The organism is Isoptericola sp. NPDC056134 (assembly GCF_042264825.1).
In the GTDB taxonomy this organism is placed as follows: Bacteria; Actinomycetota; Actinomycetes; order Actinomycetales; family Cellulomonadaceae; genus Isoptericola; species Isoptericola nanjingensis.
Map to the genome: position 1 here is coordinate 1 of NZ_JBHJVM010000006.1, position 111,196 is coordinate 111,196.

Sequence of the window (111,196 nt, forward strand, 5' to 3'; positions counted from 1 at the left end):
AGATTGCGGCATCGCCCGGGCTTCTCTATCTCGGCGAGGAGCTTCTCTATCTCGCGGTCGGGGACTCCAGGTCGAAGCCGGGGTCGACGTCGACGATCTCCAGCAGCTCGCCGATCCGCGTGACCTCGAGGAGGAACCGGACGGTGGGCGGGGCGCGCAGCACCCGGACACGGTGCGGGCTGCGCGACGCGAGGCGTGCGAGGAACGCCACACCCGAGGAATCCATGAAGGTGACGTGATGGGCGTCGATCTCGACGGGGAGGCCGGAGCCCTCGGCGTCGGAGATGGCCTCGCCCAGCTCGGCTCCGATGTCGGCGTCGATCTCGCCGGACAGCACGACACGGGCGCGCGACGCGCCCACGATGACGTGCACGCTCGCGGGGTCTCCCAGCTCAGGCACCGCGTCTGCCTCCCTCACGTCCGCACGCCGCAGATCACGGGGGGTCGTGTTCGAACCGTCGTGCACGGTGCTCCTTCCACGCGCGGGGCGTTCACCTCGAGTCTCGGCGGACACCAATCTACGGTTGAATGACCAGCAAGAACACCAACCAGGGCGGGGAATCTCGGCAGTGGAGGCATTATGACCGAATCATCCGGTCCTGTGCCGCCCCTCCCGGACGGATTTCTCGACGGGGCGATCGCGGCCGCCGTCATCCCCGCGTTCGTCACCGGCGCCTGGGAGGACGGGATGCCCGTCCTGTGGATCAACGACGCCTTCGCACGGGAGTCCGGGATCGGCGTCAACGACCTCGCCGTCCTGGGCAGGCACCCGCTGCTGGAGCTCGTGGACGACGACGCGGAGCGCGAGCGCAGCCAGGGCGACCTGCGCGCCGGGCGGCCCACCACCCGCATGGTGAGCGGGCGGCTCGTGGACGGCCGCGCCACCTGGTGGCAGATCACCATGTCGCCGGTGCCGGGCGGGCGGGGGCCGGCCGAGCACTGGTTCGGCACCGCCACGGACGTGTCGACGCATGTCGAGCGGCAGGCCAACCAGCTCGCCTCCCTCGAGGTGGAGCGCCGCGAGCGCGCGGACCTCGACCTCATCGCCCAGACCACGGAGCTGCTCGGCGACCTCGAGTACCCGTACGCGCTGCGCGACATCGCCGACCTGCTGCGCGCGCTCGTCCCCTGGGCCGGCTTCTACGTCAACGACGACGGGCTCGTCTTCGCCGACGGCGTGGACGTCGCGTCGCCGCCGAGCGGCCGCGGTCGCCGGCACGCCCGGTACGTGCCCGAGCTGCCCGACGACGCCTCCGGGGAACGGCCGGACCCGCCCGCCGACGGCGAGGCCCGCGAGCCGGTGCGGGACGAGGTGCAGGACCTGCTCGAGGGGGTCGTCGAGGGGCCGGTGATGCTCCGCCTGGGGGCGGGCTTCCCGGCGCACTCCGCCTCCGGGTGGCTGCGCCGCGACCTGCTGCGTCGCGTGGTCGAGGAGACCGGGGCGCTGCCGCGCGCCGTCGTCGTGCACGCGGTGGCGGGGCGCCGCCGCGTGCTGGGGTTGCTCGCCACCTGGCACGGCGTGGGGGTGGCGCCCGACGGCACGGTCACCGAGGAGGTCCGGCCCGGTCCGGGCGAGCCGCAGCACGTGCACACCGTGATCGAGGTGGTGGCGCGCCGGGCGGGCACCGCCATCGACAACGCGCGCCTGTACGCGCGCGAGCACCGGCTCGCCGAGGCGCTGCAGCGCGCCATGCTGCCCGAGCAGGCCGACGTGTCCGGGCTCGACGTGTGGACCTACTACGCGCCCAACGCCGAGCACGCCCAGGTGGGCGGCGACTGGTACGACGTGCTGCAGATCAACGAGGGCACCGTCGGGCTGGTGGTCGGCGACGTCGTCGGGCACGACGTCGAGGCCGCGGCAGCCATGGGGCAGCTGCGGTCCGTGGTGCGGTCGTACGCGTTCGAGCTCGCCACGCCCGGGATCGTCGTGGACCGGGTGGACCAGCTCGTCACGGGGATGCGCATCCCGCGGTCGGCATCGATGGTCTACGCCACCCTCAAGCACCAGCAGGACGGCGACGCGTGGACCGTGCAGTACACGCGCGCCGGCCACCTGCCGCCCCTGCTGCTGCGCGACGGCAAGGTCACCCAGCTCGCGGGCGGCGCCGGCTCCCTGGTCGGCTTCGGGTCGAAGCCGCGCACCACCGGGCAGGCCGAGCTGCGCCGCGGCGACGTGCTCCTCTTCTACACCGACGGCCTGATCGAGCGCCGCGACCGGTCGCTCAAGGTCGGGCTCGACGCCCTCGTCGAGACGTCGGGCCGCATCACCGCCCGCGACGCCGCCGGGGTGGGGGAGGAGCTGCTGTCCCGGCTCGCCGACGCGCCTGAGGACGACGTCGCGCTCGTCGTCGTGCGCGTGCCCGACCCGGTCGCCGACGCGCAGGTCCAGCCGCTCAGCCCGCGGTCGCGGCGGTGGCTGCTGCCCAGCGAGCCGGCGTCCATCGGCCGGGCCCGGCACGCCGTGCTGCGCACCTGCCAGGCCTGGGGCCTGCCGGAGTCCGCGTCGGCGGAGCTGGTCGTCTCCGAGCTCGTCGCCAACGGCGTGCTGCACGGCTGGGGCAACATCGCGCTGCGCCTCTTCGACACCGGCGACGGGCTGCGGATCGAGGTGGAGGACTCCAACCCCGCGCCGCCCGTCACCACCGACGGCCACCCCAACCGCGTGGGCGGGTTCGGGATGCAGATCGTCGAGCGGCTCGCCGACTGGGGCTGGCGGCCCGCCGGCTCCGGCAAGCTCGTGTGGGCCAAGCTGCACGCGAACGCCGTCGCGCCCGGCTGACCTCGTCCGTCGGTCGAGCCTGTTCGAGACCGTGCGGGTCTCGAACAGCTCAACCCACGAGCGCGCGGACCTCTTCCGGCGAGGTGCCGGAGTCGCGCAGGAACTGCGCGCAGCGCTCCGCCTCGTCGGCCTCGCCGATCTGCGCGGCCGCCTCGGACAGCGCGGCGAGCGCGCGCAGGAACCCCTGGTTGGGCTCGTGGTCGGCGGGGATCGGGCCCTGGCCGCGCCAGCCCGCCCGACGCAGGGCGTCGAGGCCGCGGTGGTAGCCGGTGCGCGCGTACGCGTACGCCGTCACGGACCGGGCGGCGGTGGGCGCGTCGCCCGCGGCGTCGAGCGTGGCCTCGGCGAGCACGGCCCAGGCGAGGGACGACGCGGGGTGGTCGGCGGCCAGCCGGGCCGGGTCCTCCCCGGTGTCCAGGCCGTCGCGCACCTCGGGGTGGTCGTCGGGCAGGCGGGTCGGGGGCGGGCCGGCGAGCAGGTCGTCCACAGGGGAGGTCATGACGCCCATTCTGGCCCGACTCCCGCCCTCTCCACAGATCGACGCCTCGGGCGCCGCGCGGGGCCGGTCGCGGGTACGCTCGCTCCATGATCGAGATCGCGACGTCTTCGACGACGACGACGCTCGTGATCGCCGGTGACCTCGACCTCGCGGAACGTGACCAGTTCCCGGAGATCGCCACCCGGGTGGTCGGGCTGCGGCGCCAGCTGCTGGTGATCGACATGTGCCGCGTCACGTTCATGGACTCGACCGGGGCCGCCTTCCTCATCTCCCTCGCGGACGCCGGGCGCAAGCGCGGCGGTGCCACCGTGCTGCGCGGCGCGGACGAGCGCGACCTGTTCGTGCTGGAGGTGTGCGGGGCCCTCGACCTGTTCCGCATCGACCGCGACCACCGCTGCGAGTCGGCGCCCGCGCCGTCCACCCCCGCGACGCACCACCCGGCCGGCTGAGCGCGCCGGACCGACGGGCAGGTCACGGGCGGGTAAACTCGGGCGCGGCCCGGACCAGGAGGCCCGCCTCCTCAGGTGACGTGGGTGAACACGCCGGGCCTCGTCGACGCGAGGAGATTTCATGCCAGCCGTGGTGCTCGTCGGTGCCCAGTGGGGCGATGAGGGCAAGGGGAAGGCCACGGACCTGCTCGGGTCCCGGGTCGACTACGTCGTGAAGTTCAACGGCGGCAACAACGCGGGGCACACCGTCGTCATCGGCGACGAGAAGTACGCCCTGCACCTGCTGCCCTCCGGCATCCTGTCGCCCGGCGTCGTCCCCGTCATCGGCAACGGCGTGGTGGTCGACATCGACGTGCTGTTCGAGGAGCTGGACGACCTCATCGCGCGGGGCGTGGACGTCTCCCGCCTGCTGGTCTCGAGCCAGGCGCACGTCATCGCCGGCTACCACCGCACGCTCGACAAGGTCACCGAGCGCTTCCTCGGCAAGCGCCGCATCGGCACCACGGGCCGCGGCATCGGGCCGGCGTACGCGGACAAGATCAACCGGGTCGGCATCCGCATCGGCGACCTGTTCGACCCCAAGATCCTGCGGGAGAAGGTCGAGGGCTCCCTCGACCAGAAGAACCACCTGCTGGTGAAGGTCTACAACCGCCGCGCCGTCGAGATCGACGAGACCGTCGACGAGCTGCTGGCGCACGCCGAGCGTCTCAAGCCGATGGTCGCGAACACGCCGCTGGTGCTCAACCAGGCGCTCGACGCGGGCAAGAACGTCCTCTTCGAGGCCGGCCAGGCCACCATGCTCGACATCGACCACGGCACGTACCCGTTCGTCACCTCGTCGAGCGCGACCGCCGGCGGCGCGGTGACCGGCTCGGGCATCGGGCCCACCCGCGTGGACTCCGTCATCGGCGTCATCAAGGCGTACACGACGCGCGTCGGCGAGGGCCCGTTCCCCACCGAGCTGTTCGACGACATGGGCGAGTACCTGCTCAAGACCGGCGGCGAGTACGGCGTCACGACCGGCCGCGCGCGCCGCTGCGGCTGGTACGACTCCGTCATCGCGCGCTACGCGTCGCGCATCAACGGCCTCACCGACCTCGTGGTGACGAAGCTGGACGTGCTCACGGGCCTGGAGAAGGTGCCGGTCTGCGTGGCCTACGACGTGGACGGCACCCGCTACGACGAGATGCCCGACGACCAGTCGGCGTTCCACCACGCGAAGCCGATCTACGAGGAGATGCCGGGCTGGTGGGAGGACATCTCGCACGCCCGCACCATCGAGGACCTGCCGGCCAACGCGCAGGCGTACCTCGCCCGGCTCGAGGAGCTGTCCGGCTGCCGCATCTCCGCGGTGGGCGTCGGCCCGCGGCGTGACGAGATCATCCCGGTGCACGACCTGATCCACGCCCGGGCATGACGGCGACGGGCCAGGTCGTCGACGCGCTCGCCCCCACGGGCGTGCTGCGCGCGGTCGTCAACCTCGGCAACCCGGTGCTGGCGCAGGGCACGCGCCAGCACCCGTCCGGGGTGACCGTCGACCTCGCCCGCGAGCTGGCCCGGCGCCTCGGCGTCGAGGGAGTGCTGGAGTGCGTCGACGCGGCGCGGCACTCGTTCGCGGCGGTCGCCGACGGCCGGGCCGACGTCGGCTTCCTCGCCGTGGAGCCGGAGCGCGCCGAGCAGGTCGCGTTCACCGCGCCGTACGTGCTGATCGAGGGCGTGTTCGCCGTGCCGGAGGACTCGCGCGTCCGCGTGGCCGCGGACGTCGACCGACCGGGCGTGCGCGTCGGGGTGAAGCAGGGCTCGGCGTACGACCTGTACCTCACGCGCACGCTCCGGCGCGCGGAGGTGGTGCGCGGGGCCGACGGCACCGTCGCCTTCGAGGAGCACGGCCTGGAGGTGGCGGCCGGCATCCGGCAGCCGCTGACCCGGTACGTCGCCGAGCACCCCGGGCTGCGCGTGGTCGAGCCGCGGTTCACCGAGATCCGGCAGGCCGTCGCCACCGGCCGCGACCGCGACCCCGTCGCCGTCGCGTGGCTGTGCGACGTCGTCGCCGAGCTGACCGCCGACGGCTTCGTCGCGGAGTCGCTCGCCCGGTCGGGGCAGGACGCCACCGTGCCCGGGGGAACAACGGCCTGACCTGGCGGGTTGTCCCGGCATGACGACGTCGGGAACGACCGAGACGGACGACCAGCGCGCCCTGCTCGCCCTGGTGGCGGACGGCAACAAGGGTGTCCTCACGACCCTGCGGCGCGCGGGCCGCCCCCAGCTGTCCAACGTGCTCTACGCGTGGGACGAGGAGACGCGGACGGCGCGCGTGTCCGTGACCGCGGACCGCGCCAAGACCCGCAACGCCGCGCGCGACCCCCGCGTCTCGCTGCACGTGAGCGCCCCGGACTTCTGGAGCTACGCCGTCCTCGACGGCACGGCGGAGCTGAGCGACGTGGCGACCGACGCCCACGACGCCGCCGCAGACGAGCTCGTCGAGACGTTCCGCGTCGCCGCCCGCCAGGAGCATCCCGACTGGGAGGAGTTCCGGCAGGCGATGGTGGCAGACCGTCGCCAGGTGCTGCGCCTGCGCGTCGACCGCGTCTACGGGATGGCCCGCCTGCCGCAGCCCTGAGCGGCCCGGCGCGGCTCGCGGGCACGGCGTCCGCGGACGCCACGGCACCCCCGTCGCGGGGGTCGTTAGCATGGTCGCCCGTGAAGATCCTTGTCGTCGGGACCGGCGCCCGCGAGCACGCCATCGTCCACGCCCTCGCGTCGGAGGAGACCGCGCACGAGCTGCACGCCGCGCCGGGCAACCCCGGCATGTCCGCGCAGGCCGCGCTGCACCCGGTGGACCCGAACGACGGCCGGGCCGTCGCCGCCCTCGCCCGGACGCTCGGCGTCGACCTGGTCGTCGTCGGGCCCGAGGCTCCCCTCGTGGCCGGGGTGGCCGACGCGGTCCGCGAGGCCGGGATCCCCGTCTTCGGGCCGTCGGCCGAGGCGGCCCGGCTCGAGGGGTCGAAGGCGTTCGCGAAGGACGTCATGGCCGCCGCGAACGTGCCGACCGCGATGGCGCACGTGTGCACCACCGTCGAGCAGGTCGCCGACGCGCTCGACGCCTTCGGCGCCCCCTACGTCGTCAAGGACGACGGGCTCGCCGCCGGCAAGGGCGTCGTCGTGACGTCGGACCGGGACGCCGCCCTCGCGCACGCCCGCGAGGCGCTCCAGGCCCGCGGCGACGACGGCACCGTGGTGGTCGAGGAGTACCTCGACGGCCCGGAGGTCTCGCTGTTCTGCCTGTGCGACGGCGCCACGGTCGTGCCGATGGTCCCCGCGCAGGACTTCAAGCGGGTGGGCGACGACGACGCCGGCCCCAACACGGGCGGCATGGGCGCGTACACGCCGCTCGGCTGGGCGCCGTCGGGCCTCGTGGCCGAGGTGGTCGACCGGATCGCGCAGCCCACCGTGGACGAGATGGCCCGCCGCGGCACCCCGTTCTCCGGCGTCCTCTACGTGGGGCTGGCGCTGACCTCGCGCGGCACCCGCGTGGTGGAGTTCAACGCCCGCTTCGGCGACCCGGAGATCCAGGCCGTGCTCGCGCGGCTGCGCACCCCGCTGTCGGGCGTGCTGCTCGCCGCCGCCACCGGCCGCCTCGACGGCATCGAGCCGCTGCGCTGGTCGGACGACGCCGTGGTGAACGTCGTCGTCGCCTCCCAGGGCTACCCCGAGTCGCCGCGCAAGGGCGACCCGATCACCGGCATCGCCGACGCCGAGGCGCTGGACGACGTGCACGTGCTGCACGCCGGCACCGCCGTCGTCGACGGCGCGCTGGTGTCCGCCGGGGGACGCGTGCTGTCCGTCGTCGGCCGGGGCGCGGACCTCGCGGCCGCCCGGGCGGCGTCCTACGCCGGGGTCGAGAAGATCGCGCTGGACGGCTCCCACCACCGCAGCGACATCGCGCTGAAGGCCGAGCGCGGCGAGGTCGCCGTCCCCTGACGGCTGCCTCCCGACGTCGTGCGAGACGCTCGACGCCGCCCCGCGGCGCGGTGAGAGACTGTGCGTCGTGACCGAGACGCACGATGTCGACCAGCCCGGTGCCGACCAGAACGACGCCTTCGCCGGGGGACCGCTCGACCTGCCGGGGTGGCGGCACGTCTACTCCGGCAAGGTCCGCGACCTGTACGAGCCGGACCTGCCGGCGCTGGGCGGCGTGCACCCGCTGGGCGACGTCGTCCTCGTCGTCGCGTCCGACCGCCTCTCGGCGCACGACCACGTGCTCACCCCCGGCATCCCGGACAAGGGCGTGGTGCTCACGCAGCTCAGCCTGTGGTGGTTCGAGCAGCTCGCGGACGTCGTGGACAACCACGTCGTGTCCACCGAGGCGAGCGCCGAGCCGGGCGACGGCCTCGTGCCCGACGTCGTCGCCGGCCGCGCGATGATCTGCCGCCGGCTCGAGATGTTCCCCGTCGAGTGCGTCGCGCGCGGCTACCTCACCGGCTCCGGCCTGGCCGAGTACCGCGCGTCCGGCGAGGTCACGGGCATCCCGCTGCCGGCCGGCCTGGTCGACGGCTCGCGCCTGCCGGAGCCGATCTTCACCCCCGCCACCAAGGCCGAGGTGGGGGAGCACGACGAGAACGTGCCGTTCGAGGAGGTGGCGCGCCGGATCGGCGACGACGCCGCCACGCGCCTGCGGGACCTCACGCTCGCCGTCTACGCCCGCGCCGAGGAGATCGCGCGCGAGCGCGGCGTGATCCTCGCGGACACCAAGCTGGAGTTCGGCGTCGACCCGGCGACCGGGGCGACCGTGCTCGGCGACGAGGTGCTCACGCCCGACTCGTCGCGGTTCTGGCCCGCCGACGAGTGGGAGCCGGGCCGCTCGCAGCCGAGCTTCGACAAGCAGATCGTGCGCGACTGGCTGACGTCCCCCGCCTCCGGCTGGGACCGCGCGTCCGACGTGCCGCCGCCCGTGCTGCCGTCCGAGGTCGTCGAGCGCACCCGCGACCGCTACCTCGAGGCGTACGAGCGGCTGACGGGGGCGCCCCTGCGCTGAGGCGCCCCCGCGGGTCGGCGGGTCAGAGGCCGGAGCCCTGGACGCTGGCCTCCAGCGGCGAGCCGTCCGGGTTCTGCGCCCAGCACATGAGGCGCCGGTCGCCGAACGTCCACGACGCCTCGGTGGGGTAGAGGTACATCATGTCGAGGCCGGACGCGTCGTAGTCCGTGCCGACGTAGTCGGCGAACTCCTCGAAGCAGAAGTCCTCGGTGGTGGCGACGACGGAGTCCTCGCCCGGGTACTCGGCGTCCGTCAGCTCGTCGACGCCCACCAGCTCCGCCCCGTGCGGCGACGTGCAGTCGACCGCGACGATGCCGGTGAGGTCGGTGGCGTCGGCCGGCAGCTCGAAGCAGTCGCCCAGGTTCAGGTTCGCCCCGGTGCGTTCGGCGTACGACTCCTCGAAGCCCTGGCTGAACCCCTCCTGGAACTCGTCGTTCGTCGCCGCCAGGACGACCAGCCCGACGACCAGGAGCCAGCCGAGGATCCCGAGTGCGCCGAGCACGACGCCGGCGATCGCCAGGCCACGGCCGCTCTGTCCCGTACGCCGGGTGCGCCGCATCCCCGCGATGCCGAGGCCCAGCGCGACGGGGCTGATGCCGAGGATGCCGGTGATCAGCGCGGCGATCGAGAGCCCGTCCGTCCCCGGCGCGGGCTGCCCGTACGGGGACGGCGCGCCGTAGGGCGCGGGCTGCGCGTACGGGGTCGGCCGGCCGCCGTACGGGCCCTGCTGGTCGTACGGCGACCCCGGGGCGGGCGAGCCGGGCTGGGCGTACGGCGCCGGCGGCTCGGTCGGGGCGGGCTCCGGCGAGGGCGTCGCGCCGGCGTCGGGCGTGGCGTACGGGTCGGGCGTGCCGCCGGCGGGCGGAGGGGTGGGTGCGGACATGCTTCCTCGGGGTCGGTGCGATGGTGGATGACGCGGCATCGACGGCGCCGTCGTCCGGCTGCGCCCCGCGGCGTCAGAAGGCTAGCGCGCGGACGGTAGACTCGTCGCGGAATCCCGCCGTCGTGCTCCCGCCCCCACGCGCGCGCCTCCGCGGCGCCGCCCGTGCCGGGATCCCGGAGCGGCGGCCGCTGGACCACCCGGCCAGCTACCGGTCACGATCCAAGGAGCACCCGTGGGACGCGTCGTCGTCGAGGTCATGCCCAAGCCCGAGATCCTGGACCCCCAGGGCAAGGCCGTCGTGGGGGCGCTGCCCCGCCTCGGCTTCACCCAGTTCAGCGGGGTGCGCCAGGGCAAGCGGTTCGAGCTCGAGGTGGACGGCGACGTCACGCCCGAGGTGCTCGCCGCCGCCCAGCAGGCCGCCGAGACGCTGCTGTCCAACCCCGTCATCGAGGACGTCGTGCGCGTGGCGGACGCCGCGACGGACGCCGCCGGGACGATCACGTCCGAGGGCGTGGCCTGATGTCGGCCGCCACCCTCGCCTCCGCGCGGATCGGCGTCATCACCTTCCCCGGCACGCTCGACGACCGGGACGCCTCCCGCGCGGTGCGGCTCGCGGGCGGGGAGCCCGTGTCGCTGTGGCACGCCGACGGCGACCTCCAGGGTGTCGACGCCGTCGTCCTGCCCGGCGGGTTCTCGTACGGCGACTACCTGCGCGCCGGCGCCATCTCGCGCTTCGCGCCCGCCATGGACGCCGTGGTGGACGCCGCCAAGGGCGGCATGCCGGTGCTCGGTATCTGCAACGGCTTCCAGGTGCTGACCGAGGCGCACCTGCTGCCCGGTTCGATGGTGAAGAACGACCACCTGCACTTCGTGTGCCGCGAGCAGGTGCTGTCGGTCGAGAACACGTCGACGGCCTGGACCAACCAGTACCGACCCGGTCAGCACATCACCATCCCGCTGAAGAACCAGGACGGCCAGTTCGTGGCCGACGACCGCACCCTCGACGAGCTCGAGGGCGAGGGCCGCGTCGTGTTCCGCTACCAGGGCTGGAACCCGAACGGCTCGCGTCGTGACATCGCGGGCATCGCCAACGAGCGCGGCAACGTGGTCGGCCTCATGCCGCACCCGGAGCACGCCGTCGAGGCCGGGTTCGGTCCGGACGGCGAGGCCGGCCCGCGCTCCGGCACGGACGGCCTCGGCTTCTTCACGTCGGTGCTGGCCTCGCTCGTCTCGGCATGACCGCCACCACGGTCCTCCCGTCGACCGTCGGGCCCGAGGGCCTGACGGTCGACGCCGTGGCGTGGGACGACCCCGCTGCCGCGGGGCTGCGCGCCGCGCAGGAGGCCGAGATGGCCGTGCGGTACGGCGGGGAGGACGAGGCGCCGGCGATCGACCCGCGGTCGATCGTCGTCACGCTCGTCGCCCGGCTGGACGGCCGCCCCGTCGGCACCGCCGCGGTGCGCGACGTCTCCGGCACGGCCGACCGGCGCGGCCGCGGCACGGCGCACCCGGCCGCGACCGGCGAGGTCAAGCGCCTGTACGTGGACGGCGACGCCCGCGGGCGCGGCGTCGCGCGGCGGCTGATGGCCGAGCTGGAGCGCGCCGCCCGTCAGGTCGGCTTCCGCCGGTTCGTGCTCGAGACCGGCACCGCGCAGCCCGAGGCGATCGCGCTGTACGAGGCCATCGGCTACGAGCCGATCGAGTCGTTCGGCGACCACGCCGGGTTCGAGCAGCAGCGCTGCTACGGCAAGCGGCTCTGACTCAGCCCGCGTTCGCGGACCACGCGGGCAGCTGCTGCAGCGTCCAGGAGTTGCCGTCCGGGTCGGCGAACGTGACGAACCGGCCCCACGGCTGGTCGTCCACCCCCTGTGCCTCGATCCCGGCGCCGCGCAGGTGTGCCAGCGCGTCGTCCGCGTCGGGCACCACCACCTGGATCGCGTCCAGCTGGCCCGGCTGCAGCGTGCCGCCCAGCCCCGTGCCGAACGCGATGGAGCACGCGGAGCCCGGCGGCGTCATCTGCACGAACCGCAGGTCGTCGTTCACCACCTGGTCGTGGTCGGGGTGGAAGCCGACGCGCTCGTAGAACTCCTTCGCCCGGTCCACGTCGCTCACGGGCACGTGGATCAGCTCGATCTTCCAGTCCATGGTCTGCTCCTCGGGTGGGTCCTGCCCTGGGTGGGTCATGCCTGGTCGAGCAGCGGCCGCACCTCGCGGCCGAGCAGCTCGACGAAACCGGCGAGGTCGGGTTCGTCGGCCGTGGGCTGCACGGAGACGGCGGAGGCGCCGGCCGCCGCCAGGCGGAGCACGGCGTCGGCGATGGCGCGGGCGTCGCCGGCCGCTCCGACGCCGCGACCCGGCTCCGCGCCCCACAGCGGGAGCTCCGCGTCGAGCCGCTGCTGCGCCCGGTCGCCCGTCGCGGCGATGAGTGTCGCGTACATGCCCGGCGCGGGCCGGCCCGCGGCCTGCGCGGCGGCGCCGGCGGTCTCCGCGGCGGCGCGCACGTCGTCGGGCGTGAGCGCGTTGGCGAGGATCACGCCGTCGCCCAGCTCGCCCGCCAGGGCGAGGGAGCGGGGCCCGACGCCACCGAGCACCAACGGGACCTCCGGCGCGGGCCAGTCGAGACGGACCTGGTCGAGGGTCACGTAGCGCCCCGACGTCGTCACCTCCTCGCCGGCGAGCAGGGCACGGAGCGCCTCGGTGTGCTCGCGCAGCAGGGTGAGCGGCGACTTCGCCCGTACCCCGGCCCGCTCCATCCACTCCTGCACGCCGTGGCCGACGGCCGGCACGAACCGGCCGGGGAACATGCGCGCGACGGTGGCGACCTCCATCGCCGTGACCGCCGTGCTGCGCAGCGGCGCGGGCATCAGGCCGATCCCGACCCGGACCCGCTCGGTCCAGGCGAGCGCGGCCGCGGCCGACGCGACGCCGCTCTGCTTGAAGCAGTCCTCCCACACCCACAGGTCGTCCAGGCCGGCGGCCTCGACGGAGGTGGCGAGGGACCGCAGCGACTCGGGCGTCATCGTCGGGACGAAGGCGACACCGAGGCGGACGGCGGGGCGGGCTTCCGGGGCAGGCGTGACCGTCATCACGCCATCGTGCCGCGGGACACCGACACCCGCCCGGTCCCGCCGGGCCGCACCGGTCAGGCGGGATCGTCCTGCAGGTACGCGAGCTGCGCGACGACGGACTGCCGCGCCGCGCGGCGCACCGACGGGTCCACCTCGGCGTAGACGTGCGCCACGACCGCGTCGGCGTCCGCCGTCGGGCCGAGCGTCGCGAGCGCGGACCGCACCTGGTCCAGCCGCTCCAGGCGGTGACGCCGGTAGACCCGCACGGCGTCGCCAAGGTCCTCGATCCCGGGTCCGTGCCCCGGCAGGCCGACCCGGCCGTCGCCCACCCGTTCCAGCGCGTCCAGGCTGGCGAGGTAGTCCCGCAGGGACCCGTCCGGCTCGGCGATCACCGTGGTGCCCTGCCCGAGCACCGTGTCGCCCGTGAGCACCACGGGCTCGCTCGTCCCGGACGGGCCCGGCGCCGCCACGACGAACGACACGGAGTCGGCGGTGTGCCCCGGCGTCGCGAGGACGTCGACCCGGAGCCCGGCCTCGTCGATCGTCTCGCCGCCGCGCAGCGGCTCCCCGCCGTGGCAGTGCCCCGGGTCGGCGGCCCGCACCGGGGCGCCGGTCAGCGCGCGCAGGCGCGCCGAGCCGGCCGTGTGGTCGGCGTGCCGGTGCGTGACCAGCACCAGGTCCACCGGGCCCGCCTCGGCCAGGGTGGCGAGGTGCCGCTCGTCGTCGGGGCCCGGGTCCACGACCACGCACGACGACGAGCCCGGCGCGCGCAGCACGTACGAGCGCGTGCCGTCCAGCGTCATCGGGCCGGGGTTGTCCGCGCGGACGACGGTGACGTGGGTCATCGGGCAGGTCCTCTCTCGGGTCCGTCCGCGCGGCGACCGACGTGGCGGACGGGCCCCTGGTACGCCGCGACGGTGGCGTCGCTGGTGAGCAGGGTCGAGCCCGTCATGATCGCCTGCGCCACCAGCATCCGGTCGAACGGGTCCCGGTGGACGGCGGGCAGGCGTGCCGCCGTCACGGCGTGGGCCCCGTCGACGGCGAGCTCCACGAAGCCGAGTGCCAGGGTGGTCGCGCGGGCGACGTGGGGGTCGAGGTCGAAGTCGGCGCGGCCCAGGGCGGACTTGATGCCGATCTCCCAGATGTTGACGGCGCTGAACCAGATCTCCGGCTCCGGGTCCGCGAGGATCTCCGCGACGTCGTCGGGCAGCCGCTCGGGGAAGCCGAGCGTCCACACGAGGACGTTGGTGTCGAGCAGGTACCTCACCGGGCGCCGCCGGCCGTGTCGTCACCCTCGAACAGGGCGGCCACCTCGTCCTGCGCCCAGCGGTCGAGGTCGTCGGGCATCGTGAACCGGCCGCGCAGCGGGCCGAGCTCTCGCCGGGGACGAGCCGCGGGGTCGGTGCCGACCAGGCGGGCGACCGGGTGGCCCGCGCGCGCGATCACGACTTCCTCGCCCGCCTCGACCTCCGCGAGGAGGCGGGAGAGGTGGGTCTTGGCCTCGTGCACGTTGACGGTCTTCACAGAGATCCTCCTGGACCAGGGTGGACTAAGTCCAGGTTAGTCCGACGCGGCCGCGGACTCCACCTCTGTCTGGTTCGAACGAGCCGTGACGGCCGTCCCGTGTCAGGCGGCGAGCGCCTCGGCGAGCAGCTCGAGGGTGCGGACCCGGCCGGGCGTGGCGTCCAGCGGCTCGGACTCGTAGGAGCCGGCCACGGGAACGACCATGACCTCGTCCACGCCGTGCCGGGCGGCGAGCTCGCGGAGCTGGGCGGCGGCCTGGTGGGGCTCGCCGACGACCCAGCGGGCGCGCATGTCGGCGACGATCTGCTCCGCCATGGGGTCGAGCGGCTCGGCGGCGGCCTGCTCGACGGTCTCCGCGCGGCCCATCGGCTTGCCGGTGCGCAGCCGGGCCATCGACCGGAGCTGCGGCAGGGCGCGCTCGTGCGCCTCGACGGCGGTGGGCGCGACGACGACGTTCGCCGTGAGGAACGTCTGCGGCTCCGGGTGGGCGGGGCTGGGGCGGTAGCCGTCGCGGTAGAGCGCGAGCACCTGGTCGACGCCCGCGCCCGAGAAGTGGTTCGCGAACACGTACGGCAGGCCGAGCTCGGCGGCGAGGCGGGCGGAGTAGTCGCTGGAGCCGAGCAACCACACCGTCGGCGTGCCGTCGGCGGCGGGGGTGGCGTGCACGTCGTAGAGGTTGCCGTCGCCGAGGCGCAGGGCGGCGCCGTCGGGGCTCATGAGGGAGAGGATGTCGCCCACGTGCTGCGGGAACCGCTCGACGTCGGACGTCGGGCCGGACTGGCGCAGCAGCGCGGTGACCACCGGGTCGGAGCCGGGTGCGCGGCCGAGGCCGAGGTCCACGCGGCCGGGGGCCAGGGCCTCGAGCGCGGCGAACTGCTCCGCCACCACGAGGGGCGCGTGGTTGGGCAGCATGACCCCGCCCGAGCCGACGCGGATGCGCCCGGTGACGGCGGCGGCCGCCGCGATCATCACCGGCGGCGTCGACGCCGCGACCGCGGGCATGTTGTGGTGCTCGGCGAACCAGTACCGCTCGAAGCCCAGCTCGTCCGCCCGGCGCACCAGCGCGAGCGAGGCGGCCAGCGCCTGCGGGCTGGACTGGCCCGTGCGGACCGGGACCAGGTCCAGGACGGACAGTCGGGGGGACGTGGGCGCGGGGGCGGGGGCGTCGGCGTTCATCGCCTGGGACAACCCGCGCGACCCGGGGCCCTATTCCGTGACGTGGTGGGCGCTCGTTCAGCGCTATCCGTGGAGCGAACAGCGCCACAGGAGCGCCCACCACGTCAGGGGAGGGGGTCGCGCAGCCCGCTCGCGCGGCGGACGGGGTGCGCGACCGCCACGCGCACGGCGTCGGCGGTGCCGACGACGCGCACGAACTCCTGGGCACGGGTGACCGCCGTGTACAGCAGCTCGCGGGTGAGCAGCGGCGACGTGGGCGGCGGCAGCACCAGGGAGACGCGGCGGAACTGGCTGCCCTGCGCGCGGTGCACCGTCATGGCGTGCACGGTCTCCACGGGCGGCAGCCGGTGGGTGCGCACGCGCAGCGGGGATCGGGGATCGCCGAACGCCGCGATCACCGCACCGTCGGCCGGGTCTCCCTCGGCGACCAGCACGCCGGTGTCGCCGTTGTAGAGGCCGACGTCGGCATCGTTGGTCGTCACCAGCAGGGGGCGGCCCACGACCCACGGCGTCCCGGTGGCCGCCGCGGCCCCGCCGTCCGCCGTCGCCTCCTCGACCCAGGCCTCGACCTGCGCCGCCCAGCGGGCGACGCCGACCGGGCCGCGTCGGTGCGCCACCATGACGCGGTGGGTGTTGAGCGCCTCGAGAGCGCCCGACGCATCGCCCGCCCGCGCCGCGGCCACGAGCCGTCGGCCGGCGTCGACCGCGTCCCCGTGCAGGCCCTGCACGGCGGCCTCGTCGAGGCGCTCGGTGTCCGCCTCGACCAGCTCGACGCCGCCCGTGCCGGCGCGCAGGACTTCGAGCACCGCGTCGGCGTCGCCGTCCCGGATGGCGGCCGCCAGGGGCAGGATCGCGGAGTCCTCGTCCTGGCGATGCACGGTCACGAGCCGGACGACGCCGTTGGCGAGGGTCTCGTCCTCGACGGGCTCCATCACGGCCCGGGTGGTGGTGACGTGCTCGGCAAGGTCCTCGACGACCGCCGGCCGCGCGACGAGGTCGCCGAGCACGGCCCCCGCCTCGACCGACGCGAGCTGGTCCGGGTCGCCGACGAGGACGAGCCGCGCGTCCGGGCGCAGCGCCTCCAGCAGCCGCGCCATGAGGGACAGCGGCACCATCGACGTCTCGTCGACCACGACGACGTCGTGCGGCAGGTGGTGCCCGGCGTGGTGCCGGAACCGGGTGGCGCTGCGGTAGCCGAGCAGGCGGTGGACGGTCGTGGCCTCGGGCCGGCCGGTGCGCTCGCGGTCCTCAGGCGGCAGGGCGCCGACGACGTCGCGGACCGCCTCCTGCAGCCGGGCGGCCGCCTTGCCCGTCGGGGCGGCGAGCGCGACCCGCAGGGCGGGCTCGCCGGCGACGTCCTGCAGCACGGCCAGCAGCCTCGCCACCGTCGTCGTCTTGCCCGTGCCCGGACCGCCGGTGAGCACCGTGAGCCTGCGGCCGGCGGCGTGCGCGGCGGCGAGCCGCTGCCGCACATCACCCGCCTCCGGGAACAGTCGCGCGAGCGCCGCCTCCAGCCGGCCCGCGCCCGCGGGCACCAGGGGAGCTGCCTGCAGCCGGGCGTCGACCAGCCGCCGCACCGTGAGCTCGTCCCGCCAGTACCGGTCGAGGTACAGCCGGCCGCCCACCCAGCGCGCGGGCCGGTCCTCGGGGCCGCCCGCGCCGACGGCCACCAGGGGGCTGGCCTCGATGGCTCGGACCCACGCCGCGTGCTCCGGCCACGGGGGCGGAGTGGCCGCGCCGGGGCTGTCGGCGGCGTCGCCCCGGTCGGCGTCCTCGGGCAGCGCGAGGGTGGCGAGCTCGTCCGGGTCGTCGAGCCGCACGCAGACGGACCCGCCGCGCAGCGCCCGGACGGCGAGCGCGACGGCGAGCAGCACCGTCGCGTCGTCCTCGCCCGTCAGCCGCCCGAGCCGCGTCGCGACGTGCACGTCCGTCGCGGCCACGAGGCCGGCCGCGTTGAACTCCCGCAGCAGCTCGGGCGCCGCGGCGGCGAAGCGGACGTCGCCGGAGGTCGCGACCGGTCCGCCCGGGAACGTGGTGGTGTCGGTCATGCGTCGCCTCCGTCGAGCAGCGCGGACAGCGCCGGCACCAGCCCGCGCGGCGGCACCCACGACACGACGCCGTACGGGGCGCCGTCGGGCCCGGTGGGGGTGCCCGGCCCGCACATGCCGCGCACGAACAGGTAGAGCCCGCCGCCGAGGTGGACGTCCGGGTCGTAGCCCGGCAGCCGCCACGCCAGGTAGCGGTGCAGCGCCACGAGGTAGAGCACGAGCTGCAGCGGGTAGTGGGCGTGCAGCATCGCGTCGACCGTGGCCTCGGGCCGGTAGTCGTGCGCCGTGAGCGGGGCGTCGAACGCGCCGAGGCGGTTCGTCTTGTAGTCGACGACGAGGAAGCGCGGTTCGCCGTCCTCCCCGGGCGCCCGCAGCACCGCGTCGATCGACCCGGTGAGGTAGCCGCGCAGGGGGCGGGCGGTGGGGTCTGCGGCCGCGAGCTCGGCCAGCGCGGCGGGATAGGCGGCGAACGCGTCGTCGTCGCCGAGGTAGCGGCCCAGCAGCGCGGCGATCCCAGCCAGGGTGGCGCCCTCGAGGCCGGGCCCGCCGGCGCCCGTGTCGCCGCCGGCGCCCGTGTCGCCACCGGCGAGCGGGAGCTCGAACTCCAGCTCGGCGAGACGGTCGCGAGGGACGACGTCCGCGAGCGTGCGACCGCCCGCGAGCGGCCCGAGCGGGGTGCGCGCGACGACGCCCAGCGCGGCGGCGAGCTCGGCCGGGTCGGTACCCGGCACCCGCGTCGTCGCGGCGGCGGCGCACCGGGCGAGCAGCTCGGCGTCGAGGTCGGGGGCCGCGGTGTCCGCGTACTCCAGCACCTCGTGCACGAGGGTGCCGAATCCCGTCCCGGCCGGCAGCCCCGACATCGGGGACGGCAGGTCGGCGCCGGGCACGTCGCCGGTCGCGGCGTCGGCCGGACCGCCCGGCCGGACCGCGGTCGGTGCGGCCTCGGCCGGCTCGTCCTGCAGGCCACCGCCCTCCGGCTCGGACTCGACACCGCCCGGGGCGGGCTCGGCCGTGCCCGGCGCGGGCGTCAGTCCGCCCGGGCGACCGGCGTGCGCCCCGGCGGTGAGCGCGGAGTACGACGCGCGCCGCCACGTCGGGTCCGGCACCCGGTCGAGGTGCGCGACCTCCAGCGCAGGCTCGTCCTGGGCGGGCGGCCGCCAGCGCTCGGCGGACGGCGTGCCCGGCACCTCCTCGACGGCGATCGTGCCGCCGGAACCCTGGGCGAGCGTGCCGAGCGACGCCCGGACGGCGTCGTCGCGCATGGCCTGCTGGGGCGCGTGCGACGCGGGCTCGCCGCCGAGCGTGCGGTCCCCCAGCACGACGCGGGTCAGGCCCGCCTTCGCGGAGTTCGCCTTCGACGGCGCCCAGTGCGCCACCACCTGGTGCCGGGCGCGGGTCAGCGCCACGTACAGCAGGCGCAGGTCCTCGCCGCCCTCCTCCCGGCGGTGGCGTTCCAGGGCGGCGTCGTACCCGAACGAGCCGGGGCCGCCCACGTGCAGGATGCGGCGCCCGTCGCCGGCGTGGAACCGCAGCACGTCGGGCTGGCGCGGCTCGAACCGGTCCCAGGCGAACGGCACGTACACGACGCCGAACTCCAGGCCCTTGCTGGCGTGCACGGTGACGACCTGCACCGCTGCCGCGTCCGTCTCCAGGCGGCGGCTGCGCTCCTCGTCGTAGTCCTGGGCGGCCTCGCGGATGCGCCGCCGCAGCCACGCCGTGAGCGCCGAGGCACCCAGGCCCTCCGTGACCGCCGCGGCGTGCAGCACCTCGCCCACGTGCCGCAGGTCGGTGAGGTGGCGCTCGCCGGTGCTGGTGCGCATGAGCCGCTCCGCCAGGCCGTCGCGGGTCACCGCCTCCTGCAGCGCGGCGACCCCCCGCGACCACAGCAGCCGCGACCAGCGCCGCACCGTGTCGGCGAGCGCGTCGTGCGCGGCGTCGTCCGCGGTCGCGAGCCGCTCGGCGTCCCAGCCGACGAACGGCGTCAGCGCCAGGGCGGCGGCCCGCCCGTGGGCGCCCGGCTGCTCCAGCGCGGCGAGCAGGGTGAGCCAGTCGCGGGCCGACGGCGTCGCGAAAACGCTCGACAACCCTGAGACGACGGCGGGCACCCCGCGCTTCGTGAGCTCCGACCGGACCGCCTCGGCCTGCGCGTTCGTGCGGGTCAGCACCGCGACGTCGCGCGGCTCGAGCGGACGCCACGCGCCGTCCTCGGCCCCGGTGTCCCGGTCCACCAGCCGGTCGCGGCCCAGGCGTGCGGCGATGTCGGCCGCGACGTCCGCGGCGACGAGCTGGCGCGGCGGACCGACCGGCGGCGTCTCACCCGGCGACATCCCGAGCGCGGCACGCGTCACCTGCCGCAGCCGCAGCGGTGCGCCGCCGTCGAAGCGCGACCCGCGGTGCGCGGCGTCCACCGGCCGCACGACGATCCGCTCGTCGCCCAGCGCCGCCCCGCCCAGCAGGGTGTCGAGCGCACCAAGGAGCGGCTCGTCGCTGCGCCAGCTGGTGCCGAGCGTGGCGACGGCGGTCGCGTCCTGCTGCGCGTCGAGGTAGGCGACGACGTCGGCGCCGCGGAAGGCGTAGATCGCCTGCTTGGGGTCGCCGATGAGCACCAGGGTGCGGTGCCCGTGGAACGCGGTGCGGAGGATCTCCCACTGCACGGGGTCGGTGTCCTGGAACTCGTCGACCATCACCACGCGGAAGCGGGAGCGCACGCGCTCGGCGGCGACCGGGCCGTGCACCGGGTCGGCGAGCGCGTCGCGCAGCATGACCAGGAGGTCGTCGTAGTCCAGGAGGTGCTGCGCCCGCTTGCGGCGCAGCGTCTCGTCGCGGGTCTCCTGGGCCACGGCCCGGCGCAGCGCGCCCGGGGAGGAGGGTGCGCCCCCGCCCGGTTCTGCGGGCTCGACGACGGCCTGGTGGTCGCTCACGGCGGCGCGGCCCAGGTCGGCGGCCATCGACGGGGTGAGCGCGGGGTGCGCCTCGTCGGAGAAGCGGCGCACGTACAGGTCGTCGGACACCTCGCGCACGAGGTCGGCGACGTCGGCCACGAACGTCGCCGCGGGGTCCACGTCGGCCGCGATGCCGAGCGACGTGAGCATCTGCTGGCAGAAGCCGTGCGTCGTCGTGATCGTCGCGGCGTCGAGCTGCGACAGCGCGGCCGCGAGGCGGGCGCGGCGGCGGTCCAGCTCGGCCGCGTCGACGTCGGCGAGCAGCGCCACGACCGGGTCGTCGCTGGTCGCCGGGTCGGATCCGCGCAGCGCCCGCTCGGCGCTCACGAGCCGCTCGCGGACGCGGTCGCGCAGCTCCGACGTCGCGGCCCGGCCGAACGTCACGAGCATGAGCTCGCGCAGCTCGGCGCGGCCCTCGGCGACGAACCGCGTCGCGAGCGCCGCGATCGTGAACGTCTTGCCCGTGCCGGCGCTCGCCTCGAGCACCGTGGTGCCGTCCGGCAGCGGCCCGCACACGTCGAAGACCGGGCGCTCGGGGACTCCCGCCAGACCCCCGGTCGCGTCGGTGCCGAAGCCCGTCCCCGCCGTCATGAGGTGCCCTTCTGCTCGTGCGCCAGCAACGGGTCCCACACCCGCCGGGCGAGCGCGCCCAGCCGCGAGGGCTCGTCGGGGAACCGGCGCCGGTCGTCCTCGTCCGGCACGCCGGCGATCGCGTCGAACGACGCCCCGTCCCCCCAGACCATCAGGTGGTAGGCGTCGGACTTCTCGAAGCCGCCGTTCCAGGTGAAGCGTGCCTCGCTGGTCGCCTGGCCGGGGTCGCCCGTGCCGCCGCCGCGGGAGACGGCGTACGCGTGCGACGCGTCCGGCGGCAGGGGGAGCGGAGCGCGGGTCGCCTCGGCACGCAGCGCGACCAGGTCGTCGAGCAGCCGGGCGGCGTCGGCCGGGTCGGGCGACTGGATCAGGCTCCACGCCGCCTTCGCGCCGCGGCCCGGTGCGCGCCCGACCGTCCCCGCGTGCCACCGCTGCCCCTCGGGCATCCCGCCGTCGCCGCCCGACGCCGCGAGCGCGAGGGTCTGGACCCAGGCGCGGAGCCGGTGCTTCGGGCCGAGCTTCGAGTACTCCGCGCGCACGACGCGGCCGCCGTGCACGCCGGGGACGGTGCCGGTGACGAGGACGCCCGAGGGGAGCGCGGCGGACACGTCGACGGCGCGCGCCGCCTGGTCGGCGCGGACCTGCCGCGCCATCGTCTCCACCGGCTGCACCCGCTCGACGACGTCGCGCAGCGCGGTGCGGCCCAGCTCGCGCGGCGGGGCCTGGCCGCGCCGCCACTCCGCCTGGAACGCCCGGCCGGGGTCGGTGCCCCCGAGCACGGCCGTGAGGATGCGGTCGCCCGCGCCCCACGCCGCGAGCGGCGCCATCGTCAGGGGCAGGCGGTCGTCGACCTCGTCCTCGTCCTGCGCCACGCGCACGTCGAGCGTGGTCCGCAGGAACCACCGGACCGGGTGCTCGAGCATCGCGACGAGGTCGTCGAGGTCCACCTCCGCCGGGGGCGAGGCCTCGAGGGCGAGCGGCTCGGGCACGAGCAGGCCCGGCTCGACGCGCGCCCCGCGCCCGGCCTCCGCGCCCCGGAACGCCGCCGTGTCGAAGCTGAACGGGCCTGGGGCGCCGAGCGCGCCGGCCTCGAAGTTGCGCTCGCCCACCACCTGCAGCGGGTGCCGCACCACGACCTGCCGCCGCACCGACCCGCCGTCCGACGCCTCGCCGACCCGGTCGAGAGCGTCCAGCAGCTCGGCGACGGGCACGGCGGGCGGGCGGGCGGCGCCGGTGCGCTCGTCGGCGCCGGAGTGCAGCACCACCAGGTGCTCGCGCGCGGCGGTGAGCGCGTCGAGGAAGATCTGCCGGTCCTCGCTGCGCCGGTCGCGCTCGCCCAGCAGCGGGTCGCGGGCGAGGAGGTCGTCGCCGTCGGGCGTCGCGGACCGGGGGAACGCGCCGTCCTCCATGCCCAGCAGGCACACCACGCGGTGCGGGACGGCACGCATGGGCTCCAACGAGCACACGGTGAGCGCGCCGGTGCGGAAGCCCGCGCGCGTGGGGCGCCCGGCCAGCCGGTCGGCGAGCAGGGCACGCACGTCCTCCAGCCGCAGCCCGTCGCCCGCGGTGGCCCGGCCAGCGCCCGCGGCCCGCACGTCGCCGAGCACGCGGTGCGCCTGCAGCGACTGCCATGCGTCGTCCGGCGCCGGGTCCGCGAGCAGCGTGACGGCCCGGTCCAGGGTGTCGAGCCAGTGCTCCAGCGGGTGGGTGCCGTCGAGGTCGGCGAGCAGCCCGGTCAGGCGGGAGACCAGCTCGGCGAACCGGCCCGCGACGTCCACGTCGGTGGAACCGACGTCGTCGAGCGGCAGCGCCGGGCCCACGAACCGCGAGTCCTCCTCGGCCATCGCGACGCCCAGCAGCACCCGGTCCAGGGCCGCGTCCCAGGTGCCCTGCCGCACCCGCGGGTCGATGCCGAAACGCTCCCGCCGGGACCCGTCCTCGCCCCAGCGCACCCCGACCTCGACGGCCCAGTCGCGCCAGCGGTCGAGGTCGTCGTCGGAGAGGCGGAAGCGGCGGCGCACGGGCTCGGTCGTGGCGAGGTCGAGCACCTCCGACGCCGTGACGCGCCCGTCGGCCAGCCGCAGCAGGGTCGCCAGCACGCCGAGCACGGGGTTGATGACGCCGGGCCCCCGGTCGGCGAGGCTGACCCGCAGCCGCTGGCCGGGGTGCACCTGGGTGACGCCGTCGGGCGCGGCGCCGAACGTGGCCGTCACGAGCGGGGCGAACGACTCGACGTCGGGACACATGACGATGACGTCGCGCGCCTCCAGCGTGGGGTCGGCGGCGAACAGCCCGGTGAGCACCTCGCGCAGCACCTCGACCTGGCGCGCGCGGCCGTGGCAGGCGTGCACCTGGACGCTGCGGTCGTCGGGGGCGACCTGCACGGGCGCGGCGTCGGGGTCGTCCGCGCGCAGGGCCGCCTGGAGCGCGCCCAGCAGCGTCCCCGGGGGCGGCGGCGCCGGGTGGGAGGAGACACGGACCTCGGGGGCTCCGTCATCGTCGGCGTCGAGGGCGCCGGAGAGCCTGAGCTGCAGCTCGACCGAGTCGCGCGCGGTCGAGGCCAGCAGGGCGTGGCGTGCGGCCGGGGGCAGGTCGTCACGACGCGCCCCGGCGACGGCGCCCTCGGCGACCAGGCCTTCGACCGACTGCCACAGCGCGGGTGACGGTTGCGGCAGCCACAGGTGGACGTCGCGGTGCAGCGCGAGCGCGGCGAGCACCTCCCGCTGGTCCTCCGGCAGCCGGGTGGGGCCGAAGACGGACAGCCGGGCGGGGAGGTCGACCGCGCCCGGGTCGGTGCGCAGCACGCCGACCGCCTCCGTCAGCACCTCCGCGGGCCCGGGCGCGTCCACCCGCTCGCGTACCCGCCGCCACAGCCGCGGTTGCCACGCGAGGTCGTCAGGGACGGGCGCGCCGGCGCCGTCGTCGTCACGGCCGTCGAGCCAGGCGGCGAGCAGGGCGGGCCGCTGCTGCGCGTACGCGGCGAACAGCTCCGCCACGCGCTGCGCGAGCGCGACGCGGCGCGAGCGCCGCACGCCGTCGCCGTCCTCCCCGACGTACCGCGCGAGCGGCGCGGCCCAGCCCTCGTCGAGGGACGCGTCGATCGTCTCCAGCACCGGCCACACGAGCCGGGCGCGGCGCCACGGGTCGTCGTCGGGGTCGACGCCGGTGACCGCCGTCACCGCGGAGGCGACCAACCGCGACGGCGAGGAGAAGTCCACGTTGGCGCAGATGCCCGCGCCCGAGCCCCCGGGGACCCCGAGCCGGTGCGACAGCCGTTGCGCCAGCCAGCGCTCGATCCCGCGCGTGGGCACGGCGACGACGTCGGGCGTGAACGGGTCGTCCGGCGGCACGGCGAGCACGTCGGCGAGGGGAGCGACCAGCGCGTCGGAGCGCTCGGACCGGTGGACGTGCAGCACGTCGGCCAGGTTACGGGCCCGCGCCGACACGGGCCGCCGTTCCTCCACAGGGCGTCGCCACGGACCCGGCGCACCCCCGACGACGATCGCCGGGCCGGGCGCCGTCGTCAGCGAGATCGTCGTCGGCGGGCCCGTCGACGGGACCGGCGACGGCCGTCCTCGGCCGCCGCCTCGGCCCGCGCCTGCTCGCGCGCCTGCTCGCGCGCCTGGGCGGCCCGCGCCTCGCGGCGGTCCGCCCAGGCGGTGACCGTCGCCTCGACGTCGCGCGGCATGGTGACCAGCGGCGGCCCGGCCGCCGGCTGGTAGCGGCCGCGCAGGACCCGTCGGTTGAACTCCTCGACCTCCTCGCGCACGTCGTCCTCGCTCCACAGCTCGTCGAGGAGCCCGTCCAGCGCGGCGTCGTCCTTGCGCAGCTGGATCGAGGGCGGCAGCACCACGAGCTTCTCGCGGCGCATGAAGGCCTTCAGCCACCAGTCCGGGTCGTGGAGGTCCTGCAGGTCGAGCGGCTTGCCGCTGCCGGGCAGGTCGTCGAAGTCGCCGCGCTCGATCGCCTTCCTGAGGTGCATCTCGGCGAGCAGCGCGATCGCCACCTCGTCGTCGATGGCGACCGCGTACGGGTCGAAGAACGCCGCCGGCGGCTGCGCGTCGGTCATCAGGGCTCCCGTCCTGGCCGTTTTCAGTCAACTGTATTATGTCGAGCGTACGACAACCCGGGAGGGGCACGATGCCGAAGCTGGTGGACCACCAGCAGCGCCGCGAGGAGATCGCGCACGCGCTGTGGCGCGTCGTCGACCAGCACGGGTGGACCAGGGCGACCCTGCGGGAGGTCGCCCGCGAGGCCGGGGTCTCGCTGGGGCAGCTGCAGCACTACTTCGCCTCGCGCGCGGCGATGCTGACCTTCGCGATGGAGTTCGCCGCCGAGCGCACCGCCGACCGGGTCGCGCGGGGGCTCGCCACGCTCGAGGAACCGCCGCACCCCCGGGACGTGCTGCGCCTGGTGCTCACCGAGATGCTGCCCCTGCACCCCGACGCCCGCGCGTCCAGCCGCATGAGCGCCGCCTACGTCCTCGAGGCGCTGCACGACCCGGTGCTGCGCGAACAGGCGGGCCTCGGGCTCCGCGACGGCCGCGCGACGGTCGAGCGCCTCGTCCGCCAGGCGATCGCGCAGGGCCGGATCGCCCCGGACCGGGACCCCGACGTCGAGACGGACCTCCTCCTGGCACTGACCGGGTTCACGCCCCTGCTCGAGCTCGGCGTCATCGAGCCGGAGGCCGCGCTGGCGGCCGTCGACCAGCACCTGGAGCGCCTCTTCGCCGCGGCGTGACCCCGATCCCTCTCCGTCGCCCGGTCGGGCGCCGGGACGCACGACCTCCCCCGAGAGTCGCAACCGAGGTTCCGCCCTCCGCCCCAAGACCCGGCCACCCCCTCCCCGGAAGGCTCGGGGTACCGGAACGGCGAACGACGGCCGCCGGACGACGAGGGAGGGGACGGATGACCACCATCGGGATCGAGGGGCTGCACAAGTCCTACGGCGGCTTCGAGGCCGTGCACGACGTGGGTTTCACCGCCGAGCCGGGGCGGGTCGTGGGCCTGCTGGGCCCGAACGGCGCGGGCAAGAGCACGACCCTGCACGTGCTGCTTGGACTGGCCCGGGCGGACGCCGGCACGGCGACGTTCGACGGCCGGCGCTACGCCGACCTGGAGCGCCCGGCGCTGGTGGTCGGGGCGCTGCTGGACGCGGGCGGGCTGCACCCGGGGCGCACCGGCCGTGACCACCTGCGGGTGCTCGCCGCGGCGTCGCGCCTCCCGGCCCGCCGGGTCGACGAGGTGCTCGCCGCCGTCGGCATGATCCCCGCCGCCGACCGCCGCGTGCGCACCTACTCGCTCGGCATGAGGCAGCGCCTCGGCATCGCCGCCGCGCTGCTCGGCCATCCCGACGTCCTGGTGCTCGACGAGCCCGCCAACGGCCTCGACCCGGCCGGGATGCGGTGGCTGCGCGAGCTGCTGCGCACCTTCGCCGACGACGGCGGCACGGTGCTGCTGGCCAGCCACGTGCTGGGCGAGGTGGCGCAGGTCGCGGACGACCTGGTCGTCGTCGGCCAGGGCCGCGTCGTCGCCGCGGGCACGCTGCGCGAGCTCGTCACCACCGACCGGAGCCTCGAGGACGTGTACCTCGACCTCACCGCCGCCACCGAAGGAGTCCGCTGATGTCTCTCGCCGTGTTCAGGGCCGAGCTGCTCAAGCTGCGCAGCACCCGGACGCCCTGGGTCATCGGGATCGTCGCCGTCGCGGGCATGCTCCTCGCGCAGACCCTCACGCTCGTGCTGCCGCGCACGCTGCGCACCCTCGAGGCGCTGGGCGGGGCGGACGCCGGGTTCCACGTCGGGCCGCAGATGTCCCCGGCGGACACCAGCGAGCTCCTGTCCGGTCTCGCCGCCGCCACGGATCTCGGGTCCGCCGCCGCCCAGCGGTCGCTGCTCGACCTCATGGGCAACGGGCCCGCCGGGTCCGGCTCCAGCGGCGTCACCGCGCTGTGCGTGCTGCTGCTCGGCGCGCTCGCGGCCACGACGGACTTCCGCACCGGCGGCATCGTGCCCATGGCGCTGGCCGTGCCGGACCGGCTGCGGATCCTCGCCGGCAAGGCGGGCGCGACGGCGACGGCCGCGCTCGCGATCGGGGTGGCGCTCGCGCTGGTCACGGCCGTCGGGCTGGTCCTCGCGGTCGCGACGACGCCCGGCGCGAGCCTGGCGATCGGGCCCGGCGAGGCGCTCGGCGTCTGGGGGCGAGGTCTCACGGCGATGGTCCTGCTCTCGTGGCTGGGGCTCGCCGTCGGTACCCTCGTGCGGGGGCAGGTCGCGGCGATCGTCGTGGTCGTGGCGCTCGCCCTCGTGGAACCGATGATCCAGGCCGCCGCGCTCGTCCTCACGGGCGGCGCGACGACGGCGACGTCGTGGCTGCCGATCACCCTCGGGTCCCTCGCGTCGGCGGGTCAGGGCGCCGCCCAGCTCTTCGGGGCGACGACGGGCGCCGGCCCGGCGCTCGGTGCCGCCGCGGCGCTGGCGGGGCTGGTCGCCTGGGCGGCCGTGCTGCTCGTCACCGCGGGCGCCGTCCTCCGCCGTCGTGACCTCGCCTGATATCCGATCGATATCCGCCTGACCAGCGACGACGGGTCGTGCCCGGCCCCGGACGGCGTACCGTGGGCCGGGCTCGACGGTCACCCCGAGATCGTCCAGAGAAGCATCCAGACAGCCATCCCGACACCGACGGAGGACCTGTGCTCGACGCGCTGCGACGGAGGCTCGACGCTTTCGGCGTCCGGACCGCCACGGGACGCGACGCGCTGCTCGGCGCCGTCATCGCGGCGCTGTCGGTCGCGTTGCTCCTGACGCTGCTGCAGGTGGTGTCGTCGAGCCTCGGAGAGTCGTTCGGGGCCCAGGCGTCGGTGGACGGGATGAGCACCGGTGCACAGGTGACGGCATGCGTCGTCCTCGTCGGGCAGGCGATGGCGCTCACGCTGCGGCGCCGGTTCCCGATGCTGTGCCTCGCGCTCGTGCTGCTCGGGCAGCTCGCGCTGGCACCGCTGCTGCCGCCGTTCGTGAGCTTCCAGGCGCCGGCGACCCTGGTCGCCGCCTACTCGGTGGGCGTGCAGGCCCCTCGACGGCCGGCCCTCGGCGCGGCGGCGGGCGCCGCCGTCGTGCAGGTGCTGCTCGGGTACGTGCTGGGCGGCCCCGCGACGGTGGCGGAGCTCGGCGTGACCGTCGGCACCCAGCTGTGGGGCGGGCTGGTGTCCGCGCTGGTGGTCTACCTCGGCGCGGTCCTCGTCGGCGCGTACGTCGGCACCCGGCGCGAGCTGCTGGCCCAGCTGCGGGCGCGCGTGGCGCAGGCCGAGCGGGAGCGCGAGGCGCTCGCCGCCCAGGCCGTCCTCGCGGAGCGGGGCCGCATGGCCCGCGAGCTGCACGACGTCGCGGCGCACCACCTGTCCGGCATCGTCGTGCAGGCGGCCGCCGCGGAGCGGCTCGTCACGGGAGACCCCGAGCGGGCGAAGGAGTCGCTGCGCTGGATCCGCGGGCAGGGGCGGGAGACGCTCGACAACCTGCGCCTCGTCGTCGGCATCCTCCGCGACACCGGCGAGGGCGACGACGTGCCGTCGGCCCCGCAGCCGACCCTCGCCGACGTGCCCGCGCTGATCGACCTCGCCCGCAGCACGGGCACGCGGGTGCAGGAGACGCGGCGGGGCGAGCCCTACGGCCTCCCGCCCACCGTGCAGCTCACCGTGTACCGGGTGCTGCAGGAGTCGCTCGCCAACGCCCGCCGGCACGCGCCGGGCAGCGCCGTCGACGTCGAGACCATGTACGACGAGGACGAGCTGGCGGTCACCGTGCGCAACGGCCCGGCCGACCGGTCGGCGTCGACCGCGTCGCCGCAGGAGGCGGGCCCGGGGCACGGCGTCATCGGCATGACCGAGCGCGCGGAGCTCGTGGGCGGCCGGCTCACCGCCCGGCGCACGTCCGGCGGCGGCTGGCTGGTGCGGCTCGTCGTGCCGCGCCCCGCGGGCGCCGAGGACCGGTCGGTGCGTGTCGGGCAGGGCGCCCGATGACGCGCGTCGTGCTCGTGGACGACCAGGCGGTGGTGCGCGCCGGGTTCACCGTGATCCTGCAGAGCGAGGGCCTCGAGGTCGTGGGGGAGGCGTCGAACGGCGCCGACGCCGTCCGCGTGGCCCGCCGCGAGCGGCCCGACGTCGTGTGCATGGACGTGCGCATGCCCGGCGGCGACGGCATCACCGCGACGCGGGAGCTCGCCGGGCCGGGCGTCGTCGACCCGGTGCCCGTGCTCGTGGTCAGCACGTTCGACCTCGACGACTACGTGTTCGGCGCGCTGGAGGCCGGCGCGTCCGGCTTCCTGCTCAAGGACGCCGAGCCCGAGGTGCTCGTCGACGCCGTGCGCCGGGTCGCCGCGGGGGACGGGCTGGTGGACCAGACCCTGACGCGGCGCGTCATCGACGAGTTCGCGCGGCGCCGCGGCCCCGTCGTGCCCGACCCGGCCGCGACCGGGCTGCTCACCGCGCGCGAGCGGGAGATCGTCGCGCTGCTGTGCCGGGGGCCGTCCAACGCGGAGATCGCCGCGGCGCTGTTCCTCGAGCCCAGCACGGTGAAGTCGCACCTCAGCCGGATCATGACCAAGACCGGTGCGCGCGACCGCGTGCAGCTCGTGGTGTGGGCGTACGACACCGGGCTCGTGGTCCCGGGCGGCTGACCGTCGGGTCAGCGATTCCCGGCCGCCGCGACGCACCACCCGTCGACAGCCGGGTGGTCGCGCGTGCGGCGTCAGTGGTCGAGCACGTCGACGGCGGTGTCCAGGCAGTGCAGCGCGCTCGGCGGGTCCACGCGCACCAGGGTGAAGGCGCTGATGACCAGGGCCGTGCAGACGTCGGCGAGCCGGTCGGCGTCGGCGGGTGTCGCGTCCGGTCGCCGCGCGACCACCCCGCGCCGCAGGGCGGCGCGCAGCTCGGCGCGGTAGTCGGCGACGGTGCGGCGCACGGCGTCGTCGGCCGCGATGGGGGAGCCCGACGTGTTGACCAGCAGGCAGCCCGAGGTGCCCTGGACCTCGTCCGCGCGGGCGAGCGCCGCGCGCAGGCCGGTGAGGTACTCGACGAGCGCTCCGGGGGCGACGTCGTCGGCCACGAGCGGGCGCAGCCGTGGCCGCACGACCTCGTCCAGGTAGCTCTGCACGGCGGCGTCGAAGAGCCCGCGCTTGGAGCCGAAGGCGTGGTAGATGCTCGACCGGTTCAGCCCGGTGGCGCGTTCGAGCGCGGGGACGGACGCCTCCGCGTACCCGTCGCGCCAGAACACCTCGCGCGCCGCCCGGACCGCCTGCTCGGTCTCGAACCCCTGCGCCCTGCCCATCGTTCCTCCAAGTTGTGTAACGCTCGTTGCAGTATATACAGTGGACCGACCGTTACAGAATCGACCGGCGGGTGCGCCGGCAGGCAGCAGGGAGAACCGATGGTCGTCGCAGGGCTCGTCCTGGCCGGGATCGCCGCGGCGCTCCACGTGGTCATCTTCTGGCTCGAGTCGGTCGCGTGGACCACCCCCCGGGCGCGCGCCACGTTCGGCACGACCGAGCAGGAGGCCGCCGCCACGCGCGAGCTGGCCTTCAACCAGGGCTTCTACAACCTGTTCCTCGCCGTCGTGACCGCGATCGGCATCGTGCTCGTCGCCGCCGGCACCAACGGTGCGGGCGCGGCCCTCGTGCTGGCCGGCACCGGCAGCATGCTCGCCGCCGCCCTCGTCCTGTTCCTCTCCTCGCCCGACAAGCGCCGGGCCGCCGTCCCGCAGGGCGCCGCGCCGCTGCTCGCGGTCGTCGCGCTCGTCGTCGGCCTCGCATCCTGATCATCGACCCCGGAAGTAGGCACCACACCCGCATGTCCTCCATCGTCAGCACCCAGGTCCAGCTCGCCGCCCGCCCCACCGGGTGGCCCGCGCCCGACGACTTCCGCACGGTCCAGGTCACCTACGGCGACCTCGAGCCGGGCCAGGTCCGCGTGGCCAACGAGTTCGTCTCCGTCGACCCGTACATGCGCGGGCGCATGAACGACGTGAAGAGCTACACCCCGCCCTTCGCGCTGGGGGAGACCATGACGGGCGGCGCGATCGGGCGCGTCGTCGAGTCGGCGTCCGACGACGTCCCGGTGGGCGCGGTGGTGCTGCACCAGCACGGCTGGCGCGACGTCGCGCAGGAGGACGCGCGCGGCTTCCGCGTCGTGCCCGAGCTCCCCGGGGTGCCGCTGTCCCTCCACCTGGGCATCCTCGGCATGACGGGGCTCACGGCCTACGTCGGCCTCACCGCGATCGCGGGCATGAAGCCCGGCGACACGGTGTTCGTCTCGGGTGCGGCGGGCGCCGTCGGCACCGCGGCCGGCCAGATCGCGCGCCTGCTCGGCGCGGAGCGGGTCGTCGGGTCGGCCGGGTCGGCCGAGAAGGTCGAGCTGCTCACCTCGAAGTACGGCTACGACGCCGCCCTCAACTACAAGGACGCCCCGGTCCGCGAGCAGCTCCCCGCGCTGGTGCCGGGCGGCGTCGACGTCTTCTTCGACAACGTCGGCGGCGACCACCTCACCGCGGCGCTCGACGTGATGAACGACGGCGGCCGGGTCGCGCTGTGCGGGGCCATCGCCGGCTACAACGCCACCGACCGCCTGCCCGGCCCGGACAACATGGCGAACCTCATCACCAGGGGCCTCCGGCTCGAGGGCTTCACCCTGGGCGGCTACCTCCACCACGGCGCCGAGTTCCGCGAGCTCATGACCGGGTGGTTCGCGGACGGGAAGATCGCCTACGACGAGACCGTGGTCGACGGCATCGAGAACGCCCCGCAGGCGTTCCTCGACATGATGGCCGGCGCCAACACCGGGAAGATGGTCGTCCGCACGGCGCGCTGAGACCGCGTCAGCCGCGCTCGACCGCCCGGGCGACGAAGACCCACTCCAGCCCGGGCCGGTCGGGCGCGTCGTGCACCTGCTCGACGACGTAGCCGGCAGTCTCGAGCGACGCCGCCAGCTCGTCGTGCTCCCGGAACCGGAGGGTCGAGTCCGAGCGCAGGACCCGTCCGTCGGCCAGGACGAACGTGCCGCGGAACGTCACGAGCGGCAGCGAGACGTCGACCAGGTCCGTCCACGTCTCGACGACGCCGAACCCCGCCACGTCGCTGCGCCGGTGCGTGCGCTCGCGCGTCCAGCGCTCCCAGGACCGCCGCGCCGGGTCGCGGGTCTCGAACGCGAGGCGACCGCCCGGGAGGAGCGCGGCGTGCACGCCCCCGAGTGTCGCCGCCCAGTCGTCGTCGGTGAGGAAGACCTGCGCGACGTTCCCGGTCATCGTGGCGAGGTCCACCTGCAACGGCGGCAGCGTGGTGGCGTCGCCGTGCAGCCAGCGCACGCGCCCGGCGCCGGGCTTGCCGCGGGCCACGTCGAGCGACGCGCCCGCCGGGTCGAGGCCGACGACGTCGATGCCCTCCGCCGCGAGCAGCACGGCGAGCGCGCCCGTGCCGCAGCCGACGTCGAGCACCTGGCGCGCGCCCAGCTCGCGGGCGAGGGCCAGGTACGGATCGAGGTCGCGGCGGTCCGGGTCGAGCGGGTCGTACAGCCGGGCCAGCGTGGGGTCGGCGAAGATCGGGTCGGGCACGGGGCGACCGTAGGCACGGCCGCGGCGGGCGGCCCAGGGAATTCCGCGGGTGCCGGACGTGTCGTCCGCGTTCCCGAGGCCGTCGAGGATCTGCCCGGCGACGGCCTCGGTGTCGAACTCGGTCCAGGTGCCCGTCGTCGAACCCGGGGCCAGGGGTTCGGTCCAGCGGCGATGACGGACGCGCCACGCGCCGAACAGGAAGTCGACGTCGTGCCGTGTCCCCACAGGTCCTCCTCGTCGGACGTGCCGGGCCCGAGCCCGGCAGGGGCCTCCGACACGTCGCGGGAGCTCAGGCGCGCAGCGCCTGCTCGACGTCCTCCACGATGTCCCGCGGGTCCTCGAGGCCGATCGACAGCCGCACGGTGGTCTCGGCGATGCCGACCTTGGCGCGGCCCTCCGGGCCGAGCTTGCGGTGCGTCGTCGTGGCGGGGTGCGTGATGATCGACTTCGCGTCGCCGAGGTTGTTGGAGATGTCGACGACCTGCAGGGCGTCGAGGAACGCGAACGTCCGCTTCTTCGCCTCCGCCGGCTCGGTGCCCCCGGGCACCGCGAGGTCGAACGTCACGACCGTGCCGCCGCCCGACTGCTGCGCCTTGGCGAGCTCGTGCTGCGGGTGCGAGGGCAGGAACGGGTAGCGCACCCCGGTCACGCCGTCGAGCGCCTCGAGCGCGGTCGCGACCTCCAGGGCCGCCGCGTTCTGGGCGCGCACGCGCACGTCGAGCGTCTCCAGGCCCTTGAGCAGCACCCACGCGTTGAACGGGCTCAGCGACGGGCCCGTGTTGCGCACGAACGTCTGCACCGGCCCGGCGAGGAACTCCTCCGAGCCGAGGATCGCGCCGCCGAGCACGCGACCCTGCCCGTCGATGTGCTTGGTGGCCGAGTACACGACGACGTCGGCGCCGAGCTCGAGCGGCTTCTGCAGCACGGGCGTCGCGAACACGTTGTCCACGACGACGACCGCACCGGCGGCGTGCGCGAGCTCCGCCACCCGCCGCACGTCCACGAGGTCCTGCATGGGGTTGGACGGCGACTCGAAGAACACGACGTCGGCCGGCGTGGCCAGGGCCTCCTCCCACTGCGAGGTGACGTGCCCGTCGACCAGGTCGACGTCCACCCCCCACTTGGCGAGGATCTCGTCGTAGATGACGTTGGTGGACCCGAACAGGGCCCGCGCCGACACGATGCGCGAACCGCTGGAGACCAGCGCGGCGAGGGTGTTGAACACCGCCGACATGCCCGACGCCGTGGCGTAGCAGGCCTCGGCGCCCTCGATGAGGCGCAGCCGCTCCTCGAACGTGTGCACCGTGGGGTTGCCGTACCGCGAGTACAGGAACTGGGACCGCTCGCCGGCGAACGCCGCCTCGGCGTCCGCGGCCGAGCCGTAGGTGTACCCCTGGGTGAGGAACAGGCCCTCGGACATCTCCTGGAAGTCCGAGCGGCGGTGCCCGCCCCGCACGGCGAGGGTCGCGGGCCGGACCGAGGCGGGCAGCGGGCGCGAGCCGCCGAAGGTCGTGGGGTCGGCGCCGGGGCCGGTGGGGACCTGCGCGTCGCTCATCGGGCCTGCTCCGAGGCCTGCTGCCGGGCTGCCTGCGTCGCGGCGTCGTCGTACGCGCCCCAGGGCAGGCCGCGCACCTTCCAGCCCTCGCGGTCGCGGACGCCGTCGAAGCCGGGGCCGCCCTCGAAGCCCTCGAGCACGTTGTACGCCGGGCCCAGGCCGGACGCCGTCGCGAGGCGCGCCGCGCCGATCGAGCGCTGACCGGAGCGGCACAGGAAGACGATCGGGCTGTCGGCGGTCACGCCCGCGGCGGCCAGCTCGGCGAGGAAGCCGGCGTTGGGGCGACCGCCCGCCTGCACCCACTCGACGAAGAGGGGGGCCTTGCCGGCAGTGGCGGTGTCCGGCACGCCGATCGCGCGCCACTCGCCCTCGGTGCGCACGTCCACGAGGACGGCGTCGGGGTCGCCGGCGAGCAGGTCCCACGCCTGCTGCGGGGTGAGGTCGCCGGCGTAGCCCTCGGCGGGGCGGGGATCGATCTGGGTGCTCATCGCAGTCCTCCCATCGGTCGTGGCGGTAGCACCCTCGTCCGGTACGGCCGCCGTCGCCGACGACCGGCCCGCGGGTTGCTGCGGCGTCGACGTGCCACGTCACTCGGCCGCTCGGGATGGTCGTGGCGATCGTACGCCCGCCGTCCGCGTGCTGGTCACCCCGTCTCGCGACGCGAACGCCGCGCGTCCCCCGGGTCGCGCGCCGGCGACGCCGAACCCGAGGTGGCCACCCTCGACCGCATCGTGAGAAGGACGCCGGATCCGCTTGACCGCGAGGTGCCGCGCACGCACGATGGGCGGCAGGTCAAGAGCGCCAGCGCGAAGCCCCGGCTCGCTGGCCGGCAACCCTCCTCTCGCGGCGGGGTGCCCCGGGTGACGACCTGGCCCCGCGCCGTCCGGCGTGCGGGCAAGCGCGGGGAGCCACCTCCCCGGCACGACCGAGGAGGACCACGCATGACCACGCTCACCACTGCGCCTGCGGTGCCCGCCGCGCGCGCCGCCGCCGTGCACGACGTCGCCCCCGTGCTGCCCGTCGTCGGCGGCGACACGCTCGTGCCGCTCGTCGACGGCCGCCAGGTGCCGTACGCCAACCTCGACGTCGCGGCGTCGGCGCCGGCCCTGCAGTCCGTGGCGGACCGGGTCGCGCGCGTGCTGCCGCTGTACGCCAGCGTGCACCGCGGCGCCGGCTACCTGTCCCAGGTCTCGACCGCCCTGTACGAGACGGCGCGCCGCACGATCGGCGCGTTCGTCGGCGCCCGCGAGGACGACCTCACGATCGTCACCCGCAACACCACGGACTCGCTCAACCTGCTCGCGGGCTGCGTGCCCGCCGACCCGGCCACCGGCGAGCCGGGCCGCGTCCTCGTGCTCGACATCGAGCACCACGCCAACCTGCTGCCCTGGCAGCGCGTCACCGACGCGACCGTCGTCACCGGCGGGCCGTCCGTGTCCGCCACCCTCGCGGAGATCGAGGAGGAGCTGAGCTCCGCCGCCGCGGCGGGCCGCCCCTACGCCCTGCTGGCGCTCACCGGCGCGTCGAACGTGACCGGCGAGGCGCTGCCCGTGGCCGACGTCGTCGCCGCGGCGCACGGCGCGGGCGCGCGCGTCGTGCTCGACGGCGCCCAGCTGGTGCCGCACCGCCGCTTCTCGCTCGCGGAGACGGGCGTCGACTACGTCGCCTTCTCGGGCCACAAGACGTACGCGCCCTTCGGGGCGGGCGCCCTGGTCGGACGCCGCGACTGGCTCGACGCCGGCACCCCGTACCTCGCCGGCGGCGGCGCCGTGCGCCGGGTCCGCACCACCACCACCGAGTGGCACGAGGGCCCCGCCCGGCACGAGGCCGGCTCGCCCAACGTCGTGGGCGCGGTGGCGCTCGCGGCCGCGTGCGACGAGCTCGCCGCGCTCGACCCGTGGGTCGCCGGCGAGCACGAGGACGCCCTGCGGCGCCGCCTCGTGGACGGGCTGGGCGAGGTCGAGCGCGTCGAGGTCGTGCACGTGTGGGACGACGCCGTCGACCCGGTGGGGGTCGTGACGTTCACGGTCTCCGGGTACGACCCGGGCCTCGTCGCCGCGTACCTGTCCGCCGAGCACGGCATCGGGGTGCGCGACGGCCGGTTCTGCGCCCACCCGCTGCTCGGCCGCCTCGGGTTCGATGCCGGGGCCGTCCGCGCGTCGGTGGGCCTCGGCACGGCGGGCGAGGAGGTCGAGCGGCTCGTCGCCGCCGTCCGCTCGCTCGTGACCGAGGGGCCGCAGGCGCGGTACGACGTCGTGGACGGGCTGTGGGTCGTCGTCGACGACCCTCGCCCCGTGCCCGAGGGCTCCGGCCTCGAGGGGCTGCTCGCCACCGCCGCGCTGGGCGCCGACGAGGCCTTCGGCTGCCTGCCCGACGACCTCTGAGCCGTCGGTCCCGCCCCGGGCGGACATGACGACGGGGCGCCACCGTGCGGTGGCGCCCCGTCGTGTCAGCGGGTCAGCCCTTGAACGCGTCCTTGACGTCGTCGCCCGCCTGCTTGAGGTTCGCGCTGGCCTGCTGGGCCTTGCCCTCGGCCTCTTTGCTCTCGTCGTCGGTGAGCTTGCCCGTGGCCTCCTTGGCCTTGCCTTCGGCCTCTTCCGCCAGGTGCTTGGCCTTGTCTCCCAGTCCCATCGGGGCTCCTTCCGTCAGACGAACGACCTCGAAGACCGACCGTAGGCGCGTGCCCGCCGGCTCGCACGCCGACGTCTCAGGCCGTGGTCCTCCGGCCGGCGACCGGCAGGTCAGGGCGTCGGGCGGCCGAACTCCTCGATCAGCACCGGGTACTGCTCGTGACCGTGGCCCGCGGCGACGCCACGGTCGGCCACGGCCTTGAGCAGTCTCGGCAGCTCGGTGCTCACGCCCAGCGCCTCGCTCTCCTCGACGAGGTGCGCCATCGCACGCGCGTCCGTCTCGAGGGCCGAGGCCTCGGCCGGGAACCGGCCGCGGTCGACCTGCTCCGCGTAACCGGGCAGCCACGCGGCCACGCCCTCCGCGATCTGCCGGGCGAACGGCGCGAAGGCGGCGGCGTCCACCCCGGCCGTCCGGAGCATGGCGGTGCCGTGCAGCCACGCGTCGAGGACGCTCCACATCATCGTGAGGCCGGCCGCGTCGTAGAGGGACGCCAGCCCGGGGTCCTCGCCGAGGTGGGTGACGGTGCCGAGCGCCGCGAGCGTGGCCGCGTGCGCGTCGAAGTCGGTCCGGGGCCCGCTGTGCAGGACGACCGCGTCCGCCGTCCCGATCGCGGAGGGCACGGCCATGATCGCGCCGTCGAGGTATCGCGCGCCGCGTCGGGCGGTCCACCGGGCGGTCTCCCTGGCCTGCGAGGAGCTGCCGGACGTGAGGTTGACCAGCGTGGCGCCGGCGACGTCGACACCGTCCTGGCCGATCAGCTCGCGCACGGCGTCGTCGTCGGTGAGGCAGACGACCGTCAGGCCGTCGGGGCGGAGCGCCGCGGCCGCCGAGGGCGCCAGGTGCGCGCCGTCCGCCACCAGCGCGTCGGCCTTGGCGGGGGTGCGGTTCCACACGGTGGTGGGGTGCCCGGCCCTGAGGAACGCGCCGGCGAGCGCGCGGCCCATGAGGCCGAGACCGACGACGGAGACGGGGGCGGGGGACGACGGCTTGTGGGTTCTGGTGACCATGGCAGCATCGTCGACGTTCATACCGGTGTGAAGGTCAAGGGGGAGCGGGATGCGGATCGGGGAGCTGAGCCGCCGCACGGGCGTGCGGACGCACCAGCTGCGCTACTACGAGGCCCAGGGCCTGCTGGACGTCGCCCGGCGCTCGAACGGCTACCGCGAGTTCGACGAGGGGGCCGTGCTGCGGGTGCGGCAGATCCGGCACCTGCTCGACGCGGGCCTGTCGTCCGAGGACATCGCCTCCGTGCTGCCGTGCGCGGTCGGCGAGGAGCCGCAGCTGCCCGGCTGTGTCGAGCTCCTGACCGCGATGCGCTCCCGCCTGCGGCGCCTGGAGGACCAGATGGCGAGGCTCGCCCGCTCGCGCTCGGCCCTGGCCGGGTACATCGCGGCGGCGGAGCGGGTGGGCGGCGAGAGCTACCCGCCCCTCGACGGCGCGACGGCGGAGCGGGTTCCCGCCTGATCACCAGGCCGGCGGGTGCCGGTCCGCCCAGAGCAGCCGGTCCTCGAGCTGTGCGGCGAGGGCGAGGAGCGTCGTCTCCCCGCCCGGCCGCCCGATCAGCTGCACGCCCATCGGCAGCCCGTCGTCGGTCCACCGCGTGGGCACGGTGATCGCGGGCAGGCCGGCCACGTTGAGCATCGACGTCCACGGCGTGTACTGGCACTGCTGCTCGAAGTTGCGCTCGGGGTCCTCGGGGTCGAACCAGCCGAGCGGGCGGGGCGTCATCGCGAGGGCGGGGGTGACGACGGCGTCGAACCGCGACACCTGCGCGACCAGCCGGCGCTCGAAGGCGGTGAGGGCGCGCAACGCCTCGGCGAGCTCGCGGGCGGGCACCTGGCGGCCGCGGCCGACGAGCCACCGGGTGAGCGGCTCGAGGCGGTCGAGGCGTGCGGGGTCGTCGATCGGCACCGCGGACGCGCCCGCCATCCACAGGGTGCGGAACGCGGGGCCGTACGTCGGGTCGGGTTCCAGGGACAGGCCGTCCACCTCGTGCCCGAGCCCGGTGAGCGTCGCCACGCCGGTGTCGAGCGCGGCGCGCGCCTCGTCCGACGTCGAGATCGCGTAGAAGTCGTCCCAGGCGGAGTCGGTCGTGACGGCGATCCGGAAGCGGCCCCGCACGTCCTCGCCGCCCTCTCCCGCCACCTCGCCGCGGCGGGCCGCGGCCAGGTACTCCCCGGCCCGGGCCGACGGCGCGCGCAGCGTCAGCGGGTGCGCCACCCGCCCGTCGGGCGTCCGGGTGAGCATCCCCTCGAGCAGCAGCGCGGTGTCCTCCGTGGTGCGGGCGAGAGGCCCGTCCACGACCAGACCGCCGAGCGACTCCTGCCCCGACCCCGCGGGGACGAGGCCGCGGCTCGGCTTGAGCCCGACGACGCCGCACGCCGCCGCGGGGATGCGCACCGAGCCGCCGCCGTCCGACCCGGGCGCGCACGGCAGCAGGCCCGCGGCGACGGCGACGGCGGCGCCGCCGCTCGACCCGCCCGCCCCGAGCGCCGGGTCCCACGGGTTGCGCGCCACCGGCCCGGCCAGCGGCTCCGTGTACGCGGGGAAGCCGAGCTCGGGCGCCGTCGTGCGGCCGAGGCTCACCATGCCGGCGGCGTCGAGGACGTCGACGATCTCGTCGCTCACCGGAACCACCACGGCGTCGTCGCCGGCGAAGGCGCGGGAGCCGAACCCGGCGGGCACGCCGGCCCGCAGCCACAGGTCCTTGTCCCCGCCGGGCAGCCCCCACAGCACGCCCCAGGCCTCCGCGCCGTCGCGCTCGAGGCGCGCCGCCCGCTCGCGCGCCGCCTCGGGGGTGACGCTGACGAAGGCCCCCAGGGCGGGGTTGGCGCGCTCGATCCGGGACAGGAAGTGGTCGGCCACCTCGGTCGGCGTGAGCTCGCCCGCGCGCAGCAGGTCACGCAGCCGGGCGGCGGTCATCTCGTGCAGGGCGTCGTCCATGACCCCCATCCTGCGCCGAGCATGCAGATGTGCTCGGCATGCGGCGCGAGAACGTGCCCAGGTGCAGGGTCGGCGAGGATGGGTGCGTGACCCACGACCTCGTCCTCGCCGGCCACGGCGTGCGCCTGGAGCCCCTCGGCCCGCAGCACGCCGCGGCGCTGCTCCCCCTCGTCGACGCCGACCTCTGGTTCGGCATGACCTCGCCCGTCCCGACGACCGTCGCGGACCTCGAGGCGTGGATCGACGCCGGGGTCGCCACGCCCGGCACGATGGCGTTCGCCGTCGTGGGCGACGACGGCGCGGTCCGCGGGTCCACGCGCTTCTACGAGCTGGCCCCCGGGCCGCGCCGCGTGGAGATCGGCACCACGTTCTACGGGCGCGACTGGTGGGGCGGCACGACCAACCCCGCGTGCAAGCTCCTGCTGCTGCGGCACGCGTTCGAGGAGTGGGGGATGCGCCGCGTCGCGCTGCGCGCCGACTCGCGCAACACGCGCTCGTGCGCGGCCATCCAGCGCCTCGGCGCGAAGCCCGAGGGCGTGCTGCGCAAGCACCGCGTCGCCGCCGACGGCACGGTGGGGGACACCGCGTACTTCTCGATCGTCGACGACGAGTGGCCGGACGTCCGCGACGGGTTGCGGCGCCGGCTCGCGGCGGCCTGACGGTTCGACGGGTCCCACCGGCCGGGCGGTGAGACCCTGGCGGGAGCACGACAGGTAGGGTCGACGGCCGGCCCGGGCCAGGCGTGACGTGGCCGGCTCGCGGCCAGACCTGTCCCCGAACCCTGGAGAGCCTGTGACCACCGAGGACGCCGCCGCCGTCGAACCGACACCCGAGCGCGAGCCGCACGACAGGTCGTTCTTCGGCCACCCGCGCGGCCTGGCCACGCTGTTCAGCCTCGAGGTCTGGGAGCGGTTCTCGTTCCTCGGGATGCAGGCCATCCTCGTCCTGTACTTCACCGCCTCGGTCGCGGACGACGGGCTCGCGATGGAGGCCGGCAACGCGGCGTCGATCGCGGCCGGCTACGGCACCATGGTCTATCTGGTGTCCGTGGGCGGCGGCTGGATCGCGGACCGGGTCCTCGGCTCCTACCGGAGCGTGCTGTGGGGCGGCATCCTCATCGCCGCGGGCCACTACACGATGGCGATCCCGGCGGAGTTCTCCACGTGGGTCGGCCTGGTGCTCATCAGCCTCGGCACCGGGCTGCTCAAGCCCAACGTGTCGACGCTCGTGGGCAAGCTCTACCGGACCGACGACGAGCGGCGCGACGCCGGCTTCGCGCTCTACTACATGGGCATCAACGTGGGGGCGTTCTTCGGCCCGCTGGTCACCGGGTGGCTGGGCGCGGAGGTCGGCTGGCACTGGGGCTTCTCCGCCGCCGCGATCGGCATGACGGCCGGGCTGATCCAGTACGTCGTGGGCCGACGCGGCATCCCCGGCTACGGCCGCGGGGCCGAGGCGGCGCTGCCGCCCGACGTCGCGCGCCGCACGCGCTGGATCCTCGGCGGCTCGGCGGCCGCCGTGGTCGTCGTCCTCGTCGTCCTCGCCCTCGTCGGACGGCTCAGCGTGGACGGCGTCGTCGACGCCCTCACCGTGATCGCGATGGTCGCGCCGATCGTCTACTTCACCGTGATGTTCCGCAGCCCCCGCGTGACGGGCGAGGAGCGTGGGCGGCTGCGTCCGTTCCTCGTGCTGTGGATCGCGTCGGTCGCGTTCAACTTCGTGCTCTTCCAGGCGTACTCGGTGCTCATCCTGCTGGCCGAGGACCACGTGGACCGCACGATCTTCGGCTGGGACGTGCCCTCGTCGTGGTTCAGCTCCTACCTCGGCGCGGCGGAGGTGCTGGTCGCCCCGCTCGTCGCCGCGCTGTGGACCTGGCTCGGGCCGCGGCAGCCGCACGCCTCGAAGAAGGTCGCGTTCGGCGCCCTGCTCGGCGGCCTGTCCTACCTGGTCCTCGTCCCCGCCGTGAGCGGGCAGTCCGGCGACTGGCGGATCGCCGTCTGGTGGATGCTCGTCTCGCTGCTCCTGCTCGGCCTGGGCGACGTGCTGCTGCAGACCACCGGCCTGTCCGCCACCACGAAGCTCGCCCCGCTCGCGTTCTCCAGCCAGTCGATGGCGGTGTGGTTCCTGTCCATCGCGCTGGCCAACGGCATCCAGGCGCAGACGGTCCGCTTCTACGGCGAGGTCCCCGACGGGGTCTACTTCGCCGTCAACGGCGCGGTGCCCGTGATCGTCGCCGTCGTCGTCCTCGCCCTGTCGCCGTGGATGAAGCGCACCATGCACCCCGTCCACTGAGCCCGACCGCGACCTCCCGGAGGACACCATGCGATACGTCACCGACCTGCCTCACGAGACCCGCGTCGAGGACCACTGGATCCCCCTGGCGGACGGCACGCGCCTCGCGGCCCGCGTCTGGCGGCCCGTCGACCCCACGCCCGTCCCGGCGATCCTGGAGTACCTGCCCTACCGGCTGTCCGACTGGACCGCCCCCCGCGACGCCCAGCGCCACCCGTACTACGCCGGGCACGGCTACGCGTCGGTGCGGGTCGACATCCGTGGCAGCGGCAACTCCGACGGTTTCCAGGACGACGAGTACTCGCCCACGGAGCTCGCGGACGGGGTGGCCGTCGTGGAGTGGCTGGCGGCGCAGGACTGGTGCGACGGCTCGGTCGGCATGTTCGGCATCTCGTGGGGCGGCTTCAACTCGCTCCAGATCGCGGCACTCGCCCCCGAGCCGCTCAAGGCGATCGTCACGGTGTGCTCCACCGACGACCGCTACGACAACGACGTGCACTACACGGGCGGCTCCGTGCTGGCCGTCGACATGCACGCGTGGGCTGCCACGATGCTCGCGTTCTGCTCGCGCCCGCCGGACCCGGCGTACGTGGGGGAGGGCTGGCGCGCGCAGTGGCTCGAGCGGCTCGAGCGCACGGAGCCGTTCGTCCACACCTGGCTGGACCACCAGACCCGCGACGACTACTGGCGGCACGGCAGCGTCATCGAGGACTACTCGACGATCTCGGCCGCGGTCCTCGCCGTCGGCGGCTGGAACGACCCGTACCGCGACACGGTGCTGCGGCTCGCCGCGGCGGGGGACGACGGCGCGCTGCGCGCCCCGGTGCGCGGCATCCTCGGCCCGTGGTCGCACCAGTACCCCGACCGCGGCCTGCCGCCCGGGCCGGCCATCGGCTTCCTGCAGGAGACGCTGCGCTGGTGGGACCACTGGCTCAAGGGCGCCGACCGCGGCGTCCTCGACGACCCGCCGCTGCGCGCGTGGATCAGCGAGTCCGTGCCGCCCGCCACCGTCTACGACGAGCTGCCCGGCCGGTGGGTGGGCGAGCCGACGTGGCCGTCGCCGCACGTGTTCGCCCGCGAGCTGCCGCTCGTGGCCGCGGGCGCCGACGACCCTCCCGAGGGCGGCCTGCGGACGACGGCGCCGACGGTCGGGGCGCTCGCCGACGGGCACCCCGTCCCGACGTCGTGGCTGGTGGACTCGCCGCCGCACACGGGCGTGGACGCGGGCCGGTTCTTCCCGTTCGGCAACGACGCCGACCTGCCGCCCGACCAGCGGGAGGAGGACGGGCGGTCCCTCTGTTTCGACTCCGACCCGCTGACCGCCCCGCTGGAGATCCTCGGCCGGGCGCGCGTGCGGCTGCGGCTCACGTGCTCGGCGGCGAAGGGGCAGGTCGTGGCGCGGCTGTGCGACGTCGGGCCCGACGGCGCGTCGACGCTGGTCACGCGCGGCGTGCTCAACCTCTCCGCCCGGCACGGCCGCGACCGGGCCGTGCCGTGGACGCCGGGCGCCACCGAGGAGGTGACGTTCGAGCTCACCGGGACCGGCTACGCGCTGGCGCCCGGCCACCGGCTCCGTCTGGCGGTGTCCTCCGCCTACTGGCCGTGGGTCTGGCCGCAGCCGGGTGACGCCGTGCTCGCCGTCGCGGTCGGCGACGGCGCGCTCGAGCTGCCCGTGCACGACCGCGCGTCGTCGCACCCGCTCGTCGTCTTCGAGGAGCCGGAGCAGACGCCGCCGCTCGGCGTCGTCTTCGGCGAGGCGGACGAGGCCCGCCCGGAGCGCCGTGTGGTGCGCGACGTCGCCGAGGGCCGGTGGCTGCTCGAGGTCGACCCGCGCTACGGCGGCACCCGCACCTACCCCGACGGGCTCGAGTTCACCGAGGACGCGCTCGAGCGGTACTGGATCGGCAGGGAGGCCACGAGCGCGCGGACGCGCTCGGACTGGACCGTGCGGCTGCGCCGCGGCGCCGGCGACCCGCTGCCCACGGGGATGACCGACGGCTGGGACGCGAGCGTCGTCACCCGGTCGGAGATCACCTGCGACGAGCACGCCTTCCACACCGAGAACGAGGTGGTGGCGCGCGACGGCGACGAGGTCGTCTTCGAGCGGCGGTGGACGCGGACGATCCCGCGCACCGCCGGCTGACGCCTACCGCAGCAGGGGCGCGACCTCCTCGCCGAGGAACGCCGCGAAGCCGTCGAGGTCCGGCTCGTCCAGGGTCGGCTGCGCGACGACGGTCGTGGCGCCGAGCGCGGCGTAGCGGCGCAGCCCGTCGGCGACCTCCTCCGCGGACCCCCAGCTGGCGTGGTCGGCGAGCGCCTCGTCCGACGACGCGTCGACGTCCCACCGCGCGAGGGACCGGCGCAGGCGGTCGGCCGCGCCGTCCCCGGTGGCGACCTGGGCGAACGCGACCGTCCGGAACGGGTGCTCGCCCTCGGGCGCGGACTCGGCGACCGGCGGCAGGCCGGCGGCCGCGCGCCCCTCGTCCACGAGCACGACCGCCTGACGGGCCCCGGAGACGCCCGTGTCGCCGTCGATGACCACGCCCTGGGCGACCTCGCCCACCAGCCGCAGCGTCTTGGGCCCCTTCGCCGCCGCGACCACGAGGGGCGCGACGGCGGGCGGCCAGTCGAGCGCGACGTCGTCGAGCGTCACGTAGCGGCCGGACGTCGTGACCCGCTCGCCGCCGAGCAGCGCGCGCAGGGCGCCGACCTGCTCGCGCATGAGCGTCAGCGGCGACGCCACCCGGGCGCCGACCTGGCCCATCCAGCTCTGCACGCCGTGCCCGACGCCCGGCACGAACCGGCCGGGGAACATGCCGTCGATCGTCGCCGTCTCCATCGCCGTGAGGGCCACGTTGCGCAGCGGCAGCGGCATGACACCGATCCCGACGCGCAGGCGTTCGGTGGCGCTCAGCATCGCCGCGGCCGCGGACGGGCCGGACTCGAGGAAGCAGTCCTCCCACAGCCACACCTCGTCGAGGCCCGCGGCCTCGGCGGTGCGGGCGAACGGGACGAACCGCGAGGGCGGGTTGCCGTAGGGCGCGAGGATGCAGCCGAGGGTCACCATGACCCGATCCTGCACCAGCCCCGCGCGCCGAGGTAGTACCGGACCCCGCGAGGTAGTACAGCTCCTGCTGAGGTAGCACCGGATCCCGCGAGGTAGTACGGATGCTGCCGAGGTAGTCCCCGATCAGCGACGGCGGACGCGCAGGACGGCGGAGTCAACGCGCCGCGGTGGCCGCACGGCTTGTCCGCCCGGGACGCCGGACAGGCGGTCGACACCTCGGGCCTCGTCGGGCCCGAGGTGTCGACCGCCTGTGCGGCAGCCACGGCGCCCGGTCAGAGCGGGGTGACCGTGCCCCGGAAGTGCTGGCGGCGTCGGCCGCCGTTCCAGCCGACGTACGCGAAGCCGTCGTCGTCCGGGGTCACGGCCACGTCCACCGTGCCGGGCAGCAGGACGGGGGAGGCGAACTCGACCGTCCAGCGATAGGCATCGCCGCGCGCGTGGCCGACGTCGGCCAGGGCGCGCGCCGCCGTGTACATGCCGTGCGCGATGGCGCGCGGGAAGCCGAACGCCTTCGCGGACAGCGCCGACAGGTGGATCGGGTTCCGGTCGCCCGAGACGGCGCCGTACGCGCGGCCGGTGCCCGGCCCGAGCGCCCACCGGCCGGTGGGCAGCGGCGGGGTCCACGTACCTGCGGGGGCGCGGTCCTCGGCGTCGGCGTCCGCCGGCTCGTCCCGCGGGGCGTCCGCCTCGTCGGACCAGGGCAGGTGGAAGCCCTTGGCGAGGTAGGTCGACACGCCCCGCCACACGGGGCCGGCGTCCGGGTCGGCCTGCGGGCGCACCTCGGCGACGAGGTCCACCTGCACGCCCCGCTTGTGCGGGCGCAGGTTCTCGGCCCAGGCGCGCACCTCGAGCACGTCGCCCACGACGACGGGCCCGCGCAGCTCGACGTCGTTCGCGAGGTGCACCATCCCGAGCAGCGGCAGCGGGAAGTCGCCGCGCACCATGACCGCGGTCGCCAGCGGGAACGCCAGCACGTGCAGGTACCCCGCGGGCAGCACGTCGGTGACCGGCTCGTGCAGCAGCCGCTGGTAGTCGTGCAGGTGGTGGGCGAGCTCCGCCGTCGGCACGCGGGTGACGCGGTACGCGACGTCGGGCAGCGTCAGGGGTGCGGGCTCGCCGTCTCCCTCCGACCGGCCCTGGCCGATCACGGGCAGGCCCGGCATCGCGCGCCCCGCCGCGATGCGCCCCGAGGCGGCGGCGCCGCGCGCGTAGAGACTGCCGAGGCCCGGCAGGGTGGGCAGGGTCTCGACGCGCAGCGGCTCGCCGGCGCTGGTGGCCGGCGCGGCCGCCGTCACCGCCCCACCAGGTTCTGGCCGCACACGCGCAGCACCTGCCCGTTGACCCCGGCGGACGCCGGCGACGCGAGGAAGACGATCGCCTCGGCGACGTCGACCGGCCGGCCGCCCTGCTGCAGCGAGTTGAGGCGCCGGGCCACCTCGCGGGTGGCGAAGGGGATCGACGCCGTCATCTCGGTCTCGATGAAACCGGGCGCGACGGCGTTCGCGGTGCCGCCGCGCGCGGCGACCAGCGGGGCCGTGGCACGGGTGTGACCGATGACGCCGGCCTTGGAGTAGCCGTAGTTCGTCTGGCCCTTGTTGCCCGCGATGCCGGAGGTCGACGCGAGCGACACGATGCGGAGCCCGTCCACGCCCTCGCCCCCGTCGAGGCCGAGCAGCTGGTCGTTGATCCGCAGCTGGGCCTCGAGGTTGACGGCGACGACGGCGTCCCACTGGGCGGGCTTCATGTTGGCCAGCAGCTTGTCGCGCAGGATTCCCGCGTTGTGCACCACGACGTCGAGGCCGCCGTGGCGGGTGCGCGCGTGCTCGAGGATGCGTCGTCCGGCGTCGTCGGACGTGACGTCGAGCTGGAGCGCCGTGCCGCCCACCGCGTTGGCGGTGCGCGCCAGGCCCTCGCCGGCGGCGGGGACGTCCACGCACACGACGGTGGCGCCGTCGCGGGCGAGGGTCTTCGCGATGGCGGCGCCGATGCCCCGGGCCGCACCGGTGACGACGGCGACCTTCCCGGCCAGCGGCCGGTCCCAGTCGGCGGGGGCCGCGGCGTCGGCCGGGCCGACCGGCAGCAGCTGGCCGTCCACGTACGCGGACCGAGCGGACAGGAAGAACCGCAACGTGGCGAGGACGGACGTCGAGTCGACGGCGGCGCCCCCGGTGAGCACGATCCCGTTGCCGGTGGCGCCGGCGCGCAGCTCCTTGGCGAGCGAGCGCAGGAAGCCGTCGACGCCGTTGCGCGCCGCGGCGAGCGCCGGGGCGTCGCCGTCGGCGGCGGCGCGCGAGACGGTGACGACGCGCCCGTTGGTGGCGAGCCGGCGCAGGACCGAGCCCGTGGCCAGCACGGCCGCGGAGACGTCCGTCGGGCGCCGGGTCTCGGTGAGCACGAGCAGGACGGCGCCCCAGCGGGCGTCGTCGCTGGGCTGGCGGCGCACGTCGAGGCCCCAGCCGAGCAGCACCTGGGCGATCCTGTCCGCGTCGCCGGTGGAGGCGTCGTCGGAGACGACGAGCACCGGCCCGACGGTGAGCGGGTCACCCGCGCGGAAGCGGCGCAGGATCGCGGGGCGGGGCAGGCCCAGCTTCTTCGCGAGCGTCTTGGTGAAGCCGGAGTTGACGGCCTTGGTGTAGGAGTCGGTCACGGGTTCCTCTCAGACGGACTCGACGACGGCGGTGGCCCCCAGGCCGCCCGCGGCGCAGATGGAGATCAGGGCACGCGCCGGCCGGCCGGTCTCGGCGGCCTTGGCCGCGACGAGCTTGGCGGCCGTGGCGAGGATGCGGCCGCCCGTCGCGGCGAACGGGTGGCCGGCGGCGAGCGAGGAGCCGTTGACGTTGAGCTTCTCCCGGTCCACGCTGCCGAGCGGCGCCTCGAGGCCGAGCTCCGCCTTGCAGTAGTCGGCGTCCTCCCAGGCGGCGAGCGTCGTGAGGACGGTCGACGCGAACGCCTCGTGGATCTCGAAGAAGTCGAAGTCGTCGAGGGTCAGGCCGTTGCGGGCCAGCAGGCGCGGCACCGCGTGCACGGGCGCCATGAGGAGTCCGTCGTGGCCGTGCACGAAGTCGACGGCGGCGGTCTCGGCGTCGACGAGCCGCGCGAGCACCGGCAGGTCGCGCTCGGCGGCCCACGCGGCCGACGACAGCAGCACGGTGGAGGCGCCGTCGGTCAGCGGCGTGGAGTTGCCGGCCGTCATCGTGGGCTCGGCGGGCTCGGCGAGGCCGCGGCCGAACACCGGCTTGAGCTTCGCGAGCTTCTCCAGCGAGGTGTCCGCGCGCAGGTTGTCGTCACGGGTCAGGCCGCGGAACGGCGTGACCAGGTCGTCGAAGAACCCGGCGTCCCACGCGGCGGCGAGGTGCTGGTGGCTGGCGAGCGCGACCTCGTCCTGCGCGGCGCGGGAGATGCCCCAGCGCGCGGTGGTGACGGCCTGGTGCTCGCCCATCGACAGGCCGGTGCGCGGCTCGTCGGTGGCGGGCGTGAGGGGCTTCAGGTCGGCCGGGCGGATCTTCGCGAAGGCCTTGAGGCGCGCCTGGAGCGTCTTGGCGTGCGACGCGTCGAGCAGCGCGCGGCGCAGGCCCTCGCTCACGGCGACGGGGGCGTCCGAGACGGTGTCGGAGCCGCCGGCGACGCCGGACTCGATCTGGCCGAGCCGGATCTTGTTCGCGACGGTGATCGCGGCCTCGAGGCCGGTCGCGCACGCCTGCTGCAGGTCGAAGGCGGGGGTCTGGGGCGACAGCGAGGAGCCGAGCACCGACTCGCGGACCAGGTTGAAGTCGCGCGAGTGCTTGAGGACGGCCCCGCCCACGACCTCGCCGAGGCGCTCCCCCTGCAGGCCGTACCGGGCGACGAGCCCTTCGAGCGCCGCGGTGAACATCTCCTGGTTGGAGGCGTCGGCGTACTTCTTGCCGGCGCGCGAGAACGGGATGCGGTTGCCGCCCACGATCACGGCGTCGCGCACTCCGGCGGGGGCGGACGGGTTCGCTTCGCGGGTGTTCCGGGAGGTGCCGGACGGCTTGCGTGTAGCCACAGGGGTAGATCCTTCACTCCGTCGGTCAGGTAGGACTCACAGTACCTGATACTCTCAGTCTCGTGAGACGAGTCACAAGGTGCGGCCGATGACGGCCGCGGAACAGCTCGACGCCCGTTCGGCTCCGGATGCTCGTTCGGCCCTCGACGGTCGTTCGACACGGTGGGACGACCATCGTGCCGCGCGCCGGGCGCAGCTCGTGAACGCCGCGCGCAAGGCCGTGCACCGCGCCGGGCCAGGGGTCTCGATGGACGAGATCGCGGGCGAGGCGGGCACGTCCAAGTCGATCGTCTACCGGTACTTCGAGGACAAGGCGGGCCTGCGCCTCGCCGTGGCCGCGCACGTCGTCGCGACGATGCACGACGCCCTCCGCGAGGCCGCCGAGGCCGCGCCCACCCCGCACGCGGCCCTGCGCGCGATGGTCCGGGTGTACCTCGAGATGATCGAGCACTCGCCCAACGTCTACTGGTTCGTCACCCGCACCGCCATCGGCGGCAACGAGCCCGCGCCCGGCACCGCCGGGACGGGACAGGTCGAGGCGCTCGGCGCCTACCTCGACTCGGTGATCGAGCTGGTGGCCGAACCGTTCGCCAAGGCCGTCCAGGTGCCCCCGGCGCTCGCCGCCGCCTGGGCCGCGGGGGCCGTCGGCTTCGTGCGCGGCGCCGGCGAGTGGTGGCTCGGCCACGCCGCGGACCAGGGTGGTCCCGACCGGCTCACCCGGGAGGACCTCACCGAGAAGGTGACGCTCTGGCTGTGGACCGGTCCCGTCGGCGTCCTCCACCACGAGGAGTCCGCGCCCTTCGACCTCGCCGGGTCCTCCCACCCCTTCGAGACCTCCAACCCCGCACAACCGCAGGAGAACCGATGACCACGACGTCCGACCGTCCCGCGACGACGCAGGCCGCGCCCGCCCCCAAGGCGACCCCGCGCGTCGACGTCGCCGGCCTGTCCGAGCAGCTGCTCGGCCGGTGGCCGGAGTGGCGCCGCCACGCCCGCGCGCGCTCGACCGACCCGACCTTCTGGAAGGACGAGTCGCTCTCGATGGCGGAGCACCGTGAGCGGGTGCTCGAGCAGATGAAGCTGCTCGCGACCGACCCGAAGCACCAGGTGTGGCTCGGGTACCCGACGCGCCTCGGCGGGGCGGACTCCCCGGGCGCGAACCTGGCGGGCTTCGAGGAGCTCGCCGTCGCCGACCCGTCGCTGCAGATCAAGGCGGGCGTCCAGTGGGGCCTGTTCGGCTCGGCCATCCTGCACCTGGGCACGCCCGAGCAGCAGGACCGCCTGCTGCCGGGGGCGATGGACCTGTCCGTGCCCGGCGCGTTCGCGATGACGGAGATCGGGCACGGCTCGGACGTCGCGTCGGTGGCCACCACGGCCACCTACGACCCGGAGACGGAGGAGTTCGAGATCCACACGCCGTTCCGCGCGGCGTGGAAGGAGTTCCTCGGCAACGCGGCGGTGCACGCCACGGCGGCCACCGTCTTCGCGCAGCTGATCACGAACGGCGTCAACCACGGCGTGCACTGCTTCTACGTGCCGGTGCGCGACCCGGAGACCATGGAGTTCCTGCCCGGGATCAGCGGGCACGACGACGGGCTCAAGGGCGGCCTGCGCGGCGTCGACAACGGGCGGCTCGCCTTCGACCACGTGCGCATCCCGCGCGCCGACCTGCTCGCCCGCTACGGCGCGGTCGCCGCCGACGGCACGTACTCGTCGTCGATCGACAGCCCGGGCCGCCGCTTCTTCACCATGCTCGGCTCGCTGGTGCAGGGCCGGGTGTCGCTGGACGGCGCCGCGTCGACGGCGTCCAAGCTGGGCCTCGCCATCGCCGTGAAGTACGGCGCCGAGCGCCGCCAGTTCACCTCGTCGTCGCCGATCGAGGAGACGGTGCTGCTGGACTACGCGACCCACCGCCGCCGCCTGTTCCCGCGCATCGCCGAGACGTACGCGACGCACTTCGCGCACGACCGCCTCCTCGACCTGTTCGACGACGTCTTCTCCGGGGAGAAGGACACCCCGGAGAACCGCGAGGACCTCGAGACGATGGCGGCGGCGCTCAAGGCGACGTCGACCACGTTCGTGCTCGAGACGCTGCAGGAGGCCCGCGTGGCCTGCGGCGGCGCCGGCTTCATCACCGAGAACCGCATCACGAGCCTGCACCACGACATGGACGTGTACGCCACGTTCGAGGGCGACAACACGGTGCTGCTGCAGCTCGTCGCCAAGCGTCTCGTGGGCGACTACGCCAAGGCCCTCAAGGGCGCGACGTCGACGCCGGCCGGCATCGCCCGGTTCGTCGTCGACCGCGCCGCGGACGCCGCGCTGCACCGCACCGGCCTGCGCCGGGCCGGCCAGGCCCTCGCCGACGCGGGCGACCCGCGCCGCGCCGCCGGGCACCTGCGCGACGCCGAGACGCAGCGCGAGCTGCTGGCCGACCGCGTCGCGACCATGGTCGAGGCGGTCGCGATGGCCCTGCGTCCCGCGCAGAAGGCGGACCCCGTGACGGCTGCGCGGATCTTCGACGAGAACCAGGTGCAGCTCGTCGAGGCGGCCAGGGCGCACGCGGACCTGCTGCGCTGGTCGGCGTTCACCGACGCGCTCGAGCAGATCGACGACCCGGGCACCCGCCGCGTCATGACGTGGGTGCGCGACGTCTTCGGGCTCACCCTCATCGAGCGCAACCTCGCCTGGTACCTCATCAACGGGCGGCTCTCCGCGCAGCGCGCGCGCACCGTGACGTCGTACGTGGACCGCCTGCTCGACCGCCTGCGTCCGCACGCCGTCGACCTGGTCGACGCGTGGGGCTACGGGCCCGACCACCTGCGGGCGGTCATCGCGTCCGGTATCGAGGCGGAGCGGCAGGACGAGGCCCGGGCGTACTACGCCCGGCAGCGCGCCGACGGCACCGCGCCGATCAGCGAGAAGGCGCTGAAGAAGCAGAAGCGCGCCTGACACGGTGAGAAGCCCGGGCCGGGCCGCACCTGCTGCGGTCCCGTCCGGGCTTCTCTGTGTCTCGCGGACCCGCCTTCTCGGCGTCCCGTCAGGCGGCGGCGGGGGTCGGCTGGGCCGCGCGCACCGGCTGCGGGTAGTCCTCGACGACGGCGGGCGGGGTCTCGACCGTGCCCGCCGTCGTGCCCGGCACCGGGGCGGGCACGACGGCCGCCTCCTCGGCCGCCCGCTCGTCACGCAACGGCAGGCCGAGCGTGACGGTGGCCGGTCGTGCGACGCGGGCCGGCGGGACGGACATCGCCACCACGGCCGCACCCCCGAGCCCGGCCAGGAGGGCGGCCCACGCCACCCACGTCCAACCGAGCGCCGCCGACGCGCCCAGCAACGCCCCGTCCATGACCCCCACGACGAGTCCGACGACGAGCACCCGTCTCATGCCTACCTCCCACGGTCCGCCTCATCCGTGCCTTTCCAGGAGACGACACGACGGCCGGTCGTGCATCTGCTGGGCGGACCGTGCAGGTCACAGGTGGGTCACGGTCGCCGGTCGTGCCCTGCCGTGTCCCAGGCGAGGGCGGTCGCGGACATCCGGGGGTCGGCGTGCCCGAGCAGCAGGGGGGACGGCGACGGGTCCAGCGTGGTGCGCAGCTGGTGGTGCATCTCCCCGGTGAGCCGCAGCGCCAGCTCGAACCTCAGCGGTGCCACGTGGTCGGCATGGAGCCGGCCGCCGATCGCCGGGTGCGGGGAGAAGGCGAGCACCTCGTCGGGTCGCGGGTGGGTGCCGGCGTCGAGCACCTCCCGGCACAGGTCCTCCAGCAGGAGGTCCGCGCGCCCGTCCGCCGAGTCGAGCTCGGTGTACATCTCGACGGCGGTGGCCCAGCGGAGCTCGAGCGTCCCCTCGATCGTGTCGAGGAACCACCAGCCCTCCAGGGACTCGAGGAAGACGTCGCCGAAGACGGTCGTGAAGCGGGGCGTCTTGCCGTGGACCCCCAGCCACGACCAGGACGCCAACCCGTACGCGAACGCGCCGGGAGCAAAGGTTCTGAGCAGTTCCACGTGCGCATCAAACCACCTTGTGGTAAACGGGGAAACCCCGACTCTGCCGGGGCGCCACGTGGCCCCGCTCACGCAGAATCGTCACCTGGTGATGATGTCGGTCAAGGATCCGAGCGTGCAGGTCAAGAAACAGTCATCCATGCAGGTTGGCGTCGCGCCGGCCCGGAGTCGCGGAACTCTGCCCCGGTGCCGCCCGTTGACCCACGGGTGGCCCGAGGACCTCGGCGCCGCCGCCGCACGAGCCCCCGACCCGGAGGTGGACCCATGGAGACGCCCGCCGCGCGCAGGCGAGTCGACGCCCGGAGCGTCGCGATCACCGGACTCACGACGCTCGCCTGGTACGCCGTGCCCGACGTCGTCGGCCCCCGCTGGGCGCGCGCCCTCGCCAAGGCGGGCGTGCTGGCCGGCGGGCTCGGCCTGGGGATGGCCCTCACCGCCGAGGGCCGCTCCGCCGTCGACGGCGTGCGCGAGGCGCGCGACGAGGTCCGCGACCTGCGCGACCTCGCCCGGCGCGTGGGGGCGCCGCCCGAGGGCGACGACGGCGACCTCGGCGACGCGGGCCTCGACGATGCCGGGGTGGCCGACGCCGATCTCGAGGACAACGTCCTCCTGGGCGACGCGGAGCTCGCGGACGCCGACCCGCTGCCGGACCCGGCCGTCGCGGGAGCGGCCGCGGCGGCCGCGGTCGCCCTCGCGGTGACGGTCGCCGTGGCGGGGGAGAAGTGGGCCTACCGGCGCGGCGAGCGGTGGCGCGCCCAGGGGCGGCGGCTGCCGCACACGCGGGTCGGGCTCGTCCTCGGGGCGCTCGCGGCCGTGGCGACCGCCCTCGACCCGTCGATCTCCATGGTCCGGCCGGCCGAGGGCGAGACGCCCGCGAGCTGACGCCGCCCCGGGCTCAGGAGTCCCCGGCCGTCGAGCCCCGCACGACGAGGCGTGGGGGTGAGAGCTCCGTGCCGTGCGCGGGGCGACCGTCGATCGCGGCGAGCAGGAGCTCGGCGGCCCGCTGCCCCAGCCGGTCGAGCTGCGGGTCCACGGTGGTCAGCGGCGGCCTGCTGGCGAGGGCCATGACCTCCCAGTCGTCGTAGCCGGTCACGGCCACGTCCTCGGGCACCCGCACGCCGCGGTCGCGCAGGCGGTCGCAGCCGCCCCTGGCGAGCTGGTCGGAGGCGAACACGATGGCGTCGACCGGCAACGGGTCGCCGGCCCGGTGGTCGCCGAGCACGACGTCGACCGCGAGACGGCCCCAGCGCTCGGACCACTCGCCGAACTGCGGCTCGCCGACGATCCTGGCGCCGTGCGCCGCGAGGGCGGCGGCCAGGGCGGCGTGCCGCTGCACGGAGGCCGCCTGGTCGCCGCGACCGCCGACGTAGGCGACCCGGGTGCGGCCGAGGGAGAGCAGGTGCTCCGCGACGGCGGTCATGCCGGCCGCGTCGTCGGGCACGACGGACGCGTCGTCCGGGTCCTGCGACGGTGCGAAGGCGTAGACGACCGGCATCGGCACCCGGATGGGCGGCCGGGGGTCGGTGGTGCGGCCCGTGACGATGATCCCGTCCACGCGCCGCGCGACGAGGCTGCGGACGTGGTGCTGCTCACGGACGGCGTCGTGCCGGGCCGTGGCCAGCAGCGCCGAGATCTGACCCCCGACGAGCGCGTTCTCGGCGCCGAGCACCACCGGCAGCGAGAACCGGCCGGCCGAGTCCGTGCTCAGCAGGCCGACGGTGAAGCTGCGCCGCGCCGACAGCGACCGTGCCTGCGCGTCGGGGACGAAGCCCAGCCGTTCCGCCGCCTCGCGCACGCGGGCCCGGGTCGCGGGTCGCAGGGAGCCGGTGTCGTTGAGCGCCTTCGACACGGTGCTGGGGGACACTCCCGCCAGCGCGGCGACGTCCGTGATCCGCACGACGCCCGGAGTCTCCGCCATGAGGCCTCCTCGAGGATTCCTGCCGTTCCGCAGGATGGCGGGCGGCGCTGCCGATGGTACGCGATTCCGCCTGTCGGGCAGGTGCTTGACGACTCGCGCAACGCTCCCTACCGTGAGGAAAACGGATTCCTAGTTTCCTTCCTCGAGGGAGAGGTGCATGACGACGACGACGCTCCGGACCGCTCGCGGCCCGGCCGAGCCCACAGATTCGGCGATCAGCAGCCTGCGGCCGCTGCCGCCGGGCAGCGCGACCCTCCATGGCGGGCTGTGGGGCCACCGGCTCCGCGTCAACCGCGACGCCTCGGTGCCCGAGGGCCTCGGGCACCTGCGCGAGTACGGGAACCTGCGCAACCTCGAGATCGCCGCCGGGCTGGCCGAGGGCGAGGCGCAGGGGCCGATCTTCGCGGACTCCGACGTGCACAAGTGGCTCGAGGCCGCGGCCTGGGAGTACGGGCGCGAGCCCGACGAGGCGCTGCTCGCCGACATCCTCGAGGTCACCCGGGCCGTCGCCGGCGCCCAGGCGCCGGACGGGTACCTCGACTCGGTGCCGCAGCTGCGCGGCGTCGAGCGCTACTCCGACCTGCCGTGGAGCCACGAGCACTACTGCGCGGGCCACCTCATGCAGGCCGCGGTGGCGCAGGTGCGGGCGACCGGCCGGCGCGAGCTGCTCGACGTCGCCGTCCGCCTGGCCGACCACCTCGTCGAGACGTTCGGCGACGGCGAGGGACGGCGGCGCGAGGTCGACGGGCACCCGGTGATCGAGACCGCGCTCGTGGAGCTCTTCCGGGAGACGGGGACGCGGGCGTACCTGGACCTGGCGTCGTGGTTCGTCGAGGCCCGCGGCACGGGGATCATCGCGGCCCACGGCAAGCAGCCCACCTACTTCTCGGACCGGGTGCGCGTCCGCGAGGCGACGACGGTCGAGGGGCACGCCGTGCGCGCCGTCTACCTCGGCGCGGGCGCCACCGACGTCGCGGTCGAGACGGGCGACCGCGAGCTCCTCTCGGCGCTCGAGGCGCAGTACGCGGCGATGGTCGACGGCAAGCAGTACCTCACGGGCGGGCTCGGCTCCCGCTGGGACGGCGAGGCGTTCGGCGACGCGCACGAGCTGCCGAACGACCGGGCGTACGCGGAGACGTGCGCGGCCATCGGCGCCGTGCAGTGGGCCTGGCGCCTGCTGCTCGCCACGGGCGACGCACGCTACGCCGACCAGATCGAGCGGATGCTGCTCAACGGCTTCCTCTCCGGGCTCTCCCTGGGCGGCACCGAGTACTTCTACGTCAACCCGCTGCAGGTGCGCACGGGCGCCCACGCGGAGGAGGAGCGGAACCCCGCCGCCGGACGACGGCCGTGGTTCGGCTGCGCCTGCTGCCCGCCCAACATCATGCGGACGCTGTCGAGCCTCGAGGGGTACCTCGCGACGGTCGCCGACGACGCGCTCCAGGTGCACCAGTACGCACCCGGCACGATCGCCGCCGACCTGCCCGGCGGCGTGCTGCGCGTGCGTGTCGAGACGGGGTACCCGTACGCCGGCCGCGTGACGCTGCACGTCGAGGAGGCGCACACGGGAGCCGGGCTCGCGCTGCGGGTGCCGGGCTGGGCCGAGGGCGCCACGCTCGACGGCGCCCCCGTCGCGGCCGGTGGCTACGCCACCGTGGACCGGGCGCTCGCGGCCGGGGACGTCGTCGTGCTGGAGCTGCCCGTGGCGCCCCGCCTCACGGCCGCGGACCCGCGCGTCGACGACTCCCGTGGCTGCGTCGCGATCGAGCGCGGCCCGCTCGTGTACGCGCTGGAGCAGGAGGACCAGGACGCGGGCGCCGTCGTGGACGACGTCCTGATCGACGTCGCCGGGCCCCTGGGCGAGGAGGACCGTCCCGACCTGCTCGGCGGGACGGTCGTGGTGACGGCGACCGGGTCCGTGCGGTCCCGGCCCGCGTCGCCCGCGGGCGACGGCCCGTACCGGCCGGCGGAGACGCCCGCCCCGCCCGTGACCGGCGCGGTGACGCTGCGGGCGGTCCCGTACCACCTGTGGGCCAACCGCGGCCCCCAGGCCATGCGGGTCTGGATCCCCGTGGCCTGACCGGCAGCACCTCACGCGGGGCGCCCGACGCGGGCGCCCCGCCCCCCGCAGGCACCGCCGCCCGCGGGCAGGACACGGAGGACACGGCGCCCGAGGGCGCGGAGGAGGAGAGCGATGGAGCTCACCAGACGGCAGCTGCTCGCGCTGCTCGGCGCGGGCGGCGCCGCCGCCGCCGGCGTGGGACTGGCCGGCTGCGCGACGCCGGCCACCGCCGTCGACGTCGGCGCCCCCGGGTTCGGGGACGGCGCGCGCGGCACGGTGGAGATGTGGTGCCGCTCGGACACGGTCAACGGCGTCCAGGCCGTGGTCGACGCGTTCCACACGGCGCAGGACCGCGTCCGGGTGCGGCTCACGCCGATCCAGAACGGTCAGTACGTCACCAAGGTCGCCACGGCGATCCGCGGCGGCCGGGTGCCCGACGTCATCGACATCGACGACATCTACTCGACGATGTTCGCCTTCCGCGACGTGTTCACCGACCTCACGCCGCTGGTGGAGGACCTGGCCCTCGGTGACGCCCTCAGTCCCGGCCACCTGGCCCTCGCCACCAAGGACGGCAAGCACTACGGGGTGCCCTTCCTCGGCGACTTCTCGGTCCTGTTCTGCAACACCGAGCTGTTCGACCGCGCCGGCCTGGACGTCGACGAGCACACCGCGTCGTTCGAGGGGATCCTCGAGGCCGCCCGCGCGATCGCGGGGCTCGGGGACGACACGTACGGCTGGTCGTTCCCCGGCAACGCGTCCGGTGCGCTGGGGTTCACCGTGCAGCCGCACGTATGGGCCACGGGCGCCGACCTCATCGCCGGCGACGTCGGCGACCAGCGGGGGAACGTCGCCGGCAACGACGCGCTGCGCCGCACGCTCGACCTCGAGCGCACGCTGTGGGAGGAGCAGCTGGTGCCGCCCGGCTGCTTCGCCGACGACGCGTCGCGCTGGTCGGCCGACTACGTCGCCGGGAAGCTCGGGATGTTCCCCGCCGGGTACGGCGTCGTCGCCCCCAACGCGTCGCCCGAGCTCCTGGAGCGCAGCCGCGTCGTGCTGCTGCCCGGGCCGGACGGCGGCCGCGCGTTCTTCGACGGCGGCGACAACCTGTGCATGCCCGCGGGCGGGAAGAACCCGGAGGGGGCGGCCGAGCTCATCCGCTTCGCCGTCGCCCTGGAGCAGCAGGCACGCATGCCCGACGGGTTCTACTCGCCGATCCGTTCCGACGTCGTGACGCCGGAGTTCGCCCGCGAGCACCCGCTCGTCACGCCCACGCTCGAGCAGCTCGACTCGGGGTACGCCCCCACCACACTCGCCTACAACCTCATCTACAACCAGCAGGACGGGCCCTGGCTGCGCATGTTCCGCAGGGCCGTCTTCGACGGGGAGGTCGACGCCGCCATGGACGAGGCCCAGACCACGTACGACCGCATCCTGCGGCAGGCCCAGGCATGAGCGCCCCGGCCGTCGCCCGGCCCGCACGACGTCACGGCACCCTCACGCACCCCGCCCGCACGGGGGTGCTGCTCGTCACGCCGGCGGTGGCGTTCGTCGTCGTCTTCGTGCTGGTGCCGCTCGTCTCCGCCGTGGGGATCTCGTTCACGAACCTCCCGCTCATCGGGACGTGGCGGTTCGTCGGCCTGGAGAACTACGCGTCCGTGCTCACGGATCCCACGTTCTGGCGGGCCGTCGGCTACACGCTGCTCTACACCGCGATCGTCACGCTGCCGATCCTCGTGCTCGGCTACACGCTGGCGGTGGTCGTGCGGTCCAACCGCCGCGGCGCCACGGTGCTGCGCACGATCTTCTTCGTCCCGTACGTCATCGGCCTCACGACGCTCAGTTTCCTCATGCTGCTCGAGGCGCAGCCGAACAGCGGCATGGTGAACGTGGTGCTCAAGGCCCTCGGGATCACCGACGGCTCGACGGCGTGGCTCGTCGACGGGCCGCTCGCCACCGGGCTGCTGTGCGTCATGGTGATCTGGGCGGTGTCCGGGCTCACCATGGTGCTGCTCATGTCGGGGATGCAGGGCATCCCGCGCGAGGTCTACGAGTCGGCCGAGCTCGACGGCGCCTCGTGGTGGGTGCGCGAACGATCGATCACGATCCCCATGCTGCGGCGCACCATCGCGATGACCGTCGTGCTGTCGGTCATCGGGTCGCTGCTCGCGTTCACGCAGTTCTACATCCTGACCCAGGGCGGCCCCGGCTCCGACACCACCACCGTGGTGATGGCGATCTACCGCCGGGCGTTCGTGCAGCTGCAGCTGGGCGCGGCGACGGCGATGTCGCTCGTGCTGGTCGTCATCACCGGACTGGTCACCGCGGCGCAGTTCTGGCTGCTGCGGGAGAGGAGCTGACATGGCGGTCACGACGAGCGCACCGGGCACGACCGGGCTGGGCGCACCGGGCGGGAGCTCTCGCGGCACGAGCCCGGGCCGCGGGTCCTCGCCCGGGGCGGCGGGGCCGGCGTCGGGCCCCGAGCGCGACACGCGCGTGCGCCGCACGCTGTACGCCGTGGGCGGCATCCTCGCCGCCCTCGTCTTCCTCGTGCCCCTGGCGCTGGCGCTGGTGCGGTCCGGGCAGCCCGGCGACGTCGTCGTGGCCGCGCCGGACGGGCGCTTCCTCGACCTGTCGTGGGTCAACTTCCGGCTGATCCTCGACCAGCCGGAGATCTGGCGCGGCATCGTGAACTCGGTCGTCGTGTCCGTGGCGACGGCCGTGCTCACCGCGGTCCTCGCGACCCTCGCCGGGTACGGGTTCGCCAAGTTCGGCTTCCGCGGCCGGGGCCTGCTGTTCGGGCTGGTGCTGGTGACCCTCATGGTGCCGTTCCAGGCGATCCTCACCCCGCTGTACCTGCAGATGAACGCCATGCGGCTCACGGACAGCCTGTTCGGCCTCGTGCTCTTCTACACGACCGTGAACCTGCCGTTCTGCGTGTTCGTCATGCGCAACGCGTTCGAGTCGGTGCCCGGCGAGATCGAGGACTCCGCGCACGTGGACGGCGCGGGGACCGTGCGCATGATCGTGTCGGTGCTCCGGCCGCTCGTGCTGCCCGGTGCCGCGACCGCAGCCCTGTACGCGTTCCTCGCCTCGTGGACGGAGTTCCTCGGTGCGCTGACGTTCCTCACCGACTCGTCGCTCTACACGCTGCCCGTGTCGCTGGTGAACCTGCAGCAGGGGGCGTACGGGCAGGTGAACTTCGGGCTCCTGGCCGCCGGGTCCGTGGTCGCGATGATTCCGTGCGTCGTGCTGTACGTGGCCCTGCAGCGGTACTACGTGGCAGGGCTCGCGTCGGGGTCGGTGAAGGGCTGACGGTGCGCGCCCGACCGGGCTAGTCGTCGAAGACGTCCCAGCAGATCGCGGAGCGCGCCCGCTGGTCGTCGAGGACCAGGGCGAGCAGCTCGGCGGGCACCCGTTCCCGTTGCCAGTCCCGCTCGGCGAGCCGGGCGGCCTCGGCCCGGCCGGCGGGGGCCGCGGCGCTCGCGGCGCGGATCGCGTATGCGGCGGCGCCCAGGTCGTGCGCGGCGACGTGGGCCACGGCGACCGCCTGGCCGGCCGCGAGCGCCGCGAACCGGGCGGGGTCGGGACGGCCCTTGCCGGCGGCGTTCGCGACGAACGCGGTGCGGTGCGCCTCGCGCATCGGCACCTCGCCCCGGATCCACCCGCGGGCGACCTCGAGCGCCTGCCGGGGGCGGTCGTCGTCCGGCGCCTCGCGCTCGAAGCAGGGCAGCACGTGGTCGGCGCAGGCCACCGCCCACCCGGCCAGCATCCGGTGGTGGTCGTCGGTGAGGGTCCCGCCCCGGCGGACGGTGATCAGCCGGGGGTCGCGATCGGTCGGCAGGATCGGCACGGCACCATCCTGCCCGCATCCGCGCCTGGCCGGGAGGTCACGACCTGCGCGTCAGCGCGACGACGCCGACGACGGCCACCGCGACGCCGCGTCCCGGCAGGCCGGCGGCCGTCGCGAGCGCTCCTGCTGCCAGGAACAGCACCGCCTGCACGACGAGCCGCCACGGCTCGCGCGGTCGTGCGCGCACCCGGGCGGCGTCGTCGGGAGAAGCGGCGCGCGCCGGTAGACTGGCGGCGCGCCGCAAGGCGCCCCCGCACGGACCGACGCCGGATGCCGGCACCCCGCGGTGCGGTGATCACCCGGTCCGAGCCCTGAGCTCTGCAGTACTCGCGCGACCCGAGGGAAGTTGATGACCGCCGCTGCCGACCGTGCCGAAGCCGTGTCCGCCCCCCGCCCCCAGCTGGACACCGTCGAGACCGCCGCGTCCACGCCGGACGAGGTCCAGCCGTACGCCGAGCTCGGCCTCAAGCCGGACGAGTACCAGCGCATCCGCGACCTGCTCGGGCGCCGCCCGACGGCCGCCGAGCTGGCCATGTACTCGGTGATGTGGTCCGAGCACTGCTCGTACAAGTCGTCCAAGGTGCACCTGAAGAAGTTCGGCGACCGGGTCACCGAGGAGATGAAGGAGCACCTGCTCGTCGGCATCGGCGAGAACGCGGGCGTCGTCGACGTCGGCGACGGCTGGGCGGTCACCTTCAAGGTCGAGTCGCACAACCACCCGTCGTTCGTGGAGCCGTACCAGGGCGCCGCGACCGGCGTCGGGGGCATCGTCCGCGACATCATCTCGATGGGCGCGCGCCCCGTGGCCGTGATGGACCAGCTGCGGTTCGGCGCCGTCGACCACCCGGACACCGCACGCGTGGTGCACGGGGTCGTGAGCGGCGTCGGCGGCTACGGGAACTCGCTCGGCCTGCCCAACATCGGCGGCGAGCTCGTCTTCGACGGTTCCTACCAGGGCAACCCGCTCGTCAACGCGCTGTGCCTCGGGGTGCTCCGCCACGAGGACATCCACCTCGCGAACGCTTCCGGGGTGGGCAACAAGGTGGTCCTGTTCGGCGCCCGCACGGGCGGCGACGGCATCGGCGGTGCCTCGATCCTCGCGTCCGAGACGTTCGAGGACGGCGTGCCGGCCAAGCGGCCGAGCGTCCAGGTGGGCGACCCCTTCATGGAGAAGGTGCTCATCGAGTGCTGCCTCGAGCTCTACGCCGCGCAGGTCGTGGAGGGCATCCAGGACCTCGGCGCCGCGGGCATCTCCTGCGCCACGAGCGAGCTGGCGTCCAACGGCGACGGCGGCATGCACGTCTGGCTCGACGACGTGCTGCTGCGCGACCCCACGCTCAACGCCGGCGAGATCCTCATGTCGGAGTCGCAGGAGCGCATGATGGCGGTGGTCACGCCCGAGAAGCTCGAGCAGTTCCTCGCGATCACCGGCAAGTGGGACGTCGAGACCGCCGTCATCGGTGAGGTCAACGACTCCGGCCGACTCACCATCGACCACCACGGCCAGCGCATCGTCGACGTCGACCCGAAGACGGTCGCGCACGAGGGCCCCGTCTACGAGCGCCCCTACGCCCGCCCGGCGTGGCAGGACGGCCTGCAGGCCGACACCACGGTCGCCGCGGGCCTGGCCCGCCCGACGTCGGCCGACGACCTGCGCGCCACCGCGCTGCGCCTGCTGGCGTCGCCGAACCTCGCGTCCAAGGCCTGGGTGACGAACCAGTACGACCGCTTCGTCCAGGGCAACACCGCGCTCGCGCAGCCCGACGACGGCGGCGTGGTCCGCGTCGACGAGGCCACCGGCCGCGGCGTCGCCCTCGCCACCGACGCCAACGGCCGCTACGGCAAGCTCGACCCGCGCACGGGCGCCCAGCTCGCGCTCGCGGAGGCGTACCGGAACGTCGCGACGGCCGGCGCGAAGCCGCTCGCCGTGACGGACTGCCTCAACTTCGGCTCGCCCGAGCACCCGGACTCGATGTGGCAGCTCGTCGAGGCGATCGAAGGCCTCGCGGACGCGTGCCAGGAGCTCGGCGTCCCGGTCACGGGCGGCAACGTCTCGCTCTACAACGGCACCGGCGAGCCCGGGCAGATCGACTCCTCGATCCACCCGACGCCTGTCGTCGGCGTCCTCGGCGTCATCGACGACGTGCGCACCGCGGTGCCGTCGGGCTGGCGCGCCGAGGGCCTGTCGATCCTGCTGCTGGGCCGCACGGCCGACGAGCTCGACGGCTCCGCGTGGGCCGACGTCGAGCACGGGCACCTGGGCGGCCTGCCGCCGCGCGTGGACCTGGCGGCCGAGCGCGCGCTCGCCTCGGCGCTGGTCGAGGCGCGCGAGCAGGGCCTCGTCGCCGCCGCGCACGACCTGTCCGAGGGCGGCCTCGCCCAGGGGCTGCTGGAGGCGTCGCTGCGCTACGGAGTCGGCGCCGACGTCGCGCTCGACGGCGTCACCGGCCGCGACGGCGTGACGCCGTTCGCCGCCCTGTTCAGCGAGTCCACCGCGCGCGCCCTGGTGGCCGTGGACCCGGAGCACGAGTCCGAGCTCGTCGCGGTGGCCGAGGCCGCCGGCGTCCCGGTGCTGCGTCTCGGCCGCACCGGCGGCGAGCAGCTGGCCGTGGCCGGCGGCTTCGACGGCGAGACCTTCACGGTGCCGCTCGCCGAGGCCCGCGAGGCGCACGAGGGCACCCTGCCGCGCATCTTCGGCTGACAGGAGGGGCGCGGGACAGCACCGGTCCCGCGCCCCACCGTGCGGCGCCGGGTGACGCGCGGCGCACGCCGGTGACCGTCTCGACGCGTGAGATCACGTCTCGCGGACACATACCCTGCAAGGGACGTGCGTGTGCCGTGCCGCCCTCCGGGCCTTGCGGGCGCGCTCCCCACCAACCGGGAGGAGCCCCGATGGAAGACCGTCTGCAGCCTGTGTTCGCCGAGGTGCTGCGCCGCAATCCGGGCGAGGTGGAGTTCCACCAGGCCGTGCGCGAGGTCTTCGAGTCGCTGGGCCCGGTGCTGCGCAAGAACCCGCAGTACGTCGAGGCCGCAGTGCTCGAGCGCATCTGCGAGCCCGAGCGGCAGATCATCTTCCGCGTGCCGTGGGTCGACGACACGGGCCGCGTGCGGATCAACCGCGGCTTCCGCGTCGAGTACAACTCGGCCCTCGGCCCGTACAAGGGCGGCCTGCGCTTCCACCCCTCGGTGTACCTGGGGATCGTGAAGTTCCTCGGCTTCGAGCAGATCTTCAAGAACGCCCTCACGGGGCTGCCGATCGGCGGCGGCAAGGGCGGCTCCGACTTCGACCCCCGCGGCCGGTCCGACGGCGAGGTCATGCGGTTCTGCCAGTCGTTCATGACCGAGCTGTACCGCCACATCGGCGAATACACGGACGTGCCCGCCGGCGACATCGGCGTGGGCGCCCGCGAGGTCGGCTACCTGTTCGGCCAGTACAAGCGGATCACCAACCGCTACGAGTCCGGCGTGCTCACCGGCAAGGGCCTCACCTGGGGCGGCTCGCTCGTGCGCAAGGAGGCCACGGGTTACGGCGCCGTCCTCTTCGCGCAGAGCATGCTCGGCACCCAGGGCGAGAGCCTCGACGGCCGTCGCGTCTCCGTGTCCGGCTCGGGCAACGTCGCGATCTACGCGGCGGAGAAGGCGCAGCAGCTCGGCGGCCGCGTGATCACGTTCTCGGACTCGTCGGGCTACGTCGTCGACGAGGCCGGCATCGACCTCGACCTGCTCAAGGAGGTCAAGGAGGTCCGGCGCGGCCGCGTGGCCGACTACGTCGACCTGCGTCCCGGCGCCCGACTGGTGTCCGACGGCAGCATCTGGGACGTCCCCACCGACGTCGCGCTGCCCTGCGCCACCCAGAACGAGCTCTCCGAGGCCGACGCCAAGCAGCTCGTCGCGAACGGCGTGCGCGCCGTCGCGGAGGGCGCCAACATGCCGACCACCCCGGAGGCGGTCGCCCTCCTGCGCGAGGCCGGCGTGCTGTTCGGCCCGGGCAAGGCCGCGAACGCGGGCGGCGTCGCGACGTCGGCGCTGGAGATGCAGCAGAACGCGTCGCGCGACTCGTGGAGCTTCGACCACACCGAGTCCCGCCTCGCCGAGATCATGACCGGCATCCACGACAGCTGCCTCGCCACGGCGGAGGAGTACGAGGCACCCGGTGACTACGTCGTCGGCGCCAACGTCGCCGGCTTCACCAAGGTCGCCGACGCGATGATCGCCTTCGGCGTCATCTGACGGCCGCAGCACGCACGACGACGGCGCGGCCCCCCGCTGGGGGACCGCGCCGTCGTCGTCAGCAGGCGACCGGACCTCGGCTCCTGAGGTAGGGCCGAGCCTGCGCCCCGGCTCAGACCTCGGTGTTCTCCGACGAGATCATCCAGGCCTGCTTCTCGAGGTCGGTGATGATCTCGTGCAGCAGGTCGGCGCTGGTCGGGTCCTCGGCGTCGACGTCGTCGTGCACCTCGCGCGCGACCTCGACGGTCTGCGCGACGCGCTCGACGATCGCGTCGACCGTGTCCTCCACCGACACCAGGCCGGCGGGGTAGGGCGACAGGTCGGTCGTGGTGGCGACGGTCTCGGTGCGGCCGTCGGGCACGGCCTGGAGCGCGCGGAGGCGCTCGGCGACGGTGTCGCTGTGCTCGCGGGCGACGTCGACGAGCTCGTCGAGCTGGAGGTGCAGGTCGCGGAAGCCGCGGCCGGTGACGTTCCAGTGGGCCTGCTTGCCCTGGACGTGCAGGTCGACCAGCGCGACGAGCACGCGCTGCAGGTGAGCGCGGAGCTTGTCGGAGGCCTCGGCGCGGGGAGTGTTGCGCTTCATCGTGGGAGTGGTCATGGGTGAACCTTCCTTCCGGTGACGATCGCTCTCTTGAACCATTCCAGGTTAAGGAGCCTTCCCGGGCGCCGCCAGCAAGGGCAGGCGAGCCTTGGTCGTCGTCAGCGCGCGCCCGTGACGAGGTCGAGCAGCGCCGTCGCGAACGCCGGGGCGAGCGAGGGGGAGTGGTCCGCGCCCGCGATCGACCACAGCCCGACCTCGGCGCCGCCCGTGCACCCGCCCCACGTCGTCACCCTGGTCTCGGCGCCGGGCACCGCGCTGTCGAGGTCGCGCCGGTCGGGAGCGGTGACGGGGGCCGCCGCGCAGCCGTCGTGACGCGCCCAGGCAGCGGCCGACTCCGCCGCCGCCGGGTAGGCGTGCCCGTCGCGGACCCCGCCGCCCGCGCGGATCACGGGGTCGTCCGCGCCGTGCGCCTGCACCACGGTCACCGAGCGCGACGGGCGGCAGGCGCCGTCGTCCGCCGGCATCGCGCCCGCGAGCGACACCACGACGGACACGAGGTCGGCGTGGTCGCACGCCGTGCGATAGGCCATGAAGCCGCCGTTGGAGTACCCGACCACCGCGACCCGCGCGGGGTCCACGGCGTAGGTGGCCGCGAGCGTGCGGATCACCTGCGCCAGGTACGCGGAGTCGTCGACGCCCGCGCGGTCGGCGCCGCAGCAGGCGTCGGTCGCGTTCCAGAACCGGCGCCCGTCGGGCCCTTCGGTGCCCTCGGGGAGGGCGTAGAGCACGCCGCGCGCGAGGGCCTGGTCCCGCAGCCCGAGCATGGCGTCCGCGCGCGCCGCGTCGGACCCGAAGCCGTGCAGGACGACGAGGAGCGGGGCGGGGAGGTCGGGCTGGTACGCGGGCGGCACGTGGAGCTGGACGGGCCGCCCGCCGACGTCGACGACGCCCGTCGTGCCCGCCGGCATCGCCTCGGCGGCCGCGAGCACCAGGGGCTGCTCGTCGGCCTGCGGAGGCGCGGCGGAGCCGCAGGCCGTGAGCAGCAGGGTGACCAGCGCGACGAGGGTCGCCAGGATCGGGCGGTGCGCCGGCATGCCGTCGATTGTCGCGTGCGAGCAGCGCCCGGCATAGGCTGAAAACGGTGCGGAGGTGGTGCTCCGATGACGTGGCAGCTGGCGCTCCTGACGGCGGCGTTCGCGCTGGTCGCGACCGTCGCCGCCCGGTCGTGGGCGCGTTCCGACGCGCACTGCGACGCCGTCGCCCGCCGAGCGCTCCGTCGTCGTGCCCCCGCCGCCGACCCGCTGCTGACGCTGACCGTCCAGGTGCGCCTGGGGGAGCTGGCCCGCGAGCTGCGCGCCATCGACGACGACCCGCAGGTCTTCGCCCGCGCCCACCACGCGCGCGCCGCGCAGGGCGCCTACGACGCCCTGCTGCGCGAGGCGTGCCGCCTCGCCGGGCTGAGCGTCGTCGACCTGCCCATGCGCGCCGGCGAGCGTGCCGAGTCCGCCGAACGGCTGCGCGAGGAGCTGGAGCTCAGCTCCCGCGGCTGGTCCTGGTAGCTGCCGAGATAGAGAAGGCGAACCCGCGAGATAGAGAAGCCCGGACGGGCCGCAGCCGGTGCGGCCCCTCCGGGCTTCTCTATCTCGCGGGTTCGCCTTCTCTATCTCGGCGTCAGAGGGCCTCGAGCGCCGTGTTGAAGGTGGCGGACGGGCGCATCACCGCGGCGGCCTTGGCGGCGTCGGGGCGGTAGTAGCCGCCGATGTCGGCGGGCGAGCCCTGGACGCCGACGAGCTCGTCGACGATCGTCCGCTCCTGCTCGGCGAGCGACGCCGCGAGCGGGCCGAACGCGGCGGCCAGCTCGGCGTCGTCCGACTGCGCGGCGAGCTCCTGCGCCCAGTACAGGGCGAGGTAGAAGTGCGAGCCGCGGTTGTCGATGCCGCCGACGCGGCGCGTCGGCGACTTGTCCTGGTCGAGGAACGTGCCCGTGGCGCGGTCGAGCGTGTCCGCGAGCACCTGGGCGCGCGCGTTGCCGGTGACGGTCGCCAGGTGCTCGAACGACGCGGCCAGCGCGAAGAACTCGCCCAGCGAGTCCCAGCGCAGGTAGTTCTCCGCGAGGAGCTGCTGCACGTGCTTCGGGGCGGAGCCGCCGGCGCCGGTCTCGAAGAGGCCGCCGCCGTTCATCAGCGGCACGACCGACAGCATCTTGGCCGACGTCCCCAGCTCGAGGATCGGGAACAGGTCCGTGTTGTAGTCGCGCAGCACGTTGCCCGTCACCGAGATGGTGTCGAGGCCCTGGCGGATGCGCGCGAGGGAGAACGCCGTCGCCTCGGCCGGCGCCATCACGTGGATGTCGAGGCCGTCGGTGTCGTGGTCGCCCAGGTACTCCTCGACCTTGGCGATGAGCTGTGCGTCGTGGCCGCGCTGCGCGTCGAGCCAGAACACGGCGGGGGAGCCGGTGGCGCGGGCGCGGTTGACGGCGAGCTTGACCCAGTCGCGGATCGCGACGTCCTTGGTGGTGCAGGCGCGCCAGATGTCGCCGGCCTGGACGTCGTGGCTCAGCAGCACGTCGCCGGCCGCGTCGACGACCTCGACGGTGCCGTCGGCGGGGATCTCGAACGTCTTGTCGTGCGAGCCGTACTCCTCGGCCTTCTTGGCCATGAGGCCCACGTTGGGCACGGAGCCCATGGTGGCCGGGTCGAGGGCGCCGTTCGCGCGGCAGTCGTCGATGACGGTCTGGTAGACGCCGGCGTACGACGAGTCGGGGATGACGGCGAGCGTGTCGTGCTCCTTGCCGTCGGGGCCCCACATGTGACCGCCGCCGCGGATCATCGCGGGCATGGAGGCGTCGATGATGACGTCGGACGGCACGTGCAGGTTGGTGATGCCGCGGTCCGAGTCGACCATCGCGAGGGCCGGGCCGTCGGCGAGGCCCTGCTCGACGGCGGCGCGGATCTCGGCGCCGTGGGGCAGCGTGTCGACCGTGGACAGCAGGTAGCCGAGGCCGTCGTTGGGGGAGATGCCCGCGGCCTTGAGCTCGTCGCCGTACTTCTCGAACAGGGCGGGGAAGAACGCCTGCACCACGTGGCCGAAGATGATCGGGTCGGAGACCTTCATCATCGTGGCCTTGAGGTGCGCGGAGAACAGCACGCCCTCGGCCTTGGCGCGGGCGACCTGCTCGGCGAGGAAGGTGTTCAGCGCCGCGACGGACATGAAGGTCGCGTCGACGACCTCGCCGGCCTCGACCTTCAGGCCGTCCTTGAGGACGGTGGTGCCGGCCGGGGTGACCAGGCGGATCGTCAGGGTGTCGTCGGCGGGGACCACGACGGACTTCTCGTTGGAGAAGAAGTCGTTCTCGCCCATCGTCGCGACGTTCGTCCTCGAGTCGGCCGACCAGGCGCCCATGCGGTGCGGGTGCGCCTTCGCGTAGTTCTTCACCGAGGCGGGGGCGCGGCGGTCCGAGTTGCCCTCGCGCAGCACCGGGTTCACCGCCGAGCCCTTGACCTTGTCGTACCGGGCGCGCACGTCCTTCTCGGCGTCGGTCTGCGGGTCCTCGGGGTAGCTCGGGACGTCGTAGCCCTGGGCCTGCAGCTCGGCGACGGCGGCCTTGAGCTGCGGCACGGACGCCGAGATGTTCGGCAGCTTGATGATGTTGGCGCCGGGGGTGGTGGCCAGCGCGCCCAGCTCGGCGAGCGCGTCGCCGATGCGCTGGTCGTCGGTGAGCCGCTCCGGGAACTGGGCGAGGATGCGGCCCGCGAGGGAGATGTCGCGCGTCTCGAGCGTGACCCCGGCCTGGGCGGCGTACGCCTCGACGATCGGGAGGAACGAGTACGTCGCGAGCAGCGGCGCCTCGTCGGTGTGCGTGTAGATGATCGTGGCGGCCTCGGGCCGGGACTCGGTGGTCATGCGGCGATGCTCCCTAGGCAGGGCAGTGGTGGACGAGAGATTGTTTGACATCAAGATATCTGGCCGCGGCGGAGCCTGTCGAAACCCCGGGCGACCGCCGTGCCGTGCCGTGCCTCACGGTCGGGTCCCTCGCCGCGCGGCCCCCGGCGTGCGCCGTTACGGTCGAGCGGTGCCGACGCGTCAGCTCCATCTCGCCCAGGCGGGCCCGGCCGAGGTCGCCGACGCCCTCGCCGCGCTCCGCGCCGAGGTCGGCCTGCCCGCGATGTTCCCCGCCCAGGTGCGGGACGAGGCGGAGAAGTCCGCCGCGGACGGCGGGTCGGCCCTCGGGGGCACGGGAAGGAAGGGCCGTCAGGACCGCCGCGACGTCGAGCTCGTGACCATCGACCCGCCCGGCTCGATGGACCTCGACCAGGCGGTGCACGTCGCGTCGTCGGGCCGCGGGTACATCGTCCGGTACGCCATCGCGGACGTCGCCGCGTTCGTCCGGCCGGGCGGCCCGCTCGACGCCGAGACCCACCGTCGCGGCACGACCGTCTACGGCCCGGACGTGCGCACCCCGCTGCACCCGCCCGTCCTCTCCGAGGGCGCCGCGAGCCTGCTGCCCGACGAGGACCGTCCGGCCGTCCTGTGGACGATCGGGCTCGACGCGGACGGCGAGATCACGAGCAGCTCCGTGACCCGCGCGACCGTGCGGTCGCGCGCCCGCCTCACCTACGGCGAGGTCCAGGGCCAGCTCGACGCGGGGACGGCGTCGGACTCCCTGTCCCTGCTCGCAGACGTGGGCCGCCTGCGGCAGGAGCGCGAGCGGGACCGCGGCGGGGTGTCGCTGGAGGTCCCCGAGCAGGAGATCGCGTCCGGGCCCGACGGGTCGTTCACGCTCGAGCTGCGGCGCACCCTTCCCGTCGAGGGCTGGAACGCGCAGATCTCGCTGCTCACCGGCATCGCCGCGGCGGCCATGATGCGCGAGGCGGGCGTCGGCCTGCTGCGCACGCTGCCCCCGGCGGACGACCGCGACGTCGTGCGCCTGCGCCGGACCGCCGCGGCCCTCGGCATCGACTGGCCCGAGGAGGTCTCGTACGCGCAGCTCGTCCCGACGCTCGAGTCCCGTCGTCCCACCCACGCGGCCTTCCTCGCCGAGGCGACGTCGCTCTTCCGGGGCGCGGGCTACCTGGCGTTCGGCGTGCCGGGGCCCGACGGCGGGCCGCCGGTCGCGCTGCCCGCGGACGCCCGGCACGCGGCGATCGCGGCCGAGTACGCCCACGTGACGGCGCCGCTGCGGCGGCTCGCCGACCGCTACGCCACGGAGGTGTGCCTCGCCCACGCCGCCGGCAAGGAGCCGCCCGCCTGGGTGACCGAGGCGCTCCCCACCCTGCCCGAGACGATGGCGGCTGCCTCCCGCACGGCGGGCGCGTTCGAGCGCGGCTGCGTGGACGTCGTCGAGGCGGCGCTGCTCGCCGGCCGCGAGGGGCAGGCCTTCGACGGCGTCGTCGTCGACGTGCGCGGCGACGACGAGGACGGCACGGCGGACAACCCGCAGCGCGGCGAGGTCATGCTCGAGGCGCCGGCCGTGCGGGCGCGCATCGAGGGCGCCGGGCTGCCGCTGGGCGAGCGCGTCCGCGCGACGTTGGCCGAGGCGTCGGTGCCCGACCGGCGGGTGCTCTTCACGCTGGGCTGACGACGCGGCCGTGCCGGCCCGGCTCTCCCGGGTCAGGGCTCGAGGTCGACGGCCGCGGCTCCGGTGCGCACGTCCACGGGGACGGACACCTGGTCGTGCGCGACCAGCCAGCGCTCACCGTCGCGACGCAGGCCGAACGTGCCGCGGACCCACGTCCCGGGCACGGGCGTGCCGTCGGCGAGGGTGCCGCTGAGCCGGCCGAAGGCGTGCCCGAAGGCGACGTGCTCGTCGACGGTCAGGGCGAGGTCGCGCAGCTCGTAGTCGACGGTCGCGAAGGCGTCGAACACCTGCACCCGGTTCCGCAGCTTGGCGTCGATCCCGACGTGCTGCAGCGGGGGCTCGACGTCGAACGAGACGACGTCGCGTGCGTAGATCTCGCGCACCGCGTCGAGGTCCTTGGCGCGCAGGGCGCCGACGAGCGACCCCAGCAGCTGCCGGATCGCGTGCTCGTGGTCGTGGGTCGCGGTCATGGTCGCTCCTCGGGGTCGGGGGCAGGGGGCAGGGGTCTCGGTCGAGGCGAGGATCGGCCTCACCCCGACCGACGACGGTGGCTGCGGGGACGTGACGGTCCGCGCCCTGCCGTGGCCGGCTCCGTCCACGCGGAGCCCGGCTCCCCGGGCAGGAGCCCCAGGTGACGTTTTGATAACACTCCTGCCTTATAACGATTCAAGGTCTAGCGCCGGCCCTGTGACTATTCGTTAAGGTTCCTTCCCTAAGCGTGAGCGATCGCGGCGTGAGGGTGCGCTGCCGACTGGAAGGACCAACGATGATCCGAGGGAAGATCCGCGGACGGTGGCTCGCAGCCGCCGCCGCCCTGACCAGCGTGACCCTCTTGGCCGCCGGGTGCTCCGGTTCCGCCGAGGGCAACGACGGCGGCGACGGCACCAGCGCCCCCGCGGCCGAGGGCCAGGCCACCGACCAGGAGCTCGTGATCTGGGCGGGCTCGCAGACCCCGATCACCCCCAACTTCAACCCCTACGCGGTGGGCGTGCTGCACCTCGCCAACGGCGGCATCTACGAGTCGCTGTTCGCGTACAACAAGCTCCAGGACGTGGACCCCACGCCGATGCTCGCCGAGTCGTTCGAGTGGAACGAGGACGGCACCGAGCTCACGGTGACGCTCCGTAGCGGGGTGCAGTGGAACGACGGCCAGCCGTTCACCGCGGACGACGTCGTGTACTCGTTCACGAACGACACCGCCAAGCCCGTCTACCTCAAGGACGCGGTCGCGCAGGACGAGTCCACCGTGGTGTTCTCCTTCGACGAGCCGGCGTTCGCGAACGAGTTCGCGATCCTCGGCAGCACGTACATCGTGCCGAAGCACGTGTTCTCCGAGCACGAGAAGGACTCCGGCGAGGACGCCGAGGGCAACGCCCTCACCGGGCTCGTGGCGTGGGACAACGCGGAGTCCCCGGTCGGCACCGGCCCGTACATGCTCGACACGGCGTCCAACGCCGCGTACACCGCGAAGGCCAACCCCGACTACTGGGGCGGGGCGCCGAAGGTCGCCTCCCTGCGCTACGTCGGCATCGACGCCAACCAGTCCGCGGAGGACCTGCTCACGACCGGGCAGATCGACTGGACCACGATGTTCGTGCCGGATCCCGAGCGGATCACCTCGACCGGCGGTTTCGGGTACGTCAACACGCCCGTCGACCCCGTCGTGCTGTACACGTGCTCCAACACCGACCTGGGCTGCAAGGGCGCCCAGACGGACGTCGCCGTCCGCCAGGCGCTCGACGCCGCCATCGACCGCTCCGCGATCACCGAGAAGGCGTTCGTCGGGCTCGCCAAGCCGATCTCGCCGACGTTCGCGCTGCTCGGCCGCGACGACAAGTGGATCGCGGACGGCATGCCGAAGGAGTCGCCGCAGAGCGCCGACGCCGCGGCCGCGGGGAAGATCCTCGAGGAGGCCGGCTACACCAAGGACGCCGACGGCTTCTACGGCAAGGACGGCACGCCGATCGACCTGACGCTGACCTCCGTCGACGGGTGGTCGGACTTCAACAACGCCGCCAAGCTCATCGAGGAGCAGGCCAAGGCCGCGGGCCTCAAGGTCACCGCGTCCACGATCTCCTGGAACGAGTTCGCCGACGCGCGCGTCTCCGGCGAGTTCGAGCTGATCATGGGCGGCGTCGTCGGCACCTCGCTGGCCGACCCGTTCCAGATCTACCGCGAGTGGTTCACCGGCGACTACACCCAGAAGGTCGGCACCGCGCTCGAGCCGGGCGAGTGGAACATCTCCCGCTACGACGACGACGAGGTGAACGCCGCCGTCGAGGCCGCGTCCCAGACGAACGACGAGGCCGCCAAGAAGGAGGCCTACGCCACCGTCCAGGAGAACATCGTCGAGGACCTGCCGTACATCCCGATCGTCGTGAACGGCACGCAGACGTTCTTCAACACGACGAAGTTCGCCGGCTGGCCCACGGAGGACGACATGTACATGTTCCCGCCGTCGTGGCAGGGCCCGTCCTCGGGCGTCATCCTCGGCAAGCTCGGCGGCGCCCAGTAACGCGCTCCCGACCCGGTGACCGGCGGGCTCCCCAGCCCGCCGGTCACCCGCACGACCCGCACCACGACGCAGTGACGCACCGAGCGAGGAGGAGCCGCATGCCCGCGACACCGAAGGGCGGCCCGACCCCATGAAGTTCTACGCCAGGCGGATCGCCTTCTATGCGGTGACCCTGTGGGCCGCGATCTCGCTGAACTTCTTCATCCCGCGCATGCTGCCGGGCGACCCGTTCTCGATCCTCATGGCGAAGCTGCAGCGCGCCGGAGGCATCCCGGCGGGCACCGAGAACAGCATCCGGCTCCTCCTCGGTGCGGCCGAGGACCAGTCCCTGTGGGAGCAGTACGTCACGTACTGGAAGAACGTCCTCACGGGGAACCTGGGCGTCTCGGTGACGAACTTCCCGACGCCGGTGACCGAGCTCATCGGCGACGCGATCCCGTGGACCCTCGGCCTCGTCGGCACGGCGACGATCATCTCGTTCGTCCTCGGGATCGGGCTGGGCGCGCTCGCCGGCTGGAAGCGCGGCACCTGGGTGGACAGCCTCGTGCCGAGCACCACCATGCTGCAGTCGCTGCCCTACTTCTGGGTGGCCCTCGTGCTCATCTTCGTGTTCGCCGTGAGCCTCCAGTGGTTCCCCATCATCGGCGCGTACGACGTCTTCCACTTCAACGGACCGGAGTGGAGCTGGGCCTTCGTCGGCTCGGTGCTCTACCACGCGTTCCTCCCGGCCGTCACGATCGTCATCTCGTCGGTCGGCGGCTGGCTGCTCGGGATGCGCAACATGATGGTCTCCACGCTGTCGGAGGACTACGTCACGACCGCCGAGGCCAAGGGCCTGCGCCCGCGCCGCGTGTTCACCACCTACGCGATGCGCAACGCCGCGCTGCCGTCCCTCGCCGGGTTCGGCGTGTCCCTCGGGTTCGTCGTGGCCGGCTCCCTCGTCATGGAGCAGGTCTTCACGTACCCGGGCGTGGGCAAGCTCATGATCACGGCGGTGCGCAACAACGACTACGCGCTGATGCAGGGCGTCTTCCTCGTCATCACGCTCGCGGTCCTGGCAGCACTGTTCCTCATGGACCTCATCTACGGCTTCCTGGACCCGAGGACGCGCCACAATGACTGACACCGACACCACCGCACCCGCCACCACGCCGGACACCGAGCCGGCCACGCCTCCTACGCCGCCGGCCAAGAAGTCCGGCGTGCGACAGATGCTGCCCTCCATGTCGGGCAAGCTCCTCGCCGGGCTCATCCTCATCGGCGGGATCGTGCTGTTCGCGATCGTGGGCCCCTTCGTCACGCAGGATCCCCGCAGCTCCGCCAACGACCCGCTGCTGCCGCCGCAGCCCGGCCACTGGCTCGGCACGACCAGCCTCGGCTACGACGTGCTCGCCCAGCTCGCCGAGGGCGCCCGCGGCTCGCTGGTCGTCGGCGTGACCGCGGGCCTCGTCGCGATCGTCCTCGCGCTGTTCTTCGGCGTCGTCGCCGGGTACCTGCGCGGCTGGACCGACGAGTTCCTCTCGCTGGTCACCGGCATCATGCTCGTCATCCCCGGCCTGCCGCTGATGATCGTCGTCGCCAGCTACCTGCAGGTGCGCAGCCTGTGGGTCGTCGCGCTCATCCTGGGCGTCACCGCCTTCGCGGGGCCCGCCGTCGTGCTGCGGTCCCAGGCCCGGTCGCTGCGGGTGCGCGACTACGTCTCCGCGGCCCGCGTCGCCGGGGAGAGGACGCCGCGCATCATCGGCGTCGAGGTGCTGCCCAACCTGCTGCCGCTGCTGGCGTCCCAGTTCCTCTTCGCGATCGTGCTCGCCATCCTCGGCGAGGCCGGCCTGTCCTACCTGGGCCTGGGGCCCAACGGGTCGATCACCTGGGGCACGATGCTCAACGAGGCGCAGGGCGGCGGCGCGCTGACCCGCGGCGCCTGGTGGTGGTTCGTCCCCCCGGGGCTGATGATCGCCCTGTTCGGCACCGGGCTCTCCCTCGTCAACTTCGCCATCGACGAGATCGTCAACCCGAAGCTGCGGCTCGCGCCCGCCGCCGCCAAGAGCGTCCGCGAGGCGCGCAAGGCGGGCAAGGACAAGCTCGGCCGCCGAGCCGCGGCCGAGACCGTCGCCGCCGACAAGGAGAGGGTCGACGCATGACCGCCACCACCACCGGCCCGCTGTCGTCGCCGACGCACGACGACCACGTGGCCCGCCTCGAGCCGGTCCTCACCGCCCGGAACGTGTCCATCGAGTACCAGGTGGACCCGCCCGTCCGCGCCGTGGACGACGTCTCCCTCACGCTGCACCGCGGCGAGATCCTCGGGCTCGCCGGCGAGTCGGGGTGCGGCAAGACGACGCTCGCCTACGGACTCAACCGGCTCCTCAAGCCCCCGGCCATCCTCCGCTCCGGCGACGTGACGTTCCACGACGCGAACGGCACCGACATCGACGTCGTCAGCCTCACCGGTGACGCGCTGCGTGCCTTCCGCTGGGACAAGGTGTCCATGGTCTTCCAGGGGGCGATGAACTCGCTCAACCCGGTGATCAGCGTGCGCAAGCAGCTCGGCGACGTCCTCACCACCCACAGGCCGCAGATGGGCACGAAGGAGCGCGCCGCGCGTTCCGCCGAGCTCCTCGAGCTCGTGGGGGTCGACCCGACGCGCCTCGACAGCTTCGCCCACGAGCTGTCCGGCGGCATGCGCCAGCGCGTCATGATCGCCATGGCCATGGCGCTCAACCCGCAGGTCATGATCATGGACGAGCCGACCACCGCGCTCGACGTCGTCGTCCAGCGCGGCATCCTGCGCGAGATCATGCGGCTGCGCGAGCGGTTCAACTTCGCCGTCGTGTTCATCACCCACGACCTGCCGCTCCTGCTCGAGATCAGCGACCGGATCGCCGTCATGCGCGCCGGCCGGATCGTCGAGCTCGACACCTCGGAGTCCATCTACGCGCGGGCCCAGCACCCGTACACGCGGCAGCTCCTGGACTCGTTCCCGAGCCTCACGGGCGACCGTGGCTCGTTCGTCCGCACCGGCGTCACCCGCGACGCCGCCGAGGAGGAGGCGTCATGAGCAGCCTCGAGGTCCGCAACCTCGTCAAGGAGTTCAAGGTCCGCAGCGGGCTGCGCAGCGGCACCCTGCGTGCCGTGAACGACGTGTCGTTCACGCTCGAGCCCGGCAAGACCCTCGCTCTCGTCGGCGAGTCCGGGTCCGGCAAGTCGACCGTGGCCAAGATGATCTCCCAGCTGGAGACCCCGACGAGCGGCGAGATCCTGCTCGACGGCAGGCCCATCGGGCGCCGCGGCCGCGCGCTGTCGAGCTACCGCCACCAGGTGCAGATGGTCTTCCAGGACCCGTTCGCGTCGCTCAACCCGTACCACACGGTGGCGCACCACCTGGAGCGCCCGTTGAAGCTGCACGGTGTCGCGAGCGGCGACGCCCTCGGGCCCGCGGTCCACGACCTGCTGGAGCGCGTCAACCTCACACCGGCCGAGCTCTACGCGGTCAAGCGGCCGCACGAGATGTCCGGCGGTCAGCGGCAGCGGGTCGCCATCGCCCGGGCCCTCGCACCCGGCGCGAGGTTCCTCGTCGCCGACGAGCCCGTCTCGATGCTCGACGTCTCCATCCGGCTCGGGGTGCTCAACCTGCTCGCAAGGCTGCAGCGCGAGGAGAACCTCGGCGTCCTGTACATCACCCACGACCTCGCCACGGCGCGGCACTTCAGCGACGAGATCATCGTGATGTTCCGGGGGGACATCGTGGAGCGTGGGCCGTCCGACGAGGTCATCCTCGACCCGCAGCACGAGTACACGAAGACGCTGCTCGCCGCCGCCCCCGAGCCGTCACGGCACGGGCGGCTGCGGGAGGAGGTCCGGGCGGAGCTGGCTGCTTCCTAGCCGCTGTTCCGCGTCGGTGCGGTCGCGCGGAGCGACGCCGTCGGACGGTGGGTGGGGAGGCTTAAGGTGCTGGCGTGCCTGCGCGACGACGGACCGAACCTGCTGCCGGACGGGCGGCCGTGGCCGCGTGGCTGGGCGGCGACACCTCGCGGCCCGTCGTGACGACGGCGGTGCGGTTCACGCTGGAGGAGCTGGCCGACGTCGCGCCCGGGAACTCGGTGGAGGTGCGGGTGCCGCCCGCCGGGGCCGTGCAGGCCGTGGCGGGGCCGCGGCACACGCGCGGGACGCCGCCGAACGTGGTGGAGACCGACGTCGAGACCTGGCTCGCGCTCGCCACCGGCCGGCTCTCGTGGGCCGACGCCGTCGCGTCCGGGCGGGTGAGCGCGTCGGGGGAGCGGGCCGACCTGTCCGCGCTCCTGCCGCTGCAGGCAGCACGCCCGCGCCCCTGACGAGCTCCGCCGAGGTAGCACGCATCCCCGCGAAGTAGTACCGATCCCCGCGCGGTAGTACGTGAGGCGCCGAGGTAGTACCTGATCCGGCGGGCGCGCGGGTGTCGGCCGGTTCCGCTACGTTCGGCGCACCGGGCAGGCACGCATCCCGACGGCCGGACGACGACGTCCGGTGACGTGGGGTTCAACAACGGTTCACGCGGGTCTGCTGAGGTGACGTCACCCACGTCCGCCGCGAAGGAGCCACCGTGAGCCCCACCCGTCCCTCCCGCCGTCGAGCACCGCTCGCCGCCGCCACCGCGGCCGCGCTCGTCCTGCCCGTCGGCGCCGCCCTGGCCGTCCCCGCGACGGCCGCCGTCTCGCCCGACGCCCCCGTCGTCATCGACGAGCTGTACGGGGGCGGCGGCAACAGCGGCGCCGCGTTGAACCAGGACTTCGTCGAGCTGTACAACCCGACGGACCAGCCGGTGTCCCTCGAGGGCTGGTCGGTGCAGTACGCGTCCGCGACCGGCACCTGGGCCAACGGGGCCCAGACGAACCTCGCGGGGTCGATCCCGGCGGGCGGGTCGTTCCTCGTCGCGGAGGCGCTGGGCGGGAACACGTCGCTGCCCGCGCTGCCGGCCCCCGACGTCACCGGCACCATCGCGATGTCCGGCACGGGCGCGAAGGCGGCGCTGGTGCGCTCGACGGACCGCCTGACGTGCGCGGGCGCGGACTGCGCGGCGGCCGAGGCCGTCGTCGACCTCGTCGGCTGGGGCCCGACCGCCAGCGCCTTCGCGGGCTCGGGGCCGGCGCCGGCGACGACGAACGCCACGTCGGTCGCACGCCGCGACCACGCGCACACCGCCGACAACGCCGCGGACTTCACGGCCGGTGCGCCGACGCCGACCGCGAGCGGCACCGACCCCGGCACGGACCCGGGCCCGGCAGAGGACGCGACGATCGCCGAGATCCAGGGCACCGGCGCCGCGTCGCCGCTGGTCGGGAAGACGGTGACGACCACCGGCGTCGTGACCGCGACCTACCCCACGGGCGGCTTCGACGGCCTCTACCTCCAGACGTCAGGTACGGGCGGCGACCCCGCCTCCGACGCCACCCCCGGCGCCTCCGACGCCGTCTTCGTGTTCTCCCGCGCCGCGGCCGCCGAGCTCGAGGTGGGCGACCACGTGGAGGTCACCGGCGAGGTCAGCGAGTACTCCGGCCTCACGGAGCTCACCGCGGACTCCTGGACCGCGCTGGACGAGCCCGGCGCCGTCGAGCCGCTGGCCACGACCTGGCCCGCGACCGACGCCGAGCGCGAGGCGCTCGAGGGCATGCTGCTCGCGCCGCAGGGCGACTTCACCGTCACCGACAACTACGACACGAACTTCTACGGCACGATCGGGCTCGCCACGGGCGACGCGCCGCTCGTGCAGCCCACCACGGCCGGCCGGCCCGGCTCGGTGGAGGCGAAGCAGCAGGCCGAGGACAACGCGGCCCGTGCCGTCCTGCTGGACGACGGCGCGTCGACGAACTACGGCTCGGCCGCCAACTCGTCGCAGCCGCTGCCGTGGCTGACGGGCGGCGACCCCGTGCGGGTCGGCGCCGCCGTGACCTTCACGCGGCCCGTCGTGCTCGACTACCGGTACGACGCCTGGGGGCTGCAGCCGCAGCACCGGCTCACGCCCGACGTGGCCGACGCCGTGCAGCCCGCCACGTTCGAGAACACGCGCGACGCCTCGCCGCAGGACGTCGGCGGCACGCTGCAGGTGGGCACCTTCAACGTGCTCAACTACTTCACCACCACGGGCGACCAGCTCGACGGGTGCACCTACTACACGGACCGCGCCGGCGACCCGGTCACGGTGCGCGGCGGCTGCGACGCCCGCGGCGCGGCCGAGGCCGAGGACCTCGAGCGGCAGCAGACCAAGGTCGTCGCGGCGATCTCGGCGCTGGGGGCCGACGTCGTCGGCCTCGAGGAGATCGAGAACTCCGCCGCGTTCGGCAAGGACCGCGACCAGGCCCTGGCCGACCTGGTCGACGCGCTCGACGCGCACGACGGCGCGGGCACCTGGGCGTACGTCGCGTCCCCGGCCGACCTCCCGGAGAGCGAGGACGTGATCCGCACGGCGTTCGTCTACCGGACCGCGGGCGCCGAGCCCGTCGGGACCTCGCGGATCCTCGACGACCCGGAGGCGTTCGGCAACGCACGCCAGCCGCTGGCGCAGGTGTTCCAGCCGGCCGGCGGGGTCGACGCCGACCCGGGCGACGACGTCGTGGTGATCACCAACCACTTCAAGTCGAAGGGGTCGGCGGGCCCGTGGCCCGGGGACGAGGACACGGGCGACGGCCAGGGCGCGTCCAACGAATCGCGCGTGCGTCAGGCGACCGCGCTGGTGGCCTTCGCCGACGACGTGGCCGCCGACGCCGGGACCGACGCGGTGCTGCTCGTGGGTGACCTCAACTCCTACGAGCAGGAGGACCCGGTCGTCGTCCTCACCGACGCGGGCTACACGGACCTCGGGCCCACCACGGGCGAGTACACGTACGCGTTCGACGGCGCGGTCGGCTCGCTCGACCACGCGCTCGCGTCGTCGGGTCTGATCGCCCGGGTGACCGGCACGGACATCTGGAACGTCAACGCGTACGAGCCGGTGGCGAACGAGTACAGCCGCTACAACTACAACGCGACGATCCTCTACGACGAGACGCCGTTCCGGTCGTCGGACCACGACCCGCTGCTCGTCGGGCTCGACCTCACGCCGTCCGCACCCGCGTGGGACGCGAAGGACACCTACGGCAAGGGGGACCGGGTCGCCTTCGAGGGCGGGCTCTTCGAGGCGCTGTGGTGGTCGCGCGGCGACCGGCCCGGGGCGTCGGCGTACGGTCCCTGGGCCGAGGTCGGGGCTCCGGTCGCCACGTCGGCCGGGACCTTCTCCGCCTGGACCCGCACCTGGGTGTACGGGAAGGGTGACGTCGTCGTGCACGACGGGCACCGCTGGCGGGCCCAGTGGTACTCCCGGAACGACGAGCCCGGCGCGACGCCGTGGGGCCCCTGGAAGGACCTGGGAGCCGCCTGACGGGCGGCCGTCGGGTGCCGGCGGGTGGCTTAGGCTCGAGGGGTGAGCAGCTCGACCCCCGACCAGGACACCCCGGCGCCCGACGGCACCGCGCCCGACGGCACCGCGCCCGACGCCACGCCGCCCGCCGGCGAGGCGCCGGCGGAGACCGTCGAGTCCGCCGCCGGCACCGACGCCACCCCGGACGGCGCCTCGGACGATGCCGCGGACGAGGCGTCGGACAAGGTCGAGGCGCCGCAGGACGTGACACTGCTGGTCGACCCCGAGCGGGTGCGTCGCGCCCCCAAGTTCCCGGTGTTCCTGTGGATGGGCGCGCTGGTCGGCGGTGTCGTCGGGCTGATCTTCTCGACCTGGCTCATCGACGCCGCCGATCCGGAGGTCGCTGCGGCCCTGCTGAAGCCGGGCGTCTACGTGTCGGTGATGATCCTCGGCGGGATCGCCCTCGGCCTGGGCGTCGGCGGGCTGGTCGCCGTGATCTCCGACCGGCGCAGCCTGCGTCGTCGCTGACGCGTCCGGGCAGGTCGACGCACCGGGGCCCTGTGGGATACTCGAGGCATGCCCTTGCGCCCTGACGGCCGCCTGAACCATGACCTCATGCCCGGCGAGAAGGGCCCCCAGGACGCGTGCGGCGTCTTCGGGGTCTGGGCCCCCGGCGAGGAGGTCGCCAAGCTCGCCTACTTCGGCCTGTACGCCCTGCAGCACCGCGGACAGGAGTCCGCGGGCATCGCCACCAGCAACGGTGAGCAGATCCTCGTGTACAAGGACATGGGCCTCGTGTCCCAGGTCTTCGACGAGACGGCGCTCGACGCCCTCACCGGCCACCTCGCGGTGGGCCACTGCCGGTACTCCACCACCGGCGGCGTGACCTGGGAGAACGCCCAGCCGACCCTCGGCGCGACCGCGGGCGGCACCGTCGCCCTCGGGCACAACGGCAACCTCACCAACTCCGCCGAGCTGGTCAACCTCGTGGCCGAGCGCTACGGCGCGCAGCGCCGCGGCGAGCTCGCACGCGGCAACACCACCGACACGGCGCTCATCACGGCCCTGCTGGCCGGCGACGCCGACCACACCCTCGCCCAGACGGCGCTCGAGGTGCTCCCGAAGCTGCGCGGCGCGTTCTCCCTCGTCTTCATGGACGAGGGCACCCTCTACGCCGCCCGCGACCCGCAGGGCGTGCGCCCGCTGGTCCTGGGCCGCCTGCAGCGCGGCTGGGTGGTCGCGTCGGAGACGCCGGCCCTCGACATCGTCGGCGCGTCGTACGTGCGCGACGTCGAGCCGGGCGAGCTCCTCACCATCGACGCCGACGGCCTGCGCTCCGAGAAGTTCGCCGAGCCGGAGCGCGCGGGCTGCGTCTTCGAGTACGTCTACCTCGCCCGCCCCGACAACACCATCAACGGCCGCTCCGTGCACGCGTCACGCGTCGAGATGGGCCGCACGCTGGCCCGCGAGCACCCCGTCGAGGCGGACCTCGTCATCCCGACGCCGGAGTCCGGCACGCCGGCCGCCGTCGGGTACGCCGCGGAGTCGGGCATCCCGTTCGGGCAGGGCCTCACCAAGAACGCCTACGTGGGACGCACGTTCATCCAGCCGTCCGACACGCTGCGCCAGCTCGGCATCCGCCTCAAGCTCAACCCGCTCAAGGAAGTGATCCGCGGCAAGCGCCTCGTCGTCGTCGACGACTCGATCGTGCGCGGCAACACCCAGCGGGCCCTGATCCGCATGCTCCGCGAGGCGGGCGCGGCCGAGGTGCACGTGCGCATCTCGTCGCCGCCGGTGAAGTGGCCGTGCTTCTACGGCATCGACTTCGCGTCGCGGGCCGAGCTCATCGCCAACGGCCTCAGCCCGGACGAGATCGGCCAGTCCCTGGGCGCCGACTCCCTCGGCTACATCTCGACCGAGGGCATGATCGCGGCGACCGAGCAGCCGGCGTCCCAGCTGTGCGCCGCCTGCTTCACGGGCAAGTACCCGATCGAGCTCCCCACCGCCGACCAGCTCGGCAAGCACCTGCTGGAGCAGGCCGAGCTGCCGCTCGGCGCCCCCGAGGACGGGCTCCGCACGGTCTCCGTGGGGGCCGGCGGCGGCACCGCGCTCGACCACCCGTGACTGACAGCCGACCCCGCCTGACAGCCGACCGACACAGCCGACGAACGGTGAGCCCCACGTGACGAACGAACCCCTGACCTACGCCGCGGCCGGCGTCGACACCGAGGCCGGCGACAAGGCCGTCGAGCTGATGAAGGACGCCGTGCGCCGCACGCACGGGCCCGCCGTCCTCGGGGGCGTGGGCGGCTTCGCGGGGCTCTTCGACCTGTCCGCGATCCGCGAGTACCGCAAGCCGCTCCTCGCGACGTCGACGGACGGTGTCGGCACCAAGGTCGCGATCGCGCAGGCGCTCGACAAGCACGACACGATCGGCTTCGACCTCGTCGGGATGGTCGTGGACGACATCGTCGTGGTCGGCGCCGAGCCGCTGTTCATGACGGACTACATCGCCACCGGCAAGGTCGTCCCCGAGCGCGTGGCCGACATCGTGCGTGGCATCGCGCAGGCCTGCGAGGTGGCCGGCACGGCCCTCGTCGGCGGCGAGACGGCCGAGCACCCGGGCCTCCTCGCCCCCGACGAGTACGACGTCGCGGGCGCGGCCACGGGCATCGTCGAGGCGGACGCCGTCCTGGGCCCCGAGCGCGTGCGCGCCGGCGACGTGCTCGTCGCGATGGGATCGAGCGGCCTGCACTCCAACGGCTACTCGCTGGTGCGCGCGGTCGTGAAGCACGCCGGCTGGTCGCTGGACCGCCACGTCGAGGAGTTCGGCCGCACCCTGGGTGAGGAGCTCCTGGAGCCCACCCGCGTGTACGCGCGGGACGTGCTCGCGCTCGCCGAGGACCCGGCCGCGCAGGTGCACGCAGTCACGCACGTGACGGGCGGCGGGCTCGCGGCGAACCTCGCGCGCGTGCTGCCCGCCGGCACGGTGGCGACGGTCGACCGGGGCTCGTGGGAGGTGCCAGCCGTCTTCCGCACGGTGCGCGAGCTCGGCTCGGTGCCGCGGCGGGACCTGGAGAACACGCTCAACCTCGGTGTCGGCATGGTGGCCGTCGTGGGCGCGGACGGCGTCGACGCGGCGCTGGCGACGCTCGCGGCTCGCGGCGTGCCGGCGTGGGTGCTGGGCTCGGTCGAGGACCTTGACCCGGGCGTGCCGGCCGAGGACCTGGTCGCCGGGACGAAGGGTGTGCAGGGCGGCGCGGTCCGCCTCACGGGCGACTACCGCTGACGTCCTGCGCGGGGGAGCGGGCCTCCCCCGCGCCCGACCTCGCGCATGACGAAGGGCCGGACGGCTGCTGCCGTCCGGCCCTTCGCGCGCGGCGTCGGAACCCGTGGGTCACGGGTCCGACGCTGGGGACTCAGCGCTCGTCGCCCCAGGAGTTGTATCGGTTGTCGTACTCGTCGTCGTCGGAGAAACGATCCTCCGTGGCGACATCCGTGCGACCGCCCTCGCTGCCCTTGAGCTCCTGCTCGAGCGCGTGGTAGTTCGTCTCGGGGCTGTAGTACTTCAGCTCGCGAGCGACCTTAGTCTGCTTTGCCTTCTGACGGCCGCGGCCCATGGCTGAGACCCCCTCAACGTAGGAGCGGGGCTTGCGCCGTCCGTGACGGCGGCCCCGTGCGTAAGTAGTCTGTTCAGACCCCAACGGTACATGCTCGCGCGCCATTCCCTCCACTCCGCGACACGTGCCGTATGCGTCGACGGACGTGGGAGCGGGTGATCCTCGTCCGATGGTGTCTCAGGTCACGAGACCGATCGGTGCGCGGAGCGGTCCGGAGGCGCCTGACGCCCCGGCAGAACGGACGCACGCGTACGACTCGGTCCATGCCAGGACGATCCGGACGATTTCATCCGGCTCCCAAGTCGCCTCAATCCCGCTTTCTGCACACAATGGATGAGCGAGACCGTGTCCGCACACCGGGCGCCGCCCGGGCCGGTCCGTACCAGGAGGTGCAGGGGATGTCGCTCCACGGAGACTCCGAGGTTCTGCTGACGCCTGCCGAGGTGGCCAGCCTGTTCCGCGTCGACCCGAAGACCGTGACCCGCTGGGCGAAGGCGGGGAAGCTCTCGTCGATCCGCACGCTCGGTGGTCACCGCCGCTACAAGGAGTCGGAGGTGCGCGCGCTGCTCGGCGCCGCCTCCGAGGAGGCGACGCCGGACAAGTAGGGCGCCCCAGGGGGCGCCGCGGCGCCGTCGAGCGCGGGGTCGCTCAGTGGCGCCGCGCTCGCACGACGACCATCACGACCAGCGCCAGCCCCGCCGCCGCGGCGCCGAGGAGCACCTGCGCGTTGCGCTTGCGGCGGGGGTCGGTGGCGGGGAGCCCGCCTCCCGTGACGAACGTGCCGGCGTCGCCGGCGGCCTGCTTGGTCGCCCGGGCGAGCTGGTTCGCCTGGTACTTCGGCGAGAGGCGCGTCGCGAGCTGGTCGAGCGTCGCGGCGAGCTCCGCGCGGGTGCGGGCCACCTCGTCCTCGAGCTCGCGGGCCGTGGGGGCCGGGGTCCTGTTCTCTGGCGTCGTGGGCTCGGTCACCGGCGCACCCCCTTCTTGATCGTCTCCACGTCCTCCTTGACCCGGTCGATCGTCTCGGGCCGCCGGGCCGCCTTCTTGAGCTGGCGCACCGCGATCGCGACGGCGAGGCCGGCGACGAGCAGCATGGCGACCCCGACGACGAGCGCGGAGAGCCACAGCGGCCAGACCGTTGCGAGGCCCGTGATCCCGGCCCAGATAAGGACGCCCACCGCGTAGAGCACGACGACGAGGGCTGCGGCGATGAGCCCGATCCCGATGCCGGAACGCTTCGCCTTCTCCGTCAGCTCGGCCTTGGCGAGCGCGACCTCTGCGCGCACGAGCCGCGTCGTCTGTTCCGACAGCTGCTCCACGAGCCGCCCCATGGAGGGTGGCTGCTCGGCGGGCGGGGTGCGCCCGTCGTCCCAGTCCGTCATCGGCTGCTCCGATCCTGCGTGAGGTGATCGTCCGTGCGGTCCCACTCAACCCGTCCCTGCTGGTCCAGGCAATTCCTGGCGGAAAGACGACGAGACCCCCACGCCCGGGGCGTGGGGGTCTCGATGGTGGCTCCGACCGGCGTCGATCCGGTGACCTTTCGATTTTCAGTCGAACGCTCTACCAACTGAGCTACAGAGCCTGGACACGAACGCCCGGGCGCCGTTTCCGACGAACCGGGCGCATCATGCGCGACCCTGACGGGACTTGAACCCGCGACCTCCGCCGTGACAGGGCGGCGCGCTAACCAACTGCGCTACAGGGCCAAGGTGGGGAGTGGACTCCCACCGAGGAAGCTCGTTTCGAGCCGAGAAGAAGCGTACCCCATGCTCGCCGGGATCTTGAAATCGGATCCTGACCAGCAAGGACGCGCCGTTTCGCGGGGCTGCCGACGCTGCCGGCGTCCCCGCGGAGTACCCCCAACGGGATTCGAACCCGTGCTACCGCCGTGAAAGGGCGGGGTCCTAGGCCGCTAGACGATGGGGGCTGGACCCGGCAAGCATACCCAGCCGGCAGGGACGGCCCTCGCCCGTCCGTGGGCGAGGATGGGACCCGTGGTGGAGATGACGCGCGAGGAGTTCGAGGAGGCCGTCCGGGACGGCCTCGACCAGGTCCCGGCCGACCTGGCGGCGATGATGGACAATGTCGTCGTCCTCGTCGAGGACGACGCCCCCGCCGACGACCCCGAGCTCCTGGGGCTGTACGAGGGCGTGCCGCTCACCGAGCGCGGGCAGTTCTGGGCCGCGGGCTCGCTGCCCGACCGGATCACCGTGTACCGCAACCCGACCCTGGCCATCTGCGACACGCGTGACGACGTCGTCGAGGAGGTCGCCATCACCGTGGTGCACGAGATCGCCCACCACTTCGGGATCGACGACGAGCGGCTGCACGAGCTCGGCTGGGCCTGAGCCGCGCTCCGGACCGACGACGACGGACCCGTGACGCACGGGGCGTCACGGGTCCGTCGGGGTCGTGCTGCGGGGCGTAGAGCCTCAGGACGGGCGGTACTCCCAGTGCCACGCCTCCGGCTTGCGGCCGTCCGCCTGCGCCCAGGCGGGGTTGCGCCACCCGAACTTCGCGGCGTTCGCGACCAGCCACTGGTGCTGGGCGCTCGAGCGCTCCTCGACGCCGCCGTTGATGTCGACGGCGATGCCCCAGCCGTGGTCGGAGTAGCCGGGCACGGCGGCGAGGTAGCCGCGGCTCGCCTTGACGGACACCTGCGACTCGTAGGAGCGGTAGGAGTCACGGATCTGCAGGTGCTCGCCGAAGCGCGCCTGGTAGGCGGCGTCGAGGCGCTCGAGCTGCTCGGCCGCGTCGCGACGCAGGGACTCGCCCGACGCGAAGGACAGGCCCTCGAGGTCGGCGGACGCGAGGCGACCGTTCCCGTACCCCTCGGTGTCGTCCGCGAACTTCTTGAGGGAGGGGGCGGCCTTGCGGGCCGCCGCGGCCTGCGCGTGGAGGATCTCGGCCGGCGTCGCGGGTGCGGGCGTGATGCTGATCGCCGTGGTGTCGGTCTTCTCGATCAGGGTGGTGAGGTCCTCGGTCGCGTCGGCGACGTCGGCCGCGTCCTGCCCGCGGACGTCGAGCGCGGTGCGCTCGCCGGCGCGCGACGCCGCCTCTCCTCCGGCGCGGTCGGTCACGACGTCGCGCAGGTGCGCCGCGCTCTTCGCGACGGCCTTGCGCTGCTTGGCGGGGATCCCGATCGTCTCGGTCGTCACCTGGTCGGCGCGGGCCAGGGCCTCCTGGGCGGCGGTGAGCGCCTCGTCGCCCGACGGGGCGGCGCTCTTCGCGGCGCCCTTCGACGACGCCTGCTCGGTGTCGGCCTTCGCCGTGCCCGTGCTCGCGGTGCCCGAGCCGACGGCGCCCGACGTCGCGCCCGCGGCGCCGGACAGCGCGGGCCGCACGATCGCCGTCGTGGCCGAGGCGGTCGGGGAGACGGTGCCGAACGTGCCGGTCTCGATGGTGCCCACGGACGACGAGCCCGCGTCGGTCGACGCGGCGGTCCGCGTCTCCCCGGACGCGGTGGAGTTGCCGGTGAGGACCACCCCGGTCGTCAGCGCCATCACGGTCAGCGCGACGGGGACGCCGGCGCGCACGGTGCGGCGCCCGAGGCGCGGCGTCGTGGGACGGGCGGCGTGGACGTCGGCGCGGCGCTGCCGGGACGGGTGGTGGATGTCGCGGCGCCGGGGCAGCGGCGCAGGGGCGTGCTCGGTCACGTGGGGAAGTCCTCGGGGTAGGGAAGGCGGGGAGCTCGAACCTCTCGGGAGCTCGCACCGGTCGGAAGCTCATTCCATCTTCAACCGTTTCGACGGGTGCTCCGGGCCAACGAGGCGACCAGACGACACGAATCCCGTGCGGGGCGTAGGGACGAGATGTGAAGGCCGGGACATCCCGGCGATCCTCGGGCGCCCGGATCGTGGGACGCGTCGTCCCGCCGGGCCGTGGGCGAGGGGCGCGACACCGGGACGCGGCCCAGGATGCTCGGATGACTTCCGCACCCGTGACCGTCGCGGTCCACCGCGCCGTCAGCCCCGACCGCGTCCCGGAGGTCACCGCCTGGGTGCAGTCCGGCGTCCGGCTCGCGAACCGCTGGGACGGCTTCCTCGGCTCGGGCTGGATCCGCGCCTCCGAGGGCGCCGCGGACTGGATCATGCTCTACCGCTTCGCCGACGCCGCCCGCCTCGAGGCATGGGAGGAGTCGCCCGAGCGCCGGCGCTGGCTCGCCGCCGGGGAGGGGCTCGTGGAGGAGCGGCGGGTGGAGAGGCGCACCGGCATCGAGGGCTGGTTCGACCCGCCGGTGCGGCAGGACGAGCCCACCGGGCCGCCGCTGCTGGCCGCGCCGCCGCGGTGGAAGCAGTCCGTGGCCATCTGGCTCGGCTTCTTCCCCGTGAACCTCGCCTTCACCGTGCTGGTGGGGTGGCTCGTGCCGCCCTTCGCGGAGCTGCACGTGCTGCTGCGGGTGCTCGTCTCGACGCTGGTGCTCACGCCGATCATGTCGTTCTGGGTGCTTCCCTGGGTGACGGGGCGCCTCTCGGGCTGGCTGCACGCGCCGCGGCGCTGAGCGGGCGCCCGGCCCGGTCAGCCCTGGGCGGGGGACGCCGTCGACCCGAGCCAGTCGCGCAGGGCCGCCGGACGGTCGGTGATGATGCCGTCCACGCCCGCGTCGACGAGCGTGCGCCACGCGGGCTCGTCGTTCGCCGTCCAGCCGAAGACCCGCAGCCCCGCGGCGTGCGCCGTCGGGACGAGGTCCGGGTCGTCGGCGATCAGCGCGACCCCGGGGCTGACGGCGGCCGCGTGGAGCGCGGCGAGAAGGGCGGGCAGGCCCTCGCGGGGGTGCTCCACCAGCAGGGAGCGCGGCACCTGCGGCGCGACGTCGCGCAGGGCCGCGACCGTCTCCGGGTCGAAGCCCTGCACGATGAGCCGGCCGTCCATTCCCGGGTCGTCGAGCACGCGCATCGTGACCGCGACGTCGTCGGCGCTCCAGCGGCCCTTGTACTCGCACAGGACGCCGAGGCCCGGGTGCCGTGCGACGACGTCCAGCACCTCCGCCAGCGTAGGGATGCGCTGCCCGGCGAACTCCGGGCCGAACCACGAGCCGGCGTCGAGGCCCTGCAGCTCGTCCCGGGTGCGGCTCCGCACCTCGCCCGTACCGTCCGTCGTGGCGTCGACCGTCCCGTCGTGGATGACCACCGGGACGCCGTCGGCGCTGAGGTGGACGTCGATCTCGACCATCGCGGCGCCCACCTCCCCGGCGAGGTCGATCGCGGCCAGCGTGTTCTGCGGGGCGTCGGCGGACGCGCCGCGGTGGGCGACGACGGCGGGGGCCTGGACGCGGACGGGCACGGGGCTCCTTCGGGCGGCGACGGCCTGCGACGGTGTCGTGCAGGAGTGGGCCCCGTGGGGATCGAACCCACAACCCGCGGATTAAAAGTCCGCTGCTCTGCCAGTTGAGCTAGAGGCCCGCCGCCGTCCGCCCGGAGGTCGGTCGCCGGCTGCGGACAGCGTACGCGGGGCTGCGGGCGGCCCGTGCGCACCGGGTCCCGGCAACGCCCGTGACGCCGCCCGCAAGGTCACGATCCGGTCACGGAGGGCAACCTATCGACGCGCCGGCACGGCTGTCACGCGGGGTCTCACCCACCGGGAGATCTCGTCCCGATCGCGTCTCATCGTTGCGTCGGGCCCCAGGTCCTGTTTCGGTGGACGGGTTCGCAAGGACCGACGAGAGGAGCGTCCATGCTCACCGTGACCGACAACGCCCGTACCGCCGTCCAGGACCTCGCCCAGCAGGCGGGGGTGCCCGACGAGGGCGGGCTGCGGATCGCGCAGTCCGCCGGCCAGCCCGGCAACTTCGAGCTCGCGCTCGTCCCGGCGCCCCAGCCCGACGACCAGGTCGTCGACGAGGAGGGAGCCACGCACGTGTTCGTCGAGGCGCAGGCCGCGCCCGCCCTCGACACCCTGACCCTCGACACCGACCCTGCCGCGCAGGGTCCCGGGTTCGTGCTCACGCCGCAGGCGTGACGTCCGGGCGGGGACGCGGCGCCTCCTGAGGGCGCACCGCCCCCGCCTGACCGGTCCTCCGACGGCCGGGTACGGAGATCGCTCCGTGCCCGGCCGTCGTCGTGCCGGGAGCGGGCGCGGCGCGGGTGGCGTCCAAGGCCCGGTTGCGCCATCGTGTGGTGCCGCGACCCGCGCGGCACCGACGGAGGTGACCTGTGTCCGACCCCGCCCGCGCCGCCCGACGCTCCTCGCGCAGCGCGAACGACAGCACCGCACTGCAGGCGCTCGCGCGTGCCGGCTACGTCGCGTCCGGCGTGCTGCACCTGCTCCTCGGCTGGTTGGCCGTCCGCCTGGCCTTCGGGTCCTCAGGGGGGAACGCCGACCAGCAGGGCGCCCTGCGTGAGCTGGCCGACGCCCCGGGCGGCGCGCTGCTCCTGTGGCTGACGGCGGTGGGCTTCGCCGGCCTCGCCGTGTGGCAGCTCACCGAGGCGGTGGCGGGCGTGCCCGGGACGGACAAGGCGAAGCAGGTCGGTGCCCGGGCCAAGGCCGCGGCGAAGGCCGTCCTGTACGGGGTGCTCGCCGGCACCGCGGTGCGGGTCGCGACCGGGTCGTCCGGCGGCGGCTCCGAGGAGGGGCTCACCGCCGACCTCATGCGCGCCCCCGCGGGCCGGTGGCTCGTCGCGGTGGTCGGCCTCGTGATCGTCGGGGTGGGCGTCTTCCACGTCGTCAAGGGGTGGCAGAAGTCGTTCCGCGACGACCTGCGCGCGACCGGGGGCGGCGCCGTCGGGCAGGCGGTCGTGCGGCTCGGCCAGGTCGGCTACGTGGCCAAGGGGATCGCGCTCGGCGTCCTCGGGGGCCTCTTCGTGGCGGCCGCCGTCACGGCCGACCCCGAGAAGGCGGGCGGTCTGGACGACGCCCTGCGCACGATCCGGGAGCAGCCGTTCGGGGTGGTGCTGCTCGTGGCGACGGGCCTGGGCATCGCGGCCTACGGCGTGTACTCGTTCGCGCGGGCCCGGTACGCGCGGCTCTGACGCGCCGGCGGGGAGCCGTCGTCAGGTCGCGGGCTCCACGATCCACGTCGCGCCGAGCAGCAGGCAGCCGACGGTGACCAGCAGGAAGACCACGACCCAAAGGATGCCCGTCGTGCGGGTCAGCGCCGCGAGCTGGTCGGCGTCCGACCGTCGCGCGCGCCCCCGGGAGCGCTGGGCCTGGAGCTCGAGCACGGGCCGCACGGACCCGATCAGCAGGAACCACGTCACCGCGTAGGCGACGGTCGCCTGTGCGGCGGGCTCGAGCCACCACGAGACGGCGACGAGGGCGGCGCCGGAGACGAGGATCGACCAGAGGCCGAACCAGTTGCGGATCTTCAGCAGCAGGAGCGCGAGCAGCAGCACCAGCAGCCACAGCAGCCCGACGGCGTAGCCGTGCCGCAGCAGCCAGGCGGCGCCGAGCCCCGTGAGGCCGGGGCCGACGTACCCGGCGAACGCCGTGACGATCATCCCGAAGCCGCGTGGGCGCCCGGCGGACACCGTGAGCCCGGAGGTGTCGGAGTGCAGCCGGATGGCGTCCAGGCGTCGCCCGGTGAGCATGGCGGCGACGGCGTGCGCGCCCTCGTGCGCGATCGTCACGACGTGCCGTGCCACCCGCCACACGGGGGTCACCAGCACGACGGCGAGCGCGGCGAGGCCCGCGGCCAGCACCACCGGCTGCGCCGGCGGCGGCACGGGGGTGGTGGCGGCCGTCCAGATCTGGGTCAGCACGTCGCCGACGGTGGTGAGGAAGTCGTCCACGGCGGCCATTCCACCACGGGCCCCTGAGAGGCCGGTCGGTCGACCCGGGCGCCGGTCGTGAGAGAATGGGGGCAGGTGGCTGCGCGTTGCGCGCCCCGCGTCGTGGAGATCCCCCCGGATTGCGTGCGGCGGACCCCGACCTCGACGTCCGAGACGTCCCTGCCCGAGAGGCCCTTTTCCTTGACTACCTTTGCCGACTTCGGCCTGCCCGCCCCTGTCGTCCGTCAGCTGACGGACCAGGGCATCACCACCCCCTTCCCGATCCAGACGGCGTCGCTGCCGGACACGATGGCCGGCACCGACGTGCTCGGCCGCGGCCGCACCGGCTCCGGCAAGACCCTGGCGTTCTCGCTGCCCGTCGTGACGCGGCTCGCGACGTCGGCGGCGAAGGCCGCGGCCGCCGGCCGCCCGCGCCGTCGTCCCGGCCGCCCGCGGGCGCTCGTGCTCTGCCCGACCCGCGAGCTCGCCAACCAGATCAACGCCACGATGGAGCCGCTCGCGAAGGCCCTCGGCCTCGTGACGACCACCGTCTTCGGCGGCGTCGCGCAGTCCCGCCAGGTCAACGCCCTGAACGCCGGCGTCGACGTGCTCATCGCGTGCCCCGGCCGCCTCGAGGACCTGCTCGGCCAGAAGCACCTCACCCTGGACGACGTCGAGATCACGGTGCTCGACGAGGCCGACCACATGGCCGACCTCGGATTCCTGCCCGGCGTGAAGCGGATCATGGACCGCACGCCCACCGTGGGCCAGCGCCTGCTCTTCTCGGCGACGCTGGACAACGGCGTCGACGTGCTCGTGAAGCGCTACCTCAAGAACCCGGTGACGCACTCCGTGGACGAGGCCGCCGCCCCTCCGCCGCAGATGACGCACCACATCCTCGCCGTGGCGGACGCCGACTCGAAGAAGCACGTGGTGCACGCGCTCGCCTCCGGCACCGGCCGCCGCGTGCTGTTCACGCGCACCAAGCACCAGGCGAAGAAGCTCGCCAAGCAGCTCACGGGCGCGGGCGTGCCCGCGGTCGACCTGCACGGCAACCTCGGCCAGGGCGCGCGCGAGCGCAACCTCGCGGCGTTCTCCTCCGGGGACGTCAAGGTGCTCGTCGCCACCGACATCGCCGCGCGCGGCATCCACGTCGACGACGTCGAGCTCGTCGTGCACGTCGACCCGCCCGCCGAGCACAAGGCGTACCTGCACCGCTCGGGCCGTACGGCACGCGCCGGGTCCGGCGGTGACGTCGTCACCGTGATGCTGCCCGAGCAGCGCGGCGACGTCCGCGACCTCACGCGCAAGGCGAAGATCGACGCCCGCCCGCAGCCCGTGGCCCCGGGCGACGCGACCGTCGCCGCGCTGGTCGGCGAGGTCGCGCCGTACGTGGCGCCCGCGCCGGCGGCGCCCCCGCAGCCGCAGCGCCGCAAGGGCGGCGGCCCGCAGCAGGGCGGCGGCCAGCGCGGCCGCACGTCGCACGGCCAGGCGCCGCGCGGCGAGGCACAGCGCGGGCAGGGGCAGCGCGGCCAGCAGGGCCAGCGCTCGCAGGCGCAGCCGGCGTCGTCCGGCGGCCACGCCCCGCAGGCGGTCCGGGCCGACGGGTCCGCACCCGCCCGCCGTCGTCGGCGTCGTGGCGGCCGCGGCCGCGGGCAGGGCGGCTCGGCACCCGCGGCCTGAGCCGCCGCAGGGCAGGAACAGTCGCACGCCGGTCCGGGTTGAGCACGACGGAGGTGTCAGATGACGTACGAAGTCACCAAGTCCGACCAGCAGTGGAAGGTCGAGCTGAACCCGCAGGAGTTCGCCGTGCTGCGGCAGGCGGGCACCGAGCGGCCCTGGACCGGCGAGCTGCTCGACGAGAAGCGCGTCGGCGTGTACCGCTGTCGCGCGTGCGGCAACGAGCTGTTCCGGAGCGAGACCAAGTTCGACTCGCACTGCGGCTGGCCGTCGTTCTACACGCCGCTCGCCGGCGACGCCGTCGAGCTGCTCGAGGACCGGTCGCACGGCATGGTCCGCACCGAGGTGCGCTGCGCCCGGTGCGGCTCGCACCTGGGGCACGTCTTCGACGACGCGCCGCAGACGCCCACGGGCGACCGGTTCTGCATGAACTCGCTCAGCCTGACGTTCGAGCCCGCCGAGGGCTGACCGCCCGGTCGTCGCGCCCTGCCCGCAGCGCTTCGGGCAGGGCGCGGCTAGGGTCGGTCGGGTGACCGACTCCGCGCCCTCTGCGCCCTCTGTGGCCGACGCCGCCACGGCCTGGACCGCCGCGCCGACGTCCGTGCCCGACCATCTCGTCAACGTGCGCGACGTCGCGACGGCCGCCCCGGGCCTGGTGCCCGGGGCGTTGCTGCGTTCCGACGCGCCCCGGTCGGGCGACGTCGCCCCGGCCGACGTGGTGTGGCCGCCTCGCACGGTGCTCGACCTGCGCGACCCGGGGGAGAACGGCGAGCCGCACCCGCTGACGGGCGTCGCGCACGTCGTCCCGCTGCCCCTGCTGGACGGCACGGCGATGCAGGGCGCCACCGCGCCGGCGCCGGTGCCCGGCCTCGGGGAGCTGTACCTGCAGATGCTCGACGGCGTGGGCGCCGGGCACCTCGTGGAGGCGGTGCGGCTGATCGCGGTCGACGACGCGCCGGTGCTCGTGCACTGCACCGCCGGCAAGGACCGCACGGGGGTGACCGTCGCGCTGGTGCTGGCCCTGCTGGGCGTGGACCGTGCCGCGATCGTCGCCGACTACGAGCGGACCGGTCCCCACATGCGAGAGGTGCTGGCCCGCGCCGCCGTCACGGCGAACCTCGCCGTCCCTGACGCGCACGTGCTGGCGAAGCTGCCGCCCGAGCTCGTCACCGCTCCGGGCTGGGCGATCGAGACCGTGCTGGACCGGTTCGCCGAGCACGACGGCGGCGCACCGGGATGGTTCCGTGCGCACGGCGGCGGCACCGAGACGCTGGACGCCCTGCGGTCCCGTCTCCTCGAGGGCTGACCCGGCCCCGGACACGCGTCGAGCCTGCCGGGACGGGTCCCGACAGGCTCGACCGGCGACGCGGGCCCAGGCCCACGACGTCTCAGGAGCGCGTGTCGCGCCAGCGGACGAAGTCCTCCGAGTAGCGGTGCAGCAGCGTCGCGAGCTGCGCGACGTCCGCCTCGTCCCAGTCGCCGAACGCGTCCTTGTACATCTCGATGCGGCGGTCGCGGGCCCGGGCGAAGCGCTGGGCGCCGTCGGCGGTCAGGGTGATCCGCTGGCCGCGGGTGTCCTCCGGGTCCACCTCGCGGTGCACGAGGCCGAGCTCCACCAGGCGGCTGAGCTGTCGGGACACGGTGGCACGGCCGACGCCGAAGTGTGCGGCGAGGTCGGAGCCGCGGATCCCGGGATGGGAGTCGATGTGCGCGAGGATCGGGTAGGCCGACGCCTCGAGCTCGGGGTGCACCCGCCGGGCGGTCTGGGCCGCCGACGACTGGGCGCGACGGATCAGGACCCGGATCTCGCGTTCGAGGGCACCGAACGGGTCGGTGGCCGGGTCGGGCAGGGGCTGGGCGGCGACGTCGTGCATGCGCCCATCATGAGGCTTCGCCGAGGCAAACGGGAGTGGCGTAGCAGGCGAACTTGCACCCGGACGGCGTCTCAGCGGGTGAAATCGACCCCGTCCGGGTGCTGGGCCGGTGTCAGGCCCGTTCGGCGACCGGAGCGGCGACGTCCTGCTCGGCCGACTTCTCCTCGTCGAGCACCTGCTCGATGCCGGAGCGCTGGCCCAGCGGGATCTCCTTCATGAAGAGCACCGCGATCAGCGAGACGACGGCCATCGGCACGGCGTACAGGAAGATCGTCGTGATGCCGTCGGCGTAGGCACCCTCGACCACCGTCTGCACGGGGGCGGGAAGGGCGGCCAGGTCCGGGACCGCGCCCGAGCCGGCACCCATCGCGTCCGAGGCGATGCCGAGCTTCGCCAGGCCGGTGGAGAGGTCCGTCTTGATCTGCGCGGCCATCACGGCGCCGAGCGCCGAGACGCCGATCGCGCCGCCCAGCGAGCGGAAGAACGCGACGCCGGAGGTACCGGCACCCATCTCGTGCACGTCGAGGGTGTTCTGCGTGGCGAGCACGAGGTTCTGCATCAGGGCGCCCACCGACAGGCCGAGGCCGAACAGGAAGACGGAGATGAGCACGAAGCTCGTGTCCACCTCGATGGTCGACAGGCCGAACAGCGAACCGGTGAGGAGGACGGCGCCGCCCACCATGATCGCCTTGTACCGGCCGGTGTTCGAGATGATCCGGCCGAGCACGATGCCCGCGAGCATCGTGCCGATCACCATCGGGATGGTGAGCAGGCCGGACTCGGTCGGCGTCTTGCCGCGGGCGAGCTGGAAGTACTGGCTGAGGAAGACCGCGGTGCCGAACATGGCGACGCCGACGGACGCCGAGGCGACCACGGCGAGCACGAACGTGCGGTTCTTGAACAGGTGCAGCGGGATGATCGGCTCGGCGGCGTTCTTCTCGACGAAGCCGACGACGACGAGCGCCAGCAGGGCGCCGCCGACCATCGCGCCGGTCTGCCACGACAGCCACTCGAACTGGTCGCCGGCGAAGGTGACCCACAGGAGCAGCAGCGCGACGGCGACGGCGATGAGGCCGGCGCCGGCGTAGTCGATCTTCACCTCCCGCTTGGCCAGCGCGGGCAGGTGCAGCGTCTTCTGCAGCACGATGAACGCGGCGACGGCGAAGGGGACGCCGACGAAGAACGTCCAGCGCCAGCCGATCGAGTCGGTGAGCACGCCGCCGAGCAGCGGGCCGCCGATCTGCGCGACGGCCATGACGCCGCCCATGAGGCCCATGTACTTGCCGCGCTCGCGCGGGCTGATGATGTCGGCCATCAGGACCGTCGCGAGGGCGGTGAGGCCGCCGGCGCCGATGCCCTGCAGGGCGCGGAAGCCGATGAGCATCTCGATGTTCTGCGACAGGCCGGCCGCGGCGGCGGAGACCACCGTGATCGCGAGGGCGACCTGCATGAGCACCTTGCGGTTGGTCAGGTCGGCGAGCTTGCCCCACAGCGGGGTCGAGATCGTCATCGTCAGCAGCATCGCGGTGACGACCCAGGTGTAGGAGTGCTGGGAGCCGCCGAGCTCGCTGACGATCTTGGGCAGCGACGTCGAGACGATGGTGGTGGCCAGCAGCGAGACGAAGACGCCGAGGAGGATGCCCGAGAGGGCCTCGAGCACCTCGCGGCGGGTCATCGCCGGGGCCGGAGCGGCGGAGAGGTCCGGCGCGGTGGGCGCCGGGCTGGGGGACTGACTCATCGGGCGGGGATCTCCTCCTGCGCCGTGGCGCGGTCGTGGGTCGTGGTGAGTGCGGCCGCGACGCTGCGGATCCGGGAGATGGCGTCGGCGAGGTCGTTCTCCGACCAGTCGGAGAAGGACTCGGAGACGAGGTCGTCGATGCGTTCGAAGGAGGCCTCCGCGAACTCGCGGCCGGCGTCCGTCAGGGCGAGGTAGCGGGCGCGCCGGTCGTCGTCGTCCACCGTGCGCTCGACGAGACCGGCGTCGACGAGGGCGCTGATCTGGCGGCTCGCGACGGAGACGTCGACGCGGAGCTTCGCGGCGACGTCGGTGATCTGGACGCGCCCGCACCGCGTGAGCAGGTGCAGGGCCCCGAGGCCGGCCCGGGGGAGGTCCAGGTCGCGCGCCACGCGCATGGCGGCCTCGCGCTGGGCGCGGGACAGCTCCTCGAGCGTCTCGACGAGCTCACGGGCCGCGGTGCGGTCAACGGGCATGGCAGGGCCTTTGCTGAAAGAGGGTGGGTGCTCGGGGCCGGACGGCCGGAGCGGTGCGGCCCGGGGCGCGGGCCGAGTTGTTGCAGGGTGCAAACATACGCCTGGTGCTTGCAGCAAGCAAGTGTCCTGGTGAGGACCTCACCCGGCGGACGACGACGGCCCGTGACGCCCCGGGCGGAGCGTCACGGGCCGTCGTCGTGTCGGCGCGACTCGGGCGTGCGTCAGGCGCGCTTGTACGCCTCGCCCGCCATGTCCTCGAGCTCGACGCCCTTCGTCTCCGGGATCTTGCCGAGCACGAAGAAGAACGACAGCACCGCGAAGACGGCGTACATGAGGTAGGGGATCGCCGGGCCGAACGTGTCGAGCATCGGCGGGAACGTCAGCGTGATGACAAAGTTCGCGATCCAGTTGGCCGCGGCGCCGACACCGAGGGCGGCGGCGCGGATCCGGTTGGGGAACATCTCGCCCAGCAGCACCCACATCAGCGGGCCCCACGTGGCGCCGAAGAAGACCACGAAGGCGTTCGCGCTGACCAGCGCGATGATGCTCCACGGATCCGGGAGGCTGATCGAGTCGCCCGAACCCGTGGCCTGCGTGAAGCACACCGCCATCAGGCCCAGCGAGACCGCCATGCCGGCCGAGCCGATGAGCAGCAGCGGGCGCCGCCCCACCTTGTCGATGAGGGCGATGGCGATGAACGTCACGGCCACGTTGGTGACCGCCGTGATCGTCGAGACGAGGAACGCCTGGGACTCGTCGAAACCGACCGCCTGCCACAGCGTCGTCGAGTAGTAGAAGATCACGTTGATCCCGACGAACTGCTGGAAGATCGCCATCACGATGCCGACCCAGACGATGGGCTTGAGCCCGAACCGGTCGCCCTTGAGGCTGCCCAGCTCGGCGTTCTTCTCGTCGACGGCGATCGAGCGGCGGATCTCGCCGATCCGGTCGTCCGGGTGCTCGTCGGGGCCGAGCACGGACGCCAGGACGGACCGCGCCTCGTCGTCGCGTCCCTTCGTCACGAGATAGCGCGGGGACTCGGGCATCCGTAGCGCGAGGATGCCGTACACGGCCGCCGGGACCACGGCGACGAGGAACATCCAGCGCCACGCCTCCCAGCCGAACCACAGCTCGTTCGCGGCGCTGCCGGCCGCCGTCGCGAGGATCTGGTCGGACAGCAGGGCCGCGAAGATACCGACGGTGATCGCGAGCTGCTGCAGCGAGCCGAGGCGCCCGCGCATCGCGGCCGGGGCGATCTCCGCGATGTACGCGGGGGCGATCACGGACGCGATGCCGATGCCGACGCCCGCCATGAACCGCCAGACCGCCAGGTCCCAGGCGCTCCACGCGATCGCCGACAGGATCGACGAGACGAAGAACAGCACCGCGCCGAGCACCATCACGTGGGTGCGGCCCCAGCGGTCGGCGAGCTTGCCGCCCGACCACGCGCCCAGGGCGCAGCCGAGGAGGGCGATCGCCACGACGAGCCCCGTCACGGTGGAGTTGAGGTCGAACTGGCCCTCGATCGCGTCGACCGCGCCGTTGATCACCGACGAGTCGAAACCGAAGAGGAACCCGCCGACCGCCGCCGCGAAGGCGAGGGCCGTGGCCTTCCGGTGGGCGCTCTGCGCACCCGCCTGACCAGGTGTGGAGGTGGACATGTGTCTCCTAAGTCCGTGGTTGCTTCGATGCTAGGTCCGCGATCGTGTGTCGGCTCGGGGAGCGGCAGGCGCGGGAGACCTCGGGCGCCGGGTGGGCGTCGCCGGACGTGCCTGCAGGGCGCGGACCGCGGGAGACTGTACCTGTGAGCAACGAGCCGGAACCACGCAGGCACCGCCGACCGGCGATGCTCGACCCGCAGACCGCGGAGCAGATCCCCGGCTCCCTCGACCCCGCGCTGCGCGACGAGGTCGCGCACACCACCGCGCGCGCCGTCGTGCACCGGGCGCGGGCCGCGGAGGACCCGGAGGTCGTGGACCGCCTGGTGCGCCTCGTCGAGCGGGAGGGGCTCGACGTCGTCGCCGCCCTGTGGTCCGACGCCGCGCCCGCCTCGCTGCCCGGCGCGTTGTGGCGGCTGTACGTGCTGCGCGAGTGGGTGCGCCGCGACCCCCGCACCGTGGGGCTGCGCTACCGGCTCGGCGTCGACGCCGCCCCGGTGCACGAGGCGGTGGCCGGCGTGCCCCGCCCGCCCGCCCCCGAGGACCTGCGGACGCTCGCGGACGACGTCCTGTCCGGCGTCTACGCCGGCGACCTGGCCGTGGCGCTGGAGCGGGCCGCGTCGTTCTGCCGCATCCTCGCGACCGGTGCGGCGTTCGACGCCGACGCCCGCGAGGTCGCGGACCCCGACGGGGCCACGCGGATGACCCGCGGGGCCGCCGACCTCGTGCGCACCGCCGAGGAGCTGGAGCGCGCGGCCACGGGCTGGCGGGCGGGCACCCTCGACTGAGTCGCTCCGAGCCCGAACGGCGGCGCTGACCTGCGTGTTCGGAGCACGCCGACACCCGGGCTTACGATGTTCGGGCGACGTCGGGCCGCGGTAGCCCCGGGCTCCATCTTCAGCCGCTACGAGCGGCCACGCGCCGAGAGGCGCTCCCGGTCCGGCGTCGCACCTCACCCGAGTTTTCCCGCAGCCGCGAGGCGGATCGTTCAGCGCGCGTTCAACTGGTCGCGCCAGGATGGCCACCTCTAGTCTGTGAGAGTCTCAGCGTCCTCGATCCGGGAGCCACACGTGCGCCTGCGCCTGACACCGCGCGACACGACGTATTTCGACATGCTGGCGACGCTCGCGCAGCACAACGTCACGGGGGCCTCGCTCCTGGCGGAGCTGCTCGGGGCGTCCCGGCAGGAGCGGGAAGGGATCGTCCGCAGGCTCAACGAGGCCGAGCACGTGGCCGACGACGCCGCCCACTCGATCATGCGGCGCCTGAACCAGACGTTCGTCACCCCGTTCGACCGGGACGACATCTACGGCCTCGCGTCCGCGCTCGACGACTGCATGGACGCCATGGAGGAGGCCGGGGACCTCATCGTCCTGTACAAGGTCGACGAGCTGCCCCTGCGCGTGTCGGAGCAGGTGCAGGTGCTGCAGCGCTGCGCCGAGCTCACCGCCGAGGCCATGCCGCGCCTGCGCTCCATGGACCAGCTGTCCGACTACTGGGTCGAGATCAACCGCCTCGAGAACCAGGGCGACAAGCTGCACCGCGAGCTCATCGCGCAGCTCTTCGACGACACCACCGACCCGATCCTGCTCATCAAGCTCAAGGAGATCGTCGACATGCTCGAGGAGGGCGCCGACGCCTTCGAGCGGGTCGCGAACATGGTCGAGACCATCGCCCTCAAGGAGTCCTGACGGTGGAGGCGGCTCTCGTCGTCCTCGTCGTCGCGATCGCGCTCGGCTTCGACTACACCAACGGCTTCCACGACGCGGCCAACGCCATCGCCACCTCCGTCTCGACCCGTGCGCTGACGCCGCGGGTCGCGCTGCTGATGGCCGCCGTGATGAACTTCGTCGGCGCGCTGCTGGGCACGGAGGTCGCCGAGACCATCGCGACGTCGATCGTCGACCTGCAGGACGCCTCGAACCACACCGCGCTCGTCGTGGTGCTGTGCGCCCTCATCGGCGCCATCGCCTGGAACCTCATCACCTGGTGGTTCGGGCTGCCGTCATCGTCCACGCACTCGCTGATCGGCGGGCTGGTCGGGGCAGGCCTGGCGGCCGGGCTCCCGATCTACGGGCAGTCGATCATCGACAAGGTCGTGCTGCCGATGGTGTTCTCCCCGCTCATCGGCTTCGTCGGCGCCTACCTGGTGATGGTCGCGGTGCTGTGGATCTTCCGGAACGCGGCCCCGTCGCGGGTGACGCGCCGGTTCCGGCTCGCGCAGACCGCGTCGGCGGCCGCGATGGCCCTCGGCCACGGCCTGCAGGACGCGCAGAAGACCATGGGCGTCATCTACATGGCGCTCGTGACCGTGGGGTGGGCGGCCGCCGACGGCAGCATCCCGTTGTGGGTCAAGCTGGCCGCCGCGAGCGCGATCTCGCTCGGCACCTACTCCGGCGGCTGGCGCATCATGCGCACGCTGGGCCGCCGCATCATCGAGCTCGACCCGGCCCGCGGCTTCGTCGCCGAGTCCGTGTCGGCCCTGGTGCTCTACGCCAACGCGTTCATCCTGCACGCGCCCGTCTCCACGACGCACACGATCACCTCGGCGATCATGGGCGTCGGTGCGACGCGCAGGCTGTCCGCCGTCCGCTGGGGCGTGGCCAAGAACATCGGCGTGGCCTGGGTGCTCACCATCCCCGCCGCCGCCCTCGTCGCCGCGATCACGACCTGGATCCTGCACCCCTGGCTGACCTGACCACCAGCCGCGGCGGTCAGTAGACCGGGGGCGTGACCTTCTCCACGGCGACGACGCGCGGGCCCTTGCCGGTGGTCGCGACGTGGGCGACGAGCAGGTCGCCCGGCTCGAGGAACGGGTCGCGCGAGGGCAGGACGTTCGCGACGGCGCGGCGGGAGTGCTGGCCCAGCACGTCCAGCACGGTCGGCAGCACGGGGCGGTGCGTGCACAGCACCGACGACCGACCCGACTCGAGCAGGTCCAGCACCGTCGCGGCGACGCGGGACGGCGACCGCTCGTGCTCGGCCTCGCCCAGCTGGTCGCTGAGCTCCGGTCGGGCGCGCGCCGCCTGCACGTACGGCTCGATCGTCGCCGCGCAGCGCTCCCAACGGCTCGACACCACGGACGTCACGCCGTAGGCCGCGAGGACCGGGACGAGCGCCGCGCCCTGGGCGTGCCCCACCGGCGTCAGCGGCCGGTCGTGCTCGGCGCCGTGCCAGGCCGCCCGGGTGACGGCCTTGCCGTGCCGGACGATGACGACGGCGTGCGTGGCGAGCCGGCTCTGGCCGTGCGCCTCCACGAGGGCCTCGAGCGGCCCGCGGTCGGCGCGGCGCGTCAGGCGCGCGGCGGCGTCGTCGACGTCGAGCCACGCCTTCTTGTCGACCTCGTCCGTCGACGGCGGCTGCACGGGGGACCGTGCGGCCAGCGCCGCGGCGTCGTCGGACCGCGAGGCACGGCGTGCCGCCCAGTAGTGCACCCGCTTCACGCGGCCCTCGGGCGTCAGGTACTGCAGCCCCGGCAGGGGGACACCCAGCACCACGGGCTTGCCCGTCTCCTCCGCCACCTCGCGCGCGGCGGCCGTGTTCAGCGACTCGCCCGGCTCGAGCTTGCCCTTCGGCCAGGACCAGTCGTCGTAGCGCGGCCGGTGCACGAGCTGCACCTGCAGCCGCCCGTCCCGCTCGCGCCACACGAGCGCGCCCGCCGACTCGATCACCGGGGCGTGCTCCACCGACGTCGCCCCCAGCCTGTCCACGAGCGGCGACGCCGTGGTGCCCGCCGCCCGGCGCACCCGTGCCGCCCTCACCGCGCCCTCATCGAGCCCGCTCGGGCCGACGGCGGTGGCGGTCGACGAGCTGCGCCTGCAGGTCCACGAGGGGCACGCCGTCCCGCCCGACGGCGTGCCGCACCCAGGTGTCGTCCGGCTGCAGGTGCCACGTGGAGGTCTCGTCCGACATGGACGCGTCCATGAGGTCGAGGAGCTCCGCGACCTGGCCCTCGTCGGCGATCCGGACCAGCGCCTCGACGCGCCGGTCGAGGTTGCGGTGCATGAGGTCGGCCGAGCCGATGTACACCTCCGGGCCGGACTCCGGCCCCTCGCCGATGGCCGGGCCGGCCGCGTTGGCGAAGGCGTAGATCCGGGAGTGCTCCAGGAACCGGCCGAGGATGGAGCGCACGCGCACGTTCTCGCTCAGGCCCGGCACTCCCGGTCGCAGCGCGCAGATGCCGCGGACCACCAGGTCGACCTTCACCCCGGCCTGCGAGGCGCGGTACAGGGCGTCGATCGTGGCCTCGTCGACGGCGCTGTTCACCTTGATGCGCACCCAGGCGTCGTGCCCGGCACGGGCGGCGGCGGCCTCCCGCTCGATGCGCTCGACGAGGCCCGCGCGCACGGCGCGCGGCGCGACCAGCAGCCGGTGGAAGCGCGACTGCGGGGCGTACCCCGAGAGCTGGTTGAACAGGCGCGTGAGGTCCTGGCCGACGTCGCGGTCGCACGTGAGCAGCCCGTGGTCGGTGTACATGCGGGCCGTCTTCGGGTGGTAGTTGCCGGTGCCGACGTGGCAGTACCGGCGCAGCCCGTCCGCCTCCTGGCGCACCACGAGGGACAGCTTGGCGTGCGTCTTGAGGCCGACGATCCCGTACACGACGTGCACGCCCGCCTCCTCGAGCTTGCGCGCCCAGGAGATGTTGGCCTGCTCGTCGAACCGCGCCTTGATCTCGACGAGCGCGAGCACCTGCTTGCCCGCCTCGGCGGCGTCGATCAGGGCGTCCACGATCGGGGAGTCGCCCGACGTGCGGTACAGCGTCTGCTTGATCGCGAGGACCGCCGGGTCGGCGGCCGCCTGCTCGAGGAACGTCTGCACCGACGTCGAGAACGAGTCGTAGGGGTGGTGGAGCAGGATGTCCCGCTCGCGGATCGCGGCGAAGACGTCGCGCGCCGTGGCGGACTCCACCTCGGCGAGCTGGCGGTGCGTCGTCGGGACGAAGGGCGGGTAGTGCAGCGACGCGCGCTCGATGTCGGCGATGACGTTGAGACCGGTGAGGTCGAGCGGCGCGGGCAGCTCGTACACCTCCTCCTCGGCCACGTCGAGCTCGCGCACCAGCAGCTCGCGGATGCGCGGCGAGATGCCGTGCGCCAGCTCGAGCCGCACGGGCGGGCCGAACCGGCGGCGCAGCAGCTCCTTCTCCATCGCCTGCAGGAGGTTCTCGGCGTCGTCCTCCTCGACCTCCACGTCCTCGTTGCGCGTGACGCGGAACGTGTGGCTCTCGCGCACCTCCATGCCCGGGAAGAGGTGGTCGAGGTGCTGGGCGATGACCTCCTCCAGCGGCACGAACGACGTCTGCGTGCCGCCACCCTGCGTGGGCGTGGGGGCCGACGGGCGGCCGCGGTCGTCGACGGCGATGAACCGCGGCAGCAGCGGCGGCACCTTGACGCGGGCGAAGTGCTCCTTGCCCGTGAGCGGGTTCGCGACGACGACCGCCAGGTTGAGCGACAGCCCTGAGATGTACGGGAACGGGTGCGCCGGGTCCACCGCGAGCGGCGTGAGCACGGGGAAGATCTGCTTGCGGAAGAACTTGTGCAGACGCTCCTGCTCGCGGACCTCGAGCTGATCCCAGTGCACGATCGTGATGCCCTCGGCGTCGAGCGCCGGCTGCACGTCGGAGCGGAACACCTCCGCGTGCCTCGTCATGAGGCGGTGCGCGCCCTCGCCGATCGTCTCCAGCACCTGCCGCGGGCTCAAGCCCGACGCCGCGGTGACGGCGATGCCCGTGGCGATGCGCCGTTTCAGGCCCGCCACCCGCACCATGAAGAACTCGTCCAGGTTGGACGCGAAGATCGCGAGGAACCGGGTGCGCTCCAGCAGCGGCAGCGACGGGTCCTCGGCCAGCTCCAGCACCCGCTCGTTGAACGCGAGCCAGCTCAGCTCCCGCTCCGCGAACCGGTCGTCGGGCAGCGGCTCGAGCTCGACCGCGGCGGCGACGCCGTCGGACTCCGGCTCCTCGGCGATGTGCTCGGCGATGTGGGCCGCGAGCTGCGGGTCCAGGGGGCGGGACGGCGCGACGGCCGTGGAGCGCGGGCGGCTGTCCGTGACCTCGGCGGCCACGACGGCGGTGTCCGGCGCGGCGGAGGGGCCGCGTCCGTCGCGGGACCGGGACGTTCGGGGGCGCGACGCTGTCATGCCCCCCATCGTGGCACCGATAGGTGAACGGCGGGTGACGAAGTCCGCCGCCCCGTCGCTACGCACCCGTGGGTCGCGCGTACTGGACGTCCACGGCGGCGCGCGCGAAGCCGGCGCTCGCGTACGTGGCCAGCGCCGGCGCGTTGTCCCCGTCCACGTAGAGCACCGCACGGTCGCAGCCCACGCGCGCCAGGTGGCGCAGCCCGACGGCGGTGAGCGCGCGGCCCAGACCTCGGCCCTGCGCGTCGGGGGAGACGCCGACCGCATAGATCTCTCCGGAGCGGCTCTCTCCGTCCCGGGAATTGTCCGGCTGGTCGTTCTCGACCTTGGTCCACAGGAAGCCGAGCGGCTCGCTGCCCGGGCCGGCGGCGTCGTCGCCGGGCACGACGAGGAAGAAGCCGTCGGCGTCGAACCAGGGCTCGCGCCGCCGGTCGTGCAGGTCGTCGACCGTGAGGCGGCCCTGCTCCGGGTGGTCCGCGAACGCGCGCGCGTTGAGCCGCACCCACGCCTCGTCGTCGGCGTCGGGGCGGAACGTCCGCAGGGAGAGGCCGGGCAGGTCCGGCACGTCGCGCGCCGCGTCGTCGGGCCCGAGGGAGCGCGCGAGCACGAGCAGCTCGCGCGCGGCCTCGTAGCCGTGCGCCGCGGCGAACGCCCGCGCCGCGGACAGGTCGCCGTGCGCCCACACCCGCAGCGGCTTGCCGCGCTGGCCCGGGGCGCCCGAGAACATCGGCAGCCGCGCGTCGCGCTCGGCGGTGCGCAGCAGGACGCCCCCGACGCCCCGGCGCCGGTGGTCAGGGTGCACCACGAGCTCGGCGCTCGCGTCGTCGCCGCCGCGGTCCACCTGGAGGTAGCCGACGACGGCGCCCTCGTCGTCGCGCGCGACGACGTGCGTGAGCCAGTCGGCGTCCGTGCCCAGCCGCAGCAGCGGCTGCTCCGACAGCGGGGCAACGCCGTCGTGGGCGGACGCCGCCGCGGCGAGGGCGCGCACGGCGTCCTGCGCGGTCGCGTCGAGCGCGTCGAAGGACAGGGTGGGCTGGACGGGCGAGGTGGGCACGACCCCATTGTCGCCGAGGTGGCGCGGATCTTCGTGAGGTGGTGGACCGACCCCCCACGTCACGAGAATCCGTACTACCTGGCGGAGATCCGCACTACCTCGGCGGGGTGATGACTTCCGCGCCGCCGGGCGCGCCGTCGCACCGGGGGGAGTGGGCGGGTGGGGAGAGTGCGACAGGGTGGGACGTCCTCGTCTCTCGTGCGACTCGGCACGCGCTGCGCGTGCGGTCCCCGAGTGGTCGAGGCGTCGCCGCCGTTCCGAGGGCCGAAACGGCCAAGCCGAGCCTGCCGGGGTCGTGAGGACCCCGACAGGCCCGGCCCGTCGTACCGCTGTCAGTCCTCGTTCGCCGCCGACGGCTTCGCGAGACCCGCGGAGATGAGGTCCATCACCGAGGAGTCGGCGAGCGTGGTCGCGTCGCCCACGGTGCGGTTCTCGGCGACGTCGCGCAGCAGGCGGCGCATGATCTTGCCGGACCGGGTCTTGGGCAGCTCCGGCACGACGAGGATGCGGCGCGGCTTGGCGATCGGGCCGATCTCCTTGGCGACGTGGTTGCGCAGCTCCTGCTGGACCTCCTCGGCACCCTCCGGCGTCGAGGCGCGGTCCGCGTGCTCGCCGCGCAGGATGACGAACGCGACGACCGCCTGGCCGGTGGTCTCGTCGTTGGCGCCGACGACGGCGGCCTCGGCCACGACGTCGTGCGAGACGAGTGCGGACTCGATCTCCGTGGTCGACAGGCGGTGGCCGGAGACGTTCATGACGTCGTCCACGCGGCCGAGCAGCCAGATGTCGCCGTCCTCGTCCTTCTTCGCGCCGTCGCCGGCGAAGTAGAGGCCCTCGAACCGCGACCAGTACGTGTCCTTGAAGCGCTGCAGGTCGCCCCAGATGCCGCGCAGCATGGACGGCCACGGCTCGGAGAGCACGAGGTACCCGCCGCCGCCGTCGGGCACGGAGCGGGCCTCGTCGTCGACGACGTCGGCCACGATGCCGGGCAGCGCTACCTGCGCCGAGCCGGGCTTGGTGGCGGTGACACCGGGCAGCGGGCTGATCATGATGGCGCCCGTCTCCGTCTGCCACCAGGTGTCGACGATCGGCGCGGTGTCGCCGCCGATGACGCGGCGGTACCACATCCACGCCTCGGGGTTGATGGGCTCGCCCACCGAGCCGAGCACGCGCAGGCTCGACAGGTCGAAGCCGGCGGGGATGTCCTCGCCCCACTTCATGCAGGTGCGGATCGCGGTCGGAGCGGTGTAGAGGAGCGACACCTTGTACTTCTCGACGAGCTCCCACCAGCGGCCGCGGTGCGGGGTGTCCGGGGTGCCCTCGTACAGCACCTGGGTGGCGCCGTTGGTCAGCGGCCCGTAGACGACGTACGTGTGCCCGGTGACCCAGCCGATGTCGGCGGTGCACCAGTAGACGTCGCTCTCGGCCTTGAGGTCGAAGACGTTCTTGTGGGTGTACGCCGCCTGCGTGAGGTAGCCGCCCGTGGTGTGCAGGATGCCCTTCGGCTTCCCCGTCGTGCCCGACGTGTACAGGATGAACAGCGGGTGCTCGGCGTCGACAGGGACCGGCTCGTGGAAGGTGTCCGCGTGCTCGAGGGCGTCGTGCCACCAGACGTCGCGGCCCTCGGTCCAGTCGACGTCCTGCTCGGTGCGACGGACGACCAGCACGTGCTCGACAGTCGTCGCCGGCTCCCCGTCCTTGGGGCCGATCGCCTCGTCGACGGCCGGCTTGAGGGCGGACGGCGCGCCCCGGCGGTAGCCGCCGTCGGCCGTGATGACCAGCTTGGCCTCGGCGTCGGCGATGCGGCTGCGCAGCGCGTCGGCGGAGAAACCGCCGAACACCACCGAGTGCGGGGCGCCGATGCGGGCGCACGCCAGCATCGCGACGACCGACTCGACGAGCATCGGCAGGTAGATGACGACACGGTCGCCCTTCGTGACGCCCAGCGACGTGAGCGCGTTCGCGGCCCGGGACACCTCGCGCTGCAGGTCCGCGTAGGTGACGGTGCGGGTGTCGCCCGGCTCGCCCTCGAAGTGGATGGCGACCCGGTCGCCGCGCCCGGCCTCGACGTGCCGGTCCACCGCGTTGTAGGCGGCGTTGAGCTGCCCGTCCGCGAACCACCTCGCCACGGGCGCCTCGGACCAGTCGAGGGTCTGGGTGAACGGCGTGGACCAGCTGACCAGCTCCCGAGCCTGGTCGGCCCAGAATCCGAGCCGGTCGGCCTTGGCCTCCTCGTACAGGGACGGCTGGGCGTTCGCCTGCGCCGCGAAGGCGGGGCTGGGCGGGAACGCTCGCGTCTCGTGCAGCAGGTTCTCGAGGCTGGGGGCGGTGGTCTCGTTCTCTGGCACGCTTACCTCCGGTGCGCATCGTCGCTGGTGCGTTCCCCGTCGGGACGACGGCGCGTCGCGACCCCGGGGACGGCGGCGCCCCGCGGGGCCCCGCCGTCGGGAGTCTAGACCTCGCGCGTGACCGTGGTCACGCTGTCCCACGGTTTGGCCGCACTCCTTGCAAAAGTGGTCCCCGGACCCCTCGTACGTCGAATCGCGACGTCGACCGGGTGCAGGCGTGGCACGACGAGCTGGGCTGGGTGGACGGGTACACGGACGCCGTCCTCGCCGACGAGTGGGCGGGTGCGCCTGAGCGGCAGCCCGCGGGCTGAGGCACCTGGCCCGGGCACGAGGACGGCGCCCGGGTTGCAGGACACCGAGCGCCGTTCTCGCCAGCCCGGACGCGGGTAGCAGGCGCTTGGTCCGATCACTGGGTGGGGTCGTTCCCACCGAGTGGGTCCTCAACCGGGGACTTCCTTAGCGTGGGTCCCGGCGTCCGGCTGTCTCCCTCCATGGAACGCCCGCCCGGGCGGGCGTGCAAGCGCTCAGGCGTGCCGACGCCGCCACCAGCGGCGGAGCAGCCAGGCGGCCACGACGGCGACGACGACGCCGCCCGCGGCGAGAGCCACGGCGGGCGGGCGGATCGCGGAGCGGAGGGCCACGGGACGGGAGAACGTGAGCACGCCCCAGCCGTTCTCGGCGGCCACGCGGCGCAGCGTCTTGTCCGGGTTGACGGCGAAGCCGTGCCCGACGGCGCCCAGCATCGGCGCGTCCGTCACGGAGTCGGAGTAGGCGTAGCTGCGCTCGAGGTCGTAGCCGCGCCGGGCGGCGAGCTCACGCACGGCCTCGGCCTTCTGCTCCCCGTACGCGTAGAACTCGATCTCGCCGGTGTACCTGCCGTCCTCGACCGCCATGCGGGTGGCGACGACGTGGTCCGCGCCCAGCACGGTGGCGATCGGCTCGACGAGCTCGGTGCCGGAGGCAGAGACGATGACGACGTCGTGACCGAGCTCGTGGTGCTCGGCGATGAGCTCCACGGCCTCGGCGTAGACGTACGGGTCGATGAGCTCGTGCACCGTCTCGGCGACGATCTGCTGCACCTTGCTCACCTCCCAGCCGGTGGCGAGCTCGGACAGGTGCTTGCGCATCCGCTCCGTCTGGTCGGCGTCGGCGTTGCCCGCGTAGAAGAGGAGGTGCGCGTACGCGCTGCGCAGCACGTCGCCGCGCGTGATGAGGCCCCCGGCGTAGAACGGCTTGGAGAACGCGGCCGACGAGCTGGTCGCGATGATCGTCTTGTCGAGGTCGAAGAACGCTGCGACGCGCGACCGCGACGTCGTCGTCGCGGGTGGTGACGTCTCGCGCGGTCCTGGTCGGTCGGTCACGGGCCAGAGCCTAGCCGGGAGGATCGCCGCGGTGTCCGGGGTCTCATGCACAACTCTTGTGCAGAGATCTTGTGCACAAGAGTTGTGCATGGTTATTCTGCACGCATGGAGCCGACGCCGGAGCGCCCGTACACCCACCTCGAGCTGACCGCCGAGGCCGCCAAGGTCCTTGCCCACCCGCTGCGCTCCCGGCTGCTCGGCGCGCTGCGTCGTGGCGGCCCGGCGTCGGCGACGGCGCTCGCGGCCGAGCTGTCCACCAACACCGGCGCCACCAGCTACCACCTCCGCAAGCTGGCGTCCGTCGGCCTCGTGACGGACACCGAGGAGGGGCGCGGCAAGGAGCGGCTCTGGGCGGCGGCCACGCAGAGCCACGGCTGGCGCG

Annotated in this window: 103 protein-coding genes, 4 tRNA genes and 1 riboswitch (1 of these 108 cut by a window edge); of the genes, 55 read left to right on the forward strand and 52 right to left on the reverse strand. The window is 74.3% G+C overall.

Features of this window, described 5'->3' with window-relative positions:
- Positions 1-46 precede the first annotated feature (46 nt).
- Positions 47-400 (reverse strand): STAS domain-containing protein, encoded by a 354-nt coding sequence (locus ACFCZN_RS07675; RefSeq protein WP_429766118.1) that lies wholly within the window; start codon positions 398-400, stop codon positions 47-49.
- Between the two features lie 180 nt (positions 401-580).
- On the opposite strand from ACFCZN_RS07675, the gene ACFCZN_RS07680 reads away from it, so the two are divergent.
- Complete coding sequence (locus tag ACFCZN_RS07680; protein ID WP_430556383.1) at positions 581-2,779, forward strand: SpoIIE family protein phosphatase; 2,199 nt, start codon at positions 581-583, stop codon at positions 2,777-2,779.
- 49 nt (positions 2,780-2,828) lie between these two features.
- Here the strand turns inward: ACFCZN_RS07680 and ACFCZN_RS07685 are convergent, their stop codons facing one another.
- A complete protein-coding gene (locus tag ACFCZN_RS07685; protein WP_429766115.1) occupies positions 2,829-3,278 on the reverse strand; it encodes a DUF3151 domain-containing protein in 450 nt (149 codons plus the stop codon).
- Between the two features lie 86 nt (positions 3,279-3,364).
- Here ACFCZN_RS07685 and ACFCZN_RS07690 point away from each other — a divergent pair, with 86 nt between their 5' ends.
- The 6 genes from ACFCZN_RS07690 to ACFCZN_RS07715 all read left to right on the forward strand — a co-directional run bounded on the left by ACFCZN_RS07690 (position 3,365) and on the right by ACFCZN_RS07715 (position 8,762).
- Positions 3,365-3,727 carry an STAS domain-containing protein gene (locus tag ACFCZN_RS07690; protein ID WP_429735554.1) on the forward strand — a complete coding sequence of 121 codons (363 nt, stop codon included), beginning with the start codon at positions 3,365-3,367 and terminating at the stop codon, positions 3,725-3,727.
- Positions 3,728-3,848: 121 nt separating this feature from the next.
- Positions 3,849-5,144, forward strand: coding sequence for an adenylosuccinate synthase (locus tag ACFCZN_RS07695; protein WP_429766113.1), 1,296 nt, complete (start codon positions 3,849-3,851; stop codon positions 5,142-5,144).
- The gene (locus ACFCZN_RS07700) at positions 5,141-5,863 is read left to right on the forward strand and encodes a transporter substrate-binding domain-containing protein (protein ID WP_430556384.1); all 723 of its coding nucleotides are present in this window, start codon (positions 5,141-5,143) and stop codon (positions 5,861-5,863) included. The genes ACFCZN_RS07695 and ACFCZN_RS07700 overlap by 4 nt, the downstream gene beginning before the upstream one ends.
- 19 nt (positions 5,864-5,882) lie before the next feature.
- The gene (locus tag ACFCZN_RS07705; protein WP_429766107.1) at positions 5,883-6,347 is read left to right on the forward strand and encodes a PPOX class F420-dependent oxidoreductase; all 465 of its coding nucleotides are present in this window, start codon (positions 5,883-5,885) and stop codon (positions 6,345-6,347) included.
- Positions 6,348-6,427: 80 nt separating this feature from the next.
- The gene (gene purD, locus ACFCZN_RS07710; RefSeq protein ID WP_430556385.1) at positions 6,428-7,708 is read left to right on the forward strand and encodes a phosphoribosylamine--glycine ligase; all 1,281 of its coding nucleotides are present in this window, start codon (positions 6,428-6,430) and stop codon (positions 7,706-7,708) included.
- A 139-nt stretch (positions 7,709-7,847) separates the two neighbouring features.
- The gene (locus tag ACFCZN_RS07715) at positions 7,848-8,762 is read left to right on the forward strand and encodes a phosphoribosylaminoimidazolesuccinocarboxamide synthase (protein WP_430556505.1); all 915 of its coding nucleotides are present in this window, start codon (positions 7,848-7,850) and stop codon (positions 8,760-8,762) included.
- Between the two features lie 22 nt (positions 8,763-8,784).
- Here ACFCZN_RS07715 and ACFCZN_RS07720 read toward each other — a convergent pair whose 3' ends face one another.
- Positions 8,785-9,645 carry a septum formation family protein gene (locus tag ACFCZN_RS07720; RefSeq protein ID WP_430556386.1) on the reverse strand — a complete coding sequence of 287 codons (861 nt, stop codon included), beginning with the start codon at positions 9,643-9,645 and terminating at the stop codon, positions 8,785-8,787.
- A 232-nt stretch (positions 9,646-9,877) separates the two neighbouring features.
- Here ACFCZN_RS07720 and purS point away from each other — a divergent pair, with 232 nt between their 5' ends.
- The 3 genes from purS to ACFCZN_RS07735 are packed head-to-tail and all read left to right on the forward strand — an operon-like array spanning position 9,878 to position 11,405.
- A complete protein-coding gene (purS, locus tag ACFCZN_RS07725) occupies positions 9,878-10,165 on the forward strand; it encodes a phosphoribosylformylglycinamidine synthase subunit PurS (RefSeq protein WP_429766102.1) in 288 nt (95 codons plus the stop codon).
- Positions 10,165-10,884, forward strand: coding sequence for a phosphoribosylformylglycinamidine synthase subunit PurQ (gene purQ, locus ACFCZN_RS07730; RefSeq protein ID WP_430556387.1), 720 nt, complete (start codon positions 10,165-10,167; stop codon positions 10,882-10,884). Before purS ends, purQ begins: the two co-directional genes overlap by 1 nt.
- The gene (locus tag ACFCZN_RS07735; RefSeq protein WP_430556388.1) at positions 10,881-11,405 is read left to right on the forward strand and encodes a GNAT family N-acetyltransferase; all 525 of its coding nucleotides are present in this window, start codon (positions 10,881-10,883) and stop codon (positions 11,403-11,405) included. The genes purQ and ACFCZN_RS07735 overlap by 4 nt, the downstream gene beginning before the upstream one ends.
- Position 11,406: 1 nt before the next feature.
- Here the strand turns inward: ACFCZN_RS07735 and ACFCZN_RS07740 are convergent, their stop codons facing one another.
- The 10 genes from ACFCZN_RS07740 to ACFCZN_RS07785 form a co-directional block, all read right to left on the reverse strand.
- A complete protein-coding gene (locus ACFCZN_RS07740) occupies positions 11,407-11,790 on the reverse strand; it encodes a VOC family protein (protein WP_430556389.1) in 384 nt (127 codons plus the stop codon).
- 35 nt (positions 11,791-11,825) lie between these two features.
- Positions 11,826-12,731 (reverse strand): LLM class flavin-dependent oxidoreductase, encoded by a 906-nt coding sequence (locus ACFCZN_RS07745; RefSeq protein ID WP_430556390.1) that lies wholly within the window; start codon positions 12,729-12,731, stop codon positions 11,826-11,828.
- Positions 12,732-12,787: 56 nt separating this feature from the next.
- Positions 12,788-13,558 carry an MBL fold metallo-hydrolase gene (locus ACFCZN_RS07750; RefSeq protein WP_430556391.1) on the reverse strand — a complete coding sequence of 257 codons (771 nt, stop codon included), beginning with the start codon at positions 13,556-13,558 and terminating at the stop codon, positions 12,788-12,790.
- Positions 13,555-13,980, reverse strand: a complete 426-nt coding sequence (locus ACFCZN_RS07755; RefSeq protein ID WP_429766092.1) for a type II toxin-antitoxin system VapC family toxin — start codon at positions 13,978-13,980, stop codon at positions 13,555-13,557. Before ACFCZN_RS07755 ends, ACFCZN_RS07750 begins: the two co-directional genes overlap by 4 nt.
- Entirely contained in the window at positions 13,977-14,237 is a 261-nt protein-coding gene (locus tag ACFCZN_RS07760) for a type II toxin-antitoxin system Phd/YefM family antitoxin (protein WP_430556392.1), read from the reverse strand. The genes ACFCZN_RS07755 and ACFCZN_RS07760 overlap by 4 nt, the downstream gene beginning before the upstream one ends.
- A 102-nt stretch (positions 14,238-14,339) precedes the next feature.
- Positions 14,340-15,413 carry an LLM class flavin-dependent oxidoreductase gene (locus tag ACFCZN_RS07765; RefSeq protein WP_430556393.1) on the reverse strand — a complete coding sequence of 358 codons (1,074 nt, stop codon included), beginning with the start codon at positions 15,411-15,413 and terminating at the stop codon, positions 14,340-14,342.
- A 104-nt stretch (positions 15,414-15,517) separates the two neighbouring features.
- Entirely contained in the window at positions 15,518-17,461 is a 1,944-nt protein-coding gene (gene recD, locus ACFCZN_RS07770; protein ID WP_430556394.1) for an exodeoxyribonuclease V subunit alpha, read from the reverse strand.
- Positions 17,458-20,994 carry a UvrD-helicase domain-containing protein gene (locus ACFCZN_RS07775; protein ID WP_430556395.1) on the reverse strand — a complete coding sequence of 1,179 codons (3,537 nt, stop codon included), beginning with the start codon at positions 20,992-20,994 and terminating at the stop codon, positions 17,458-17,460. The genes recD and ACFCZN_RS07775 overlap by 4 nt, the downstream gene beginning before the upstream one ends.
- Complete coding sequence (recC, locus tag ACFCZN_RS07780; RefSeq protein WP_430556396.1) at positions 20,991-24,410, reverse strand: exodeoxyribonuclease V subunit gamma; 3,420 nt, start codon at positions 24,408-24,410, stop codon at positions 20,991-20,993. Before recC ends, ACFCZN_RS07775 begins: the two co-directional genes overlap by 4 nt.
- A 107-nt stretch (positions 24,411-24,517) precedes the next feature.
- Complete coding sequence (locus ACFCZN_RS07785) at positions 24,518-25,063, reverse strand: DUF1992 domain-containing protein (RefSeq protein WP_430556397.1); 546 nt, start codon at positions 25,061-25,063, stop codon at positions 24,518-24,520.
- A gap of 71 nt (positions 25,064-25,134) precedes the next feature.
- On the opposite strand from ACFCZN_RS07785, the gene ACFCZN_RS07790 reads away from it, so the two are divergent.
- The 5 genes from ACFCZN_RS07790 (at position 25,135) to ACFCZN_RS07810 (ending at position 29,663) form a co-directional block, all read left to right on the forward strand.
- Entirely contained in the window at positions 25,135-25,734 is a 600-nt protein-coding gene (locus ACFCZN_RS07790) for a TetR/AcrR family transcriptional regulator (RefSeq protein WP_430556398.1), read from the forward strand.
- 167 nt (positions 25,735-25,901) lie between these two features.
- Positions 25,902-26,618 carry an ABC transporter ATP-binding protein gene (locus ACFCZN_RS07795; RefSeq protein ID WP_430556399.1) on the forward strand — a complete coding sequence of 239 codons (717 nt, stop codon included), beginning with the start codon at positions 25,902-25,904 and terminating at the stop codon, positions 26,616-26,618.
- Positions 26,618-27,544, forward strand: a complete 927-nt coding sequence (locus ACFCZN_RS07800; protein ID WP_430556400.1) for a hypothetical protein — start codon at positions 26,618-26,620, stop codon at positions 27,542-27,544. Before ACFCZN_RS07795 ends, ACFCZN_RS07800 begins: the two co-directional genes overlap by 1 nt.
- A gap of 140 nt (positions 27,545-27,684) precedes the next feature.
- Entirely contained in the window at positions 27,685-29,007 is a 1,323-nt protein-coding gene (locus ACFCZN_RS07805; RefSeq protein WP_429766075.1) for a sensor histidine kinase, read from the forward strand.
- On the forward strand, positions 29,004-29,663 hold the full coding sequence (locus ACFCZN_RS07810; RefSeq protein ID WP_430556401.1) for a response regulator: 660 nt from the start codon (positions 29,004-29,006) through the stop codon (positions 29,661-29,663). The genes ACFCZN_RS07805 and ACFCZN_RS07810 overlap by 4 nt, the downstream gene beginning before the upstream one ends.
- 71 nt (positions 29,664-29,734) lie before the next feature.
- Here the strand turns inward: ACFCZN_RS07810 and ACFCZN_RS07815 are convergent, their stop codons facing one another.
- The gene (locus ACFCZN_RS07815) at positions 29,735-30,313 is read right to left on the reverse strand and encodes a TetR/AcrR family transcriptional regulator (RefSeq protein WP_429766073.1); all 579 of its coding nucleotides are present in this window, start codon (positions 30,311-30,313) and stop codon (positions 29,735-29,737) included.
- A gap of 99 nt (positions 30,314-30,412) precedes the next feature.
- Here ACFCZN_RS07815 and ACFCZN_RS07820 point away from each other — a divergent pair, with 99 nt between their 5' ends.
- Together ACFCZN_RS07820 and ACFCZN_RS07825 are read left to right on the forward strand one after the other, a co-directional pair.
- Positions 30,413-30,799, forward strand: a complete 387-nt coding sequence (locus ACFCZN_RS07820; RefSeq protein ID WP_430556402.1) for a DUF1304 domain-containing protein — start codon at positions 30,413-30,415, stop codon at positions 30,797-30,799.
- Between the two features lie 32 nt (positions 30,800-30,831).
- Positions 30,832-31,848 (forward strand): NADP-dependent oxidoreductase, encoded by a 1,017-nt coding sequence (locus ACFCZN_RS07825; RefSeq protein WP_429766070.1) that lies wholly within the window; start codon positions 30,832-30,834, stop codon positions 31,846-31,848.
- 7 nt (positions 31,849-31,855) lie between these two features.
- Here the strand turns inward: ACFCZN_RS07825 and ACFCZN_RS07830 are convergent, their stop codons facing one another.
- The 3 genes from ACFCZN_RS07830 to ACFCZN_RS07840 form a co-directional block, all read right to left on the reverse strand.
- Positions 31,856-32,812 (reverse strand): class I SAM-dependent methyltransferase, encoded by a 957-nt coding sequence (locus ACFCZN_RS07830; protein WP_430556403.1) that lies wholly within the window; start codon positions 32,810-32,812, stop codon positions 31,856-31,858.
- A 64-nt stretch (positions 32,813-32,876) separates the two neighbouring features.
- Positions 32,877-34,142 carry an O-succinylhomoserine sulfhydrylase gene (locus ACFCZN_RS07835; protein ID WP_430556404.1) on the reverse strand — a complete coding sequence of 422 codons (1,266 nt, stop codon included), beginning with the start codon at positions 34,140-34,142 and terminating at the stop codon, positions 32,877-32,879.
- Complete coding sequence (locus ACFCZN_RS07840) at positions 34,139-34,630, reverse strand: rhodanese-like domain-containing protein (protein ID WP_430556405.1); 492 nt, start codon at positions 34,628-34,630, stop codon at positions 34,139-34,141. The genes ACFCZN_RS07835 and ACFCZN_RS07840 overlap by 4 nt, the downstream gene beginning before the upstream one ends.
- A 302-nt stretch (positions 34,631-34,932) precedes the next feature.
- Positions 34,933-35,049, forward strand: a riboswitch (SAM riboswitch).
- Positions 35,050-35,083: 34 nt separating this feature from the next.
- On the opposite strand from ACFCZN_RS07840, the gene ACFCZN_RS07845 reads away from it, so the two are divergent.
- Positions 35,084-36,526, forward strand: coding sequence for an aminotransferase class V-fold PLP-dependent enzyme (locus ACFCZN_RS07845; protein WP_430556406.1), 1,443 nt, complete (start codon positions 35,084-35,086; stop codon positions 36,524-36,526).
- 73 nt (positions 36,527-36,599) lie between these two features.
- Here ACFCZN_RS07845 and ACFCZN_RS07850 read toward each other — a convergent pair whose 3' ends face one another.
- Together ACFCZN_RS07850 and ACFCZN_RS07855 are read right to left on the reverse strand one after the other, a co-directional pair.
- Positions 36,600-36,773: a CsbD family protein gene (locus ACFCZN_RS07850; protein WP_429766061.1), complete on the reverse strand. Its 174-nt coding sequence runs from the start codon at positions 36,771-36,773 to the stop codon at positions 36,600-36,602.
- Between the two features lie 110 nt (positions 36,774-36,883).
- The gene (locus ACFCZN_RS07855; RefSeq protein WP_430556407.1) at positions 36,884-37,780 is read right to left on the reverse strand and encodes an NAD(P)-dependent oxidoreductase; all 897 of its coding nucleotides are present in this window, start codon (positions 37,778-37,780) and stop codon (positions 36,884-36,886) included.
- Positions 37,781-37,829: 49 nt separating this feature from the next.
- Between ACFCZN_RS07855 and ACFCZN_RS07860 the strand changes: the two genes are divergently transcribed.
- The gene (locus ACFCZN_RS07860) at positions 37,830-38,237 is read left to right on the forward strand and encodes a MerR family transcriptional regulator (protein WP_429766059.1); all 408 of its coding nucleotides are present in this window, start codon (positions 37,830-37,832) and stop codon (positions 38,235-38,237) included.
- Here the strand turns inward: ACFCZN_RS07860 and ACFCZN_RS07865 are convergent, their stop codons facing one another.
- Positions 38,238-39,716, reverse strand: coding sequence for an amidase (locus ACFCZN_RS07865; RefSeq protein ID WP_430556408.1), 1,479 nt, complete (start codon positions 39,714-39,716; stop codon positions 38,238-38,240).
- 86 nt (positions 39,717-39,802) lie between these two features.
- Between ACFCZN_RS07865 and ACFCZN_RS07870 the strand changes: the two genes are divergently transcribed.
- The 3 genes from ACFCZN_RS07870 (at position 39,803) to ACFCZN_RS07880 (ending at position 44,151) form a co-directional block, all read left to right on the forward strand.
- On the forward strand, positions 39,803-40,375 hold the full coding sequence (locus ACFCZN_RS07870; RefSeq protein WP_429766056.1) for a GNAT family N-acetyltransferase: 573 nt from the start codon (positions 39,803-39,805) through the stop codon (positions 40,373-40,375).
- Positions 40,376-40,508: 133 nt separating this feature from the next.
- Positions 40,509-42,008: a peptide MFS transporter gene (locus tag ACFCZN_RS07875; RefSeq protein WP_430556409.1), complete on the forward strand. Its 1,500-nt coding sequence runs from the start codon at positions 40,509-40,511 to the stop codon at positions 42,006-42,008.
- A gap of 28 nt (positions 42,009-42,036) precedes the next feature.
- Entirely contained in the window at positions 42,037-44,151 is a 2,115-nt protein-coding gene (locus tag ACFCZN_RS07880; RefSeq protein WP_430556410.1) for a CocE/NonD family hydrolase, read from the forward strand.
- A 3-nt stretch (positions 44,152-44,154) separates the two neighbouring features.
- Here the strand turns inward: ACFCZN_RS07880 and ACFCZN_RS07885 are convergent, their stop codons facing one another.
- The 4 genes from ACFCZN_RS07885 to ACFCZN_RS07900 all read right to left on the reverse strand — a co-directional run bounded on the left by ACFCZN_RS07885 (position 44,155) and on the right by ACFCZN_RS07900 (position 49,030).
- Positions 44,155-45,075, reverse strand: a complete 921-nt coding sequence (locus tag ACFCZN_RS07885; protein ID WP_430556411.1) for an LLM class flavin-dependent oxidoreductase — start codon at positions 45,073-45,075, stop codon at positions 44,155-44,157.
- A gap of 272 nt (positions 45,076-45,347) precedes the next feature.
- Positions 45,348-46,370: a MaoC family dehydratase gene (locus ACFCZN_RS07890; RefSeq protein ID WP_429766051.1), complete on the reverse strand. Its 1,023-nt coding sequence runs from the start codon at positions 46,368-46,370 to the stop codon at positions 45,348-45,350.
- Positions 46,367-47,722 (reverse strand): 3-oxoacyl-ACP reductase, encoded by a 1,356-nt coding sequence (locus ACFCZN_RS07895; protein ID WP_430556412.1) that lies wholly within the window; start codon positions 47,720-47,722, stop codon positions 46,367-46,369. Before ACFCZN_RS07895 ends, ACFCZN_RS07890 begins: the two co-directional genes overlap by 4 nt.
- Positions 47,723-47,731: 9 nt before the next feature.
- Positions 47,732-49,030 carry an acetyl-CoA C-acetyltransferase gene (locus ACFCZN_RS07900; protein ID WP_430556506.1) on the reverse strand — a complete coding sequence of 433 codons (1,299 nt, stop codon included), beginning with the start codon at positions 49,028-49,030 and terminating at the stop codon, positions 47,732-47,734.
- Between the two features lie 157 nt (positions 49,031-49,187).
- On the opposite strand from ACFCZN_RS07900, the gene ACFCZN_RS07905 reads away from it, so the two are divergent.
- Together ACFCZN_RS07905 and ACFCZN_RS07910 are read left to right on the forward strand one after the other, a co-directional pair.
- Entirely contained in the window at positions 49,188-49,967 is a 780-nt protein-coding gene (locus ACFCZN_RS07905; RefSeq protein WP_430556413.1) for a TetR/AcrR family transcriptional regulator, read from the forward strand.
- Positions 49,964-52,051 carry an acyl-CoA dehydrogenase gene (locus tag ACFCZN_RS07910; protein WP_430556414.1) on the forward strand — a complete coding sequence of 696 codons (2,088 nt, stop codon included), beginning with the start codon at positions 49,964-49,966 and terminating at the stop codon, positions 52,049-52,051. The genes ACFCZN_RS07905 and ACFCZN_RS07910 overlap by 4 nt, the downstream gene beginning before the upstream one ends.
- A gap of 88 nt (positions 52,052-52,139) precedes the next feature.
- Here the strand turns inward: ACFCZN_RS07910 and ACFCZN_RS07915 are convergent, their stop codons facing one another.
- Positions 52,140-52,484, reverse strand: coding sequence for a hypothetical protein (locus ACFCZN_RS07915; RefSeq protein ID WP_429766044.1), 345 nt, complete (start codon positions 52,482-52,484; stop codon positions 52,140-52,142).
- Between the two features lie 98 nt (positions 52,485-52,582).
- On the reverse strand, positions 52,583-53,104 hold the full coding sequence (locus ACFCZN_RS07920) for a hypothetical protein (RefSeq protein ID WP_430556415.1): 522 nt from the start codon (positions 53,102-53,104) through the stop codon (positions 52,583-52,585).
- Positions 53,105-53,368: 264 nt separating this feature from the next.
- Between ACFCZN_RS07920 and ACFCZN_RS07925 the strand changes: the two genes are divergently transcribed.
- Complete coding sequence (locus tag ACFCZN_RS07925; RefSeq protein WP_430556416.1) at positions 53,369-53,986, forward strand: hypothetical protein; 618 nt, start codon at positions 53,369-53,371, stop codon at positions 53,984-53,986.
- A gap of 13 nt (positions 53,987-53,999) precedes the next feature.
- Here ACFCZN_RS07925 and ACFCZN_RS07930 read toward each other — a convergent pair whose 3' ends face one another.
- On the reverse strand, positions 54,000-55,022 hold the full coding sequence (locus ACFCZN_RS07930) for a LacI family DNA-binding transcriptional regulator (protein WP_429766038.1): 1,023 nt from the start codon (positions 55,020-55,022) through the stop codon (positions 54,000-54,002).
- A 157-nt stretch (positions 55,023-55,179) separates the two neighbouring features.
- Here ACFCZN_RS07930 and ACFCZN_RS07935 point away from each other — a divergent pair, with 157 nt between their 5' ends.
- From ACFCZN_RS07935 to ACFCZN_RS07950, 4 genes are all read left to right on the forward strand, one after another.
- Complete coding sequence (locus tag ACFCZN_RS07935) at positions 55,180-57,102, forward strand: glycoside hydrolase family 127 protein (RefSeq protein ID WP_429766036.1); 1,923 nt, start codon at positions 55,180-55,182, stop codon at positions 57,100-57,102.
- Positions 57,103-57,216: 114 nt separating this feature from the next.
- The gene (locus ACFCZN_RS07940) at positions 57,217-58,539 is read left to right on the forward strand and encodes an ABC transporter substrate-binding protein (RefSeq protein WP_429766035.1); all 1,323 of its coding nucleotides are present in this window, start codon (positions 57,217-57,219) and stop codon (positions 58,537-58,539) included.
- Positions 58,536-59,444, forward strand: a complete 909-nt coding sequence (locus tag ACFCZN_RS07945) for a carbohydrate ABC transporter permease (RefSeq protein ID WP_430556417.1) — start codon at positions 58,536-58,538, stop codon at positions 59,442-59,444. Before ACFCZN_RS07940 ends, ACFCZN_RS07945 begins: the two co-directional genes overlap by 4 nt.
- 1 nt (position 59,445) lies before the next feature.
- Positions 59,446-60,399, forward strand: a complete 954-nt coding sequence (locus ACFCZN_RS07950) for a carbohydrate ABC transporter permease (protein WP_429766031.1) — start codon at positions 59,446-59,448, stop codon at positions 60,397-60,399.
- Positions 60,400-60,418: 19 nt separating this feature from the next.
- On the opposite strand, the gene ACFCZN_RS07955 is transcribed toward ACFCZN_RS07950, so the two are convergent.
- On the reverse strand, positions 60,419-60,937 hold the full coding sequence (locus tag ACFCZN_RS07955) for a putative immunity protein (RefSeq protein WP_430556418.1): 519 nt from the start codon (positions 60,935-60,937) through the stop codon (positions 60,419-60,421).
- Positions 60,938-60,974: 37 nt separating this feature from the next.
- Entirely contained in the window at positions 60,975-61,124 is a 150-nt protein-coding gene (locus ACFCZN_RS07960) for a hypothetical protein (RefSeq protein ID WP_430556419.1), read from the reverse strand.
- Positions 61,125-61,286: 162 nt separating this feature from the next.
- Between ACFCZN_RS07960 and purL the strand changes: the two genes are divergently transcribed.
- Together purL and gdhA are read left to right on the forward strand one after the other, a co-directional pair.
- The gene (gene purL / locus ACFCZN_RS07965) at positions 61,287-63,638 is read left to right on the forward strand and encodes a phosphoribosylformylglycinamidine synthase subunit PurL (RefSeq protein WP_430556420.1); all 2,352 of its coding nucleotides are present in this window, start codon (positions 61,287-61,289) and stop codon (positions 63,636-63,638) included.
- Positions 63,639-63,829: 191 nt separating this feature from the next.
- Complete coding sequence (gene gdhA / locus ACFCZN_RS07970) at positions 63,830-65,167, forward strand: NADP-specific glutamate dehydrogenase (RefSeq protein ID WP_430556421.1); 1,338 nt, start codon at positions 63,830-63,832, stop codon at positions 65,165-65,167.
- Between the two features lie 112 nt (positions 65,168-65,279).
- Here the strand turns inward: gdhA and ACFCZN_RS07975 are convergent, their stop codons facing one another.
- Together ACFCZN_RS07975 and ACFCZN_RS07980 are read right to left on the reverse strand one after the other, a co-directional pair.
- Positions 65,280-65,765: a Dps family protein gene (locus ACFCZN_RS07975; RefSeq protein ID WP_429766026.1), complete on the reverse strand. Its 486-nt coding sequence runs from the start codon at positions 65,763-65,765 to the stop codon at positions 65,280-65,282.
- A 101-nt stretch (positions 65,766-65,866) separates the two neighbouring features.
- Positions 65,867-66,802 (reverse strand): alpha/beta hydrolase family esterase, encoded by a 936-nt coding sequence (locus ACFCZN_RS07980; protein WP_430556422.1) that lies wholly within the window; start codon positions 66,800-66,802, stop codon positions 65,867-65,869.
- A gap of 66 nt (positions 66,803-66,868) precedes the next feature.
- Here ACFCZN_RS07980 and ACFCZN_RS07985 point away from each other — a divergent pair, with 66 nt between their 5' ends.
- The gene (locus tag ACFCZN_RS07985) at positions 66,869-67,267 is read left to right on the forward strand and encodes a hypothetical protein (protein WP_430556423.1); all 399 of its coding nucleotides are present in this window, start codon (positions 66,869-66,871) and stop codon (positions 67,265-67,267) included.
- A 112-nt stretch (positions 67,268-67,379) separates the two neighbouring features.
- On the opposite strand, the gene ACFCZN_RS07990 is transcribed toward ACFCZN_RS07985, so the two are convergent.
- The gene (locus ACFCZN_RS07990) at positions 67,380-69,611 is read right to left on the reverse strand and encodes an NADP-dependent isocitrate dehydrogenase (RefSeq protein ID WP_429766021.1); all 2,232 of its coding nucleotides are present in this window, start codon (positions 69,609-69,611) and stop codon (positions 67,380-67,382) included.
- 169 nt (positions 69,612-69,780) lie between these two features.
- Between ACFCZN_RS07990 and ACFCZN_RS07995 the strand changes: the two genes are divergently transcribed.
- A complete protein-coding gene (locus ACFCZN_RS07995; protein ID WP_430556424.1) occupies positions 69,781-71,286 on the forward strand; it encodes an RNB domain-containing ribonuclease in 1,506 nt (501 codons plus the stop codon).
- Between the two features lie 32 nt (positions 71,287-71,318).
- Here the strand turns inward: ACFCZN_RS07995 and ACFCZN_RS08000 are convergent, their stop codons facing one another.
- The gene (locus ACFCZN_RS08000; RefSeq protein ID WP_430556425.1) at positions 71,319-71,756 is read right to left on the reverse strand and encodes a YybH family protein; all 438 of its coding nucleotides are present in this window, start codon (positions 71,754-71,756) and stop codon (positions 71,319-71,321) included.
- A 296-nt stretch (positions 71,757-72,052) separates the two neighbouring features.
- Here ACFCZN_RS08000 and ACFCZN_RS08005 point away from each other — a divergent pair, with 296 nt between their 5' ends.
- The 10 genes from ACFCZN_RS08005 to purM all read left to right on the forward strand — a co-directional run bounded on the left by ACFCZN_RS08005 (position 72,053) and on the right by purM (position 84,459).
- A complete protein-coding gene (locus ACFCZN_RS08005) occupies positions 72,053-73,801 on the forward strand; it encodes an ABC transporter substrate-binding protein (protein ID WP_429766016.1) in 1,749 nt (582 codons plus the stop codon).
- A 130-nt stretch (positions 73,802-73,931) separates the two neighbouring features.
- Entirely contained in the window at positions 73,932-74,924 is a 993-nt protein-coding gene (locus tag ACFCZN_RS08010; protein WP_429766014.1) for an ABC transporter permease, read from the forward strand.
- On the forward strand, positions 74,917-75,942 hold the full coding sequence (locus ACFCZN_RS08015) for an ABC transporter permease (protein ID WP_430556426.1): 1,026 nt from the start codon (positions 74,917-74,919) through the stop codon (positions 75,940-75,942). The genes ACFCZN_RS08010 and ACFCZN_RS08015 overlap by 8 nt, the downstream gene beginning before the upstream one ends.
- Positions 75,939-76,859, forward strand: coding sequence for an ABC transporter ATP-binding protein (locus ACFCZN_RS08020; RefSeq protein WP_429766011.1), 921 nt, complete (start codon positions 75,939-75,941; stop codon positions 76,857-76,859). The genes ACFCZN_RS08015 and ACFCZN_RS08020 overlap by 4 nt, the downstream gene beginning before the upstream one ends.
- Positions 76,856-77,683, forward strand: coding sequence for an ATP-binding cassette domain-containing protein (locus ACFCZN_RS08025; RefSeq protein ID WP_430556427.1), 828 nt, complete (start codon positions 76,856-76,858; stop codon positions 77,681-77,683). The genes ACFCZN_RS08020 and ACFCZN_RS08025 overlap by 4 nt, the downstream gene beginning before the upstream one ends.
- A 74-nt stretch (positions 77,684-77,757) precedes the next feature.
- Entirely contained in the window at positions 77,758-78,132 is a 375-nt protein-coding gene (locus ACFCZN_RS08030) for a sterol carrier family protein (RefSeq protein ID WP_430556428.1), read from the forward strand.
- Positions 78,133-78,380: 248 nt separating this feature from the next.
- Positions 78,381-81,191, forward strand: coding sequence for an ExeM/NucH family extracellular endonuclease (locus tag ACFCZN_RS08035; protein ID WP_430556429.1), 2,811 nt, complete (start codon positions 78,381-78,383; stop codon positions 81,189-81,191).
- Between the two features lie 42 nt (positions 81,192-81,233).
- Positions 81,234-81,698, forward strand: a complete 465-nt coding sequence (locus ACFCZN_RS08040; RefSeq protein WP_430556430.1) for a hypothetical protein — start codon at positions 81,234-81,236, stop codon at positions 81,696-81,698.
- Between the two features lie 48 nt (positions 81,699-81,746).
- On the forward strand, positions 81,747-83,294 hold the full coding sequence (gene purF / locus ACFCZN_RS08045) for an amidophosphoribosyltransferase (protein WP_429766003.1): 1,548 nt from the start codon (positions 81,747-81,749) through the stop codon (positions 83,292-83,294).
- Positions 83,295-83,352: 58 nt separating this feature from the next.
- Complete coding sequence (gene purM / locus ACFCZN_RS08050; protein WP_429766001.1) at positions 83,353-84,459, forward strand: phosphoribosylformylglycinamidine cyclo-ligase; 1,107 nt, start codon at positions 83,353-83,355, stop codon at positions 84,457-84,459.
- Between the two features lie 130 nt (positions 84,460-84,589).
- Here purM and ACFCZN_RS08055 read toward each other — a convergent pair whose 3' ends face one another.
- Positions 84,590-84,790 carry a DUF3073 domain-containing protein gene (locus tag ACFCZN_RS08055; protein ID WP_429765999.1) on the reverse strand — a complete coding sequence of 67 codons (201 nt, stop codon included), beginning with the start codon at positions 84,788-84,790 and terminating at the stop codon, positions 84,590-84,592.
- A gap of 398 nt (positions 84,791-85,188) precedes the next feature.
- Here ACFCZN_RS08055 and ACFCZN_RS08060 point away from each other — a divergent pair, with 398 nt between their 5' ends.
- The gene (locus tag ACFCZN_RS08060; protein ID WP_079575713.1) at positions 85,189-85,395 is read left to right on the forward strand and encodes a BldC family transcriptional regulator; all 207 of its coding nucleotides are present in this window, start codon (positions 85,189-85,191) and stop codon (positions 85,393-85,395) included.
- Between the two features lie 43 nt (positions 85,396-85,438).
- Here the strand turns inward: ACFCZN_RS08060 and ACFCZN_RS08065 are convergent, their stop codons facing one another.
- The 5 genes from ACFCZN_RS08065 to ACFCZN_RS08085 form a co-directional block, all read right to left on the reverse strand.
- Positions 85,439-85,756 (reverse strand): DUF3618 domain-containing protein, encoded by a 318-nt coding sequence (locus ACFCZN_RS08065; protein WP_429765998.1) that lies wholly within the window; start codon positions 85,754-85,756, stop codon positions 85,439-85,441.
- Positions 85,753-86,169: a phage holin family protein gene (locus tag ACFCZN_RS08070; RefSeq protein ID WP_429765996.1), complete on the reverse strand. Its 417-nt coding sequence runs from the start codon at positions 86,167-86,169 to the stop codon at positions 85,753-85,755. The genes ACFCZN_RS08065 and ACFCZN_RS08070 overlap by 4 nt, the downstream gene beginning before the upstream one ends.
- 124 nt (positions 86,170-86,293) lie before the next feature.
- Positions 86,294-86,369 (reverse strand) — tRNA-Phe (locus ACFCZN_RS08075).
- 50 nt (positions 86,370-86,419) lie between these two features.
- A tRNA-Asp gene (locus ACFCZN_RS08080) sits at positions 86,420-86,493 on the reverse strand.
- A 148-nt stretch (positions 86,494-86,641) separates the two neighbouring features.
- Positions 86,642-86,714 (reverse strand) — tRNA-Glu (locus tag ACFCZN_RS08085).
- A gap of 58 nt (positions 86,715-86,772) precedes the next feature.
- Between ACFCZN_RS08085 and ACFCZN_RS08090 the strand changes: the two genes are divergently transcribed.
- Positions 86,773-87,135, forward strand: coding sequence for a metallopeptidase family protein (locus ACFCZN_RS08090; RefSeq protein ID WP_429765994.1), 363 nt, complete (start codon positions 86,773-86,775; stop codon positions 87,133-87,135).
- An 84-nt stretch (positions 87,136-87,219) separates the two neighbouring features.
- Here ACFCZN_RS08090 and ACFCZN_RS08095 read toward each other — a convergent pair whose 3' ends face one another.
- A complete protein-coding gene (locus tag ACFCZN_RS08095) occupies positions 87,220-88,443 on the reverse strand; it encodes a D-alanyl-D-alanine carboxypeptidase family protein (RefSeq protein ID WP_430556431.1) in 1,224 nt (407 codons plus the stop codon).
- A gap of 269 nt (positions 88,444-88,712) precedes the next feature.
- Between ACFCZN_RS08095 and ACFCZN_RS08100 the strand changes: the two genes are divergently transcribed.
- Entirely contained in the window at positions 88,713-89,288 is a 576-nt protein-coding gene (locus ACFCZN_RS08100; protein WP_429765990.1) for an antibiotic biosynthesis monooxygenase, read from the forward strand.
- A 17-nt stretch (positions 89,289-89,305) separates the two neighbouring features.
- Here ACFCZN_RS08100 and ACFCZN_RS08105 read toward each other — a convergent pair whose 3' ends face one another.
- Both ACFCZN_RS08105 and ACFCZN_RS08110 read right to left on the reverse strand, forming a co-directional pair.
- Positions 89,306-90,070, reverse strand: a complete 765-nt coding sequence (locus tag ACFCZN_RS08105; protein ID WP_430556432.1) for a glycerophosphodiester phosphodiesterase — start codon at positions 90,068-90,070, stop codon at positions 89,306-89,308.
- Between the two features lie 46 nt (positions 90,071-90,116).
- Positions 90,117-90,189 (reverse strand) — tRNA-Lys (locus ACFCZN_RS08110).
- A 271-nt stretch (positions 90,190-90,460) separates the two neighbouring features.
- Between ACFCZN_RS08110 and ACFCZN_RS08115 the strand changes: the two genes are divergently transcribed.
- Together ACFCZN_RS08115 and ACFCZN_RS08120 are read left to right on the forward strand one after the other, a co-directional pair.
- A complete protein-coding gene (locus tag ACFCZN_RS08115) occupies positions 90,461-90,745 on the forward strand; it encodes an iron-sulfur cluster biosynthesis family protein (protein ID WP_429765986.1) in 285 nt (94 codons plus the stop codon).
- Positions 90,746-90,939: 194 nt separating this feature from the next.
- The gene (locus ACFCZN_RS08120; RefSeq protein WP_430556433.1) at positions 90,940-91,755 is read left to right on the forward strand and encodes a DUF1206 domain-containing protein; all 816 of its coding nucleotides are present in this window, start codon (positions 90,940-90,942) and stop codon (positions 91,753-91,755) included.
- A gap of 21 nt (positions 91,756-91,776) precedes the next feature.
- Here the strand turns inward: ACFCZN_RS08120 and ACFCZN_RS08125 are convergent, their stop codons facing one another.
- Complete coding sequence (locus ACFCZN_RS08125) at positions 91,777-92,523, reverse strand: M50 family metallopeptidase (RefSeq protein WP_429765982.1); 747 nt, start codon at positions 92,521-92,523, stop codon at positions 91,777-91,779.
- 171 nt (positions 92,524-92,694) lie between these two features.
- Here ACFCZN_RS08125 and ACFCZN_RS08130 point away from each other — a divergent pair, with 171 nt between their 5' ends.
- The 3 genes from ACFCZN_RS08130 (at position 92,695) to ACFCZN_RS08140 (ending at position 95,479) form a co-directional block, all read left to right on the forward strand.
- Positions 92,695-94,176, forward strand: coding sequence for a DEAD/DEAH box helicase (locus ACFCZN_RS08130; RefSeq protein WP_430556434.1), 1,482 nt, complete (start codon positions 92,695-92,697; stop codon positions 94,174-94,176).
- A gap of 60 nt (positions 94,177-94,236) precedes the next feature.
- Positions 94,237-94,641 (forward strand): peptide-methionine (R)-S-oxide reductase MsrB, encoded by a 405-nt coding sequence (msrB, locus tag ACFCZN_RS08135; protein ID WP_429765979.1) that lies wholly within the window; start codon positions 94,237-94,239, stop codon positions 94,639-94,641.
- 61 nt (positions 94,642-94,702) lie between these two features.
- A complete protein-coding gene (locus ACFCZN_RS08140) occupies positions 94,703-95,479 on the forward strand; it encodes a tyrosine-protein phosphatase (protein WP_430556435.1) in 777 nt (258 codons plus the stop codon).
- An 82-nt stretch (positions 95,480-95,561) separates the two neighbouring features.
- On the opposite strand, the gene ACFCZN_RS08145 is transcribed toward ACFCZN_RS08140, so the two are convergent.
- From ACFCZN_RS08145 to ACFCZN_RS08160, 4 genes are all read right to left on the reverse strand, one after another.
- A complete protein-coding gene (locus tag ACFCZN_RS08145) occupies positions 95,562-96,047 on the reverse strand; it encodes a MarR family winged helix-turn-helix transcriptional regulator (protein WP_429765975.1) in 486 nt (161 codons plus the stop codon).
- Between the two features lie 112 nt (positions 96,048-96,159).
- On the reverse strand, positions 96,160-97,785 hold the full coding sequence (locus ACFCZN_RS08150; RefSeq protein ID WP_429765973.1) for an MDR family MFS transporter: 1,626 nt from the start codon (positions 97,783-97,785) through the stop codon (positions 96,160-96,162).
- Positions 97,782-98,258 (reverse strand): MarR family winged helix-turn-helix transcriptional regulator, encoded by a 477-nt coding sequence (locus ACFCZN_RS08155; protein ID WP_429765971.1) that lies wholly within the window; start codon positions 98,256-98,258, stop codon positions 97,782-97,784. The genes ACFCZN_RS08150 and ACFCZN_RS08155 overlap by 4 nt, the downstream gene beginning before the upstream one ends.
- Before the next feature lie 221 nt (positions 98,259-98,479).
- On the reverse strand, positions 98,480-99,919 hold the full coding sequence (locus tag ACFCZN_RS08160) for a sugar porter family MFS transporter (protein WP_429765969.1): 1,440 nt from the start codon (positions 99,917-99,919) through the stop codon (positions 98,480-98,482).
- Between the two features lie 185 nt (positions 99,920-100,104).
- Between ACFCZN_RS08160 and ACFCZN_RS08165 the strand changes: the two genes are divergently transcribed.
- The 3 genes from ACFCZN_RS08165 to ACFCZN_RS08175 all read left to right on the forward strand — a co-directional run bounded on the left by ACFCZN_RS08165 (position 100,105) and on the right by ACFCZN_RS08175 (position 102,614).
- Complete coding sequence (locus ACFCZN_RS08165) at positions 100,105-100,704, forward strand: hypothetical protein (protein ID WP_429766289.1); 600 nt, start codon at positions 100,105-100,107, stop codon at positions 100,702-100,704.
- 282 nt (positions 100,705-100,986) lie between these two features.
- On the forward strand, positions 100,987-101,607 hold the full coding sequence (locus ACFCZN_RS08170) for a DUF47 domain-containing protein (RefSeq protein ID WP_429765967.1): 621 nt from the start codon (positions 100,987-100,989) through the stop codon (positions 101,605-101,607).
- 2 nt (positions 101,608-101,609) lie between these two features.
- On the forward strand, positions 101,610-102,614 hold the full coding sequence (locus ACFCZN_RS08175) for an inorganic phosphate transporter (protein WP_429765965.1): 1,005 nt from the start codon (positions 101,610-101,612) through the stop codon (positions 102,612-102,614).
- Positions 102,615-102,630: 16 nt separating this feature from the next.
- Here ACFCZN_RS08175 and ACFCZN_RS08180 read toward each other — a convergent pair whose 3' ends face one another.
- The 5 genes from ACFCZN_RS08180 to ACFCZN_RS08200 all read right to left on the reverse strand — a co-directional run bounded on the left by ACFCZN_RS08180 (position 102,631) and on the right by ACFCZN_RS08200 (position 110,814).
- The gene (locus ACFCZN_RS08180) at positions 102,631-103,626 is read right to left on the reverse strand and encodes an NUDIX domain-containing protein (RefSeq protein ID WP_430556507.1); all 996 of its coding nucleotides are present in this window, start codon (positions 103,624-103,626) and stop codon (positions 102,631-102,633) included.
- Positions 103,627-103,684: 58 nt separating this feature from the next.
- Positions 103,685-106,060: an RNA degradosome polyphosphate kinase gene (locus ACFCZN_RS08185; protein WP_429765963.1), complete on the reverse strand. Its 2,376-nt coding sequence runs from the start codon at positions 106,058-106,060 to the stop codon at positions 103,685-103,687.
- A gap of 49 nt (positions 106,061-106,109) precedes the next feature.
- Positions 106,110-107,105, reverse strand: a complete 996-nt coding sequence (mshD, locus tag ACFCZN_RS08190; protein ID WP_430556436.1) for a mycothiol synthase — start codon at positions 107,103-107,105, stop codon at positions 106,110-106,112.
- 332 nt (positions 107,106-107,437) lie between these two features.
- Positions 107,438-109,453, reverse strand: coding sequence for an acetate--CoA ligase (gene acs, locus ACFCZN_RS08195; RefSeq protein ID WP_430556437.1), 2,016 nt, complete (start codon positions 109,451-109,453; stop codon positions 107,438-107,440).
- A 524-nt stretch (positions 109,454-109,977) separates the two neighbouring features.
- Positions 109,978-110,814, reverse strand: coding sequence for an HAD family hydrolase (locus tag ACFCZN_RS08200; protein WP_430556438.1), 837 nt, complete (start codon positions 110,812-110,814; stop codon positions 109,978-109,980).
- 105 nt (positions 110,815-110,919) lie between these two features.
- Here ACFCZN_RS08200 and ACFCZN_RS08205 point away from each other — a divergent pair, with 105 nt between their 5' ends.
- On the forward strand, positions 110,920-111,196 hold the beginning of the coding sequence (locus tag ACFCZN_RS08205; protein WP_430556439.1) for a winged helix-turn-helix domain-containing protein. 365 nt of this gene lie beyond the right edge of the window; the window shows 277 of its 642 coding nt (coding positions 1-277); its start codon is at positions 110,920-110,922; its stop codon lies off the right edge, out of view.

Excerpts from the sequence above, each read along its gene's own strand:
- ACFCZN_RS07680 (WP_430556383.1), top strand. The coding sequence starts at position 581 with ATGACCGAATCATCCGGTCCTGTGCCGCCCCTCCCGGACGGATTTCTC.
- ACFCZN_RS07685 (WP_429766115.1), bottom strand. The coding sequence starts at position 3,278 with ATGACCTCCCCTGTGGACGACCTGCTCGCCGGCCCGCCCCCGACCCGC.
- ACFCZN_RS07690 (WP_429735554.1), top strand. The coding sequence starts at position 3,365 with ATGATCGAGATCGCGACGTCTTCGACGACGACGACGCTCGTGATCGCC.
- ACFCZN_RS07695 (WP_429766113.1), top strand. The coding sequence starts at position 3,849 with ATGCCAGCCGTGGTGCTCGTCGGTGCCCAGTGGGGCGATGAGGGCAAG.
- ACFCZN_RS07700 (WP_430556384.1), top strand. The coding sequence starts at position 5,141 with ATGACGGCGACGGGCCAGGTCGTCGACGCGCTCGCCCCCACGGGCGTG.
- ACFCZN_RS07705 (WP_429766107.1), top strand. The coding sequence starts at position 5,883 with ATGACGACGTCGGGAACGACCGAGACGGACGACCAGCGCGCCCTGCTC.
- ACFCZN_RS07720 (WP_430556386.1), bottom strand. The coding sequence starts at position 9,645 with ATGTCCGCACCCACCCCTCCGCCCGCCGGCGGCACGCCCGACCCGTAC.
- purQ (WP_430556387.1), top strand. The coding sequence starts at position 10,165 with ATGTCGGCCGCCACCCTCGCCTCCGCGCGGATCGGCGTCATCACCTTC.
- ACFCZN_RS07735 (WP_430556388.1), top strand. The coding sequence starts at position 10,881 with ATGACCGCCACCACGGTCCTCCCGTCGACCGTCGGGCCCGAGGGCCTG.
- ACFCZN_RS07740 (WP_430556389.1), bottom strand. The coding sequence starts at position 11,790 with ATGGACTGGAAGATCGAGCTGATCCACGTGCCCGTGAGCGACGTGGAC.
- ACFCZN_RS07745 (WP_430556390.1), bottom strand. The coding sequence starts at position 12,731 with ATGACGGTCACGCCTGCCCCGGAAGCCCGCCCCGCCGTCCGCCTCGGT.
- ACFCZN_RS07750 (WP_430556391.1), bottom strand. The coding sequence starts at position 13,558 with ATGACCCACGTCACCGTCGTCCGCGCGGACAACCCCGGCCCGATGACG.
- ACFCZN_RS07765 (WP_430556393.1), bottom strand. The coding sequence starts at position 15,413 with ATGAACGCCGACGCCCCCGCCCCCGCGCCCACGTCCCCCCGACTGTCC.
- recD (WP_430556394.1), bottom strand. The coding sequence starts at position 17,461 with ATGACCGACACCACCACGTTCCCGGGCGGACCGGTCGCGACCTCCGGC.
- ACFCZN_RS07775 (WP_430556395.1), bottom strand. The coding sequence starts at position 20,994 with ATGACGGCGGGGACGGGCTTCGGCACCGACGCGACCGGGGGTCTGGCG.
- ACFCZN_RS07785 (WP_430556397.1), bottom strand. The coding sequence starts at position 25,063 with ATGACCGACGCGCAGCCGCCGGCGGCGTTCTTCGACCCGTACGCGGTC.
- ACFCZN_RS07790 (WP_430556398.1), top strand. The coding sequence starts at position 25,135 with ATGCCGAAGCTGGTGGACCACCAGCAGCGCCGCGAGGAGATCGCGCAC.
- ACFCZN_RS07795 (WP_430556399.1), top strand. The coding sequence starts at position 25,902 with ATGACCACCATCGGGATCGAGGGGCTGCACAAGTCCTACGGCGGCTTC.
- ACFCZN_RS07800 (WP_430556400.1), top strand. The coding sequence starts at position 26,618 with ATGTCTCTCGCCGTGTTCAGGGCCGAGCTGCTCAAGCTGCGCAGCACC.
- ACFCZN_RS07810 (WP_430556401.1), top strand. The coding sequence starts at position 29,004 with ATGACGCGCGTCGTGCTCGTGGACGACCAGGCGGTGGTGCGCGCCGGG.
- ACFCZN_RS07815 (WP_429766073.1), bottom strand. The coding sequence starts at position 30,313 with ATGGGCAGGGCGCAGGGGTTCGAGACCGAGCAGGCGGTCCGGGCGGCG.
- ACFCZN_RS07820 (WP_430556402.1), top strand. The coding sequence starts at position 30,413 with ATGGTCGTCGCAGGGCTCGTCCTGGCCGGGATCGCCGCGGCGCTCCAC.
- ACFCZN_RS07825 (WP_429766070.1), top strand. The coding sequence starts at position 30,832 with ATGTCCTCCATCGTCAGCACCCAGGTCCAGCTCGCCGCCCGCCCCACC.
- ACFCZN_RS07835 (WP_430556404.1), bottom strand. The coding sequence starts at position 34,142 with ATGAGCGACGCGCAGGTCCCCACCGGCCCCGGCGCCGACCCCACGACC.
- ACFCZN_RS07840 (WP_430556405.1), bottom strand. The coding sequence starts at position 34,630 with ATGAGCACCCAGATCGATCCCCGCCCCGCCGAGGGCTACGCCGGCGAC.
- ACFCZN_RS07845 (WP_430556406.1), top strand. The coding sequence starts at position 35,084 with ATGACCACGCTCACCACTGCGCCTGCGGTGCCCGCCGCGCGCGCCGCC.
- ACFCZN_RS07850 (WP_429766061.1), bottom strand. The coding sequence starts at position 36,773 with ATGGGACTGGGAGACAAGGCCAAGCACCTGGCGGAAGAGGCCGAAGGC.
- ACFCZN_RS07855 (WP_430556407.1), bottom strand. The coding sequence starts at position 37,780 with ATGGTCACCAGAACCCACAAGCCGTCGTCCCCCGCCCCCGTCTCCGTC.
- ACFCZN_RS07860 (WP_429766059.1), top strand. The coding sequence starts at position 37,830 with ATGCGGATCGGGGAGCTGAGCCGCCGCACGGGCGTGCGGACGCACCAG.
- ACFCZN_RS07865 (WP_430556408.1), bottom strand. The coding sequence starts at position 39,716 with ATGGACGACGCCCTGCACGAGATGACCGCCGCCCGGCTGCGTGACCTG.
- ACFCZN_RS07880 (WP_430556410.1), top strand. The coding sequence starts at position 42,037 with ATGCGATACGTCACCGACCTGCCTCACGAGACCCGCGTCGAGGACCAC.
- ACFCZN_RS07885 (WP_430556411.1), bottom strand. The coding sequence starts at position 45,075 with ATGGTGACCCTCGGCTGCATCCTCGCGCCCTACGGCAACCCGCCCTCG.
- ACFCZN_RS07905 (WP_430556413.1), top strand. The coding sequence starts at position 49,188 with ATGACGGCCGCGGAACAGCTCGACGCCCGTTCGGCTCCGGATGCTCGT.
- ACFCZN_RS07910 (WP_430556414.1), top strand. The coding sequence starts at position 49,964 with ATGACCACGACGTCCGACCGTCCCGCGACGACGCAGGCCGCGCCCGCC.
- ACFCZN_RS07915 (WP_429766044.1), bottom strand. The coding sequence starts at position 52,484 with ATGAGACGGGTGCTCGTCGTCGGACTCGTCGTGGGGGTCATGGACGGG.
- ACFCZN_RS07925 (WP_430556416.1), top strand. The coding sequence starts at position 53,369 with ATGGAGACGCCCGCCGCGCGCAGGCGAGTCGACGCCCGGAGCGTCGCG.
- ACFCZN_RS07930 (WP_429766038.1), bottom strand. The coding sequence starts at position 55,022 with ATGGCGGAGACTCCGGGCGTCGTGCGGATCACGGACGTCGCCGCGCTG.
- ACFCZN_RS07935 (WP_429766036.1), top strand. The coding sequence starts at position 55,180 with ATGACGACGACGACGCTCCGGACCGCTCGCGGCCCGGCCGAGCCCACA.
- ACFCZN_RS07940 (WP_429766035.1), top strand. The coding sequence starts at position 57,217 with ATGGAGCTCACCAGACGGCAGCTGCTCGCGCTGCTCGGCGCGGGCGGC.
- ACFCZN_RS07945 (WP_430556417.1), top strand. The coding sequence starts at position 58,536 with ATGAGCGCCCCGGCCGTCGCCCGGCCCGCACGACGTCACGGCACCCTC.
- ACFCZN_RS07950 (WP_429766031.1), top strand. The coding sequence starts at position 59,446 with ATGGCGGTCACGACGAGCGCACCGGGCACGACCGGGCTGGGCGCACCG.
- purL (WP_430556420.1), top strand. The coding sequence starts at position 61,287 with ATGACCGCCGCTGCCGACCGTGCCGAAGCCGTGTCCGCCCCCCGCCCC.
- gdhA (WP_430556421.1), top strand. The coding sequence starts at position 63,830 with ATGGAAGACCGTCTGCAGCCTGTGTTCGCCGAGGTGCTGCGCCGCAAT.
- ACFCZN_RS07975 (WP_429766026.1), bottom strand. The coding sequence starts at position 65,765 with ATGACCACTCCCACGATGAAGCGCAACACTCCCCGCGCCGAGGCCTCC.
- ACFCZN_RS07980 (WP_430556422.1), bottom strand. The coding sequence starts at position 66,802 with ATGCCGGCGCACCGCCCGATCCTGGCGACCCTCGTCGCGCTGGTCACC.
- ACFCZN_RS07985 (WP_430556423.1), top strand. The coding sequence starts at position 66,869 with ATGACGTGGCAGCTGGCGCTCCTGACGGCGGCGTTCGCGCTGGTCGCG.
- ACFCZN_RS07990 (WP_429766021.1), bottom strand. The coding sequence starts at position 69,611 with ATGACCACCGAGTCCCGGCCCGAGGCCGCCACGATCATCTACACGCAC.
- ACFCZN_RS08000 (WP_430556425.1), bottom strand. The coding sequence starts at position 71,756 with ATGACCGCGACCCACGACCACGAGCACGCGATCCGGCAGCTGCTGGGG.
- ACFCZN_RS08005 (WP_429766016.1), top strand. The coding sequence starts at position 72,053 with ATGATCCGAGGGAAGATCCGCGGACGGTGGCTCGCAGCCGCCGCCGCC.
- ACFCZN_RS08010 (WP_429766014.1), top strand. The coding sequence starts at position 73,932 with ATGAAGTTCTACGCCAGGCGGATCGCCTTCTATGCGGTGACCCTGTGG.
- ACFCZN_RS08015 (WP_430556426.1), top strand. The coding sequence starts at position 74,917 with ATGACTGACACCGACACCACCGCACCCGCCACCACGCCGGACACCGAG.
- ACFCZN_RS08020 (WP_429766011.1), top strand. The coding sequence starts at position 75,939 with ATGACCGCCACCACCACCGGCCCGCTGTCGTCGCCGACGCACGACGAC.
- ACFCZN_RS08025 (WP_430556427.1), top strand. The coding sequence starts at position 76,856 with ATGAGCAGCCTCGAGGTCCGCAACCTCGTCAAGGAGTTCAAGGTCCGC.
- purF (WP_429766003.1), top strand. The coding sequence starts at position 81,747 with ATGCCCTTGCGCCCTGACGGCCGCCTGAACCATGACCTCATGCCCGGC.
- ACFCZN_RS08055 (WP_429765999.1), bottom strand. The coding sequence starts at position 84,790 with ATGGGCCGCGGCCGTCAGAAGGCAAAGCAGACTAAGGTCGCTCGCGAG.
- ACFCZN_RS08060 (WP_079575713.1), top strand. The coding sequence starts at position 85,189 with ATGTCGCTCCACGGAGACTCCGAGGTTCTGCTGACGCCTGCCGAGGTG.
- ACFCZN_RS08070 (WP_429765996.1), bottom strand. The coding sequence starts at position 86,169 with ATGACGGACTGGGACGACGGGCGCACCCCGCCCGCCGAGCAGCCACCC.
- ACFCZN_RS08090 (WP_429765994.1), top strand. The coding sequence starts at position 86,773 with ATGGGACCCGTGGTGGAGATGACGCGCGAGGAGTTCGAGGAGGCCGTC.
- ACFCZN_RS08100 (WP_429765990.1), top strand. The coding sequence starts at position 88,713 with ATGACTTCCGCACCCGTGACCGTCGCGGTCCACCGCGCCGTCAGCCCC.
- ACFCZN_RS08115 (WP_429765986.1), top strand. The coding sequence starts at position 90,461 with ATGCTCACCGTGACCGACAACGCCCGTACCGCCGTCCAGGACCTCGCC.
- ACFCZN_RS08125 (WP_429765982.1), bottom strand. The coding sequence starts at position 92,523 with ATGGCCGCCGTGGACGACTTCCTCACCACCGTCGGCGACGTGCTGACC.
- msrB (WP_429765979.1), top strand. The coding sequence starts at position 94,237 with ATGACGTACGAAGTCACCAAGTCCGACCAGCAGTGGAAGGTCGAGCTG.
- ACFCZN_RS08145 (WP_429765975.1), bottom strand. The coding sequence starts at position 96,047 with ATGCACGACGTCGCCGCCCAGCCCCTGCCCGACCCGGCCACCGACCCG.
- ACFCZN_RS08150 (WP_429765973.1), bottom strand. The coding sequence starts at position 97,785 with ATGAGTCAGTCCCCCAGCCCGGCGCCCACCGCGCCGGACCTCTCCGCC.
- ACFCZN_RS08155 (WP_429765971.1), bottom strand. The coding sequence starts at position 98,258 with ATGCCCGTTGACCGCACCGCGGCCCGTGAGCTCGTCGAGACGCTCGAG.
- ACFCZN_RS08160 (WP_429765969.1), bottom strand. The coding sequence starts at position 99,919 with ATGTCCACCTCCACACCTGGTCAGGCGGGTGCGCAGAGCGCCCACCGG.
- ACFCZN_RS08165 (WP_429766289.1), top strand. The coding sequence starts at position 100,105 with ATGCTCGACCCGCAGACCGCGGAGCAGATCCCCGGCTCCCTCGACCCC.
- ACFCZN_RS08185 (WP_429765963.1), bottom strand. The coding sequence starts at position 106,060 with ATGGGGGGCATGACAGCGTCGCGCCCCCGAACGTCCCGGTCCCGCGAC.